Source organism: Lentzea sp. JNUCC 0626 (genome assembly GCF_043632865.1).
Taxonomy (GTDB): Bacteria; Actinomycetota; Actinomycetes; order Mycobacteriales; family Pseudonocardiaceae; genus Lentzea.
Window position 1 is genome coordinate 4059518 of sequence record NZ_CP171635.1, and the last position, 113036, is coordinate 4172553.

At 69.4% G+C, this 113036-nt stretch carries 107 protein-coding genes, 2 pseudogenes and 1 riboswitch (2 of these 110 running past the window's edge); of the genes and pseudogenes, 60 read left to right on the plus strand and 49 right to left on the minus strand.

Features of this window, described 5'->3' with window-relative positions:
* Positions 1-3071, plus strand: the 3' portion of a protein-coding gene (locus JNUCC0626_RS17225; protein WP_394620778.1) for an HD domain-containing protein. 1060 nt of this gene lie to the left of the window's left edge; only the last 3071 of its 4131 coding nucleotides appear in the window; its start codon lies beyond the left edge, outside the window; its stop codon occupies positions 3069-3071.
* 48 nt (positions 3072-3119) lie between these two features.
* Here the strand turns inward: JNUCC0626_RS17225 and pafA are convergent, their stop codons facing one another.
* A complete protein-coding gene (pafA, locus tag JNUCC0626_RS17230) occupies positions 3120-4478 on the minus strand; it encodes a Pup--protein ligase (protein ID WP_394620779.1) in 1359 nt (452 codons plus the stop codon).
* Between the two features lie 116 nt (positions 4479-4594).
* Between pafA and JNUCC0626_RS17235 the strand changes: the two genes are divergently transcribed.
* Genes JNUCC0626_RS17235 through JNUCC0626_RS17250 form a run of 4 tightly spaced genes read left to right on the plus strand, consistent with a single transcriptional unit; the run spans position 4595 to position 9793 of the window.
* Positions 4595-5959, plus strand: a complete 1365-nt coding sequence (locus tag JNUCC0626_RS17235; RefSeq protein ID WP_394622049.1) for a bifunctional phosphatase PAP2/diacylglycerol kinase family protein — start codon at positions 4595-4597, stop codon at positions 5957-5959.
* Between the two features lie 41 nt (positions 5960-6000).
* Positions 6001-6759: an IclR family transcriptional regulator gene (locus tag JNUCC0626_RS17240; protein WP_394620780.1), complete on the plus strand. Its 759-nt coding sequence runs from the start codon at positions 6001-6003 to the stop codon at positions 6757-6759.
* Between the two features lie 51 nt (positions 6760-6810).
* The gene (gene glpK / locus JNUCC0626_RS17245) at positions 6811-8280 is read left to right on the plus strand and encodes a glycerol kinase GlpK (RefSeq protein ID WP_394620781.1); all 1470 of its coding nucleotides are present in this window, start codon (positions 6811-6813) and stop codon (positions 8278-8280) included.
* A complete protein-coding gene (locus JNUCC0626_RS17250) occupies positions 8273-9793 on the plus strand; it encodes a glycerol-3-phosphate dehydrogenase/oxidase (protein WP_394620782.1) in 1521 nt (506 codons plus the stop codon). Before glpK ends, JNUCC0626_RS17250 begins: the two co-directional genes overlap by 8 nt.
* 25 nt (positions 9794-9818) lie before the next feature.
* Here JNUCC0626_RS17250 and JNUCC0626_RS17255 read toward each other — a convergent pair whose 3' ends face one another.
* Positions 9819-10238: a MarR family winged helix-turn-helix transcriptional regulator gene (locus JNUCC0626_RS17255; RefSeq protein ID WP_394620783.1), complete on the minus strand. Its 420-nt coding sequence runs from the start codon at positions 10236-10238 to the stop codon at positions 9819-9821.
* Positions 10239-10319: 81 nt separating this feature from the next.
* On the opposite strand from JNUCC0626_RS17255, the gene JNUCC0626_RS17260 reads away from it, so the two are divergent.
* Positions 10320-10928, plus strand: coding sequence for a maleylpyruvate isomerase family mycothiol-dependent enzyme (locus JNUCC0626_RS17260; protein WP_394620784.1), 609 nt, complete (start codon positions 10320-10322; stop codon positions 10926-10928).
* Here the strand turns inward: JNUCC0626_RS17260 and JNUCC0626_RS17265 are convergent.
* Positions 10918-11505, minus strand: coding sequence for a GNAT family N-acetyltransferase (locus JNUCC0626_RS17265; protein WP_394620785.1), 588 nt, complete (start codon positions 11503-11505; stop codon positions 10918-10920). The two genes, JNUCC0626_RS17260 and JNUCC0626_RS17265, sit on opposite strands and share 11 nt — an antisense overlap.
* Positions 11506-11679: 174 nt before the next feature.
* Here JNUCC0626_RS17265 and JNUCC0626_RS17270 point away from each other — a divergent pair, with 174 nt between their 5' ends.
* The 4 genes from JNUCC0626_RS17270 to JNUCC0626_RS17285 are packed head-to-tail and all read left to right on the plus strand — an operon-like array spanning position 11680 to position 16199.
* On the plus strand, positions 11680-12225 hold the full coding sequence (locus tag JNUCC0626_RS17270) for a PadR family transcriptional regulator (protein ID WP_394620786.1): 546 nt from the start codon (positions 11680-11682) through the stop codon (positions 12223-12225).
* Positions 12222-12926: an ABC transporter ATP-binding protein gene (locus JNUCC0626_RS17275; protein ID WP_394620787.1), complete on the plus strand. Its 705-nt coding sequence runs from the start codon at positions 12222-12224 to the stop codon at positions 12924-12926. Before JNUCC0626_RS17270 ends, JNUCC0626_RS17275 begins: the two co-directional genes overlap by 4 nt.
* Positions 12923-15556: an FtsX-like permease family protein gene (locus JNUCC0626_RS17280; RefSeq protein WP_394620788.1), complete on the plus strand. Its 2634-nt coding sequence runs from the start codon at positions 12923-12925 to the stop codon at positions 15554-15556. Before JNUCC0626_RS17275 ends, JNUCC0626_RS17280 begins: the two co-directional genes overlap by 4 nt.
* 10 nt (positions 15557-15566) lie before the next feature.
* Complete coding sequence (locus JNUCC0626_RS17285; protein ID WP_394620789.1) at positions 15567-16199, plus strand: alpha/beta fold hydrolase; 633 nt, start codon at positions 15567-15569, stop codon at positions 16197-16199.
* 440 nt (positions 16200-16639) lie between these two features.
* On the opposite strand, the gene prcA is transcribed toward JNUCC0626_RS17285, so the two are convergent.
* From prcA to JNUCC0626_RS17310, 5 genes are all read right to left on the minus strand, one after another.
* Positions 16640-17413, minus strand: a complete 774-nt coding sequence (prcA, locus tag JNUCC0626_RS17290) for a proteasome subunit alpha (RefSeq protein ID WP_394620790.1) — start codon at positions 17411-17413, stop codon at positions 16640-16642.
* A gap of 34 nt (positions 17414-17447) precedes the next feature.
* Positions 17448-18296, minus strand: coding sequence for a proteasome subunit beta (gene prcB / locus JNUCC0626_RS17295; RefSeq protein ID WP_394620791.1), 849 nt, complete (start codon positions 18294-18296; stop codon positions 17448-17450).
* A gap of 49 nt (positions 18297-18345) precedes the next feature.
* On the minus strand, positions 18346-18540 hold the full coding sequence (locus JNUCC0626_RS17300) for a ubiquitin-like protein Pup (protein WP_030471529.1): 195 nt from the start codon (positions 18538-18540) through the stop codon (positions 18346-18348).
* A gap of 79 nt (positions 18541-18619) precedes the next feature.
* Entirely contained in the window at positions 18620-20113 is a 1494-nt protein-coding gene (gene dop, locus JNUCC0626_RS17305; RefSeq protein WP_394620792.1) for a depupylase/deamidase Dop, read from the minus strand.
* Between the two features lie 212 nt (positions 20114-20325).
* Positions 20326-22701: an FtsX-like permease family protein gene (locus JNUCC0626_RS17310; RefSeq protein WP_394620793.1), complete on the minus strand. Its 2376-nt coding sequence runs from the start codon at positions 22699-22701 to the stop codon at positions 20326-20328.
* Between the two features lie 107 nt (positions 22702-22808).
* Between JNUCC0626_RS17310 and JNUCC0626_RS17315 the strand changes: the two genes are divergently transcribed.
* Complete coding sequence (locus JNUCC0626_RS17315) at positions 22809-23306, plus strand: NUDIX hydrolase (protein WP_394620794.1); 498 nt, start codon at positions 22809-22811, stop codon at positions 23304-23306.
* On the opposite strand, the gene JNUCC0626_RS17320 is transcribed toward JNUCC0626_RS17315, so the two are convergent.
* The 4 genes and pseudogenes from JNUCC0626_RS17320 to JNUCC0626_RS17335 all read right to left on the minus strand — a co-directional run.
* Positions 23293-24171: an aldo/keto reductase gene (locus tag JNUCC0626_RS17320; RefSeq protein WP_394620795.1), complete on the minus strand. Its 879-nt coding sequence runs from the start codon at positions 24169-24171 to the stop codon at positions 23293-23295. The two genes, JNUCC0626_RS17315 and JNUCC0626_RS17320, sit on opposite strands and share 14 nt — an antisense overlap.
* Positions 24172-24244: 73 nt before the next feature.
* On the minus strand, positions 24245-25303 hold the full coding sequence (locus tag JNUCC0626_RS17325) for a glycoside hydrolase family 5 protein (protein WP_394620796.1): 1059 nt from the start codon (positions 25301-25303) through the stop codon (positions 24245-24247).
* 98 nt (positions 25304-25401) lie between these two features.
* Complete coding sequence (locus JNUCC0626_RS17330; RefSeq protein ID WP_394620797.1) at positions 25402-26157, minus strand: ABC transporter permease; 756 nt, start codon at positions 26155-26157, stop codon at positions 25402-25404.
* A gap of 56 nt (positions 26158-26213) precedes the next feature.
* Positions 26214-26855: pseudogene (locus JNUCC0626_RS17335) on the minus strand (ABC transporter ATP-binding protein); the annotation flags it as partial.
* A gap of 111 nt (positions 26856-26966) precedes the next feature.
* On the opposite strand from JNUCC0626_RS17335, the gene JNUCC0626_RS17340 reads away from it, so the two are divergent.
* Together JNUCC0626_RS17340 and JNUCC0626_RS17345 are read left to right on the plus strand one after the other, a co-directional pair.
* Positions 26967-28037 (plus strand): sensor histidine kinase, encoded by a 1071-nt coding sequence (locus JNUCC0626_RS17340; RefSeq protein ID WP_394620798.1) that lies wholly within the window; start codon positions 26967-26969, stop codon positions 28035-28037.
* Positions 28034-28663, plus strand: coding sequence for a response regulator (locus tag JNUCC0626_RS17345; protein ID WP_394620799.1), 630 nt, complete (start codon positions 28034-28036; stop codon positions 28661-28663). The genes JNUCC0626_RS17340 and JNUCC0626_RS17345 overlap by 4 nt, the downstream gene beginning before the upstream one ends.
* A gap of 7 nt (positions 28664-28670) precedes the next feature.
* On the opposite strand, the gene JNUCC0626_RS17350 is transcribed toward JNUCC0626_RS17345, so the two are convergent.
* Together JNUCC0626_RS17350 and arc are read right to left on the minus strand one after the other, a co-directional pair.
* Positions 28671-29195 carry a hypothetical protein gene (locus JNUCC0626_RS17350; RefSeq protein ID WP_394620800.1) on the minus strand — a complete coding sequence of 175 codons (525 nt, stop codon included), beginning with the start codon at positions 29193-29195 and terminating at the stop codon, positions 28671-28673.
* A gap of 110 nt (positions 29196-29305) precedes the next feature.
* The gene (gene arc / locus JNUCC0626_RS17355; RefSeq protein WP_394620801.1) at positions 29306-31105 is read right to left on the minus strand and encodes a proteasome ATPase; all 1800 of its coding nucleotides are present in this window, start codon (positions 31103-31105) and stop codon (positions 29306-29308) included.
* Between the two features lie 714 nt (positions 31106-31819).
* Between arc and JNUCC0626_RS17360 the strand changes: the two genes are divergently transcribed.
* Together JNUCC0626_RS17360 and JNUCC0626_RS17365 are read left to right on the plus strand one after the other, a co-directional pair.
* Positions 31820-32689: a hypothetical protein gene (locus JNUCC0626_RS17360; protein ID WP_394620802.1), complete on the plus strand. Its 870-nt coding sequence runs from the start codon at positions 31820-31822 to the stop codon at positions 32687-32689.
* A gap of 34 nt (positions 32690-32723) precedes the next feature.
* Positions 32724-33584, plus strand: a complete 861-nt coding sequence (locus JNUCC0626_RS17365) for a hypothetical protein (RefSeq protein WP_394620803.1) — start codon at positions 32724-32726, stop codon at positions 33582-33584.
* A 51-nt stretch (positions 33585-33635) separates the two neighbouring features.
* On the opposite strand, the gene JNUCC0626_RS17370 is transcribed toward JNUCC0626_RS17365, so the two are convergent.
* Both JNUCC0626_RS17370 and JNUCC0626_RS17375 read right to left on the minus strand, forming a co-directional pair.
* Positions 33636-34460 (minus strand): tRNA (adenine-N1)-methyltransferase, encoded by an 825-nt coding sequence (locus tag JNUCC0626_RS17370; protein ID WP_394622050.1) that lies wholly within the window; start codon positions 34458-34460, stop codon positions 33636-33638.
* Between the two features lie 15 nt (positions 34461-34475).
* On the minus strand, positions 34476-35594 hold the full coding sequence (locus tag JNUCC0626_RS17375; RefSeq protein WP_394620804.1) for a site-2 protease family protein: 1119 nt from the start codon (positions 35592-35594) through the stop codon (positions 34476-34478).
* An 85-nt stretch (positions 35595-35679) separates the two neighbouring features.
* On the opposite strand from JNUCC0626_RS17375, the gene JNUCC0626_RS17380 reads away from it, so the two are divergent.
* Together JNUCC0626_RS17380 and JNUCC0626_RS17385 are read left to right on the plus strand one after the other, a co-directional pair.
* A complete protein-coding gene (locus JNUCC0626_RS17380) occupies positions 35680-36525 on the plus strand; it encodes a RecB family exonuclease (protein WP_394620805.1) in 846 nt (281 codons plus the stop codon).
* Positions 36522-37295 carry a thioesterase family protein gene (locus JNUCC0626_RS17385; RefSeq protein ID WP_394622051.1) on the plus strand — a complete coding sequence of 258 codons (774 nt, stop codon included), beginning with the start codon at positions 36522-36524 and terminating at the stop codon, positions 37293-37295. Before JNUCC0626_RS17380 ends, JNUCC0626_RS17385 begins: the two co-directional genes overlap by 4 nt.
* Before the next feature lies 1 nt (position 37296).
* Here the strand turns inward: JNUCC0626_RS17385 and JNUCC0626_RS17390 are convergent, their stop codons facing one another.
* Complete coding sequence (locus JNUCC0626_RS17390; RefSeq protein WP_394620806.1) at positions 37297-37431, minus strand: hypothetical protein; 135 nt, start codon at positions 37429-37431, stop codon at positions 37297-37299.
* Positions 37432-37451: 20 nt separating this feature from the next.
* Positions 37452-37625, minus strand: a complete 174-nt coding sequence (locus tag JNUCC0626_RS17395) for a hypothetical protein (RefSeq protein ID WP_394620807.1) — start codon at positions 37623-37625, stop codon at positions 37452-37454.
* 115 nt (positions 37626-37740) lie between these two features.
* Here JNUCC0626_RS17395 and JNUCC0626_RS17400 point away from each other — a divergent pair, with 115 nt between their 5' ends.
* Positions 37741-38355 carry a phosphoribosyltransferase gene (locus JNUCC0626_RS17400; protein WP_394620808.1) on the plus strand — a complete coding sequence of 205 codons (615 nt, stop codon included), beginning with the start codon at positions 37741-37743 and terminating at the stop codon, positions 38353-38355.
* Here JNUCC0626_RS17400 and JNUCC0626_RS17405 read toward each other — a convergent pair.
* From JNUCC0626_RS17405 to JNUCC0626_RS17415, 3 genes are read right to left on the minus strand one after another with little or no spacing between them, the layout of a single operon-like run.
* Complete coding sequence (locus tag JNUCC0626_RS17405) at positions 38316-38627, minus strand: antibiotic biosynthesis monooxygenase family protein (protein WP_394620809.1); 312 nt, start codon at positions 38625-38627, stop codon at positions 38316-38318. The genes JNUCC0626_RS17400 and JNUCC0626_RS17405 overlap by 40 nt on opposite strands.
* The gene (hisG, locus tag JNUCC0626_RS17410; protein WP_394620810.1) at positions 38624-39484 is read right to left on the minus strand and encodes an ATP phosphoribosyltransferase; all 861 of its coding nucleotides are present in this window, start codon (positions 39482-39484) and stop codon (positions 38624-38626) included. The genes JNUCC0626_RS17405 and hisG overlap by 4 nt, the downstream gene beginning before the upstream one ends.
* A gap of 16 nt (positions 39485-39500) precedes the next feature.
* Positions 39501-39764 (minus strand): phosphoribosyl-ATP diphosphatase, encoded by a 264-nt coding sequence (locus JNUCC0626_RS17415; protein WP_089912086.1) that lies wholly within the window; start codon positions 39762-39764, stop codon positions 39501-39503.
* A gap of 108 nt (positions 39765-39872) precedes the next feature.
* On the opposite strand from JNUCC0626_RS17415, the gene JNUCC0626_RS17420 reads away from it, so the two are divergent.
* The 7 genes from JNUCC0626_RS17420 to JNUCC0626_RS17450 all read left to right on the plus strand — a co-directional run bounded on the left by JNUCC0626_RS17420 (position 39873) and on the right by JNUCC0626_RS17450 (position 45141).
* On the plus strand, positions 39873-40523 hold the full coding sequence (locus JNUCC0626_RS17420) for a (2Fe-2S)-binding protein (protein ID WP_394620811.1): 651 nt from the start codon (positions 39873-39875) through the stop codon (positions 40521-40523).
* Positions 40524-40571: 48 nt separating this feature from the next.
* Positions 40572-40746: riboswitch (cobalamin riboswitch) on the plus strand.
* A 32-nt stretch (positions 40747-40778) separates the two neighbouring features.
* A complete protein-coding gene (locus JNUCC0626_RS17425) occupies positions 40779-40967 on the plus strand; it encodes a CbtB domain-containing protein (RefSeq protein WP_394620812.1) in 189 nt (62 codons plus the stop codon).
* Between the two features lie 27 nt (positions 40968-40994).
* Entirely contained in the window at positions 40995-41750 is a 756-nt protein-coding gene (locus JNUCC0626_RS17430) for a CbtA family protein (RefSeq protein ID WP_394620813.1), read from the plus strand.
* A 60-nt stretch (positions 41751-41810) separates the two neighbouring features.
* On the plus strand, positions 41811-42227 hold the full coding sequence (locus tag JNUCC0626_RS17435; protein ID WP_394620814.1) for a YbaB/EbfC family nucleoid-associated protein: 417 nt from the start codon (positions 41811-41813) through the stop codon (positions 42225-42227).
* A gap of 39 nt (positions 42228-42266) precedes the next feature.
* Positions 42267-43616 carry a hypothetical protein gene (locus JNUCC0626_RS17440; RefSeq protein ID WP_394620815.1) on the plus strand — a complete coding sequence of 450 codons (1350 nt, stop codon included), beginning with the start codon at positions 42267-42269 and terminating at the stop codon, positions 43614-43616.
* Positions 43616-44086 (plus strand): hypothetical protein, encoded by a 471-nt coding sequence (locus tag JNUCC0626_RS17445; protein WP_394620816.1) that lies wholly within the window; start codon positions 43616-43618, stop codon positions 44084-44086. The genes JNUCC0626_RS17440 and JNUCC0626_RS17445 overlap by 1 nt, the downstream gene beginning before the upstream one ends.
* A complete protein-coding gene (locus JNUCC0626_RS17450; protein ID WP_394620817.1) occupies positions 44083-45141 on the plus strand; it encodes a hypothetical protein in 1059 nt (352 codons plus the stop codon). Before JNUCC0626_RS17445 ends, JNUCC0626_RS17450 begins: the two co-directional genes overlap by 4 nt.
* Here JNUCC0626_RS17450 and JNUCC0626_RS17455 read toward each other — a convergent pair.
* Entirely contained in the window at positions 45138-45794 is a 657-nt protein-coding gene (locus JNUCC0626_RS17455; protein ID WP_394620818.1) for an HAD family hydrolase, read from the minus strand. The genes JNUCC0626_RS17450 and JNUCC0626_RS17455 overlap by 4 nt on opposite strands.
* Positions 45787-46021 (minus strand): annotated as a pseudogene (locus JNUCC0626_RS17460) (hypothetical protein); the annotation flags it as partial. The gene JNUCC0626_RS17455 and the pseudogene JNUCC0626_RS17460, both read right to left, overlap by 8 nt.
* Before the next feature lie 206 nt (positions 46022-46227).
* Here JNUCC0626_RS17460 and JNUCC0626_RS17465 point away from each other — a divergent pair.
* The 5 genes from JNUCC0626_RS17465 to JNUCC0626_RS17485 all read left to right on the plus strand — a co-directional run bounded on the left by JNUCC0626_RS17465 (position 46228) and on the right by JNUCC0626_RS17485 (position 50016).
* Positions 46228-47064, plus strand: a complete 837-nt coding sequence (locus JNUCC0626_RS17465) for a PAC2 family protein (protein WP_394622052.1) — start codon at positions 46228-46230, stop codon at positions 47062-47064.
* Positions 47065-47169: 105 nt separating this feature from the next.
* The gene (locus JNUCC0626_RS17470) at positions 47170-47694 is read left to right on the plus strand and encodes an RNA polymerase sigma factor (RefSeq protein ID WP_394620819.1); all 525 of its coding nucleotides are present in this window, start codon (positions 47170-47172) and stop codon (positions 47692-47694) included.
* Positions 47694-48422 carry a hypothetical protein gene (locus JNUCC0626_RS17475; RefSeq protein WP_394620820.1) on the plus strand — a complete coding sequence of 243 codons (729 nt, stop codon included), beginning with the start codon at positions 47694-47696 and terminating at the stop codon, positions 48420-48422. The genes JNUCC0626_RS17470 and JNUCC0626_RS17475 overlap by 1 nt, the downstream gene beginning before the upstream one ends.
* Positions 48423-48574: 152 nt before the next feature.
* Positions 48575-48781: a hypothetical protein gene (locus JNUCC0626_RS17480; RefSeq protein ID WP_394620821.1), complete on the plus strand. Its 207-nt coding sequence runs from the start codon at positions 48575-48577 to the stop codon at positions 48779-48781.
* A 74-nt stretch (positions 48782-48855) separates the two neighbouring features.
* Complete coding sequence (locus tag JNUCC0626_RS17485) at positions 48856-50016, plus strand: MFS transporter (RefSeq protein ID WP_394620822.1); 1161 nt, start codon at positions 48856-48858, stop codon at positions 50014-50016.
* Here the strand turns inward: JNUCC0626_RS17485 and JNUCC0626_RS17490 are convergent.
* Positions 49946-51529 (minus strand): ABC transporter permease, encoded by a 1584-nt coding sequence (locus JNUCC0626_RS17490; protein WP_394620823.1) that lies wholly within the window; start codon positions 51527-51529, stop codon positions 49946-49948. The genes JNUCC0626_RS17485 and JNUCC0626_RS17490 overlap by 71 nt on opposite strands.
* Positions 51526-52413, minus strand: a complete 888-nt coding sequence (locus JNUCC0626_RS17495) for an ABC transporter ATP-binding protein (RefSeq protein ID WP_394620824.1) — start codon at positions 52411-52413, stop codon at positions 51526-51528. The genes JNUCC0626_RS17490 and JNUCC0626_RS17495 overlap by 4 nt, the downstream gene beginning before the upstream one ends.
* 83 nt (positions 52414-52496) lie before the next feature.
* On the opposite strand from JNUCC0626_RS17495, the gene JNUCC0626_RS17500 reads away from it, so the two are divergent.
* Both JNUCC0626_RS17500 and JNUCC0626_RS17505 read left to right on the plus strand, forming a co-directional pair.
* Positions 52497-52994 carry a GbsR/MarR family transcriptional regulator gene (locus JNUCC0626_RS17500; protein WP_394620825.1) on the plus strand — a complete coding sequence of 166 codons (498 nt, stop codon included), beginning with the start codon at positions 52497-52499 and terminating at the stop codon, positions 52992-52994.
* A 122-nt stretch (positions 52995-53116) separates the two neighbouring features.
* Positions 53117-53347, plus strand: a complete 231-nt coding sequence (locus JNUCC0626_RS17505) for a hypothetical protein (protein WP_394620826.1) — start codon at positions 53117-53119, stop codon at positions 53345-53347.
* Here JNUCC0626_RS17505 and JNUCC0626_RS17510 read toward each other — a convergent pair whose 3' ends face one another.
* A complete protein-coding gene (locus tag JNUCC0626_RS17510) occupies positions 53348-54448 on the minus strand; it encodes a S1 family peptidase (protein WP_394620827.1) in 1101 nt (366 codons plus the stop codon). It lies immediately after the preceding gene.
* 501 nt (positions 54449-54949) lie between these two features.
* Here JNUCC0626_RS17510 and JNUCC0626_RS17515 point away from each other — a divergent pair.
* Positions 54950-56659 carry a S8 family peptidase gene (locus tag JNUCC0626_RS17515; RefSeq protein WP_394620828.1) on the plus strand — a complete coding sequence of 570 codons (1710 nt, stop codon included), beginning with the start codon at positions 54950-54952 and terminating at the stop codon, positions 56657-56659.
* Between the two features lie 58 nt (positions 56660-56717).
* Here the strand turns inward: JNUCC0626_RS17515 and JNUCC0626_RS17520 are convergent, their stop codons facing one another.
* Positions 56718-57158: a hypothetical protein gene (locus tag JNUCC0626_RS17520; RefSeq protein ID WP_394620829.1), complete on the minus strand. Its 441-nt coding sequence runs from the start codon at positions 57156-57158 to the stop codon at positions 56718-56720.
* A gap of 34 nt (positions 57159-57192) precedes the next feature.
* Here JNUCC0626_RS17520 and JNUCC0626_RS17525 point away from each other — a divergent pair, with 34 nt between their 5' ends.
* Positions 57193-57960 carry an ATP-dependent Clp protease adaptor ClpS gene (locus JNUCC0626_RS17525; RefSeq protein WP_394620830.1) on the plus strand — a complete coding sequence of 256 codons (768 nt, stop codon included), beginning with the start codon at positions 57193-57195 and terminating at the stop codon, positions 57958-57960.
* Here the strand turns inward: JNUCC0626_RS17525 and mshC are convergent.
* The gene (gene mshC / locus JNUCC0626_RS17530; protein WP_394620831.1) at positions 57957-59195 is read right to left on the minus strand and encodes a cysteine--1-D-myo-inosityl 2-amino-2-deoxy-alpha-D-glucopyranoside ligase; all 1239 of its coding nucleotides are present in this window, start codon (positions 59193-59195) and stop codon (positions 57957-57959) included. The two genes, JNUCC0626_RS17525 and mshC, sit on opposite strands and share 4 nt — an antisense overlap.
* A gap of 236 nt (positions 59196-59431) precedes the next feature.
* On the opposite strand from mshC, the gene JNUCC0626_RS17535 reads away from it, so the two are divergent.
* From JNUCC0626_RS17535 to ctaD, 5 genes are all read left to right on the plus strand, one after another.
* On the plus strand, positions 59432-63586 hold the full coding sequence (locus JNUCC0626_RS17535; RefSeq protein WP_394620832.1) for a glycoside hydrolase family 2 TIM barrel-domain containing protein: 4155 nt from the start codon (positions 59432-59434) through the stop codon (positions 63584-63586).
* Between the two features lie 65 nt (positions 63587-63651).
* On the plus strand, positions 63652-64455 hold the full coding sequence (locus tag JNUCC0626_RS17540; protein ID WP_394620833.1) for a slipin family protein: 804 nt from the start codon (positions 63652-63654) through the stop codon (positions 64453-64455).
* Positions 64456-64585: 130 nt separating this feature from the next.
* Complete coding sequence (locus JNUCC0626_RS17545; RefSeq protein WP_394620834.1) at positions 64586-68479, plus strand: AAA family ATPase; 3894 nt, start codon at positions 64586-64588, stop codon at positions 68477-68479.
* Positions 68480-69799 (plus strand): esterase/lipase family protein, encoded by a 1320-nt coding sequence (locus JNUCC0626_RS17550; RefSeq protein ID WP_394620835.1) that lies wholly within the window; start codon positions 68480-68482, stop codon positions 69797-69799. It abuts the gene before it with no gap.
* 44 nt (positions 69800-69843) lie between these two features.
* A complete protein-coding gene (gene ctaD, locus JNUCC0626_RS17555; protein ID WP_394620836.1) occupies positions 69844-71604 on the plus strand; it encodes an aa3-type cytochrome oxidase subunit I in 1761 nt (586 codons plus the stop codon).
* On the opposite strand, the gene JNUCC0626_RS17560 is transcribed toward ctaD, so the two are convergent.
* Positions 71601-72410, minus strand: a complete 810-nt coding sequence (locus tag JNUCC0626_RS17560; RefSeq protein ID WP_394620837.1) for an SCO6745 family protein — start codon at positions 72408-72410, stop codon at positions 71601-71603. The two genes, ctaD and JNUCC0626_RS17560, sit on opposite strands and share 4 nt — an antisense overlap.
* A gap of 74 nt (positions 72411-72484) precedes the next feature.
* On the opposite strand from JNUCC0626_RS17560, the gene JNUCC0626_RS17565 reads away from it, so the two are divergent.
* Positions 72485-73021, plus strand: coding sequence for a DUF4240 domain-containing protein (locus JNUCC0626_RS17565; RefSeq protein ID WP_394620838.1), 537 nt, complete (start codon positions 72485-72487; stop codon positions 73019-73021).
* On the opposite strand, the gene JNUCC0626_RS17570 is transcribed toward JNUCC0626_RS17565, so the two are convergent.
* The 3 genes from JNUCC0626_RS17570 to JNUCC0626_RS17580 all read right to left on the minus strand — a co-directional run bounded on the left by JNUCC0626_RS17570 (position 72989) and on the right by JNUCC0626_RS17580 (position 76807).
* Positions 72989-73372: a hypothetical protein gene (locus JNUCC0626_RS17570; RefSeq protein WP_394620839.1), complete on the minus strand. Its 384-nt coding sequence runs from the start codon at positions 73370-73372 to the stop codon at positions 72989-72991. The genes JNUCC0626_RS17565 and JNUCC0626_RS17570 overlap by 33 nt on opposite strands.
* A gap of 118 nt (positions 73373-73490) precedes the next feature.
* On the minus strand, positions 73491-75419 hold the full coding sequence (locus tag JNUCC0626_RS17575; RefSeq protein ID WP_394620840.1) for a vWA domain-containing protein: 1929 nt from the start codon (positions 75417-75419) through the stop codon (positions 73491-73493).
* Complete coding sequence (locus JNUCC0626_RS17580) at positions 75416-76807, minus strand: sigma 54-interacting transcriptional regulator (protein ID WP_394620841.1); 1392 nt, start codon at positions 76805-76807, stop codon at positions 75416-75418. The genes JNUCC0626_RS17575 and JNUCC0626_RS17580 overlap by 4 nt, the downstream gene beginning before the upstream one ends.
* Before the next feature lie 155 nt (positions 76808-76962).
* Between JNUCC0626_RS17580 and JNUCC0626_RS17585 the strand changes: the two genes are divergently transcribed.
* The 3 genes from JNUCC0626_RS17585 to JNUCC0626_RS17595 all read left to right on the plus strand — a co-directional run bounded on the left by JNUCC0626_RS17585 (position 76963) and on the right by JNUCC0626_RS17595 (position 81494).
* A complete protein-coding gene (locus JNUCC0626_RS17585) occupies positions 76963-77388 on the plus strand; it encodes a hypothetical protein (RefSeq protein ID WP_394620842.1) in 426 nt (141 codons plus the stop codon).
* Positions 77389-77448: 60 nt separating this feature from the next.
* Positions 77449-78246 carry a hypothetical protein gene (locus JNUCC0626_RS17590; protein ID WP_394620843.1) on the plus strand — a complete coding sequence of 266 codons (798 nt, stop codon included), beginning with the start codon at positions 77449-77451 and terminating at the stop codon, positions 78244-78246.
* Between the two features lie 74 nt (positions 78247-78320).
* Positions 78321-81494 (plus strand): NACHT domain-containing protein, encoded by a 3174-nt coding sequence (locus JNUCC0626_RS17595; RefSeq protein WP_394620844.1) that lies wholly within the window; start codon positions 78321-78323, stop codon positions 81492-81494.
* Here the strand turns inward: JNUCC0626_RS17595 and JNUCC0626_RS17600 are convergent, their stop codons facing one another.
* From JNUCC0626_RS17600 to fabG, 3 genes are read right to left on the minus strand one after another with little or no spacing between them, the layout of a single operon-like run.
* Positions 81495-82520, minus strand: a complete 1026-nt coding sequence (locus JNUCC0626_RS17600; protein ID WP_394620845.1) for a ferrochelatase — start codon at positions 82518-82520, stop codon at positions 81495-81497.
* A 52-nt stretch (positions 82521-82572) separates the two neighbouring features.
* The gene (fabI, locus tag JNUCC0626_RS17605; protein WP_285642205.1) at positions 82573-83340 is read right to left on the minus strand and encodes an enoyl-ACP reductase FabI; all 768 of its coding nucleotides are present in this window, start codon (positions 83338-83340) and stop codon (positions 82573-82575) included.
* Between the two features lie 34 nt (positions 83341-83374).
* A complete protein-coding gene (fabG, locus tag JNUCC0626_RS17610) occupies positions 83375-84079 on the minus strand; it encodes a 3-oxoacyl-ACP reductase FabG (RefSeq protein ID WP_394620846.1) in 705 nt (234 codons plus the stop codon).
* Positions 84080-84187: 108 nt separating this feature from the next.
* Here fabG and JNUCC0626_RS17615 point away from each other — a divergent pair, with 108 nt between their 5' ends.
* A complete protein-coding gene (locus tag JNUCC0626_RS17615) occupies positions 84188-86767 on the plus strand; it encodes an FAD-binding and (Fe-S)-binding domain-containing protein (RefSeq protein WP_394620847.1) in 2580 nt (859 codons plus the stop codon).
* Here the strand turns inward: JNUCC0626_RS17615 and JNUCC0626_RS17620 are convergent.
* A complete protein-coding gene (locus tag JNUCC0626_RS17620; protein ID WP_394620848.1) occupies positions 86747-88039 on the minus strand; it encodes an MFS transporter in 1293 nt (430 codons plus the stop codon). The genes JNUCC0626_RS17615 and JNUCC0626_RS17620 overlap by 21 nt on opposite strands.
* Before the next feature lie 116 nt (positions 88040-88155).
* Here JNUCC0626_RS17620 and JNUCC0626_RS17625 point away from each other — a divergent pair, with 116 nt between their 5' ends.
* Genes JNUCC0626_RS17625 through JNUCC0626_RS17640 form a run of 4 tightly spaced genes read left to right on the plus strand, consistent with a single transcriptional unit; the run spans position 88156 to position 91510 of the window.
* Positions 88156-88815 (plus strand): response regulator transcription factor, encoded by a 660-nt coding sequence (locus JNUCC0626_RS17625; protein ID WP_394620849.1) that lies wholly within the window; start codon positions 88156-88158, stop codon positions 88813-88815.
* Complete coding sequence (locus JNUCC0626_RS17630; protein ID WP_394620850.1) at positions 88816-90120, plus strand: HAMP domain-containing sensor histidine kinase; 1305 nt, start codon at positions 88816-88818, stop codon at positions 90118-90120.
* Positions 90117-90980: a TAXI family TRAP transporter solute-binding subunit gene (locus tag JNUCC0626_RS17635; protein WP_394620851.1), complete on the plus strand. Its 864-nt coding sequence runs from the start codon at positions 90117-90119 to the stop codon at positions 90978-90980. The genes JNUCC0626_RS17630 and JNUCC0626_RS17635 overlap by 4 nt, the downstream gene beginning before the upstream one ends.
* Positions 90977-91510 (plus strand): dihydrofolate reductase family protein, encoded by a 534-nt coding sequence (locus JNUCC0626_RS17640; RefSeq protein ID WP_394620852.1) that lies wholly within the window; start codon positions 90977-90979, stop codon positions 91508-91510. The genes JNUCC0626_RS17635 and JNUCC0626_RS17640 overlap by 4 nt, the downstream gene beginning before the upstream one ends.
* Here the strand turns inward: JNUCC0626_RS17640 and JNUCC0626_RS17645 are convergent.
* The 5 genes from JNUCC0626_RS17645 to JNUCC0626_RS17665 are packed head-to-tail and all read right to left on the minus strand — an operon-like array spanning position 91495 to position 95718.
* The gene (locus JNUCC0626_RS17645) at positions 91495-92460 is read right to left on the minus strand and encodes a VWA domain-containing protein (RefSeq protein WP_394620853.1); all 966 of its coding nucleotides are present in this window, start codon (positions 92458-92460) and stop codon (positions 91495-91497) included. The two genes, JNUCC0626_RS17640 and JNUCC0626_RS17645, sit on opposite strands and share 16 nt — an antisense overlap.
* Positions 92457-93338: a DUF58 domain-containing protein gene (locus JNUCC0626_RS17650; protein WP_394622053.1), complete on the minus strand. Its 882-nt coding sequence runs from the start codon at positions 93336-93338 to the stop codon at positions 92457-92459. Before JNUCC0626_RS17650 ends, JNUCC0626_RS17645 begins: the two co-directional genes overlap by 4 nt.
* Before the next feature lie 59 nt (positions 93339-93397).
* Positions 93398-94447: an AAA family ATPase gene (locus tag JNUCC0626_RS17655; protein WP_191304813.1), complete on the minus strand. Its 1050-nt coding sequence runs from the start codon at positions 94445-94447 to the stop codon at positions 93398-93400.
* Positions 94448-94507: 60 nt separating this feature from the next.
* On the minus strand, positions 94508-95038 hold the full coding sequence (mobA, locus tag JNUCC0626_RS17660) for a molybdenum cofactor guanylyltransferase (protein WP_394620854.1): 531 nt from the start codon (positions 95036-95038) through the stop codon (positions 94508-94510).
* Positions 95035-95718: a TetR/AcrR family transcriptional regulator gene (locus JNUCC0626_RS17665; RefSeq protein ID WP_394620855.1), complete on the minus strand. Its 684-nt coding sequence runs from the start codon at positions 95716-95718 to the stop codon at positions 95035-95037. Before JNUCC0626_RS17665 ends, mobA begins: the two co-directional genes overlap by 4 nt.
* A 77-nt stretch (positions 95719-95795) precedes the next feature.
* On the opposite strand from JNUCC0626_RS17665, the gene JNUCC0626_RS17670 reads away from it, so the two are divergent.
* Positions 95796-96704 (plus strand): ATP-binding cassette domain-containing protein, encoded by a 909-nt coding sequence (locus JNUCC0626_RS17670; protein WP_394620856.1) that lies wholly within the window; start codon positions 95796-95798, stop codon positions 96702-96704.
* The gene (locus JNUCC0626_RS17675) at positions 96701-97444 is read left to right on the plus strand and encodes an ABC transporter permease (protein ID WP_394620857.1); all 744 of its coding nucleotides are present in this window, start codon (positions 96701-96703) and stop codon (positions 97442-97444) included. Before JNUCC0626_RS17670 ends, JNUCC0626_RS17675 begins: the two co-directional genes overlap by 4 nt.
* Here JNUCC0626_RS17675 and JNUCC0626_RS17680 read toward each other — a convergent pair.
* Entirely contained in the window at positions 97431-98303 is an 873-nt protein-coding gene (locus JNUCC0626_RS17680; RefSeq protein ID WP_394620858.1) for an oxidoreductase, read from the minus strand. The two genes, JNUCC0626_RS17675 and JNUCC0626_RS17680, sit on opposite strands and share 14 nt — an antisense overlap.
* A gap of 27 nt (positions 98304-98330) precedes the next feature.
* Between JNUCC0626_RS17680 and JNUCC0626_RS17685 the strand changes: the two genes are divergently transcribed.
* A complete protein-coding gene (locus JNUCC0626_RS17685; protein WP_394620859.1) occupies positions 98331-98672 on the plus strand; it encodes a DUF2203 domain-containing protein in 342 nt (113 codons plus the stop codon).
* Here JNUCC0626_RS17685 and JNUCC0626_RS17690 read toward each other — a convergent pair.
* On the minus strand, positions 98669-99652 hold the full coding sequence (locus tag JNUCC0626_RS17690) for a hypothetical protein (protein WP_394620860.1): 984 nt from the start codon (positions 99650-99652) through the stop codon (positions 98669-98671). The genes JNUCC0626_RS17685 and JNUCC0626_RS17690 overlap by 4 nt on opposite strands.
* On the opposite strand from JNUCC0626_RS17690, the gene JNUCC0626_RS17695 reads away from it, so the two are divergent.
* From JNUCC0626_RS17695 to JNUCC0626_RS17705, 3 genes are all read left to right on the plus strand, one after another.
* Positions 99651-100199 (plus strand): cysteine hydrolase family protein, encoded by a 549-nt coding sequence (locus JNUCC0626_RS17695; protein WP_394620861.1) that lies wholly within the window; start codon positions 99651-99653, stop codon positions 100197-100199. The genes JNUCC0626_RS17690 and JNUCC0626_RS17695 overlap by 2 nt on opposite strands.
* Positions 100196-101098, plus strand: coding sequence for a GlxA family transcriptional regulator (locus JNUCC0626_RS17700; RefSeq protein WP_394620862.1), 903 nt, complete (start codon positions 100196-100198; stop codon positions 101096-101098). The genes JNUCC0626_RS17695 and JNUCC0626_RS17700 overlap by 4 nt, the downstream gene beginning before the upstream one ends.
* A gap of 74 nt (positions 101099-101172) precedes the next feature.
* Positions 101173-101727 carry an isochorismatase family protein gene (locus JNUCC0626_RS17705; protein ID WP_394620863.1) on the plus strand — a complete coding sequence of 185 codons (555 nt, stop codon included), beginning with the start codon at positions 101173-101175 and terminating at the stop codon, positions 101725-101727.
* An 8-nt stretch (positions 101728-101735) separates the two neighbouring features.
* On the opposite strand, the gene JNUCC0626_RS17710 is transcribed toward JNUCC0626_RS17705, so the two are convergent.
* On the minus strand, positions 101736-102395 hold the full coding sequence (locus JNUCC0626_RS17710) for an epimerase (RefSeq protein WP_394620864.1): 660 nt from the start codon (positions 102393-102395) through the stop codon (positions 101736-101738).
* A 17-nt stretch (positions 102396-102412) separates the two neighbouring features.
* Between JNUCC0626_RS17710 and JNUCC0626_RS17715 the strand changes: the two genes are divergently transcribed.
* Positions 102413-103204: a hypothetical protein gene (locus tag JNUCC0626_RS17715; RefSeq protein ID WP_394620865.1), complete on the plus strand. Its 792-nt coding sequence runs from the start codon at positions 102413-102415 to the stop codon at positions 103202-103204.
* Here the strand turns inward: JNUCC0626_RS17715 and JNUCC0626_RS17720 are convergent.
* Positions 103185-103706: a TetR/AcrR family transcriptional regulator gene (locus JNUCC0626_RS17720; RefSeq protein ID WP_394620866.1), complete on the minus strand. Its 522-nt coding sequence runs from the start codon at positions 103704-103706 to the stop codon at positions 103185-103187. The two genes, JNUCC0626_RS17715 and JNUCC0626_RS17720, sit on opposite strands and share 20 nt — an antisense overlap.
* 48 nt (positions 103707-103754) lie before the next feature.
* Here JNUCC0626_RS17720 and JNUCC0626_RS17725 point away from each other — a divergent pair, with 48 nt between their 5' ends.
* Both JNUCC0626_RS17725 and JNUCC0626_RS17730 read left to right on the plus strand, forming a co-directional pair.
* On the plus strand, positions 103755-104240 hold the full coding sequence (locus JNUCC0626_RS17725) for a GNAT family N-acetyltransferase (RefSeq protein ID WP_394620867.1): 486 nt from the start codon (positions 103755-103757) through the stop codon (positions 104238-104240).
* Positions 104241-104310: 70 nt separating this feature from the next.
* Positions 104311-104742 (plus strand): PLAT/LH2 domain-containing protein, encoded by a 432-nt coding sequence (locus JNUCC0626_RS17730; protein WP_394620868.1) that lies wholly within the window; start codon positions 104311-104313, stop codon positions 104740-104742.
* A gap of 40 nt (positions 104743-104782) precedes the next feature.
* Here the strand turns inward: JNUCC0626_RS17730 and JNUCC0626_RS17735 are convergent, their stop codons facing one another.
* The 3 genes from JNUCC0626_RS17735 to JNUCC0626_RS17745 form a co-directional block, all read right to left on the minus strand.
* Complete coding sequence (locus JNUCC0626_RS17735) at positions 104783-106093, minus strand: NlpC/P60 family protein (RefSeq protein WP_394620869.1); 1311 nt, start codon at positions 106091-106093, stop codon at positions 104783-104785.
* A gap of 158 nt (positions 106094-106251) precedes the next feature.
* Complete coding sequence (locus JNUCC0626_RS17740) at positions 106252-107766, minus strand: class I adenylate-forming enzyme family protein (RefSeq protein ID WP_394620870.1); 1515 nt, start codon at positions 107764-107766, stop codon at positions 106252-106254.
* 9 nt (positions 107767-107775) lie between these two features.
* A complete protein-coding gene (locus JNUCC0626_RS17745) occupies positions 107776-108585 on the minus strand; it encodes an SIR2 family NAD-dependent protein deacylase (RefSeq protein ID WP_394620871.1) in 810 nt (269 codons plus the stop codon).
* Positions 108586-108602: 17 nt separating this feature from the next.
* Between JNUCC0626_RS17745 and JNUCC0626_RS17750 the strand changes: the two genes are divergently transcribed.
* The 3 genes from JNUCC0626_RS17750 (at position 108603) to JNUCC0626_RS17760 (ending at position 111946) form a co-directional block, all read left to right on the plus strand.
* Positions 108603-109055 carry a hypothetical protein gene (locus JNUCC0626_RS17750; protein WP_382442106.1) on the plus strand — a complete coding sequence of 151 codons (453 nt, stop codon included), beginning with the start codon at positions 108603-108605 and terminating at the stop codon, positions 109053-109055.
* Positions 109052-110560 (plus strand): flagellar basal body protein FliL, encoded by a 1509-nt coding sequence (locus JNUCC0626_RS17755; protein ID WP_394620872.1) that lies wholly within the window; start codon positions 109052-109054, stop codon positions 110558-110560. The genes JNUCC0626_RS17750 and JNUCC0626_RS17755 overlap by 4 nt, the downstream gene beginning before the upstream one ends.
* 84 nt (positions 110561-110644) lie before the next feature.
* A complete protein-coding gene (locus tag JNUCC0626_RS17760; RefSeq protein WP_394620873.1) occupies positions 110645-111946 on the plus strand; it encodes an FAD-dependent monooxygenase in 1302 nt (433 codons plus the stop codon).
* On the opposite strand, the gene JNUCC0626_RS17765 is transcribed toward JNUCC0626_RS17760, so the two are convergent.
* Positions 111866-113036, minus strand: partial view of a BTAD domain-containing putative transcriptional regulator gene (locus tag JNUCC0626_RS17765; protein ID WP_394620874.1) — the 3' end only. Its footprint extends 1619 nt past the window's final position; 1171 of the gene's 2790 nt are visible here — the last part of the coding sequence; the start codon falls outside the window, past its right edge; the stop codon is at positions 111866-111868. The two genes, JNUCC0626_RS17760 and JNUCC0626_RS17765, sit on opposite strands and share 81 nt — an antisense overlap.

A 113036-nucleotide genomic window follows, 5' to 3' on the forward strand; every position in this document is an offset into this window, starting at 1 on the left:
CCGTCCATGCCTCTGCGGACGGCACTACCCCGACCACGTCGGCAGGACACCGCTTCCGCCTCGCCGACGAGCAGGTCCAGGCGCTGCTCATGGGCGAGCAGCTCTACGGTACGCCGGACCTCGCCATCCGCGAGCTCTACCAAAACGCGCTCGACGCCTGCCGCTACCGCCAGGCCCGGACAAGGTATCTGAGCAGGACGGGCTCCCTGTCAGCGCCGTGGCAGGGCCGGATCGAGTTCTACCAGGGCGTCGACGAGAAGAACCGGCCGTTCCTGGAGTGCTCGGACAACGGGATCGGGATGGGCGAACGCGAGCTGGTGGAGGTGTTCGCCCACGCCGGCGTTCGGTTTACCGACATGCCCGAGTACGTCGAGGAGCAGGCCGACTGGGCCGCCACCGGTGTCGAGTCGTTCCCCAACAGCCGGTTCGGCATCGGCGTGCTGAGCTACTTCATGCTGGCCGACGAAATCACCGTGACAACCTGCCGCCTCAGCCGTTCCGGACGTCCTGGCCCCAGACTGGAGGTCCACATAGCCGGACCAGACGCGCTGTTCCGCGTCCGCGACCTCAACCAGGGCGAGGAAGCGGGCACCGTGGTGCGCCTGCACCTGAGGCCCAACGCGACATCGGTGAGCTGCACTGACCTGCTGCGCCGCATCCTCTGGCTGAGCGACTTCACGGTGACCTCCGAAGACCCCGGCGGTCGTCAGTCGTGGGAACCGCGGCAGCTGTCGGCGTTCGCCCCGATCGGCGCGAACGACCCGATGGCGGACCGAGCCTCTCGAACTGCTCAGAACGTCCTGGCCACCGACGATGCACGAGTGTGGTGGTGCGACGGCTTGGGTGCTGTCCTGGCCGACGGGCTGTGGGCAGGCGAGCTCGCGTTCGGTGCCGTGATCGACCTCGTCGGCCGGGAACAACCGATGCTCACGGTGAACCGGGAGAAGATCCTCGGTCTCGACCGCACCTCGGTCGAAGCCCATCTGGCGAACCACGTCCACGAGCTCGTGAGCTCGGCAGGCTCCCCGTTGTCGCACCCCTGGCTGGCGAAGCTGTCGCAGACGATGCCGCGGCTAGCGGACGACATCTGCGACCGTGCGATCAGCGCCAGGTACCAGCCGTGGAGCGTCGGGACGACCGAGGCGCCGATCGAGATCGTCGGATGCTTCCCGTCCGACGCCGACATGCTCACGACGAAGAACACCGCCCCGCAGTGGAACGACCGTGTGAGCACGTGGCGCCTAGAAGCCTGGATCCAGGCAGACGAACCTGATCGCTCACACCCTGCCACCGTAGTTCCCGCCCGTCCGTCGGACGTGCCGCTACTCGCATTCAAAGGGAGCAAGGCATCGCTGGGTCACGTGCTGATGGCATCTGGCAAGACCCAGCTGTCACCCGCCGATGTCGTCGCTCGCCTCGCGTTGCTCGGTGTGGAAACCGTTGCTCCGGGCCGGATTCCCACCGAGGCGAAGCCGACGGACCAGGACCTGCTTCGTGACCACGTCGCCAACGGCGAGCCCAACGACCACAAGTGGATCGAGCACAACCAGCCGGTGTCCCAGTTCCAAGTGCTCATGGCATCAACCGTGAGCGGGCTGTCCCCCGCCGAAGTGAGCGCGAGACTCGATGAGCTCGGATACGACACCAGCCACATCAGACGCCTGCCTGCCGACGCGGACGCTCGCCTGTTGATGACGGAATCGGTACCGAGACCGCTCCAACCGGGCAAAACGGTTCCGGTCGCACACATCATGGTCGCCGCGGCCGAGACCCGGTCAACGCCGGCCGAGGTGGGGCGCCAACTCGTCGAACTCGGCTTCGCGACACCCGATCCAGCGGCGCTGCCGAAGAACACCGACCCCGTGGACTCCCTGATCTTCATCAGCCCGAACGCAAGCCCGCAGGACTACATCGCCAATCCGGTGCAACGGCAGCAGGTGGTGGGCATCGCATTGGCAATGTCGAACGGTTCACCCGCGAAGATCGCTGCGAGGCTGCGCGCAGCAGGACTCGACACGACGGCACTCGACAGCTTGCCCGAGCACCTCACCCCGCTGGACCGCGCAATCACCCGAGAGCAGGGAAAGATCGACAAGGCCGGCTTGGGGCAACTCCGGTCATCGACCGCTCGTACCGGGCACGTGGTCGCCGCGGCGCTCAGGACGAATCAGCGTCCGGTAGACGTCGCCCGGCGCCTGACCGAGCTCGGATACGAATGCCCTCCCGCCGAGCATCTGCCAGACGACGCGACTGCCGATGATCTCGACCTCCTCGGGATTGTGCGCACATCGGGACCAGGCGAGAGGTACCGGATCTGGCTGCCCACCGGTGAGGCGGTCAGTCTCCAGCACATCATCATCACTGCGGCGACGCACGCCATGAGCCCTTCGGCCGTGGCGAGGCGTATGGCCCAATTCGGGTTTTGCGCACCGGAACCCGTCCCAGGACTGACCGTGCATTTGGGAGACCTAGTGCTGTTGAGCGTCAACCTGGATGGTCAGGACCCCTGGCTGGACCATCACCACCGAGCGTTGAGGACGGCGAACGCGACCGTGCCACTTGGTCATGCGCTGGCGGCAGCGGCCAAGCTGAGCCGCCCACCCGCCGAGATCGTCGGAAGACTCTTCGATCTGGGCCTGGGTAGCCAGGCAGCAACGTTGCCCGCCAGAGTCGAACGCCAGGACGCAACGTTGCTGAGTCGCATGTTCCCCCGTGAGATGGCGTCGATCTACCGGCTCTGGGAGTTCGGCTGGATCGGGGTGGACCGCCCCGTGAGCGCACGCCACCTGCTGCTCCAGTCGAGGAGGACCGGGCTCTCACCGACCGAGATCGCGTCCAGGCTGGTCGGCCTGGGCTTCCAGGTCACCGACGTGGGGGCACTCCCCTCGTCCATCGACGAGGCCGACGAGAAGCTGCTCACCGACTCCTACACATTGAGGTTGCCGTGGTCTGACGAATCAGAGATGAGCGTCGCGCGCAGCTCGATTATGCTGATGGCGCGCAAGAACGATCTGTCCCCTCGCGGGGTTCTCGACCGGCTGACGCTCCTCGGCATCGAGGTCACCGATTGAGAAGGCGGCGGGCCCGCGATCGGCCCGCCGCCATTCTTCAGCACATCGTCAGAGCGACGAGATGAGCCGCTCCACGCGCTCGTCCACCGCCCGGAACGGGTCCTTGCACAGCACCGTCCGCTGCGCCTGGTCGTTCAACTTCAGATGCACCCAGTCCACGGTGAAGTCCCGCCCAGCCGCCTGCGCAGCCGCGATGAAGTCGCCGCGCAGCTTCGCCCGGGTGGTCTGCGGCGGCGTGTCCTTGGCGGCCTCGATCTCGCCGTCGTCGGTCACCCGCTCGACCTGCCCCTTGCGCTGCAGCAGGTCGAACACGCCACGGCCGCGACGGATGTCGTGGTAGGCCAGGTCGAGCTGGGCGATGCGCGGGTTGGACAGGTCCATGTTGTGCTTGGCCATGTACCTGTTCATCAGGCGGTTCTTGATGGCCCAGTCGATCTCGCGGTCGATCTTGGACAGGTCCTGCGACTCGACGGCGTCCAAAGTCCGGCCCCACAGTTCGAGGACGCGCTGCGCCATCGGGTCCGGGGAGCGCTTGGCGACGTGCTCGACGGCCTTCTCGAAGTACTCGCGCTGGATGTCCAAAGCCGACGCTTCCTTGCCGCCGGCCAACCGAACCGTGCGACGACCCGTCAGGTCGTGCGAGATCTCGCGGATCGCGCGGATCGGGTTGTCCAGGGAGAAGTCGCGGAACTGGACGCCCTGCTCGATCATCTCGAGCACGAGGTTGGCGCTGCCGACCTTGAGCAGCGTGGTGACCTCGGACATGTTCGAGTCGCCGACGATGACGTGCAGGCGCCGGTAGCGCTCGGCGTCGGCGTGCGGTTCGTCGCGGGTGTTGATGATCGGGCGGGACCTGGTGGTCGCCGAGGAGACGCCCTCCCAGATGTGCTCGGCGCGCTGCGAGAGGCAGTAGACGGCGCCGCGCGGGGTTTGGAGGACCTTGCCCGCGCCGCAGATCAGCTGGCGGGTCACGAGGAACGGGAGCAGCACGTCGGCGATGCGGGAGAACTCGCCTGCCCTTGCGACCAGGTAGTTCTCGTGGCAGCCGTACGAGTTGCCCGCGGAGTCGGTGTTGTTCTTGAACAGGAAGATGTCGCCGCCGATGCCCTCGTCGGCGAGCCTGCGCTCGGCGTCGACGAGCAGGTCCTCGAGGATCCGCTCACCCGCCTTGTCGTGCGTGACGAGCTGGACCAGGTCGTCACACTCGGCCGTCGCGTACTCCGGGTGGGAGCCGACGTCGAGGTAGAGCCGGGAACCGTTGCGCAGGAAGACGTTCGAGGAACGACCCCAGGAGACGACCCGGCGGAACAAGTACCGCGCGACCTCGTCCGGGGAGAGACGACGCTGCCCGTGGAAGGTGCACGTCACCCCGAACTCTGTCTCAATGCCGAAGATCCGCCGCTGCATCCCTCAACAGTAGGCGAACCGGAGGCGGAGCAGGGTGATCCGTTCGGGCGGCACGCCGGTTGCGGTTTAGTGTCAGAGGGGTGTGGAAACGGGTCAGCGCTCTCGACAAGAAGCTCATGAGCTCCTCCGCCGGACTGCCTCCGAGCAGGCTCGACCGAGGTTTGAAGAGGCTTTCGAAAGCCGCCAACCACAGTCTGCTGTGGTTCGTCATCGCGGCAATTCTGGCGGCCAGGAAAGGGCCGTTCCGGCGGGGTGCGTTGCGGGGTCTCGCGGCCATCGCCGGGGCCTCTGCCAGCGCGAACCTGGTCGGGAAGTCACTTTTCCCGCGCCGCCGGCCCGCTGCTGATCTGCTCGCGATGCCGCGCCGGCTGTCGAAGCGGCCGACGTCCTCGTCATTCCCGTCCGGTCACTCCGCGTCAGCGGCCGCTTTCGCCACGGCGGTGGCGCTGGAATCACCCAAAGCAGGCGCCGTGGTCGTCCCGATCGCAGCCGCCGTGGCTTATTCACGCGTGCACACGGGCGTTCATTGGCCGACGGATGTCGCGGCCGGTGCGGCCGTGGGTGTCGGCGCGGCGTACCTGACCCGACGGTGGTGGCCGCTCGGGTTGAACGAGCCCGCGTCGGCCTACGAACACGCCGACCTGACGTCGTTGCAGGAGGGCGACGGGCTGGTCGTCGTCGTAAACCCGAACTCCGGCATCGGCCCGGACCCGACGCCGCAGATCACCGAGGAGTGGCCGAAGGCGCAGATCGTGTCGGTCGCGGACCTCGACGACCTGCCCGACGCGAAAGCGCTCGGCGTCGCCGGTGGTGACGGCACGGTGGCCGCCGTGGCCGCGGCCGCCGCCGAACGCGACCTGCCGATGGTCCTCATCCCCTCCGGCACGCTGAACCACTTCGCCCGCGACGTCGGCATCACCGGCCTGCACGACACGGCGCAGGCGGTCGGCGACGGCGTGGGCGTGCGGGTCGACCTCGCACAGGTCAACGACCAGTGGTTCGTCAACACGGCCTCGCTCGGCGGCTACCCCGACATGGTGCGCATCCGCGAGAAGCTCGAGAAGCGCTGGGGCAAGTGGCCGGCGGCGGCGATCGCGATGTTCCGCGTCCTGCAACGCGCCAAGCCGCTGAAGATGACCATCGACGGCGACAAGCACCTGGTCTGGATGCTGTTCGTGGGCAACGGCCCGTACCGGCCGAAGGGCTTCGCGCCGACCATGCGCCCGCGCCTGGACGACGGCCTGCTCGACGTCCGGTACGTCCGGGCGGACCGCAGGTACTCGCGGACCCGGTTCTTCATCGGCGCCCTGCTCGGGGCGCTGGAGCACTCCCGCATGTACACGCACCTCGAACTGGCCTCGCTCAACGTCGAGGTGCACGGGCCGCCCATCTCGATCGCGACCGACGGCGAGGTGCGCGAGCGGGCCAACCACTTCAAGTTCCGCTCCCGTCCGGCCGCTCTGGGCATCTATCGCCCCTGAGTGTTCGACATTGTCGAACGTGCGCAGCTAGAGTGGGGTGCGTGCCCGGACCCATTCAGTCCATTCAGCGAGCCGCGGAGGTCCTGAAGCTGCTCGCGCACGGCGGCGCGCACCAGCTGAGCGTCGGCGAGATCGCCCGCGCCCTCGACCTCGCGAAACCGACGGTCCACGGCATCCTGCGCACGTTGCAGGAGGTCGGGTTCGTCGAGCAGGAGGTCGAGGGCGGCAAGTACCGCCTGGGGGCCGCGCTGTTCCAGATCGGCACGAGCTACCTGGACGGCAACGAGCTGCGCGCCAAGGCGTTGAACTGGTCGGACACGCTCGCGATGCGCGCGCGTGAGGCGGTGCGCATCGGCGTGCTGCACGGCAACCACGTGCTCGTGGTGCACCACGTGTTCCGGCCGGACAACAGCCGGCAGACCCTCGACACCGGCTCGTTGCTGCCGTGGCACGCGACAGCGCTGGGCAAGGCCCTCGTCGCGTTCAGCGAAGACTGGCCGAACAGCGACCTCCAGCCGTACACCCGGCACACCCTGAACGGCGACCATCTCACGTCCGCGCTGCACGAGGCCAAGGACCGAGACTGGGCGTACGACCTGCACGAACTGGTCGAGGGCGAGGCCTCGATCGCCGCCCCGATCCGCGACCGCAAGGGCGTCGTCGTGGGCGCGATCGGCATCTCCGGACCGGTCGAGCGGCTGTGCGACTCCCCCGACCAGCCCCCACGCCTGGAGCTCGTCTCCTACGTACGTGAGGCAGCTCGCAGCGTCTCCAGGGAGCTCGGGGGCCTCTCCTGGTAGTAACCTGACACCGTTCGACATTGTCGAACGGCACAGAGAGGTGCTGACCAGGTGAGCTACATCGCTGCGATCGACCAGGGCACGACGTCGTCCCGGTGCATCGTGTTCGACCAGTCAGGCGGGATCGTGTCGGTCGCCCAGCGCGAACACCGGCAGATCTTCCTGAAGCCGGGCTGGGTGGAGCACGACGCGACCGAGATCTGGACGAACGTCCAGGCCGTCGTGCGTGACGCCCTCTCTCACGCGTCGCTCACGTACGCCGACATCGCCGCGTTCGGCATCACCAACCAGCGCGAGACCACGGTCGTCTGGGACCGCGAGACCGGCGAGCCCGTGCACAACGCCATCGTCTGGCAGGACACCCGCACCGACGCGCTGATCAGGCGACTCGGCGACCAGGACAGGTTCCGCGACCGCTCCGGCCTCCCCCTGGCCACGTACTTCTCCGGCCCGAAGCTCCGCTGGCTGTTCGACCACGTCGACGGCCTGCGCGACCGGGCCGACCGCGGCGAGGTCCTGTTCGGCACCATGGACACCTGGCTGATCTGGAACCTCACCGGCCGGCACGTCACCGACGTGACGAACGCGTCGCGCACCATGCTGATGAACCTGGAGACCCTCGACTGGGACCAGGAACTCCTCGACGCCATGGACGTGCCACGCGCCGTGCTGCCCGAGATCCGTTCCTCCTCCGAGGTGTACGGCACCTACGAGGGCGTGCCCGTCGCGTCGGCGCTCGGCGACCAGCAGGCCGCGTTGTTCGGCCAGACCTGCTTCGCGCCCGGCGAGGGCAAGTGCACCTACGGCACGGGCGCGTTCCTGCTGATCAACACGGGTGACCAGCCGGTGCGCAGCCAGAACGGCCTGCTCACCACCATGGGGTACAAGATCGGCGACGAGCCCGCCGCGTACGCGCTGGAAGGCGCCGTCGCCGTCACGGGCGCGCTGGTGCAGTGGTTCCGCGACAAGGTCGGGCTGATCAGCTCGGCCGCGGAGATCGAGACCCTCGCGCGTACGGTCGAGGACAACGGTGGCGCGTACTTCGTGCCCGCCTTCTCCGGCCTGTTCGCGCCGCATTGGCGCAGTGACGCCCGTGGGGTCATCGCGGGCCTGACGGGTTACATCTCGCGCGGGCACCTCGCACGGGCCGTGCTGGAGGCATCGGCGTGGCAGACGCGTGAGGTCGTGGACGCGATGAACGCCGACAGCGGTGTGGACCTCACGACGTTGCGCGTCGACGGCGGCATGACGGCGAACAACCTGCTCATGCAGTTCCTGTCGGACGTGCTGGACGTGCCGGTGGTGCGCCCGATCGTGGCCGAGACGACGTGCCTGGGCGCGGCGTACGCGGCCGGCCTCGCGGTGGGCTACTGGAGCAGCACCGACGAACTGAAGGCCAACTGGCACAAGGCGGCCGAGTGGGAGCCGTCGATGGAACCGGCCGCCCGAGCGAAGGGCTACCGGAAGTGGAAGAAGGCGGTCGAGCGGACCGTCGGGTGGATGGACGAGGACGATGACTGACTCAGCTCAGAGGATCCGGGCTCGCGAAGAGCTCCAGCACGGCAAGTTCGACGTCGTCGTGATCGGCGGCGGCATCCTGGGCATCGCCACGACCTGGGCCGCGGCGCGGTCCGGCCTGCGGGTGGCCCTGGTCGAGAGCGGCGACTTCGCGGGCGCCACGTCGTCCGCGTCGTCCAAGCTCGTGCACGGCGGCCTGCGCTACCTCGCGATGGGCCCGTCGGCGGTGCCGATGGTGCACGAGAACCACAAGGAACGCCGTGCGCTGGGCGACCGCCTCGCGCCGCACCTGGTGCGCCCGCTGCCGTTCCTCGTTCCCGTCTACAAGGGCGGCCCGCACAGCCGGTTCGTGCTGGGTGCGGGCGTCACGTTGTACTCCGCGCTGTCGGGTTTCGGCGACGGCATGGGGAAGGTGCTGTCGGCGCGCAGGGCCGTGGAGTGGGTGCCTGACCTGCGCGCCGACGGTCTGCGCGGGGCCGCGATGTACTACGACCACCAGATGAACGACAGCCGCGTGGCGATCACCGCCGCGCGCGCCGCCGCCGAGGCCGGTGCCGTGCTGCTCAACCACATCTCGGTCGTGGGCCTGCGCAGGACCGGCGCGAAGGTCACCGGCGTGGACCTGCGCGACTCGCTCGGCGAGTTCGGAGTGGACGCGAAGGTCGTCGTCAACGCCACCGGCCCGTGGCTGGACGTGCTGCGGCGCATGGAGGACCCGGCGGCCGACCCGTCGATCCGCCTGTCCAAGGGCTCGCACCTGGTGCTTAAGCAGAACTCCGAGTGGAAGGCCGCGCTGACGATCCCGGTCGACGACGTGCGCGTGTCGTTCGCGATCCCGTGGGAGGGCCACCTCCTCCTCGGCACCACTGACGAGGCGTACGACGGCGACCCGGCGAAGGTGGCCTGCACCGACGCCGACATCGACCAGATCCTGAGCGAGGCGGGCACGGCCGTCACGGGCCTGGACCGCTCGCGCATCGCGTACACGTTCGCGGGCCTGCGCGTGCTGCCCGGTGGCCCCGGCGACACCTCGCACGCCAAGCGCGAGACCGTGATCACGGCGGGGTCCGGCGGCATGATCAGCGTGGCCGGCGGCAAGTGGACGACGTTCCGCAAGATCGGCGCCACCGTCCTCGCGCGGGTGAACTCCGAGCTCGGACGCACCTTCGAGGGCCCGCTGGACGGCGTCGCGCTGCCCGGCTCGGCGCTGCCGGACACCGTCGGCTCCGTGCTCGGCCACGCCTACGACGCGCTGCCCGACGACGTGGTCCGCCACCTCGCCACCCACTACGGCACGACGTCGCACGAGGTCGTGGCCCTGGGCCTGGAGAACCCGGCGCTGCTGGAGCGGGTGCACCCGGACGGCCCGGACATCTGGGCGCAGGTCGAGCACGCGCGCCGCACCGAGTGGGCCTCCGAGGTGGACGACGTGCTGCGGCGCCGCACGACCGTGATGGTGCGCGGCCTCGACTCCCCCGAGGTGCGCACCAGGGTGTCGGAGCTGCTCGCCTCCTGAGTCGTCCTGACCCGTGCCGCTGTTCTCAGCGGTACGGGTCGGTGATCTCGCCGAGCATCTCCAGCGCCTCCCGCAGCTGCGTCATCCGCCGCTTGCCGAGGTGTTTCTCCCACTCCGCCTCGATCTTCGCCAGTTCGGCGTTCGCGACGGGCACGGCGTCGAGGGCTTTGGCGGTCACCTTCACCAGGCGCGCCCGGCCGTCCGCCGGGTCGGGGACGCGTTCGACGTACCCGGCCTTCTCCAGCTGGTCCACCAGGAACCCCGCGGTCTGCTTGGTCACCTGGGCCGCCTCCGCGAGCACCGTCAGCCGGGTGCCGTCCGGGTCGACGCGCATGAGGACGCGTGCCTGGGCCTGCGTCACGTCGAACCCCGCCGCGTTGACCGCCGCCAGGACGCGGTTCTCCACGTCGCGGTTCGGGATGAAGAGCAGCAGCCCGATGTTCACGCGCGCACCCCCGTTGCATTTGGTCAGAGACTCTGATTAAAGTAGTCAGTCTCTCGAACCAAATCAAGCGGGAGGCCGACCATGGACGAGACGCGGATCTGGCAGGTCATCGCTTCCGAACGGGCGCAGACCGCCGACCTGCTGGCGGGCTTGAGCGACGCGCAGTGGGCGCACCCGTCGTTGTGCGCGGGCTGGACGGTCCGCGAGGTGGCCGCCCACCTGACACTGGGCCCGCGAATGAGGATCGGCGGCACTCTCAGCGCGTTCGTGCGGGCACGCGGGAGCTTCAACCGCATGGTCGACCAGACCGCGCGGGCCGAGGCGCGCAGACCGACCGCCGAGATCGTCGCGACCCTGCGCAGCCTCGTCGGGTCACAGCGACTCGCGCCCGGCCAGACGTTGCTGAACTGCCTGATGGACACACTCGTGCACACCCAGGACATCGCACTGCCGCTGGGCGTCGAACGGCACATGCCGGTCGAGGCCGCCGTCACCTCGGCCGACGACCTTTGGCGGATCGGGTTCCCGTTCCACGCGCGCCGCCACCTCGCGGGACACCGGCTCGTCGCGATCGACGCCGAGTGGTCCGTCGGCGAGGGCGCCGAGGTCAGCGGGCCGATCGAGGCGCTGGTGATGCTGCTCGCCGGCCGCACCGCGACGATCCCGCGGCTCACCGGCATCACGGCTTGAGGGCGCGCACCACTCTCCGACACACGTGCACGCGCTCGAATCGTTGGCGCATCTCGGTTTCCCGTTCGATCCGGGCGTGCAGCACGGCGCCGGACACCACCAGGCCGTGCCGCGCGCTCACGGCCGTGTCGACCTCGTCGGCGGACGCGTGCAGGCGCAGGTACGCCTCGGCCTTCACGAACCCGTTGCGCGCGAACCAGTCCAGCGCGGTCCCGTCCTCCAGGATCCAGGCGTCGAGCGTGCGCACCCCGCAGCGTTCCAGCCGGGGTACCGCCTCCTCCAGCAACGCCGTCGCGATCCCGGCGCCCTGGTGGTCCGGGTGCACGACGACCGTCTCGATCGTGGCCTCCTCGGCCGGCACCGTCACGTCCAGGATGCCCGTCACCGCACCGGCTTCCGTTGCGACGAGTTCGAGGTCCGTGCGGCGCTTGGACTGCCACACGTCGTCGTAATAGTTCGTCTCCAGCAGCCCTAAGACTCGGCAGCGCAGCCACGAGGGCTCGTCCGCCGGTTCGTAACTCCTGATCTCCGCGGGCCCTCCCGGCGTGACACCGGTCCGGCCCGTTGCTCCCAGCAAGTGCACTTCCCCAGTTCGTTTCCCCGTGGCGTCGACCACGACGTCCCCCAGTTCACCTGACCGCAGCCGGACGTCTCCGGCACTGTCCAGGGTTCCTGATGAAAGGCCCGCCCGCACGTGCGTTTCGCCGGTCACCGTTGCCAGGAACATACTCAGTATGCATACTCAGTAGGTATGTCGGTCAAACACGGTCTGCTGGCGCTGTTGAAGCGCGGACCCATGTACGGCTACCAGCTGCGCGCGGCCTTCGACTCGGCCACCGGCGGCACGTGGCCGTTGAACATCGGGCAGGTCTACACGACGTTGTCCCGCCTGGAACGCGACGACCTGGTGATCGCCCTGCCGGAGAGCGAGGGCCAGCGCCCCTACGAAATCACCGAGCACGGCCGCGACGAGCTGAAGAAGTGGTTCGCGACGCCCGTCCAGCGCGGTGACCGTCCGCGCGACGAGGTGGCCATCAAGCTCGCGCTGGCGATCACCACGCCGGGCGTCGACGTGGCCAAGGTCGTGATGACGCAACGCACCGCCACGATGCGCACGCTGCAGGAGTACACACGGCTCAAGACCCAGCCGTCGGACCTGCCGTGGCTGCTCGTGCTGGACGCGATGATCTTCCAGGCCGAGGCCGAACTCCGCTGGCTCGACCACTGCGAGACGAGCCTCCTGCGCCACACCCCCGTGCCCGCGCCCGTCCCGACGGACGTCGAGGTGCCGAGATGACCGCCCTAGAACTCCGCGCCGTGCACCGCGTCCACGGCACCGGCGAAACCCAGGTCAACGCCCTCAACGGCATTTCGCTGACCGTCGCCCCCGGCGAACTGGTGGCGATCATGGGCCCGTCGGGCTCTGGCAAGTCGACACTGCTGAACCTCGCGGGCGGCCTCGACAGCCCCACCAGCGGCGAGGTCCTCGTCGACGAGACCAGCCTGCAGTCGTTGTCCCGCAGGCAACTCGCGGCCTGGCGCCGCAAGCGGATCGGCTACGTCTTCCAGGACCTGAACCTGATCGCCAGCCTGACCGCCGCCGAGAACGTGGCGCTGCCACTGGACCTCGACGGCGTCCGCAAGTCCCGTCAGCAGGCCGAGAAGGCACTGTCCGAAGTGGACCTCGACGGCTACGCCGACCGGTTCCCCGACGAGATGTCCGGCGGCCAGCAGCAACGGGTGGCCATCGCCCGCGCCCTGATCGGCGAACGCCGCCTGGTGCTGGCCGACGAACCGACCGGCGCCCTCGACTCCCGCACCGGCGAGACCGTCCTGCGGCTGCTCCGCGCCAAGGTGGACGCCGGTGCGGCGGCGGTCCTGGTCACCCACGATGCCCGGCACGCGGCCTGGGCGGACCGGGTCGTCTTCCTGCGCGACGGCGTGGTGGTCGACGTGTCGTCCCGCGACCAGCCAGAAGAACTGCTGAGCACACCGTGAGCGGATGGCGCGCAGCACTGCGCATCGCCCGGCGGGAAGCCCGCCGCTCGGCAGGCCGGTCAGCCCTGGTGATCGCCCTGATCGCGGTCCCGGTGGCGGCCCTGTCGTTCGCGGCGATCGTCCAGGACTCCACCAACCCGACCCCCACCGAGGACGCGAACCTCCGGATGGGCGCCGCCGAGGCGTTGGTGAGCTGGCCCTACCGCGGCCCGGTGATCCAGGAACCCACCAGGGACTTCGCGATCCCCAAGAGCAACGGCGAGGGCGAGGAGCCGTCCGAGGCCCGTCTGCGCACGCTGCTGCCGGGGTCGGACCTGGTGCCGGTCGAACGCGGCGGCGTCAACATCCGCACCACCGCCGGCGTGGGCCGCGCGGGCGTGCGCATGCTCGACCTGAACAACCCCCTCACCACCGGCATGATCACCCTGCTGGAGGGCCGGGCGCCGACGTCGGCCGGCGAGGTCGCGTTGTCCCGCAAGGCTTTGGACCGCACCGGCACCCAGGTCGACGGCACCCTCACCACCGAGGACGACCGCACGTTCAAGGTCGTCGGCGCCATCGAGGAACCGACCCGCCTCGACAACACCACCGTCGTGGCGCTGCCCGGCACGTTCGAGGCGACCGACCGCGCCTGGCTCGCCACCACGCCGCTGACGTGGTCGAAGGTCAAGGACCTCAACAAGTCCGGCATCGCGGTCCTGTCCCGCGAGGTGCTGCACAACCTGCCGTCACGTGCCGAGCGCTACCAGGAACTCCCCGGCTCGCACGAGCTGACCGCCGACATCCTGATCCTCGTCGCGGGCCTGGCCGTGCTGGAGATGTCCCTGCTGGCGGGTTCGGCCCTGGCCGTGGGAGCCCGCCGCCGCAAACGCGAACTGGCCCTGATCGCGGCCGTGGGCGGCTCCCCGTCCCACGTCCGCCGAGTGGTCCTGGCCGACGGCGTGGTCATGGGCACGGTGGCCGCGCTGGGCGGCGTCCTGCTGGGCGTCCTCGCCTCGATCGCCGCCCGCCCGTTGGTCGAATGGCTGCTGGCCGAACGCTTCGCCGCACACCGCTTCTACCCGTCGGCCCTGGCCGCCCTCGCCCTGCTGGCGATCGTCACCGGCGTCCTCGCCGCCGTGGTCCCGGCCTGGATCTCCTCCCGCCAGGACGTGGTGACCGCGCTGGCCGGACGCCGGGGCATCACCCGCTCGCGCCGCCGCTGGCTGCTGCTGGGCCTGATCCTCATCGCGGCAGGCGTGGCCACCGGCGTCTACTGCGCGATCACGATGGTGCTGCCGGGCATCCTGGTCGCGCTGATCCTCACCGAGGTGGGCCTGGTCCTCTGCACCCCGTCCCTCCTGGGCCTGCTGGCTCGGGCGGGCCGCTGGCTCCCGGTCCCCCTCCGCATCGCCCTGCGCGACGCCTCCCGCAACCGCACCGCAGCGGCCCCGGCGATCTCCGCGGTGATGGCCGCCGTGATCGGCGCGGTGGCCGTGAGCGTCATGCTCACCTCCCAAGCCCAGCAGGAGGCCTCCCAGGTAGCGGGCGCCATGGGCGACGTGACCGTCTACCGCCTCGACGACCTCACGAAATCCACCACGACCCCCATCCCCGAGTCAGTCTTCGCCGCGCTCCGCAACACCATGCCCACAGCCGAAACCCACGAACTCAAACTCCTCTCGTGCGACGGCGGCCCGTGCTTCGCCCACCTGCGCCCACCACCGGCCCGCGAATGCCCGTACACCTTGGACGTCCTCCACCGAGACCCGACAGACGCCGAACAGCAACAGGCTCTGGCCGACGCCCGCTGCACCGGCGTGGGCAGAACCCACCGCTACTTCGGCATCTACACCACCTCGGAAGGCTTCCTGGTCGTGGCGCCACCGACGTCCGTCCAATCGCTCCTCAACCTGACGCCCGCCGAAGCCTCAGCAGCCTCCGCAGCCCTGCGCGACGGCAAAATCGTCATCAACAACCCATCGTTGGTGGACAACGACAAAACCCTCCTGGCCACCGGCACGAACGCCACCACCACCGAGGCCCCAGCCTTCGCAACACCGGCCAATGGCGCCCCTCTAGCCGTGATGACCGAAGAAACCGCACGCGCGTTGGGCTACAACGTCACAACGTTCACCATGTACGCCACCACAACCCGCATGCCCACGGAGTCCGAACAGGAGGCCCTGACCGCAGCCCTGGGCGGCGAGTACGAGGTGACGGTCACCCGCCCGACAGAGTCCGACGTCCAACAGGCCCTCACCGTCCTGGGCCTGGTGGCGGGCGTCATCACCCTCGCGGCAGCCGCACTGGCCACCGGCCTGGCAGCAGCAGACGGCCGCCGAGACCTCACCACCCTGGCCGCAGTGGGCGCCACCCCCACCCTCCGCAAACTCCTGTCCCTGAGCCAAGCCGGAGTGATCGCGGGCCTGGGCGGCCTCCTCGGCACCACAGCGGGAACAGCCTCGGCCCTGGCCCTGCTGGCCGCACTCAACCAGGGCTACCAGAACATCTGGCCCAAACCAGACCTCAACCCGTTGACCATCCCGTGGCCCACGCTGGCGATCTCGGTCCTGGTGGTCCCCGCCGTGGCCATGCTGGGCGCGGCCCTCTTCACCAGATCCCGCCTGCCAATCGAACGCCGCGAATAAGCTCGGCGGCATGACCACCTTCGCCATAGCGCACGGAGGCGGCGACGTGGGTTGGTCCTGGCACCTGGTAGCGCACGAACTCCAGGCCCAGGGCCACACCGCGGTAGCCCCGGACCTCCCGATCGAGGACGACACCACCACCCTGACCGACTGGGCAACCACCCTGATCGAGGCCCTGCCGTCCACAGAGGGCGTGGTCGTAGTAGGCCACTCCTTCGGGGGCCTGGTGGCGCCCCTGGCAGCAGCACGCCTCAACGCCCCGCTGATCTACGTGACGGGAATGGTCCCCGCCGTGGGCGAAACGCCCAACGACTGGTGGACAAACACGGGCTACGAGGACTCGGGCCTGGACGACCAGTTCTTCCACGACGTCCCACCAGACCTGGTGGCAGAGGCCCAAAAGCGAGAACGCGGCATGTCCGAAGCCGCCATGGGCATCCCGTGGCCGCTGGACGCACTACCGCAGGTACCGACGCACTTCGTGCTGTGCACCGAGGACCGCTTCTTCACGCCGACCTTCATGCGCAAGGTGGTGGCAGACCGCCTGCCGGGAGTCACGCCGGTGGAACTGGCCGCGGGCCACTGCGCCGCCCTGAGCAAGCCGAAGGAACTGGCCGCTCTCCTGGTCGCCTGCGCAGGCTGACGCAGGGGTCCCCTCGGGTTTCGGCCCCCGCGACCCAACGGCAACGCCGAAGGCGAGGCGTCCTTGAGTTTCTTGGCTCAACGCGCACCCGAGCTACGCAATGCCGAAGGCGAGCCGTCCCTCTCAGGCCACACGTGAAGCGGGTGAGGTGACGTGCCCGCACAAACCCAGCCACGTACGCGTGGGATTGGGGCTTGACTTTGGGTGCGAGGTGCTACCACTCGTGGCTCGGCCGGGCGCTTTTCAGCCCGGCCTTTCCGGCCGGCCAGCGCCTCGCAAGGGCCCCGAAGTCAAGCCCCAATCCCTATCGTCGCGAAGCGGCGATGACGAAACCAAAGCTCGTCTCAATTCTTTGTGCCCCAACGCAACCACCTACGCAAGGTGACCAAAGCAAAAGGCCCCCAGGAGCCAAACTCCCAGGGGCCAAAGCTCACAACCGGTTACTTGGACGAGTCGTCAGACGAGTCCGGCGGCAGCTCGACATCCTCAACCGCCTTGCCATCCTTCTCCACAGCAGGCATCAAAGCGTCCAAAGCCGCACCGGCGATCCGCCGGAACGCCCGCCGAGGCCGAGCCCGCTCCAACACCGCCACCTCCAACTTGGCAGCAGGCAGCAACTCGGCCGACCCGCTCCCGGTAGAAGGCGACCCGGCCGACAGAGCCCGAACGGCCAGGGGAACAGCCTCAGCCAACGAAAGCCCGTCAGCGAAGGCCTCCTTCAACGCCGTGTTGGCGGCATCGACGGTGCCACCCATCACGATGTACTGAGGCTCGTCCACAATGGACCCGTCGTACGTCAACCGGTACAACGTGTCGGTCGAGGACGAATCCCCGACCTCGGCCACGCAGATCTCCACCTCGAAGGGCTTGATCTGTTCGGTGAAGTAGGTGCCCAGCGTGGTCGCGTAGACGTTGGCCAGCGAACGCGAGGTCACGTCGCGCGGGTCGTTCTGGTACCCGCGCACGTCGGCGAAGCGGATGCCCGCCTGGCGCAGGTTCTCGAACTCGCTGTAGCGGCCCACGGCGGCGAAGCCGATGCGGTCGTAGATCTCCGACACCTTGTGCAGGGTGCTGGACGGGTTTTCCGCGACGAACAGAATCCCGTCGGCGTACTTCAGCACGATGACGCTGCGACCCCTGGCGATGCCCTTGCGGGCGTACTCGGAGCGGTCGCGCATCACCTGCTCTGCCGATGCGTACAGCGGCATCGTCATGGGTGGTGCTCCTGACGTCGAACGTGTGGGGGACTCAGCCTGCGGGACGTGCTCGGCGGCCTTCGACGACCGCGTCGGCGACCGTGGCCACCTGGGATTCCGGCACCTCTACGGCACCGTCGGCGCCGTTGATGGTGACCACGACCGGGTAGAGGCGGCGGACCGGGTCCGGGCCTCCGGTGGCCGAGTCGTCGTCGGCCGCGTCGTAGAGCGCCTCGACGACGGAGCGGATGGCCGCGTCGGCGTCGGCGTCCGGGTCGTAGAGCTTCTTCAGGGCCGACTTGGCGAAGAGCGAGCCCGAGCCCACGGCCTGGTAGCCCTGCGACTCCTCGTAACGGCCGCCGGTGACGTCGTAGGACACGATGCGGCCCGCGCGTTCCGGGTCCGTGGCCGAGGTGTCATAGCCCGCGAAGAGAGGCACCACGGCGAGGCCCGCCATGGCGGCGTCGAGGTTGCCCCTGATCATGGCCGACAGGCGGTTCGCCTTGCCGTCGAGCGACAGGGGTACGCCCTCGATCTTCTCGTAGTGGCGCAGCTCCACCGTGTACAGGCGCACGATCTCGATCGCGATGCCCGCGGTGCCCGCGATGCCGACGGCCGAGTGGTCGTCGGTGACGAAGACCTTCTTCATGTCGCGCTGGGCGATCACGTTGCCCATCGTCGCGCGCCGGTCGCCGGCGATCACGACACCACCCTTGTAGGTGGCCGCGACGATCGTCGTCCCGTGTGGGGCCTGGACGGTCCCCTCCGGGAGCTTCCGGGCGCTGGGCAGCATGTCGGGTGCCTGGGCCCGCAGGAAGTCCGTGAACGACGACGAGCCTGGCGTGAGGTACGCCGAGGGCAGCGCCGCGGCCGGGTAACGCCCGGTCGAGCTGTTGTCCATGTGTTGGTTGTTCTCCCGTCCCCGAGGTGGTCCGCAGGCCCCCGAAGGCCTACTGACCGCCCTTTTGCACGTAGGCGCGGACGAAGTCCTCCGCGTTCTCCTCCAGCACGTCGTCGATCTCGTCGAGGATCGCGTCCACGTCCTCGCCGAGCTTCTCGCGACGTTCCTGACCGGCTCCGGCGGCGTCGTCCGCGCCGTCGTCGCCGTCGCCACCGCCCTGGCGCTGCTTCTGTTCCTGGGACATCTCGGCCTCCCACTGACTCGCCTGACAAGAACACTACCCAGCGGCACCGACAAAAATCCTGAGCCACTCGGGTAGACGATCACCCGCGAGTCAGCGCGTCCACCAGTTGCTCGGCGGTGTCAGAGGCCTCAAGGAGGGCTCCGACGTGCGCTTTCGTCCCGCGAAGGGGCTCGAGCGTCGGAATTCGCACGAGGGATTCTCGACCGAGATCAAAGATCACGGAGTCCCACGACGCGGCCGCCACAGAGGTCGGGTAACGCTCCAGGCACCGGCCGCGGAAGTACGCACGCGTGTCCTCGGGCGGCGTGGTGATGGCCGCACGGACCTCTTCCTCGCTCACGAGCCGCTTCATCGAGCCACGCGCGACGAGACGGTTGTAGAGGCCCTTGTCGAGGCGCACGTCGGAGTACTGCAGGTCGACCAGGTTGAGCCGGGCCGCGCCCCACTCCAGGCCGTCGCGCTGCCGGTAGCCCTCGAGCAGCCGCAGCTTGGCGACCCAGTCGAGCCGGTCCGCGCACTCGGACGGGTCACGGGCCAGCGCGTCGAGCACCTCGCCCCAGATCCGCAGGACGTCGCGGTCGCCGACGCCCTCCTTCTCGACGAACGCGGTCGCGCGCTCGTGGTAGGCGAACTGCACGTCGAGGCCGGTGAACTTACGTCCGCCGGTCATCTCGACCTTGGTCTTCAACGTCGGGTCGTGGCTGATCTGGTGCACCGCGCGCACCGGGTCGACCATGCGCAGGTCGTCGAACCGCTGCCCGGCCTCGATCATGTCGAGCACCAGCGAGGTGGTGCCGACCTTGAGGAACGTCGAGTACTCGGCCAGGTTCGCGTCACCGATGATGACGTGCAGGCGGCGGTACTTGTCCGCGTCCGCGTGCGGCTCGTCGCGCGTGTTGATGATGCCGCGCTTCAACGTCGTCTCGAGGCCGACCTCGACCTCGATGTAGTCCGAGCGCTGCGAGAGCTGGTAGCCGGCTTCCTCACCGGACTGCCCGATGCCCACGCGGCCGGACCCGGTCACGACCTGGCGCGACGCGAAGAACGGCGTGAGGCCCGCGATGACGGCCGTGAACGGCGTCGAGCGCTGCATCAGGTAGTTCTCGTGCGTGCCGTACGACGCGCCCTTGCCGTCGACGTTGTTCTTGTAGAGCTGCAGGCGGGGCTGGCCGGGCACGGACGCCGCCTTGATCGCGGCCTCCTCCATCACCCGCTCCCCCGCCTTGTCCCAGATCACCGCGTCACGCGCGTTGGTGACCTCGGGTGCCGAGTACTCGGGGTGAGCGTGGTCGACGTAGAGCCGCGCGCCGTTGGTGAGGATGACGTTCGCCGCGCCCAGGTCCTCGACGTCGGAGTCGGCCGGGTGCCCACCGGGCGAGCCCAGGTCGAACCCGCGCGCGTCGCGCAACGGCGATTCCACCTCGTAGTCCCAGCGCGCCCGCCTGGCGCGCGGTATGTCCGCCGCCGCCGCGTACGCAAGAACCACCTGTGTAGAAGTGAGCACCGGGTTCGCGGTCGCGTCGCCCGGCACCGCGATGCCGTACTCGACCTCGGTTCCCATGATCCGCCGCATAGCCCACACCCTACGACCTAGGCCCGGCGTTGTGGTGATTGCCGCTTGAACGTGGCTCTTGCGAGGTCGCGCAGGTCGTCCGGTCACCCCTTCTTCCTGGATTCGGCGAAGCCCTGTCCAGGAAGAAGGAGTCAGGCGGACGACCGGCTACCAGGCGACCTCGCCGCCGTCTCCGAAGGAGCGGCAGACGAACACAGCTCCCCTCGCCCTATTCACCCGGACGCCAATCCGGCGGCAGGCCGGATCCTCGAAGCGCCGCGAGAAGGGCCGAAGGCGGCGATCACGGCGAGCAGGACGACCGCCAGCGCGCCGATGACCAGCGGCAACACGACCTTCAGACCTGGCAGCGACATGTCGATGCCGACCGAAAGAATCGCGATCTGGGCGTACGCGAACCCGAGCACACCGCCGCCGATCACGCCCACGAGGGCCAACATGATCGCTTCAGCGATGACTCCGCCCTGTAGTCCGCCCTGAGTGACGCCCAAGGCGCGGCGCAGCGCGAGCTCCTTGCGGCGTTCCTGGACCGAGATCGTCAGCGCCGTCCCGATACCGGTCACGGCGACCGCCACGGACAGCCCGAGCAGCACCATCATCAGCACGGTGCCGAGGTGCATGTACCGCTCGGCCTCGGCGCGCTCGTCCGCGTCCGTCTCGACGATCACGGTCGGATTGGCGGGCAGGGCGGCCTGCATGCCCGCCCGGAACTCGGCGGGGTCGACGCCGGGCTTCAACGCGACCAGCACCTTCTCGGCGGGACCGGACGTGACGCCGCCGACGATCGACGTGTACCCGGTGAGGCGCCCCGGGATCGAGCCCACGACCTTGTACTGCTTGCCGTTCGCCTCGACGAACGGCCGGTCGAACCAGTCCGGCGCGAGCGCGACGCCCTCCGCCAGCTGCCCGGCGCCGGTGGCGTCCTGCGCCTTCAGCCACGCGTTGAACTGCGCGGGATCGGCGCCCGAGACGCCGTCGTCGATCTTGTGCAGCGCCACCGAGGCCTCGACGCCGGGCTGCGCGGGGATCTCCGGCAACGGCCGCTGCCCCGCGTCCACGACGGTCGCGTCGGGCCGCTGCTCGTTGGCGTAGGAGTACGTCATCTCCTGCGCGCCGCCCAGCAGGACCAGGAAGAACGTCACCATCGAACTGGCCAGCAGCAACGGCAGCGCGACCGACGCCGACCTGGCGGGCATCCGGCGCACCTCGGCGCCGGCGAGCTTCCACTGGGTGCCGCCGATCTTGCCGAACAGCCTCGCGATGAACGGCACCGTCACGGGCCCGAGGATCCAGAAGAGCCCGGTCACCGCGGCGATCGCGGAGAACGTCACGGCCAGAGGGGCCCCTGCGGTCCCCTTGGCGGCGATGGCGGCCAACGCGAGCAGCCCGGCACCAGCGGTGAAGAGAATGCCGAACACGAGCCGAAGACGACGCACGGACCGTGGCGGCACCTCGTTGTCCGCATCCCGAAGAGCGGCAAGCGGCGACACACGGGCAGCGTTGATCGCGGGCCGGACGGCGGCCATCACGCTCAGCACCGCGGCGACGACGACACCGAGGATCACGTACCCGAGCGACGGCAACAGCTCCGGGCTGAGCTCCACGGCCCCGAACAGCGCCGAGATCCCGGTCGCGTCGAACGTCCGCGCGAGCAGCCACGCCATCGGCCCGCCGAGCAACGCCCCGCCGACGCCGGCCGCCGCACCCGTCACGAACGCCTCGAGCAGGCTCCGGCGCACCAACGGCCCGCGCTGGGCCCCGATGCACCGCAGCAACGCCGTCTGCCGCTGCCGTTGCGCGTAGACCGCCCGGAACGTGGCCGCCGCGACGAACACCGCCGTCGCCAGTGCCAGCACGCTGAAGGGCAGCAGGATGAACGTCAGGTCGTTGCCGATCTTGTCGGCGTCCGGTCGCGGGTCCGAGACCCAGTACGCCGCGCCGGCCGCGCTCGTGACGGCCTCGCGCGACCCGCCGAGCACCCACACCTCCTTGGTGAAGGGCTGCGGGTCGAGCTTGCGCGCGAGATCGGGACCGGCCACCAGGACCGGCCGCGAGTCGAGCCCGCCGCGCTTCAGCACCCCGCTGACCGTCACGTCGAACGGCTTGCCGTCGGCGGAGGCGAGCTGGATCTTGTCGCCGGGCTGGAGATCGCGCTCGAACGCGGTGATCTTGTCGACGGCGACCTCGTTGTCGGCGGTGGGCTGCTTGCCCTCTGCCAGCGGCCAGCGCGCGAGGTCCGGCTGCTGGACGTTGACCTCGGCCCGGTGCTCCCCCGCACGTCCGTTGCCGTCCAGCAGGTCCGCCTGCGCGACCTGCACCGGCACCGCGCGGCCGACCGAGGAGAGCTTGGTGATCAGGGCGTCGTCGAGTTTCGCCGTGCTTCCGCCCTGCACGTTGCGCACGTCCACCACGTGCCCGACCGAGGCGGGGGTGAGGGGCGCGCCCTCGTCGACCGACCTGGTGAGCGCGTCGCTCAGCACCAGGGCGGCCAGCAGGCAGGCCACGCCGACGACGAGCGCGACGCCGGGCAGCAACGCGCGGCCCGGCCGGGCGCGGAACTCGGCGACGCCGAGCCGCAGGGAAGTGGACACAGATCCTCCTCGGTGACGTCTGACGCTCCCGAAGGTAGGAAGAATGGCGATCAGCGGGCGTCGGACTGGGGTAGCAAGCTCGCGTACGACCACAGGAGGACACCGGGATGATCACCCTCTACGACGAGGACGCGAACGCCATCGGCGAGGTGACGCGCGAACGGATGCGCGCCGAGAACCTGTGGCACGGCTGCGCCACGATCGTCGTGAGGTCCGTCGACGGCGAGCGCGTCTACGTGCACAAGCGCACCGACACCAAGGACGCGTTCCCCGGCCTCTACGACTGCACCGCGGGCGGCGTGATCGACGCGGGCGAGAGCCCGGCGGTGGCGGCGAAACGGGAACTGCGCGAGGAACTCGGCGTCGAGTCGCCGCTCACGTTCCTCTTCCAGACCACCTACGTCGACGGCCTCACCCGCTACCACGCGTGGATCTACGAGACGCGCACCGACGGACCGTTCGTGCACCAGCCGGAGGAGGTCGCCTGGGGCGGCTGGATGGACCTGGCCGAACTGCGCGTCAAGATCGCCGACCCGGACTGGGCGCTGGTGCCCGATGGCCGGGTCATCAGCCAGGAGTGGTTGCGGCGCACTAGTTCCAGCTGAGGGCCCCGCGGGTCTGCCAGTACTGCTCGGCGGGTTCGGCGAGATCAGGCAGGTCGACGTCGATCTTCAACGCGTCCAGGTTGGACAGCAACTGCTCCGGACTCGCCGCGCCGGACAGCACGACGTCCACGAACGGCTGCCGCGCGATCGCCGCCAGCGCGACGGCGTCCGGCCCGACGCCGAGCGCTTCAGCCTGTGCCGCAACCGCTTGCGGGGGCGTGACGACGAGCCGTCCGTTGGCCACGCCCTCCTTGACGATCACCCGCAGGCCGGCGTCGTGCGCCTCCCGCAGCGCGTCGCCGGCCGAGGTCTCCAGCAAGTTCCAAGTGGACTGGACGGACGAGAAGATGCCGAGCTCCAGGGCTTTGCGGATGGCGTCGGCCTGGCGCGGCCCGGACGTCGAGAACCCCAGCGGCACCCCGATCGCGACCATCGCGTCCTGCAGCGCGCGGTCGGTGAACAACGGGCTGTCGGCCGTCAGCGAGTGCACCTGGTAGAGGTCGACGCGCGGCAGCAGCGCGCGGGTTTCCCGCCACTGCTGGGTGAAGCGGGCGAGCGAGTGCTCCTTGACCTCGTGCACCTCGGCGTCCGGCCGCCAGTCCGCGACGTAGGCGTAACCCCACTTGCTGGAGACCGTCACGTCGTCGTGGCCGGGCAGCCACGACGACAGGAAGTCCTCCGACAGCCCGTACGACCGGGCGGCGTCGACCCACCGGATGCCCGACGCGTAGGCCGTGTCGAGCACACGGTGGCACTGCGCGCGCATGGACTCCACGTCGCGCACGGCCGGTAGCGCGCCCTCACGCCCGAGGTTGATGTACGCGGGACGACCGAGGGACGCGAGACCGAGCGCGAGTTGAGCCATGCCGACAACGGTAAACGGCGGCCCCGAAGGACCGCCGTTCACGTGACCCGCCGGGGTCGGTCAATCAGAAAGCTCAGAAGTCGTCGGCCGTGCGGATGTGGTTGCGCACCCACTTGCCGGCGTCCTTCAACGGGCCCTCACCGGCGAAGCTGCTGCCGGCGCACGTACCGCTCTTGAACACCGCACCCGTGCGGTGGTCGTCGGAGAAGTTCCAGTTCGTCCAAGAGATCTTGGCGTCCTTCATGAACTGGATGAACTTGTTCGCCATGGTGAAGTCGTTGGTGCCGTCACCCGACGCCTCCTGCGAACCGAACTCCGTGACGAAGACCGGCACCTGGCTCGAGACCGTCTTCAACGCGTTGAGGTACGAGTCGCGGTGGTCCTTCGCGTAGAAGTGGAACGTGTACATCAGGTTCGAGGCGTTGACCTTGTTCTGGCTGACCTCGTTGATGTTGCGGCCGTCGGACAGGCCGAACGTCGACCAGCCGTGCGTGCCCACGAGCACGAGGCTGTCCGGGTCCTCGGCGCGGATCGTCGGGATGACGGCCTCCGCGTAGGTCTTGACCCGCGCCCACGTCACGCCGTTGGGCTCGTTGGCGATGTCGTAGATGATGTTCGTCTTGTCCTTGTGCCGCTGCGCGATCTCCTTGAAGAAGGTCTTGGCGCGCGCGGTGTTGTGGTTCGGGTCGCCCGGCGAGAGCTGGTGCCAGTCGACCAGCGCGTACATGCCGCGCTTCGTGGCCTCCTCGATGTAGCCGTGCACCATGTCGGTGAACTTACGAGGGTTCGACTCGTAGCCACCTTCCTGGATGTACATCGAGATGCGGAGGACGTCCGCCTTCCAGTCGTTGGCGAGCGCGTCCAGGGACGCGGTCTTCACGCACTGGGAGTACCACTGGATGCCGTGCGTGCTCATGCCGCGCAGCTGGATCTGCTTGCCGTTCTTGTTGCACAGCTTGACGCCGCACACCTTGAGCTGCCCGTTGACCGCCGCGGGCGAACCCGGCGGCAGCGCGGCAGCGGCGAAGTTGTCGCCCTCGGGTGCGGCAGCGACGGAACTGCCCGCCATCGCACCGGTCAACGGGAGCACCACTGCCGCGGCGAGCGCCACCACAGACTTCTGCCAGGACATTCAGCGTCTCCTCTCGGGACTGCGGCGGCGGAGTTAGTTAGGTAAGTTTCCTTACCGATTAAAGGTATAGATGACCATAGGGCCGCCTAAAGAGCGAGTCAAGCGTCTCGTCGCAGAAGAGTCACAGTTCCGGTACTCAGGGTCACCAGTGCGTAGATCACCAAACATGCGGCGGCGGCCAACGGGCTCAGCGGAGCGTCCTCGATCACGCCCGCGACCTCCCACACCAGGTAGGGCACCATCACCGCGGACACGTCGACGTTCCACGGGTCCGGCAGCATCGGCGTGATGGCGGGCAGCCCCCACAGCAGCACGCCGACGACCACGATCGTGACGGCCGTGGACCGCACCGCGAGCCCGATCCCGAGACCGGCCAGACCTGTCACCAAGATCGACAGCACGGCGGCGCCCTGCCACGGCAGCACGTCGCCCAGGCCGTCCCACGGCGCGATCGGCGGCGGCCGGTCCCCCATGATCACCCAGCCGGCGCCGACGCTCGCGGCCAGCGCGACCGTGCCGAGCACCACGGCCGCGGCGGCGACGAGCACGGTTTTCGCCGCCAGCAAGCGCAACCGGACCGGCACGGCGGTCAGCGCGGTGAGCCGCGGGTCGGAGGTGGCGACCAGGGCGCCGAGCGCGGCGACCAGGAACTGGATCACCGGCGTGATCACCACGGTGGCGTCGGCGGAGGCGAACTTCGCCTGCTCGGCGGCCGGAGACGTGTCGTAGTCCCGGACCATCAGCCACGACAGCAACGCTCCGGCGAGCACCATCAGGCCGATGGTCCCGGCGAGCGCCTTGGGCGCCCGGACGGTCCGCAGCTTCAGCCACTCGGCGGCGAGCGCGTTCTTCACAGTCCCCTCCCGGAGGTGAGATCGAGGTAGGCGTCCTCCAGGGAACCGTTGCGGGTCAACGACTCCATCGGCGTCTCGGCGACCAGCTGTCCTCTTGCGACGATCACGACGTGGTCGGCGGTCAGCGCCATCTCGCTCATCAGGTGACTGGAGACGAAGACCGTGCGGCCTTCGTCGGCGAGTCCGCGCATGAGGTCGCGGATCCACCGGACGCCCTCGGGGTCGAGGCCGTTGACCGGTTCGTCGAACATCAGCACCTCGGGGTCGCCGAGCAACGCGGCCGCGACGCCGAGCCGTTGCTTCATGCCGAGCGACAACTTGCCGATCCGCTTGTGCCGCACGCCTCCCAGGCCGACCTGCTCCACCAGCTCGACGGCGCGCCGCTGTCCGATGCCGTTGCTCGCGGCGATCCAGCGGAGGTGGTCGAGCGCCCTGCGTCCCTGGTGCACCGCCGCCGGGTCGAGCAACGCGCCGACGTGCCGCAACGGGTGGCCGAGCGTCGCGTAGCGGCGGCCGTTGATCAACGCCTCGCCGCTGGCCGGCCGGTCCAGGCCGAGGATCATCCGCATCGTCGTGGACTTCCCGGCGCCGTTCGGGCCGAGGAAGCCCGTCACCAGTCCGGGGTGGACGGTGAACGACAGGTCGTCGACCGCCTTGGTGTCCCCGTATCTCTTCGTCAGGTTCCGCACCTCGATCATGCGGAAGAGCGTGGTGGCTTCGAGGCTCGCGCGGATCGGCCCGTGCTCCGATCCCGGGAATCGGACCGTGGTCCGAGGTGACGCGCCGCCGCGGTCGATACGGTGCGTTTCGTGATCGCGAGACTGCACCTCTACCTGGTCGACGCCACGGCCGCGCTGGTGATCTGGGTCCTCGTCGCCTACGCGATGCTGGAGCCCTACGACCACGCGTCGCCGTTCGTCGCGGTGCCGCTGGCCGGGCTGGTCGCGGTGCCCGTCGCGGTCCGGCGGTGGTGGCCCGTGACCGCGCTGGCCGTGACGCTCGTCGCGACGGCGCTGGTGGTCATGACCCAGGTGCTGCCGGTCATCGCGCTCGGTGCGCCGGTGGGAGCCGTCTGCTTCGCGCTGTACACGGTGGCGGTCGACCGCGACCGCACGTGGTCGCTGGCGGCGCTGGTGGCGACGATCTTCGTGACCGCGGGGCTCTCTGGCGGCGAGGTGGAGAGCGTGCTCGTCGCCGTCGCCGCGCTGGGATCGGTGTGGGCGATCGGCTACACGACCCGGTTGCGCCGTTCGATGCTCGAACGCGAGACCGCTCAAGCCGCCGAACAGGCCCTCGCCGACGAACGCCTCCGCATCGCCCGCGAACTCCACGACGTCGTGGCGCACAACCTCTCCCTGATCGCCGTGCAGGCCGGGAACGCCGCGCACGTGCGTTCACCCGAGCACGCCTACGAGGCGTTGCAGGTCATCTCCGAAACGAGCCGTGCGGCCCTCACGGAGATGCGTGGGCTCTTGGGCGTGCTGCGTTCCGACGCCGACCTCGCCCCCTCCCCCGGCCTCGGCGGTCTGGTGGACCTGGCCGACCGCGCGTCGCTCGCCGGGGTGCGCGTGACGCTGGACGTGCGCGGGGAAGCCGTTGTGCCGGAAGGGATCGGACTGTCCGTCTACCGGATCGCGCAGGAGGCGCTGACCAACGTGGTGAAGCACGCGGCCCCCGCGGCGTGCACGGTTCTGGTAGAGGTGACGACGGAAGCCGTCCGCGTGGAGGTCGCGGACGACGGTCCTGGGGTGAAGGAGCTCGGAGTGGGACACGGCCTGATCGGCATGCGCGAACGCGTGGCGGTGTACGGCGGCACGTTCAGCGCGGGCCCTGGTGACGGCGGCGGTTTCCGGGTCGTCGCGGAGCTGCCGGTCCGATGACCACCGTGCTGATCGCGGACGACCAGGCGTTGCTGCGCGCGAGCTTCCGGATGCTGGTGGACCACGAACCGGACCTGAGCGTGGTGGGCGAAGCGGGCACGGGTGCCGAAGCGGTCGCGCTGGCCGCGGAACTGAAGCCCGACGTCGTGCTGATGGACATCCGCATGCCCGAGATGGACGGCATCGAGGCCACGCGGCAGCTGGACGGCCCGCGCGTGCTCGTGCTGACGACGTTCGACCTGGACGAGTACGTCTTCGGGGCGTTGCGGGCGGGGGCGTCCGGGTTCCTGCTGAAGGACACGCCGCCCGCCGAGCTGCTGGCGGCGATCCGGGTGGTGGCGTCGGGCGAGTCGCTGCTGTCGCCGACGGTGACCCGGCGGTTGATCGGAGAGTTCGTCCGGCAACCGGCGGCCCCCGCTGTGCGCGGGCTGGAGCGGATCACCGAGCGGGAGCGCGAGGTCCTGCTGCTGATCGCGCGCGGTCGGTCCAACGCGGAGATCATGGCCGAGCTGCACGTCAGCACCGGCACGGTGAAGACGCACATCGGGAACCTGTTGGCGAAGCTGCACGCCCGCGACCGCGCCCAGCTGGTGATCGCGGCCTACGAGTCGGGCCTGGTCCGCTAGTGCCGCACTAGATCACTTCGTCGCGCAGGAGCCGGCCACCCGCGTCGTACGCCCGGATGCGCACCGCGGTGATCTTCTCCTGCACGCGGCAGACGAAAACCTCTCCGTAGAGCTCGGCTTTGACGACGTTGCCGCTCGGCAGCACGAACTCGAGGACGGCGACCTCGGGAGCGATCCGGCCGACCTCCACGCTCTCGTCGTCCCAGACCAGGCCCATGCGTCCGGCGACGTACCTGGCACCGGGCGGGCCGGCTTCACCCTTCGTCATGGTGAACCCGTCGCCGTGGAAGGTGCAGACGATCATCTGGTCGGCGGTGACCCCCGCCTCCACGACGCTGTCCCGCAACCTCTGCAGCGTCCCGAACCGGTATCCGGGCGGCCGTTCACAGCGGTCGTCCGCGATGACCCGCATCGACTCGATCGACAGCGGTACGGGCGTTCCCGCGACGACGAGCGGGTCCGCCTCGTCGTGGGCCCACGTCAGCGCGGTGACGACTCCCAGGATTCCCAGCAAGTACCCGGTGTTCCTCATGTTTCCCCCCGAACGGGAAGTCTAGGCAGGCGGTCACCGCGCGGGTAGGTGGAAACGCGAAAACCGCCCCGGCCGCGAAGTGCGGCCGGGGCGGTTTTCGGACTGCTGTCCTACAGGTACGTGCCGGTGTTCGTGGCCGTGTCGATCGCGCGGCCGGCGTCCTGGTTCTTCCCGGTGACGAGCGTGCGGATGTAGACGATCCGCTCGCCCTTCTTGCCCGAGATGCGAGCCCAGTCGTCCGGGTTCGTCGTGTTCGGCAGGTCCTCGTTCTCGGCGAACTCGTCGAGGATGGCCGCCTGCAGGTGCCGGACGGAGAGTCCGGGCTGCTTGGTGTCCAGCAGCGACTTGATCGCCGCCTTCTTGGCCCTGTCGACGATGTTCTGGATCATGGCGCCGGAGTTGAAGTCCCGGAAGTACAGGACCTCCTTGTCACCGTTGGCGTAGGTGACCTCCAGGAACCGGTTGTCCTCGGACTCCTCGTACATGCGCTCCACGGTGTGCTGCACCATGCCCTCGATGCAGGCCTTCGGGTCCCCGCCGAACTCGGCGAGGTCGTCGGCGTGCAGCGGGAGGTTGGGCGTCAGGTACTTGTTGAAGATGTCCTTCGCGCCCTCGGCGTCCGGTCGCTCGATCTTGATCTTCACGTCGAGGCGGCCGGGCCTCAGGATCGCCGGGTCGATCATGTCCTCGCGGTTGGAGGCGCCGATGACGATGACGTTCTCCAGGCCCTCGACGCCGTCGATCTCGGCGAGGAGCTGGGGCACGATCGTCGTCTCGACGTCGGACGACACACCCGAACCACGGGTGCGGAAGATCGAGTCCATCTCGTCGAAGAACACGATCACCGGGGTGCCGTCGGACGCCTTCTCACGAGCCCGCTGGAAGATCAGGCGGATGTGCCGCTCGGTCTCACCGACGAACTTGTTGAGGAGCTCGGGGCCCTTGATGTTGAGGAAGTACGACTTGGCCTGTTTGTCGGTCTCGCCGCGGATCTCCCGCACCTTCTTGGCCAGCGAGTTCGCCACCGCCTTGGCGATGAGCGTCTTGCCGCAGCCGGGAGGGCCGTAGAGCAGCACGCCCTTGGGCGGACGCAGCTCGTACTCGCGGAAGAGGTCGGCGTGCAGGAACGGCAGCTCCACGGCGTCGCGGATCTGCTCGATCTGCCTGGAGAGGCCACCGATGTCGTTGTAGTCGATGTCCGGGACCTCCTCGAGCACGAGGTCCTCGACCTCGGCCTTGGGGACCCGTTCGTAGGCGAAACCCGCCTTCGAATCGACCAGCAACGAGTCGCCGGGCTTGAGCGGCGCGTCGAGCAGCGGCTGGGCGAGCCAGACCACCCTCTCCTCGTCCGCGTGCCCCACGACCAGCGCCCGCGCGATGGTGTCCGAACCGTCGTCGTCGGTCAGCACCTCCCGCAGTGCGCAGACCTCACCGGATCGCTCGAATCCGCCGGCCTCGACGACCGTGAGCGCCTCGTTGAGGCGCACGGACTGCCCGTAGGCGATCTTCTCCGGTTCGACCGCCGGGGACACGGCGACGCGCATCCTCCGGCCCGAGGTGAAGACGTCCACGGTTCCGTCGTCGTACCGCGCCATGAAGACGCCGTACCCGCTGGGCGGTTGCGCCAGCCGGTCGACTTCCTCACGCAGCGCGAGCAGCTGGCTTCGTGCTTCGCGGAGGGTGTCTATGAGCTTCGTGTTTCGCTCGGTCAGCTGGCTGACGCGCTCTGTCGCCTCAGCCAAGCGCTGCTCGAGCAACCGCGTGTGCCGCGGCGACTCGGTCAGCTTGCGACGCAACGACGCGATCTCGTCCTCGAGGAACCTGATCTGCGCAGTCAGCTCAGCAGAATTGTTGCCCTGGTTCAGCTCGCCACCCTCATCGGGTTGGCTGCCGGGATGACCGTGCTGCATGTCGGCACCCTCCTCCCGTGTTCGTACCGATTACGGTACCGGCGATCACCGACAAAATGGGGTACTCACAACATCATCTTCGCTCGTGTGACGCAACGGCAAGGCCTCCAAGAGAGGTCAACTAGTCCATCTCGGTGTCCGGCGCGACCGCCCACCGGCTACGGTGCGTCCCAGAAGGCACGACCGGCGTTTCGCACCGCGACACGCCAGACGACCTGCGAGAAGCCCGAGGAGAGGGTCATGGGAGCACCAGGGCGGGCGCCCGGTTCCCACTGTCCGCGACCACCCTCGGACGCCCCTGGACACCCCTGGTGCGGCTCGCAGCCCGGTGACGGGCGGCAATCCACCAGGTTCCCACCAGGTGGACGAGAGATTGATCCGATCGGTGGTCACGCACCGCAACCCACTCCGTTCGTGACCGGCGGAGGCCCCGCTCGAGCGGGCCTCCGGTGCGTCCGGAGGGCGTGCGGCCAACCGGGTGGTTCCACCGACGCGACCGGCGCACCACCCCGACAGCGCAGAGCATCGCGCTCGATTACCGGTGGAGTTGCCACAATCGTTATCAGACGCGACCTTCGCGCGGCCGGATCGCAACTCAAGGCCGTGTGCATAACCACTCGTGCGTGTCGATAGGCACCATTCGCCCGCGAGTTGTCGGGCGAAGCACCACAATGTCCAGCGAAAGATCACCTCATCCGCATCGGGGGAGTTTCGATGACCTACCCGCCGCAGCAGCCCGGGCCCTACGGGCAGCAGCCGCCGCCCGGTGGACCGTACGGGCAGCAGCCGCCGCAGCAGCCGGGTTACGGCCAGCAGCCCCAGCCCGGGTACGGCCAGCAGCCCCAGCCGGGCTACGGCCAGCAGCCGCCTCCCGGTTACGGCCAGCAGCCCGGTCCGTACGGCCAGCCGCAGCAGGACCCGTTCGGCCAGCAGGGCCCGCAGAGCGGTGGCTTCCCGCAGCAGGGTCAGCCGGGCCCTTACGGTCAGCAACCGGGGCCGTACGGCCAGCCCCAGGGCTACGGAGGGCCTGGCGGCTTCGGCGGCCCGCCGCCCAAGAAGAGCAACACCGGCCTGATCGTCGGCGTCATCGTCGGCGTGCTGGTGCTCGTCGGCGGCGGTGTCACGGCGGCGGTGATGCTCTCCGGCAACTCCTCCAGCAGCTCGTCCTCCGACTCCGGTTCGAGCAACTCGGGCGGCGGTGACGACGCGGCGGACGTGAAGAAGGTCGCCGAGGAGTACTACGCCGCGGCCGCCGCGAAGAACGAGAGCAAGGCCAAGTCGATGGCCTGCGACGCCGCCCTCAAGGAGGCCGAGGAGGCGGAGAAGAAGCTCACCCCGGAGCAGCGCAAGCTGGCCGAGGAGCTCAAGAAGATGCCGGCGCCGAAGGTCAACGTCAAGGACGTCAAGGTCAACGGCGACACCGCGGACGTCGGCGTGTCCACGACCGTGACGATCGGCACCGAGTCCAAGAGCTTCGACACCACGGTGAAGTTCAAGAAGGAGTCGGGCGACTGGAAGTTCTGCACGCTCGCCAAGGACATCAAGCTGCCTGACTTCTCAGTTCCGCCGATCCCGACCAAGTGATCGGGTTCAGCACTTCAGTTTCGGGGGATTTCCGATGACCTACCCGCCGCAGCAGCCCGGGCCCCACGGCCAGCAGCCTCAAGGCCCGGGCCCGCAGCAGCCCGGCTACGGCCAGCAGCCGCCGCCGGGGTACGGGCAGCAGCAGCCCCAGCCGGGCTACGGCCAGCAGCCCCAGGGCCCGTACGGCCAGCCCGGCCACGGGCAGCAGGGGCCGCCGAGCGGTGGCTTCCCGCAGCAGGGTCAGCCGGGTCCCTACGGCCAGCAAGGCCCGTACGGGCAGCAGCAGAACCCCTACGGCCAGCCCCAGGGCTACGGCCAGCCCGGCGGGTTCGGCGGTCCGCCCCCGAAGAAGAGCAACACCGGCCTGATCATCGGTGTCGTCGTCGGCGTGCTGGTGCTCGTCGGCGGCGGTGTCACGGCGGCCGTGCTGCTCTCCGGTGACGACTCGAAGCCGACGACCACGGCGGCCTCGGACAGCGACACGAACGCGCCGGAACCGACGAAGGACACCACCAAGCCGTCGTCGCCGAGCAAGTCCGGCAGCGGGGACGCGAAGCTCAAGGAGATGGTCGCCGACTTCGCGGCGGAGAACCAGAAGCAGGGCCGCGAGGGCAAGTTCGACCTGACCGCGATGAAGCCGTACATCTGCGACAAGATGGCGGCGGACGCCGAGAAGGCGAACAAGACGCCGAAGCCCGCGCCCCAGTTGACGATCACGGCCGGCGAGGTGACGACGTCCGGGGCGACCGGCACGTTCAAGGCGGACTACGCGGGCATCCCGGATCCGCAGGGCGGCACCGGCACGGTGAAGTCGTTCATCATCTACAAGCTCGCTCAAGAGGGTGGCGACTGGAAGGTCTGCGGCGTGCAGAGCGCCGGCGCACCGTCCAAGTGACCACGTGCTGAAGGGGCCCTCCCGGCTGCGGGAGGGCCCCTTCGGCGTCGCTCAGCCCTTGCTGGGACGGCGCTGCGGCTTCGGTGCCGTCACGCCGTCGGCGAGCTTGCGCGTGGTGAGCAGGAACGCGGTGTGCGCGATCATCCGGTGCTCCGGGCGCACGGCGAGACCCACGACGTGCCACGGCCGGACGAGCGTCTCCCACGCGTGCGGCTCCGTCCAGCACGTCATCTCCCGCAGCGCCTCCGTGACCACGGACAGCTGTGTGGTGGTGGCGACGTACACGACGAGAACGCCACCGGGGATGAGGTTCTTCGCGATCGTGGGCAGGACCTCCCACGGCGAGAGCATGTCGAGGATGACCCGGTCGACCTCGCCCTCGTGGTTCTTCACGTCGTCGACGGTGATCGACCAGTTGCCCGGCCGTTCGCCGAAGAACGTCTCCACGTTGCGGATGGCGTGGACCGCGTGGTCGTCGCGCACCTCGTAGGACTGGACGCTGCCCTTCTCCCCCACCGCGCGCAGCAGCGAGCACGACAGCGCACCGGACCCGGCACCCGCCTCCAGCACGCGCGCGCCCGGGAAGATGTCGCCGTACATGCAGATCTGCGCGGCGTCCTTGGGGTAGATGACCTGCGCGCCCCGCGGCATCGACAGCACGTAGTCCGGCAGCAGCGGGCGCAGCGCCAGGAAGTTCGTGCCGCCCACCGACGCGACGACCGAACCCTCGGGCTGGCCGATCAGCAGGTCGTGCGGGATGGCGCCGCGGTGGGTGTGGTACTCCTTGCCGGGCTCGAGAACGACCGTGTAGTGCCGCCCCTTGGGGTCGGTCAGCTGAACCCGGTCACCCGGCTGGAACGGTCCACTTGCGCTAATCACCGCGCAATGGTGTCAAACGCCCTTCTCAATGGCCGCACGCAGGTCCTCCCTGCGCAGCACACCGGCCGGACGGCCCTCCAGATCGACCACGAGGAACTGCCACGCGGCCGTGCCCTGCACGCGTTCGACGATCTCCTCGCCGGGTTCGTCGGCGAGCAGCACCGTCTCCGGCCGGATCGGTTCCGCGGCCTGTTCGGCGGGCGCGAAAGGGCTTGCGGCGGCGAGTTTGCGGGCGAGTTCGGTGTCGAGCAGCCCGGCCGCCACGCCGTCGGCCCGCACCAGCACGACGCCCCGTCCCGCCGACGTGCTGAGCGCGTCCGCGACAGGACTTTCCGCCGGCAGTTGCAGCACGGGCAGGATCAGGTCGTTGAGCGTGACGCCCTCTGGCCACGTCCTGCGGCGTTCGCTGGCGAGTTCGCTGCGCGCACCGGCAACAACAACCCACGCCGTGAGCACGCACACGCCGAACCGCAGCCAACGGTCCTCAGCGCCCTGAGCGACGCCGTACAGCGCCCACACCACCAACGCGACGGCCACGGCGAAACCACCGACCACGGCGACACGCGTGCCCGTCGCTCGTTGCCCGGTCGCGGCCCACACGCCCGCGCGCACGATCCTGCCGCCGTCGAGCGGCAGTCCCGGCAACAGGTTGAAGATGGCCACGACGAGGTTCGCGCCGGCGATCTGCACCACCAGCAGCCACAACACCCCGCCGGACGTCATCGCGAACCCACCGATGCCGAACACGACGGCGAGCGCGATGGACACCACCGGCCCGGCGCCCGCGACCACGCCTTCGTGGCTGGGTTTGCCGGGGGTGCGCATGATCTCGGACAGTCCGCCGAGGAGGTAGAGCCTGAGTCTTCTGACCGGGAGGCCGAGCCGCAGCGCCGCGACGCAGTGGCCGAGTTCGTGCGCCAGCACGGAAAGTCCGAGGAAGACGGCGAACAACGCGGCCACGAGAAGACCGATGCCCGGCGGCGTTCCCGGTGCCAGGTCGTCGACCAGAGGGGCGTAGAACGCCACCACGATCGCCGAACCGATCCACCACGACGGCGCGAGCACCACGGGGATGCCCGCCACCCGGAACAGCAGCAGGCCGCCCTCTCGTTCGTTGATCCGCGCGGCCACGGGAGCACTGTAGAGCGGGTGGTGTGATCTCGCGGTTCGGTGGCCGCTCCCGGAATTGTCAGACCTCTGTCCTATCGTGCGAAGCATGAGCACCACGTTGCGCAGGCCCGCGCTGTCGCCGTCCCGGGCAGGGGACTTCAAGCAGTGCCCGCTGCTCTACCGGTTCCGCGCGGTCGACCGGCTGCCGGAGCGGCCGACGAAGGCGCAGGTGCGGGGCACCGTGGTGCACGCGGTGCTGGAAGACCTGTTCGCGCTGCCCGCCGCCGAACGCGTCCCGGACCGGGCCCGCGCGATGATTTCCCCTGCCTGGGACCGGGTGAAGGGCGAGCGCCCGGAGTTCGCCACGCTCTTCGAGGCGGAGAACAGCGAGGAGGAGGCGGAGTGGCTCGCGTCGGCCACGAAGCTGCTCGACGGCTACTTCGGTCTGGAGGACCCGCGCCGCCTGGAGCCGGAGTCGCGCGAACTCCTCGTCGAGTCCGAACTGCCGTCCGGTGTGCTGCTGCGCGGCTACATCGACCGGGTGGACGTCGCCCCGACGGGTGAAATCCGGGTCGTGGACTACAAGACGGGCGCCGCGCCGCGCGAGATCGGCGAGGCGAAGGCGTTGTTCCAGATGAAGTTCTACGCCCTCGTCCTGTGGAAACTGCGCGGCGTGGTCCCGCGCCAGCTGCGCCTGATGTACCTGGCCGACCGCCAAGCCCTGGCCTACCAGCCGGACGAAGGCGAACTGGCCCGCTTCGAACGCACGCTGGACGCCATCTGGCAGGCCATCATGCGCGCCGCGCCGACCGGCGACTTCCGCCCCAACCCGAGCCGCCTGTGCGACTACTGCGACCACAAGGCGTTCTGCCCGGCGTTCGACGGCACCCCGCCGCCCTACCCGGGCTGGCCGGAGCCCGACGACACCGAACCCCTCCAGGACCGCGACTGATGGCCGCCTTCTACCTGCCGCTGGGCGACACCACGTTCCGCTCCACCGAGCACACCGTCGGCCCGTGGGGCCCGGACAGCCAGCACCTGGGCCCACCTTCGGCGCTGCTGGTGCGCGCGTTGCTGGGCCTGGGTAACCAGTCGTCGTCGTTGGCGCGCGTCACCTTCGAGGTGCTCGGCCCGGTCCCGGTGGCGGACCTGACGGTGTCCACTTCGGTCGAACGCCCAGGCCGTTCCGTGGAACTCCTCGCCGCTTCCCTTTCTTTCGAAGGCCGTGCGGTGCTCACGGCCCGTGCGTGGCGCATCGTCGACGCCGACACCACAGCAGTGGCGGGAGGCGAAGTGCCCGCGCTGGCACCACCTTCCACCGCCGTGCCGATGGAGATCCCCGAACACTGGGGCGGCGGCTACCTGGCGGCCGTCGAGTGGCTTTCCGTGTCAGGCGGCATCTTCACGCCGGGCGACGCCCAGGTGTGGGCCCGCCCACGCGTCGCCGTGGTCGAGGGCTCCGAGCCCACCCCGGAGGAGCGCCTGTTCGCCGTCGTGGACTCGGCCAGCGGCGTCTCGTCCCGTGTGGACATTCGCAAGTGGTACGCCATCAACACGGACCTGACGGTCCACCTGCACCGCCGCCCCACCGGCGAGTGGGTGGGCATGGACGCGCGCACCACGATCGGGCCGGACGGCGTGGGGGTGGCGACCAGCGTGGTGCACGACGTCGAAGGCCCGGTGGGCACGACGGCGCAGGCGTTGTTCGTGCGCAAGCGCTGAGTCACGGTGCCGGGATCCGCCGCACCCTCACGCGGCGATCACGGGAGTCGAACTCAGGCGAGGCTTCCGCATACCCGACGCCTTCGGCGGTGATGTTGTCACGGGCCACCCCGGCGTCGACGAACGCCTGGAGCACCAGGTCGACACGCCGCCGGCTCAGCGCGACCGCGCTGCCGGGATCTCCGATCCTGGCGGTGTGCCCACCAGGCTGACCCGGTCACGCGGTCCGACGGTCGCCGCGAACCGGAGCAGCAACAACCGGCTTTCCACCGTGATCGTCTCCGAGTCCGGTTCGAACGAGACGGAGAACTCGTCCTCCTCCTGCGCCACCCTGGTCTGCGGCGCCGAAGGCTGCGTGGTGGGTGGTGGCTCGGCATTCAGAGGAGACCGACGTCATCGGCCTGTTGTTCGACTGAGCCGCACAGGGCGTAGCGTCAGGGCGACGATGAAGAGGTTCGCGAACCGGCAGGAAGCGGGCCGCGCCCTCGCCGCGCGCCTCGCCGCACAACCCTGGCACGACCCGCTGATCCTCGGCCTGCCCCGAGGCGGCGTCCCGGTCGCCAAGGAGATCGCGACCCACCTGAACGCCGAGCTGGATGTCGTAGTCGCGAGAAAGATCGGCGCCCCGGGCCACCCCGAGTACGGCGTGGGCGCCGTCACCGCCGACAGCGAACCGATCTACGACCCGAGAGTCCTCAGAGCGCTGAACCTCACCGAGGAACAACTGGGCCACCAGGCCGACGCCGAACGGGCCGAAGCGCAGCGCCGCACCACCCTCTACCGAGGCGACCGGCCGCTGACCATCAAGAACCGCGACGTCATCCTGGTCGACGACGGCCTGGCCACCGGCGTCACCGCCAGAGCGGCGCTCCACCACATCGCACGAAACACCCCGAAGAGCGTCACCCTCGCCGTGCCGGTGGCCGCGAGAGACGCGCTGCGGACGTTCCGGACGCCGGTCGTCGCGATCCTCACGCCGAAGCACTTCCAGGCCGTGAGCCGCTGGTACGACAGCTTCGATCAGACCACGGACGACGAGGTGCTCAGCGCGCTCTCGTAGTGCGACACGACCGGGAACGGCGAGTAGAAGCGGTGCAGCAACGAAGACCACCGCTCATAGGTCGGCCCCTGCCGGAACCCCACCGTGTGATCCTCAAGAGAGTCCCACCGCACGAGCAGCAGGTACCGCGACGGCGTCTCCAGGCAGCGCAGCAGTTCGAGGCCGCGGAAGCCCGGCGAGGCGGAGATCAGCTCCCGCGCCTCGCCGAACGCCCACTCGAAGTCCTGCTCGGAACCCGGCAGGACGTCGAGCAGGGCGTGCTCCGTGATCACAGGCGGCAGAACCTGATGTCCGAGGCCAGCACGGCCTTGGCACCGATGGCCGCGAGCGCGTCCATCACGTTGTTCGCTTCCTTGCGCGACACCATCGCCCGCACGGCCGCCCAGTCCGGGTTGGCCAGCGGCGCGACCGTCGGCGACTCGAGGCCCGGCGTCAGCGCGATGGCGTCGTCCAGGATCGAGCGCGGGCAGTCGTAGTCGAGCATCAGGTACTGCTGCGCGAACACGACGCCCTGCAGACGGGCGGTGAGCTGCTTCTTGGCGGCCGTGAGCTCCGAGCCGTTGCGGTGCACGAGGACCGCCTCCGACTCGCAGATCGGGTCGCCGAACGGCACCAGGTCGTGCTGCTTGAGCGTCCGGCCCGAGCCGACCACGTCGGCGATCAGGTCGGCGACGCCGAGCTGGATCGAGATCTCCACCGCGCCGTCGAGGCGGATCACCTTGGCGGTGATGCCGCGGGCCTTGAGATCGCGGCCCACGAGCTTCGGGTACGCCGTGGCGAGGCGCTTGCCCTCGAGGTCCTCGACCTTCCAGTCGGTGCCGCGAGGCCCCGCGTACCGGAAGGTCGACGAGCCGAAGCCCAGCGCCAGCAACTCCTCGACGGAGGAGCCGTTGTCGTCGGCGCCCGAGTCGGCGGCCAGGTCGCGGCCGGTGATGCCGAGATCGAGGTCACCGGACGCCACGTAGATCGCGATGTCCTTGGGACGCAGGAAGAAGAACTCGACGTCGTTGTTGTTGTCGAGGACGGTCAGGTCACGCGGCTCGTGCCGCTGCCGGTAGCCGGCCTCGGTGAGCATGGCGGAGGCGCGTTCGGCGAGCGCGCCCTTGTTCGGGACTGCTACGCGCAGCATGTGGAAGTCTTTTCAGTCAGAGGTACTTGTACACGTCTTCGAGGGTGAGCCCACGGCCCAGCATGAGCACCTGGAGGCGGTAGAGCAGCTGCGAGATCTCTTCGGAGAGCTTCTCGTCGGACTCGTACTCGGCGGCGATCCAGACCTCGCCCGCCTCCTCCAGGACCTTCTTGCCCTGCGCATGGACCCCGGCCTCGAGCGCGGCGACGGTGCCGGATCCCTCCGGCTTGGTGGCGGCTCGTTCGGTCAGTTCAGCGAACAGGGAATCGAAGGTCTTCACGGCATGACATCCTCCCATCCCCCGACCCCCCGTCCACACCGCGGTCGCATCTGTCCCAGGCGTTGGACGTGATCTGTCCTGCATGGACACCCGGTAGCGTGAACTTCCGTGTCTGAGTTCGCCGAGGTTCTCGAAGCGCTGCGCCGGGTGCGCGGGATCAACCCGTTCTTCGCCCTCGACGTGGGCCGTCCGGACGAGTCGTGGCTGCCCGGAACGGCGTTGCTCGAAGGCCCGGCCCTCAAGACCACCATCGACGCCATCGCGGTCCGCTACAAAGCCGACGAACCGCGCGTCGCCGCCAGCCTGTTCTTCCTCAGTTACACGGCCCGGTTGCTCAGCCCGCTCACGGCCGCGCACCTCCCGATCGATGTCCGGCCGGAGAACCTGTGGTGGCAGCACCACCCCACCAACGGCCTGAGCGTGCGCATCGACCAGCCCCGGCTCGGACCGCCCGCCGCCGAGGCGCTCGCACCCGTGGTCGCGGCGATCCAGGCCGTCACGCCGGTGGCGAGCGGGTTGCTGTGGGGCAACGCGATGTCGAACGTCGCGGGCGCGCTCAAAATGGTCGTTCGCGCACACATGCTCACGGCGGAGGAAGCGGAAGAACGCGGCGAACAGCTCATGAGCGCGGCCCCGTTCGAACAGGCGGGAGAATTCCTGACTTTTCCCGGCGAGGTCACGTTCCGGCGTCGGTCGTGTTGTCTGTACTACCGCGTTGCCGCAGGTGGGAAGTGTGGTGACTGTCCACTCGTGAAGTGAGGAACGCAACAACTCTTATGGCCGGTTGTGCTTGAACGCCGGCTCAACTTACGGTGCACGCGCCGCAGTGACGGGAAGCCGGTGTGAATCCGGCGCGGTCCTCGCCACTGTGACCGGGAAGCGATCCCCGCCGAGCACGTCACTGGTCCCCGCCGGGGCTGGGAAGACGCGGGGGCAGCGTTGATCCGGGAGTCAGGAGACCGGCTGCGGCGCCGCTAGGAGAGTTGACTTCCACGAGGTATGGAGGAGCCCGTCATGACGAGCCCCGCAGCAAATCTGTCCGCCGTCCAGGTGCCGAAGTGGGCGTTCGCCGTCGCACTGCTCGGCCTGATCGTCACGTACCTCGTCCTGCAGGAGAACGGTCTCGCGCTCGGCGCGGGCTCGGAGCTGCTGCACGAGTTCTTCCACGACGGCCGCCACGCCCTCGGCGTCCCCTGCCACTAGCTCCCCGAATCCCCAGGCAGGGAAGTCATGACGACGTACAAGTCCCTTGCGCTGCGCGGAATCGCGGCCGGCGGCATCGCCGGTCTCGCGTCCGCGCTCGTGCAGTTGCTGGTGACCGAGATCCCGATCCGGGCCGCGCTCGCGGTCGAGGAGGCTCGCGCACCCGCCGGTGAAGAGGCCGGCCACTCCCACGGCGGCGAGGAGGAGCTCGTCAGCCGCGGCGCCCAGGTCGTGGGCGGCATGCTCGGCGTGGTGATCGTCGGCATCGCGGTGGGCCTGGTGTTCGCCACGGCCTACGCGCTGTCGAAGCGCTGGTTCACCGATCGCACGCCGTTCAGCCGCAGCTTCGCGTTCGGTGCCGCGGTCTTCGGTGCAGTGGCGCTGCTGCCGTGGATCAAGTACCCGGCCAACCCGCCCGCCGTGGGCGACCCGGAGACGGTGAACTACCGCACCGCGCTCTACCTCGGCGTGGTGGTGGCCGGTCTGCTGATCGTGTGGGGTGCCAGCTGGCTCGCCGCGCAGTTGCACGCGCAGTCGCAGCCGGTGCGGACGACGGCCGTGCTGCTCGCGGTCGCCGCGGCCACCGCCGTGGTGCTGCTCGCGTTCCCGGCCCCGCCGGACACGATTCCCGCGGACATGCCGGTGAACGTCCTGTGGCAGTTCCGCCTCAGCTCGCTCGCCCAGCTGGCCACGCTCTACGTCGGCATCGGCGTGGTGTTCGGCCTGCTGATCGACCCGGCCGCGCGCAGGGCCAAGGCCTCCGAGAAGGCCGCTGTCGCCTGATGGTGTGGGGTGGCCGCACGTGCGGCCACCTCGCCCAGGCGTCATTGGTACGTTCGGCGCATGCCTGACAGCGCCGAGTTGCTGGAACAGATGCGTCAGAAGCTCGACTTCTTCGAGCAGGCGAACCGCGCCGCTGACGCCCGCGCCGCCGGTTACGACGCGATGGGCACAGAACTCAGAGACGTCGAGGCGAGCGCCCAGTCACCCGACCACGCCGTCACGGTCGTCGCCGGTTTGTCCGGTTCCATCAAGGACATCCGGTTCACCGACGAGGCGAAGCGGCTGAGCCCGGGCCAGCTCTCCCAGACCGTAATGGCGACCGTGCGGCAGGCCATCGCGGCCGCCGCGCGGCAGCAGGCCCAGATCGTGCAGGGCCACACCGGCCTGCCGATCGCGGACCGGGTCCTGAAGACGCAGCAGGAGGTCTTCGGGCACCCGGCCTCTCCCCCCGTCGTCGCCGCCGCCCCGGACCGATGACGAGGACACCGGCAGCATCTTCCGCAAGGACGAGCGCTGGTGACCGGCATCGAGGTGCACCCGGCCGCGCTGGCCCAGTGCGGCCGGTCGGTCGGCACGCTGGGCGACACGTCCGCGAAGCTCGACGCCGCCGCCAGGTCCGCGTCCGTGCCCGCGATCAGCTGGGGCGCGCTGGGCCACCTGCTCGGCATGTACGAGCAGTACGACGCGTTGCTGGGCGACCTGCACGGCCACTTCGGCAAGATGACCGAGGGCTTCGGCAGGATCGACTCCACGCTCGCCGCGACCGCGCAGACCTACGCGGGCCACGAGCAGTCCACTGTGGACGCCCTTGTCAAGAGCTACTCGGGCCAGTTCTCCGGCAGCACCGTCGGCAAGCAGGCCGCGAAGTCCGTTCCGTTCGGCGGCAGCAGCTACTCGCTCATGAAGGACAGCGCGAAGCTCGGCGAGTCCATCAAGTCCGGCGACGGCATGGCGATCGCCAAGGACGTCGTCAGCGTCATCTCCGACATGAACGGGTTCGTGCAGGAGGGCATGAAGTTCGCGGGCGCGATCTCCGACCCGTTGAACTTCCTGATCTCCAAAGGACTCGGCTGGCTGCTCGACGTCGTGGCGCCGCTCAAGCAGGCCGTCGACCTGGTCTCCGGCGACCCGGCGGCGACCAGCAAGGCCGCGGGCGCGTTCAACGACATCGCGAAGCAGACCGAGGAACTCGCGCGCACGTTCGACGAACAGCTCCAGGAAGGCTTGCGGAGCTGGAAGTCCGCCGCAGGCGACCGGGCGGCGGAGAAGCTCGGCAGCTTCCACCACGGCATCGAGTCGACGGCCGGCACCGCCGGGCACATCGCGTCGCTGTTGCAGGGCAGCTCGATGTTCATGCAGATCGCCGAAGACGTCCTGAAGGGGATCTTGAGCGACCTGATCGAGTGGCTCGTCGTCACCTGGATCGCCGCTCAGCTCGCGGCGATCCCGACGTGCGGTGCGTCCGAGGTGGCCGCCGGTGCCGCGACGGGCGTCGAGTCGGCGATCTCGGTGGGCAAGGCGACCGGCGAGGTCGGCAAGGTCCGCTCGATCATCCAGAAGATCATGGACGTGCTGCGCCGGATCCGGGCCGTGCTGGCCGAGTCGAAGGTCGGCAAGGCGTTCCTCGAAGGCGCCGCCAAGAAGCCGGGCACGCTCGGCGAGGCGCTCTCCAAGTCCGCCTTCAGCAACGCCGAGAAGGCGATCGGCCTCGACCAGAGCGGTCCCGACGGCATGAAGTACACCGACCCGGTCAAGATCGCGAACAAGGCGGCGGGCTTCCTCGACGGCGCGGTCAAGACGATCACGTACGACCAGCGCGGCGCGGACCAGGACGCGGCGAGGACCGACCAGGAGCTCGACTTCTGATGTGGTGGCGGCCCAAGCGCTTCACCCCCACCGAGACCGTGGCGTCCGTCGGCGGGCGCACGTTCACGACGCGCACCGAGGTCCGCGTCGTCGGCCTGGAATCGGCCGGCGGCGACCAGAAGGCGCGCGAGGAGGCGTTCGTCTCGGTCAGCACCGCGCTCGGCCCGTGCCCGTCGTTGCGGGTCAGGGCGCGGGCCACCGAGGACTGGCGGCGCATCACGCACGACGAGAACAAGGGCGCGATCGCGGTGGGCGTCCCCGCCTTCGACGACGCGTTCCTGGTGTTCTGCGACGAGTTCGCGTTCGTCCGCCTGCTCACACCCGCCCTGACCGCCGCGCCGTGCGAGTCGACCGGCGGCCTCGAACTCGGCGGCGGCCGCATCACCGTGCACCGCGAAGGCGTGGGCCACAACGCTTTCGACTACCTGAACGCCCTGATCCCGTTGCTGCCACCGGAGTTGCGCCGATGAACGACGCGCCGATCGTCGTCCCGCTGTCCGGCGAGGCCGCCGTGGTCGTGGAACAGGACCGCGTGCTCTTCACCCGGCTGGTGGGTGGCGCCCGCATCGCCACCGACATCATCGGCGTCCCCCTGGCGGGCGTCATGAAGGTCGAACCGGGCGTGCTCCTCAAGAGCGTGAAGTACCGGACACCCGAACACTCCTCCAGCCACCCGCTGCGCTTCGACCTGCCCGCCGGCCCGGCCGTGTGGCTGCGTGCGGCCTACGACGTCATCATCCCCACCGCCGACCCGCGCGGCCTGGCCGCCGAGATCGAACGCCGCCGGCACCGCGTCGCGCGCTACGGCGGTGTCGCCTCTTCGGTGGTGTGGAACATCAACCCGCGCCTGCGCGTGGCCGGCCCGCAGGGTTACGTGCCGGGCGTGCTGGCCGGGGCACCTTCCGAACCTGACATCGGCAAGTGGGAGTCCACCGCGTCGGCCCCGGCCGGTCCGCTGTCGCCGGGCTGGCCCGCGAGCGACCCCGTGGTGCCCTCGTCCGTCCCGTACCCCGAGTCGTTGCCGGTCGTGTCCGAGACGCTGGCGAACGGCGTGCGGTTCTCGGCGTCGGTGCGGCGGACGTTCCTCGGCTTCGAACCGGTGTCGCCAGGTGTCGTGAACGACGTCGCGCCCACGTCGTCGTTGAGCGAACCCTTGGCCGTGTGGCACATCGTGCGCGCGGGCACGGTGCGCGGCACGCATCGGCCCGTGCGGTGGTGTGCGGCCGATGGGCGCACCGAGATCCGCACGGAACTGGTCGACGGGCCCGCGTTGTGGCTGTGGGGGCCGGTGCAGGAGTGGGTCGTGTGCACCCCACGAGCCGTGGAGCTGGCCGAAGAAGTACGGCTGCGGCAGGGCGTGGGGATGATGTACCCGTTGTCCAGCGACCTGGGGGCCGAACGCCGGACGTGGCGCAACCTGTCGTCGACGCGCCCGGTGGACACGCCTTCGGGACGGGCGTTGCCGCCGGTGCCGGAGTGGGCGCCGACGACGCCCACCCTGCTGCCCCGCGACTGCTGGCTCTAGAGGGTCTTCAGAACCTCGACGTCCACGCCGACGAGCGAGTCGCGGAACACCCGCCGCTCTCCCGCCTCCACCTCGACGTCACACGGCACCACCAGCACCGTGCACCCGGCCGCGACGGCCGCCGCCACCCCGGTCGGCGAGTCCTCGATCGCCACGCACCGCGCAGCGTCCACGCCCAGCAGCCGCGCCGCCTTCAGGTACGGCTCGGGCAGCGGCTTGTTCAGCCCGTCCACCTCGTCCCCGCACACCGTCACGTCGAACAGGTCACGCCCGATCGTGTCCAGCGCGACCTCGGTCAACGCGCGCTCGGTCGACGTCACCAACGCCATCGGCACGCCCGAGTCGCGCACGGCCCGCAACGCCTCCTGCGCGCCCGGACGCCACGGCAGCCCCGCGCGGAAGACCTCCTCGGTGCGGCGGGAGATCCACGCGGCGCCGTCCACGAGGTCCGCTTCGGTCGGTTCGACGCCGACGTCGGCGAACAGCAGGCGCATCGTCGTGGGCACGTTGGTGCCGACCATGCGCTCGCGGGTCTCCAGGGACAGCACGCCGCCGAGCTTCTCCGCGTACTCGTAGAGCGGGATGTCCCACAGCTTCTCGGAGTCCAGCAGCGTCCCGTCCATGTCCCACAGGACTGCGTGCAGGTCAGACATCGAAGTACTTCGCCTCCGGATGGTGCGCCACGAAGGCGTCGGTGGACTGTTCCGGGTGGAGCTGGAGTTTCTCGGACGGCGTGCCCCGGCGCGGTGGCCGAAGTGGCAGAACTCCTCGGCGGCGACGCTGCCACCGGTCGGCCACCCGAGCTCCTCGCGGACCCGCTCGTGCCGGTACCCCCGGCCAGCGCTTCGGTGAGCTGGAACCCCAGGTGCTCACGATACGCGACCGCACCGGGCGTGCGCGGACGCCAGCGTCGGCGACGACAACCCTGCTGACCAGGGCTTCCGGCAACCGCGACGCTCCGCGATCACCCATGGGCCAAGCCTACGATGAGTTGACTCGCCGAACCCGTAGTCTGGCGCCGTGAACGATCCGTCCCAGGAATCCCCGACCTCCTCGAACCCGCGCATCCCGCTCACGGCTCCGATCATGGTCTGTGCGTTCGAAGGCTGGAACGACGCAGGTGACGCCGCCAGCACCGCGATCGAGCACCTCCAACTCACCTGGGACGCCACCCCGCTCGCCGAGATCGACCCGGACGACTACTACGACTTCCAGGTGACGCGCCCGTCCGTGCGCCTGGTCGACGGTGTCACGCGCAGGGTCGACTGGCCGACGACGCGGCTGTCGGTGTGCCGCCCGCCCGGTTCCGACGTGGACGTGATCCTCGTGCACGGCATCGAACCGAACATGCGGTGGCGCAAGTTCGCCGCCGAACTGCTGGGCCACATCGACGCCCTCGGGGTGACGACCGTCGTGACGCTGGGCGCGTTGCTCATGGACACGCCCCACACCCGCCCGGTCCCGGTCACCGGTACGGCCTACGACGCGGACGCGGCCGAGAAGTTCGGCCTGGAGCACTCGAAGTACGAGGGCCCCACCGGCATCGTCGGCGTGTTCCAGGACGCGTGCGTGCAGGCGGGCATCCCGGCGATCTCGTTCTGGGCCGCCGTACCGCACTACGTCTCGCAGCCGCCCTCCCCCAAGGCCACGCTGGCCCTGCTGCACCGGGTCGAGGAGGTCCTCGACATCGAGGTGCCGCTCGGCGCGCTGCCGGAGCAGGCCGAGGAGTGGGAGCGCACGGTCTCGGAGATGGCCGACGAGGACGAGGACGTCCGCAACTACGTGCGGGCGCTGGAAGAGCGCGGCGACGCGGCCATGCAGATCACCGAGGCGTCCGGCGACGACATCGCCGCGGAGTTCGAGCGCTACCTGCGCCGCCGCGGCCGCGGCCCGGGCTGGCCGTCGACCGGTCCCCGTCAGTAACAGCCGAGAAGGCCCCCGCTCCGGGGGCCTTCTTCGTTTTCGGGTGTGACAACCACGCGTCTGCCGGACAGGTAGGAGGTGAAGGGTCACCACCGAAAGGACGCCATGAGGGAATCCCCACCTGACACCAGGGAGGACCGCTTCCGGGATCTGCACCGCCGCACCTACCCGGACCTGTTGCGGTTCGTGGAACGGCGCGTGCCTCCCGCCGAGGCCGAGGACGTCGTCTCCTCCGTCTACCTGACCGCGTGGCGGCGCCTGGCCGACGTGCCGCAGGACGCCCGGCCGTGGCTGTTCGCGGTGGCGCGCAAGACGATGGCGAACCAGACCCGCGGCCTGCTGCGCCGGCGAGCGCTGGACGTGCGGATCGCGTCGTCGTTCGACGAGTTGGTGCCGGACGGGTCGGCCGAGGTCGCGGCACGCCTCGACCTGGTCCGCGCCTGGCGGACGCTGAGCGCCGCCGACCGCGAGGTGCTGGCGCTGGTCGCGTTCGACGGCCTCACCGCCGACCAGGCCGCCGCCGTGCTCCGGTGCCGCCGCACGACCTTCGCGATGCGGCTCAAACGCGCGCGGCAACGCCTGGAACAGGCCCTGAACCCCATGCCCGAACGAGCAGGAGCGCGCACGTGATGACCGAACTGAAGGACCTGGACCCCGCCCGCGACCGCGAGCCGAACCAGGTGGAGTGGATCCGTTCCACCGCCCACGTCGAGCGCGTCATGGCCGGCACGTACGCCTCCGAGCGCTCGGCCCGGTCGCGCCGGACGATCATCGGACTCGCCGCGACGGCGGCCGCCGCGGGCGTGCTGGCGGGGATCGCCCTGTTTCCCGGAGCCACCGACGAGGCGTTCGCGCAGTGGACCCCCACCCCCGGACAGCCCGGTTCCGACCTGGTGCTCCCCCAGGCCCGCGCGTGCGCCGAGGCGTGGGGCGCGAGTGCGCCGGCGGCGTCGGACGTCGTGCTCGCCGAACAACGCGGCATCGCGACGATCCTGATCCTGAAGAAGGACGCCGGTCTCGCCGAGTGCATGGCGATCGGCGAGGAGGTCTTCAACTACCAGGGGCTCACGGGCGGACCGGTCGCCCCGCTCAACGGCGCCGCAGTGACCTACGAGACGTCGAGCTCGAGCGGCAACGGCGACGACCAGTACTCACGGGTCGTCGGCCGGATGGGACCGGACGTCACCAAGGTCGAGATCGCGCTGGCCGACGGTCAGGTGATCACGGCGGGGACCGGCTCCGGCTGGTGGACCGCGTGGTGGCCGGGGCCCGAGGGCGGCGAGGTCGGAACGTGGAAGGTCGTGGTGCACACCGCGCAGGGCAGCAGCAGTCACGATCCGAGTGAACTCCCCCGCTGAGCACTGAGGTTCCTTCACGCAGGTCAGACGCCGTCCTGGTCATTTGGACCGGGACGGCTTTTTCATGCCTTCGAGTGATCGAGTTCAGGTTTCCATCTGCCGAGGAATGGTTACCAAGATCCACCTCTCAGACAGGAACCTCCGTGTCTCTCGTGCGCAAGATCGCTGTCGGTCTCGCTGCGGGCGGCGGCGTGCTGTTGGCCGTGTCTCCCGCCAGTGCTGCTCCCATCTCCTCCGTCGACTCCCTCGGGGAGAACGGTCCGCACACGACCGTGAGCGACGTCAGGGAGTCGTTCCAGGGCAACCTCACCGGCGTGCGGGAACAGACTCAGGGCGTCACTGCCAAGCTCGGCGGCTGAGAAACTTAGCGACAACAACCACTTTTCGGCACTGTCCGCCGCTCACCGCAATAGGGTGAGCGGCGGAGGTGTCTGTGGGACGGTTGGCACGCGCCGGGTTGTACGCGGGCGCATTGATCGGGCCGTTCGGCGGCGCCGTCACCACGTCGATCCTGCCGGAGATCGGGGCCAGTTTCGGCCGGTCACCGGGCTCGGCCGCGGCGACGCTGACGTACTACATGGTGCCGTTCGCGGTGCTGATGCTGGCTTCCGGCACGTTGGCGCAACGCTGGGGTCCACAACGGACTGTCCGGATCGCGTACATCGCCTACGCCGCCGCGTCCCTGCTGGCCGCCACCTCCTGGACGTTCGAGGTGCTGCTGGCCTCGCGGGCGTTGCAGGGCGCGGCGAACTCGTTCACGACGCCGGTGCTGCTCGCGGTGATCGCCGCCTCGACGCCGAAGGAGAAGCTCGGGCGCGCGCTCGGGCTGTTCGGGTCGATGCAGGCGGCCGGGCAGACGTCCGCGCCGCTGGTAGGCGGTCTGACCGCCGAGATCGACTGGCGGTTCGCGTTCGTGGTGATCGCCGTCGTGGGCGTCGGACTCGCGATCCTGGGCGTGCCGCAGACCGACGCCGAACCCGAACGCGACGCCAGTCTGCGCAGCGCGTTCGTGCCTAGCACGTTGTGGCCGGCGCTGGTCGGGTTCATCGGCTGGGGCTGTCTCGGCGGGCTGTCGTTCCTCGTGGCGTTCCGGCTGGACGACGCGTTCGGGCTGAGCGCGGGCCAGCGCGGTGTGCTGCTGACCGGGTTCGGCGTCGTCGGGTTCCTGACCGCGCGGTTCGTCGGCAAGGCGGTCGACCGGTTCGGCGCTCGCACCACCGCGATCCTCGGCGCCACGCTCGGCGCGGCCATGGTCACGGCGGTCGGCACGGCGCCGTTGGCCGCCGTGGTGGTGTTGTGCTGGGCATTGACCGGCGCTGCTGCTCAGGGTCTGTTGGTGAGCATCAACGCGTTGGTGTTGCAGAGCGAGAACGCCAACAGGGGCGGCAGCGTCAGTGTCGTGCAGTCACTGCGCTTCATGGGCGCCGCCACGGCCCCGCTGGCGTTCGTCCCGCTCTACCAGTCCCACCCGTTGCTGAGCTTCCTGGTGCCGGCGGGCCTGCTGATCACGATCCCGGCGATCGTCACGTGGTCACGTCGCGCCGGCGGAACCCGGCGAACCCCGCCGCCAGAAGCACCACCGCGACCAGCGTGAGCCAGGCGAGCGGTCCGAAGGTGATGTCCGGGTACTTCGGGACGTGCGTGAACGGCGAGACGTCGATCATCCACTGGTCGAGCTGCAACGCCGGGCCGAGCAACGTCAGCACCAGCGCCACCGACACCGCCGCCCAGCTCACGGCCGTGAGCTGCGGGAACAGTCCGAACAGGACCAACGAGACGCCCGCGATCACCCACGCCGCGGGCAGCTGCACCAGTGCCGCGCCGAGCATCTTCGGCAGGACCGTGCCCACGTCGTCGATCTGGATGCCGTAGACCAGGCCGAGGCCCAGGCCGGACGCCGCCAGCACGACCGCGCCGCCGACCAGGGCGAACACCGCGTGCGACGCGACCCAGCCCCAGCGCGACACCGGCGTGGCGAGGATCGGCTCCGCGCGGAACGACGTCTCCTCCGACCGCAGCCGCAGGATCGCCTGTACCAGGTAGATCGAAGTGATCAGGCCGAGCAACTGCGTCACCGTCGCGAAGAACGCGTCCACCATCGCGTCGGCGCCGCCGATCTTGCTGACGATCTGGCCGAGCGTCGGGTTGTCCTGCACCATCTGCCCGACCGCCTGCGCGACGCTGCCGTAGATCACGCCGACCGCGAACAACGCGATGGACCAGCCGATCAGCGAGCCCTTCTGCAACCGCCAGGCGAGCCCGAACGGCGTGCCGATGGTCCCTTCCGGTGGTCCTAGGCGCGCGGCCAGCAGACCGAGGCCCACGTCCCGTCGCGTCACGATGTACGCGGACACGCCCACGAGCGCACCGAACGCCACGAGCGGAAGCAGCAGCACCCAGAACCTGTTGTCCGCGAACGACCTGACGTGCTCGGTCCAGCCGATCGGCGACAGCCAGGTGAGCCACTGCGGCCCGGACTCCCCCGCAGCGTCGCCCGCCGCGCGGAACATGTAGATCACGCCGAGGAACCCGCCCGCGATCGCGTTGGACACGCGGGAGTTCTCCGAGAGCTGGGCGGTGAACGCGCTGACGCCGGTGAAGACCAGCCCCACCGAAGCCGTCGACAGGCCGAACGCGAACGCGCCCGCCGGGTCCAGGTCCTTGCCGATCAGCGCCAGCGCCTGGAGCAGGCCGATGAGCAGGCTCGTGCCGCCCGCGACGATCACGGCGGCGGCGAGCGGCGCGTGCCGTCCCACGACCGTGGCGGCGATGAGTTCGGTACGGCCCGCTTCTTCTTCTGCGCGCGTGTGCCGCGTGACGACCAACATGGCCATGATCGCGATGAACAGGCCTGAGAAGACGCCCCAACGCCACACGACCAGACCGCCCAGCGACGACCAGTCGTGCAACGGGCCGAGCATGGCGAGGAACGCCGAATTGGCGTTCGCGGTGACGCCAAGCAGGTCACGCGACTGCTGCGTGCCGTACAGCTCCTCGAGCGCCGTCGTCGTCGAGTAGGTGACGCCGACCAGGAACAACACCCAGATCGGCAGCAGGATCCGGTCGCGGCGCAGGGCCAGCCGGATCAGGTGCAGGGTCCCGATCATTTCGCGTCCTCGTAGTGCCGCAGGAACAGCTCTTCGAGGGTCGGCGGCTGCGACGTCAGCGTGCGCACGCCCGTGGTCACCAGCTGCTTGAGCACGGGGTCGAGCTCGTCCGAGTCGACCTCGAACTTGACCCGGTTGCCCTCGGCGACGAGGTCGTGCACGCCCTTGAGGTTCGCGAGGCCGTTGGGCGGGCCCGCGAGCTCGGCGGAGATCGACGTGCGGGTCAGGTGCCGCAGGTCGGCCAGGGTGCCGGTCTCGACGATGTGGCCGTTGCGGATGATGCTCACCCGATCGCACAGGGCCTCGACCTCGGCGAGGATGTGGCTGGAGAGCAGCACGGTGCGGCCGCGCTCGCGTTCGTCGTTGATGCAGTCCTGGAAGACGGCCTCCATCAACGGGTCGAGGCCCGAGGTCGGCTCGTCGAGGATGAGCAGCTCGACATCTGAAGACAGGGCCGCGACCAGCGCGACCTTCTGCCGGTTGCCCTTGGAGTAGGTGCGGCCCTTCTTGCGCGGGTCCAGTTCGAACCGCTCCAGGAGGTCGGCGCGGCGGGCCTTGTTCAGGCCGCCACGGAGCCGTCCGAGCAGGTCGATGACCTCGCCACCGGTCAGGTTGGGCCAGAGGTTGACGTCGCCGGGGACGTAGGCGAGGCGGCGGTGGAGGGCTGCGGTGTCCTTCCACGGGTCGCCGCCGAGCAGCCGCGCGGTGCCGGAGTCGGCACGCAGCAGGCCGAGCAGGATTCGGATCGTCGTCGACTTGCCGGCGCCGTTCGGGCCGAGGAAGCCGTGCACCTCACCGGTCTGGACGTCCAGGTTCAGGTCGTCCAGTGCACGCGTCGGGCCGAAGGTCTTCACCAGGCCCGACACGGATATCGCGGATGTCATGGCGAGTAAGCTACGCTTCTTTCACAACTTCGTGAAGCGTGTAAATTTTGCCCGATCGGCTGACGAAAGGGGATGATGCCGCCGTGACGAGTACTACGGAGCGTGACACGCAGGCGGTGAGCCAGTTCGTCGAACGGTTCGGCGGGATTCTGGCGGACACCGGCGTGCCCCGCATGCCGGCTCGCATCCTCGCGGCGCTGCTGACGACGGATTCGGGACGGCTCACCGCGGCCGAGATCGCCGACCTGCTGCAGATCTCCCCGGCGGCGGTGTCGGGCGCGGTGCGCTACCTGACCACCGTCCAGATCGTCAGCCGCGAACGCGAGCCGGGGTCCCGCCGCGACGTCTACCGGATGCGCGACAACGTCTGGTTCGAGGCGACGTTCCGCAAGGACCAGATGCTCGGGATGATCGACGAGATCCTCACCGAGGGCGTCCGGGCGCTCGGCCCTGCCACCGACGCGGGGCTGCGGCTGGACGAGACCCGCGAGTTCTTCCGGTTCGCGCACGCCGAGCTCGGCACGATGCTCGACCGCTGGCGGGTGCACCGCGAAAAGTGGATGGAAGAGCGTCAGGGCTAGGCCCTAGGGTCCCTGTTCAGTGGGCTGCCATATCGCGTGACTTGAGGGCATGAGGGCGACGCCGGACCGGCGTTCGCCCTCCTTCGCACGTCCCGTCACGACTCAGCCCTCAGGACTGCCCCATGTCGTTTTCCTGTGCGTCCATTCGCGAGATCGCCGCGCAACTGCACCGCGCACTGCACCCGGACGGGGTGTTGATCGTGGTGCGCGAACCCACGGACGAGGAGCTGCTGCGCCTCGCTCTGGAGCGGTACTTCGTGGCTCTGCGCACCGAACTCGTGACGAGTGCCCGGCACGCGAACGTGCCGGGCACTCAGGTGTCACTGCTGGTCACGGCCTATCAGACCAGGTGATCAGCCGGTGGTGAGAGTCAGGCCGTAGGCCTCCAGGATCTCGTTGACCGGCTGGTAGTAGGTCGTGCCGCCGCTGGTGCAGTTGCCGGAGCCACCCGAGGTGACGCCCTGCGCCTGCGTGCCGCTGACCCACGAGCCACCCGAGTCACCGGGCTCCGCACACACGTTCGTGCGCGTGAGGCCGCTGACCGAGCCCTCCTGGTAGTTCACGGTCTGGCTCTTCGCCTCGACCTCGCCGCAGTGCCAGCCCGTGGTCGAGCCGGAACGGCAGATCGACGCGCCCACGGCGGACTCGGTGTGACCCGAGACCACGACGTCCTCGCCGCCGTAGTGGTTGACCTTCGGCGTGGAGGTCCACGACGAGTTCGTCTTCACGAACGAGTAGTCGTTGCCCGGGAAGGACGACTTGTCGAACTCACCCATCGCCGTCTTGTCGACGCCGGTCACCGTGTCGCCGGGCGACCCGCAGTGGCCGGCCGAGACGAAGCCGCCCTCGACCGCGAAGCCGACGGAGCACCGTCCGGCGTTGTTGATGTAGTACGCGTCGCCGCCGCGGGTGTCCTTGAACAACCGCGGGGCCTCGTCGGTCTCGACGACCTTCGCGACCGTGCCCGCCTTCTCCACCAGCGGCTTCGCGGCGTCGGACTGCCCGCGCTTCACGGTGATGGTGACGGCGTTCGCCTTCGTGTCGACGTACCACCCGGTGACCTCGGCCGGAGCCGGCGTCGCGTCCAGCTTCTGCTTGGCCGCGTCGAGGTCGCTGGCCTTGTGCGCGACCGTGCGGGGTTCCGCGCCGAGCCTGCGCAGACGGTCCGTCTTGGCCGCGTCGGTCACGCCCACGACGAGCTTGCCGGTGGCCGCGTCGAACCACGCGCCCCCGAAGCTCTCACCGGCGAACCCCTCGGCCACCCGCTGCAGGGCAACGGCCGCGCTCTCCTGGCGCAGCCTCTCCGCCGCCTGCGTGGCGTCCAGTCCCAGGTCGCGCTGCATCGCGGCGAGCAGGTCGGCAGAGGGTCCCTCGGCGGCGACGGCGGCAGGGGATGCCGTGGTCGCGAGAGCGCCTGCCAACACGGCCACAGCTGCGACAGCCATGCGCTTCATAGGCATTTCTCCTTGATCTTCGGTTTTGTGCAGGGCCGGTGTAACGCCGGACCGGGCAACCGCGATGAGGAGATCAGCTGTGCTGCAACACAGCCTGTACGACACCGGATGCATGGCGTCCCCAGGCGGCGAACTGCCCGATCAGTTCGTTCCTCCGTCTGGGGGACGCTACTTCGGCATGTCTACCGGACGGTAGGGTCGATCGAGGGGTGGACCTCGCGGCGTCCGAGTTGATATAGGGAATGCAAATGCCTTCTCTCAGCCTATTTCCGTGACGCAGAGCGACCATTCGCCCTGCCACGAAATGTCAAATCTGTCAACAGTTCGCACTCGACGGCGTATCCCTCTGACCTGCGGTTTAGGGCTAGCGTGCTGGTCACCCTGTTCCCTGCACGAGGGAGAAACCCTGCCATGCGAAGAGTCTTGGGTGCGGGACTGACAGCCGCTGCCGCCCTGTGTCTGGCCGCCGCTGTGGTTCCAGCCGCTTCCGCTCAAGAAAACGTGGGGACGATTCTCGGCGCCGACCGCGTCGACGTCGTGAAGGACAGCTACATCGTCTCGTTGAAGTCCGGCACGGCGTCGAGGGCCGCCGCTCCGGGCCTCGCGTCGAAGTACGGCGGCCAGGTCGGTCAGGTCTGGCAGCACGCGCTGAACGGCTTCTCGGTGAAGATGACGGCCAAGCAGGCCGCTCGTCTCGCCGCGGACCCGAACGTCGCGTTCGTCCAGCAGGACGCCGAGGTGCACGCGCTCGACGTCCAGCAGAACCCGCCGTCCTGGGGCCAGGACCGCGTCGACCAGCGCGACCTGCCGCTGAGCAACAGCTACCAGTACGACACCACGGCGTCCAACGTCACGGCGTACGTCATCGACACCGGTGTGCGCACCACGCACACCACGTTCGGCGGCCGCGCGACGTGGGGCACCAACACCTCCGGTGACGGCAACAACAGCGACTGCAACGGTCACGGCACGCACGTCGCCGGCACCATCGCGGGCTCGCAGTACGGCCTCGCCAAGGCAGCCAAGATCGTCGCCGTCAAGGTGCTGAACTGCTCCGGCTCCGGCACGACCGCCGGTGTCGTCGGCGGCATCGACTGGGTGACGGCGAACGCGGTCAAGCCCGCCGTCGCCAACATGTCGCTCGGTGGTGGCGCGGACGCGACCCTGGACGCGGCCGTGCGCCGCTCCATCGCGTCGGGCGTGACCTACGCGATCGCATCGGGCAACTCGAACACCGACGCCTGCAGCACCTCGCCTGCACGCGTCACCGAGGCGATCACGGTCAACTCCTCGACGAACACCGACGCGCGTTCGTCGTTCTCGAACTACGGCTCCTGCACGGACATCTACGCTCCGGGTTCGAACATCGTGTCGGCGTGGAACACCAACGACACCGCCACGAACAACATCTCCGGCACGTCGATGGCCACCCCGCACGTCGCGGGCGCGGCTGCCCTGTGGCTCGCCACGCACCCGAACGACAACCCGGCCGCGGTCTGGGCGGGCATCAACGCCGCCTCGACGCCGAACAAGATCACCAACGTCGGCGCCAACACCCCGAACAAGCTGCTCTACACCCTGTTCGGCGGCGACCCGCAGCCGGGCAACCCCTCGGTGACGAACCCCGGCACGCAGACCTCCACGGTCGGCACCCCGGCGTCGTTGCAGCTCGCGGCCTCGGGCGGCACCGCGCCGTACACGTGGTCCGTGAGCGGCCTCCCGGCCGGTCTGTCGGCGAACGCCTCCGGCGCCATCTCCGGCACCCCGACCACGGCGGGCACCTCCACGGTGACCGCGACCGTGACCGACTCGGCGAACAAGACCGGCTCGGCCACGTTCTCCTGGGTCGTCAACGCGGTCGGCGGCAGCTGCGACGCCCGCACCAACTCGACCCCGGTCGCCATCGGTGACCTGTCCACCGTGACCAGCACGATCGTCGTCTCCGGCTGCGCGGGCAACGCGTCCGCCACCGCGTCGATCAAGGTCGCGATCACCCACACCTACAAGGGCGACCTCGTGGTAGACCTCGTCGCCCCGGACGGCTCGGTCTACAACCTGCACAACCGGACCGGCGGCTCGGCCGACAACATCAACGAGACCTACACCCGCAACCTCTCCTCGGAGGCGGCGAACGGCACCTGGACGCTCCGCGTGCGTGACGCGGCGTTCCTCGACACCGGCACGCTGAACAACTGGACGCTCGACGTCTGAGCGCTCCACTGCTGAACGAACCGCCCCCGACGCTTCCGCCTCGGGGGCGGTTCCTCTTTCAGTCCTCGAAGTACGCGCGCCGGTGCTCGAACCACTCCTCGACGTCGTCCTCGTCCTCGAAGCCGCCGATCAACGCCAGCACGTCGGCACGGTGCGGGTGATCGCTCGCCTCCACGTACCTCTTCGTGGCCTCGATCCCTCCCGCCACCAGGTGCTCGACGTCGTAGGCGCAGCCCGCGTCGAAGTTCGAGCGCTTGAGGGCGTGGTGGCGCCACACGTCTTCCGGTCGCCGGTGCTCGGCCAGCAGGAACCCGGCGAGCGCGGCCTGCTCCCCCAGGCCGCCGCCGGAGTTCGCGCGGCACAAGGCTTCCTGCTCGACCAGGAACCTCAGCAACGACAGGTCTCCCGACGTGGTCGCGCGGTCCAGCACCTCGCCGCGCGCCGCCTCGTTGACGTCCTCGCCGTCCGGACCGCGCTCGAACCGCAATGCGTCTGTCACCGGTCCATTGTGGCCGTGATCCATACTCTGGCCCGTGAATCCTGGGGAGAGATGGTGCGTCGTCGTGCACAACGACGACCACACGCCGTTCGCCGTCGCCTGGCACCTGCTCTGCACGGTCTGTGAACTGGACACGGACACCGCGCTCGACTTGGCGACGCAGGTCCACCACTTCGGACGCGCGGAAATCGGCGACTACGACCGCGACACGGCCGAGTCCGTCGCGGTGCGGCTCGTACGGGCGGGCATGCGGGCGACGACACAGCGGGCCACGCACAGCGACGAGCCGTTCTTCACCGCCGAGCGAGTCGACGGGGGCGTGCGGGTGATGGTCACCGCGCAGTTCGCCCGGAACTGGGAACCGGCGTTCCGGCTGCTGGAGAACCTCTACCGCCGCAACGCGATCGTGTACGGGCTCCGCTTCCCGCGACTGTTCATGACGCGCCGGCCGTTCCTGCGCAGGATGTTCCCGAACGTCGCCGAGACGCGGTGGCGGTCGGCGCTCTTGCGGCGCAGGCACCGCAAGGTGCTCGTGGACCGCGCGCTCGTCGACCGGGTGTGGGATCAGTGGATCAACGCCGAGTCGCTCGTGCTGACCGTGAAGGAGGCCGAGGACTGGATCGTGGTGTTCGGCCAGATCCGGGCGGTGCACCTGCAGCTGCGCAAGGCGACGGCCATGCACTTCCACGTGCTCGCCTACATCCAGCACCAGCTCGTGATGGCGGTCGACCCCGAAGTGCGCGTCCCGGAGCACGCGCCGGGGGCCGTCGCACGGACGGCCCCCGAACAACAGCCTGTTTAGAGCTCCACGCCCAGAAGAGCGTCCACGGCGGTACGGATCTGCGACGGCCCGTGCTTGTCCGACCCGCCGTGCGTCAGCGCCTCATCCGCCCACGCGTCGATGGCGGCCAACGCCTTCGGGGTGTCGAGGTCGTTGCCGAGGTGGTCGCGCAGCCTCGTGACGGTGTCCACTGCGGACGGTCCGGTGTCGAGCGCGGCGGCGCGGCGCCACTTGTCCACGCGGGCCAGTGCCTCGTCGAGCAGAGACTGGGTCCACGGGCGGTCGGCGCGGTAGTGGCCCGCGAGCAGTGCCAGGCGGACGGCGTTCGGGTCGACCTTCTCGGCGCGCAGCTTCGAGACGAAGACCAGGTTGCCGCGCGACTTCGACATCTTCTCGCCGTCGAGGCCGATCATGCCCGCGTGCACGTAGTGGCGGGCGAACGGGTGCTCGCCGGTCTGCGCCTCGGCGTGGGCGGCCGAGTACTCGTGGTGCGGGAAGATCAGGTCGGAGCCGCCGCCCTGCACGTCGAAGCCCATGCCGAGGCGGTTGTGGGCGATGGCGCTGCACTCGATGTGCCAGCCGGGGCGGCCCTCGCCCAGTTCGGACGGCCACGCGGGCTCGCCCTCGCGCTTCATCCGCCACAACAGGGCGTCGAGCGGGTGGCGCTTGCCGGGGCGGTCGGGGTCGCCGCCGCGTTCGGCGAAGAGCTTGAGCATCTTCTCGGAGGAGTAGTTCGACTCGTAGCCGAAACGGCCCGTGGCGTCGTGCGAGTAGTAGATGTCCGGGTACTCGGAATCGTCCGCACGGTAGGCGTGGCCGTCGGCGACGAGCTTCGCGACGACCTCGACGATCTCCGGGATGGCCTCGACGATGCCCACGTAGTCCTGCGGCGGCAGGACGCGCAGCGCCTCCATGTCCTCGCGGAACAGGGCGGTCTCGCGCATGGCGAGCACGACCCAGTCGTCCTTGTCGCGTTCGGCCCGCTCGAGCAGCGGGTCGTCGACGTCGGTGACGTTCTGGACGTAATGCACGTTGTGCCCGTTGTCGAGCCACACGCGGTGCACTAGGTCGAACGCGAGGTAGGTGGCGGCGTGGCCGAGGTGCGTCGCGTCGTACGGCGTGATGCCGCAGACGTACAACCTGGCGGTGTCTCCTGGAGCCGTGGGGCGCACTTCGCCCGTAGCCGTGTCGAACAGCCGCAGCGGGCGGGGGTCCCCCGGAACCCGCGGCACAGGAATGGATGACCAGGTCTGCATGTATCCGACACTAACGCGTGCCGCCGTACGGAGTGCGATTTCCGGCTGTTGGGACGACCACGATCGATTCGTTCGGACAGAAAGACAGGACATTCGTTGACGGTCCCCTCGCGCCGCCCCTAGCTTCCGAAGGCATGCTTCGTGTTGTCGTAGCCACGGTGGTAGCGCTCTCACTGTCCCCGGCAACCGCACCCGCCGAACCTCTGGATGCTTTGGCGTACCTGGAGAATCCCCGGATGACCGGGGAGCACCAGGAGCCTCCGCACCCTGATCTGAAGCCGGAGCGGCGGCTGAGCCTCAACGGCGACTGGCGGCTGCGGATGTTCGACCGGCCGCAGGACGTGCGCGACACACCGGACGGCTGGCGCACGGTGCAGGTCCCCCACACGTGGCAGACCGACTTCCTCGACCACCCGATGTTCCGCAACATCCCCACCGAGATGTACCCGGACAACCCTCCGTCAGTGCCCCACGACGTCAACCCGACCGGGGTCTATGAGAAGACGTTCGTGCTGCCGTCGGACTGGGACCGCACGCTGCTCCGCTTCGAGGGCGTGACCAGCGGGTACTTCGTCTGGGTCAACGGCGAGTACGTCGGCTACGACCAGGGTGGCTACACGCCCGCCGAGTTCGACATCACCTCCAGGCTCAAGGCCGGCCGCAACACGCTGAAGCTCCAGGTCCACCGCTGGGGCTCCGGCTCCCACCTGGAGGACTACGACCAGTGGCGGTTCTCCGGCATCTTCCGCGAGGTGTGGCTCTACTCGACGCCGCAGACCTACCTCGCCGACGTCACCATCAGGACCGACCTCGACGCCGAGTACCGCGACGCCACGCTCAGCGCGGACGTCAAGATCGGCGGTCCTGCGGCCGGTCACACCGTCCGGACCAGGCTGTTCGATCCACGCGGCCGCGAGGTGCCGGTCGTCGGCGGCACGGTCGCGAACCCGCTGAAGTGGACCGACGAGACCCCGAACGTCTACGAGCTCAAGATCGAACTGCTGAAGGACGGCCGCGTCGTGCAGACCGGCAGGCAGCCCGTCGGGTTCCGCGAGATCGAGATCAGCGACCGGCAGTTCAAGATCAACGGCCAGCGCGTGCTGTTCCGCGGCACGAACCGGGCCGAGACCAGCGCGCACGGCAGCCGCTACGTCACCCGCGCCGACCAGCGCGAGGACGTCGAGCTCATGAAGCGCTTCAACATCAACGCCGTGCGCACCTCGCACTACCCGAGCGACCCGTACTTCTACGAGCTCGCCGACCGCAACGGCCTGATGATCGCCGACGAGGTCGACATCGAGACCCACCACCACGACGGCTGCCCGAACAACTGCCTCGCCGAACGTCCCGAGTGGCAGGACGCGTTCCAGGACCGGTTCGTCGCGATGATGCAGCGCGACAAGAACCACCCGAGCGTGGTCATGTGGGACACCGGCAACGAGGCAGGCCTCGGCAAGGCCCACTACACGATGGCCGAGTACGCCCGGAAGAACGACACCCGGCCGCTCTACCACCAGCCGAACGTGCCCGACGGCGACGCGCCGTTCGCGGACGTGTCAGGACCGCGCTACCCGTCGCCCGCGAGCCTCGAAGCCAAGGCCAAGACCACCACCAAGCCGATCATCATGGGCGAGTACGCCCACGCGATGGGCAACAGTCTCGGCAACTTCAAGGAGTTCTGGGACGTCGTGCGCGCCTACCCGCAGGTGCAGGGCGGCTTCATCTGGGACTGGGCCGAGCAGAACATCGCGCTCCCGCTCTACACCACCCCCGACGACGCCAACGGCATTCTCACCTACCTCTCCGGGAAACCGTCCCAGGTGGACGGACCGCACGGCAAAGCGTTGCGGCTCAGCGGACTCGACGACTTCGTCGAGGTCTACCGCGACCGCAAACTCGACGAGGTCAGCACCGGACTGACCCTCGACGCCTGGGTGAAGCCCGACACCTGGACCGGCGACTTCACCGTCATCTCCAAGGGCGACCACCAGTACGCGCTGAAGATGTCCAACGCCACGACGCTGGAGTTCTTCGTGCACAGCGGCACCTGGCGCACGGTCCGGGCGACCGTCCCGGCGGACTTCCAGGGCAACTGGCACCGCGTCACCGGCACGTTCGACGGCACGAGGCTGCGGCTGCTGATCGACGGCCGCGAAGCCGCCACCACCGAGTTCACCGGCACGATCGACTGGTCGCACTGGCCGGTCAACATCGGCCGCAACGCCGAGACCATGCAGGAGAACGTGGGCACGCGGATGGCGCACGGCAGCGTGGACCAGGTCCGCGTCTACCACCGCGCCCTCAGCGACGCCGAACTCGCGGCCGACCCGAAGCGCGAGGCCGTGCTGGCGCTCGACTTCGAGACGCTCGAGGACAAGGGCCGCCACCAGTCGTACGGCGCCGGCACCGGTGGTGTCGACGGCGTCGTCTGGGCCGACCGCAGGCCTCAGCCCGAGACCACCGAACTGATGGCCGTTCATTCACCCACACGCTTCTCCTTCTCCGGCAACGACCTCACGATCGTCAGCGAACGGCGGTTCACCGGCACCGACGACCTCGAACTGCGCTGGCAGGTGCAGGACAACGGCCGCACGGTCGCCCAGCACCGCGGCCCGCTGCGGCCGGGCACCGTGACGCTGCCCGACTTCCACGCGGACACCGACCGCTGGCTGACCGTGCGCGCGACGGACCGGCGCGGCACCGACGTCGGCATCGCGCAGTTCCCTCTGGGTGGCTCGCAGATCGCGGGCCTGCACGCCCCTGGCACACCCGGAAAGCTCACCACCACCCAGACCGAGTCCGAGATCGTGGTGTCCGGCAAGGACTTCCGGTACGTCGTCAGCAAGACGTCCGGCACTCTCACGTCGATGCGCGTGCGCGGCACCGAACTCCTGCGCACAGGTCCGGAGCTCGACGCGTGGCGCGCGCCGCTCTCGAACGAGTTCATGAGCGAGGACTCGTCCTGGTACCGCAACGGCCTCGACCGCCTCAAGACATCACCAGCCGACATCACTGTCTCACAGGGGTCCGACACTCTGATTTCGGTGAGGTCGACGGCCCAGGACGTGGGGGACGCGTCGTTCGGCCAGACCTTCACCTACCGCGTCACCGGCTCCGGTGAGATCCGCGTCGGGCACCGGGTGGCGGCCCGCGACCGCATGCGCGACCTCAGTTACCTGCCGGGCATCGGGTTCACGCTGAAGGTGCCCGACAACTTCGGCAGGTTCACCTGGTACGGCCGCGGCCCCGGCGAGAACTACGACGACCGCAAGTCCGGCAACCCGATCGGCGTCTACCAGTCCACAGTGGACAGGGAGTTCAACGACTACTACAAGCCACAGGACTTCGGCAACCACGCCGACACGCGCTGGGCGACGCTGTCCGACGGCCGCGCGGGCCTGCTCGTCGCGGGCGACCTGGACGTCCGCGTCTCCCGCTACGACGACCTCGACCGCGCCGCGTACCCGTTCGCGCTCAGGAAGAACGACGGCTGGACGAGCCTGCACGTGGCGCACCGGGTGACCGGCGTCAGCGAGACGTTCCACGAGCCGTTGCCGCAGTACCAGGTGGAGGCGGGCAACGAGTACGCGTACTCCGTGCTGCTGCGCCCGCTCACGCCCGCAGAGGCGGCAACGGGACGGTTGGGCCACAACGTCGACTGCGCGCCCACGGCACAGCTCAACGCCGCCGACACCGTTCTGGAGCCGGGCGAGCAGGTCGAGGCCGACCTGGTCGTGACGAAGCCCTGCCCCGGCCCGGCCACCGCGCGGCTGACCGCGCCGGACGGCTGGTCCGTCACCCCGGCCGCGGTCGACCTGTCGGGCGGCTCGGCGAAGGTGACGATCACCCGGGAGGGCGGCCAGACCGGCACCCGCCCGGTGTTCGCGGAGATCAGCAGCGGCAAGGGGACCACGAGTCTCACCAAGGACTTCACCGCCACCCCGCGCCCGCCCGCCGGCAACACCGCCGTGTCCGCACTGGAGTTCCTGGACGAGCGCAACGGCTGGGGCCCGATCGAACGCGACCGCAGCAACGGCGAACAGGCGGGCGGCGACGGCAGGCCGCTGAGCATCCGCGGCACGGCGTTCGACCGCGGCGTCGGCGCCCACGCCGACTCGGAGTTCCAGATCTACACCGGCGGCAAGTGCTCCGGTCTCACCGCCACGATCGGCGTCGACGACGAAACCGGCGGCTCCGGCAGCGTTCGCTTCGAAGTGTTCAAAGACAACCGATCGGCCTACCAGAGCCCACTTCTGACCGGACAGAGCGCAGCTGTTCCGATCACCGTGGACACGACCGGAGCAACCGTGCTGACGTTCCGGGTGACGGACGGAGGCGACGGCAACGCCCACGACCACGCAGACTGGGCGGTGCCCGTCCTGCACTGCTGAAAATTGTCGGACCCCAGGCGTACCGTCGGAGATCAAGGGCATTCGCCGGTCGAAGGGCGGGTCTCATGATCGTGGAAATCCTCGGTGGACTGGTGGCGTTCGGCGCCCTCGGCCTCGCCATGAGCGCACGCGTGATCAAGCAGTTCGAACAGGGCCTGGTGTTCCGGTTCGGCAAGCTTCAGGAAGCCGTCCGGGGCCCCGGCCTCACCATGCTGGTGCCCGGTGTGGACCAGCTCCGCAAGGTCAACATGCAGATCGTGACCCTGCCCGTCCCCGCGCAGGACGGCATCACCCGGGACAACGTGACGGTGCGCGTGGACGCCGTCGTGTACTTCAAGGTGCAGGACCCGACCAAGGCCGTCATCAACGTGGAGGACTACCGCTTCGCCATGCTCCAGGTGGCGCAGACGTCGCTGCGGTCGATCATCGGCAAGAGCGAGCTGGACGACCTGCTGGCCAACCGCGAGAACCTCAACCACGGCCTGGAGCTGATGATCGACACCCCGGCGCTGGCGTGGGGCATCGACATCGACCGGGTGGAGATCAAGGACGTCGCCTTGCCGGAGAGCATGAAGCGCTCGATGTCGCGCCAGGCCGAAGCCGAACGCGAACGCCGCGCGCGCATCATCACCGCCGACGGCGAGCTCCAGGCGTCCAAGAAGCTCTCCGAGGCCGCGGGCACGATGGAGGAAACGCCGGGCGCCCTGCAGTTGCGTCTCCTGCAGACGATCGTGGAGGTGGCGGCGGAGAAGAACTCGACGCTGGTGCTCCCGTTCCCGGTGGAACTGCTGAGGTTCCTGGAGAAGAACACCAACCTCGAGCTCCCGGCCGAGCCAGCCAAGCCGGCCAAGGAGCCGAACGAGGCGTGACCGACGCGTCGTTCGCCCGCGCTCGTGCCGGCGCGGGTGGACGGCGGCTCTCCCCCGCGTTCCTCCATGTGAGTTACCCGCCGTAACGCCGCACTCCGGCGGGCGACGTGTGGACAGGGGGTAGTGAGGCATGCAGGAGAGGGTCAGAGGCAGGTTCGTCGGCATCGGCGTCGGCTCCTACGAGCTGGTGCAGCCGCTGCAGCACGCCGTGAGCGACGTGCTGGAGCTGCGCGCCCTGCTCAAGGGCTACGACGGCGAGCCGCTGACCGACCCCACCGAGTTCGAGGTCCGCGCCCACCTGAAGGGGCTCAAGCGCTCGCTGGACGGCGGAGCCCTCGTCGCCCTCTGGAGCGGTCACGCGATCCCGGTGGCCAGCAACCTGAGGCTCCTGGCCAAGGACAACGACGGCCAGGCCGACGGCATCATGCTGCACGAGTTCGCCCTGTGGTGCGCGGCGTCGGGCGCGCACCAGGTGCTGATCATCATCGACGCCTGCTACTCCGGGGCGCAGCTGGACGAGGCCGTCCGCACCGTCGCGGCGGTGCAGGAGGAGTTGCTGGCCGGGCAGGTGCACTGGGCCGGTGTGCTGGTGTCGTGTTCGAGCATCGAGACGGCGCGCGACGGGCTGTTCGGCGACAAACTCCGCAAGTTGCTGCATGCGGGGCCGACGGCCGTGGAGGACGCACGGCGGTGGAGTGACCGCATCGCCCTCGTCGACGGCGGTGCGGTCGGCACGGCGTTGCTGAACGCGTGGGACAGCGACGTCCAACGGCCTCGCTTCATGCAGTACGGGTCCGCACAGCCGATGTTGCCCAATCCGCTCTATGCCGCGAACACGGTCGTGAAGCACCTTCTGCTCGCGGCGCGCGGCGGTGACTCGCAGGACAACAGGTCGTGGTTCGCCGGCCGGACCGCGCAGGTCGACCGGGTCGTGGGCTGGGTGCGGTCCGGGGTGCCCGGGCTGCGGGTGGTCACGGGCTCGCCGGGCACGGGCAAGTCCGCCCTCGTCGGACGGGTGGTCAGCCTGTCCAACCCGGCCGAGCGCGACCTGCTGCTGAGCGCGGGGCCGTCGTTCCGGCACGCCGATCCCGGGGCCGACTCGGTCGACGCGGCCGTGCACGCCCGTGCCATGGACGCCGACCGCGTGGCTGACCTGCTCAGCCGCCAGCTCGTCGCGGCCGGGCTGATCGCGGAACCCGACGGGCCGCGCCGGGGTGCCGCCGAACTGGTGGGTGTCGTCAGCGCGTTGACCACGCCGCCGGTGCTGGTGGTGGACGGCCTGGACGAGGCGCGCGGCGAGTCGTTCTCGATCGCCACCTCGTTGCTCACCAAGCTCGCGGGCTACGCCGTCGTCATCGTCTCGACGCGGCAGGCGCACCGGGTCGCGGGCGGCGCTCCCCTGCTCACCGAGCTCGCGCCGGCCGAGGTGCTCGATCTCGACAAGGCGGACAACGAGACCGACGTGCGCGAGTACGTCGTGGCCCGCCTGGGGCCCGGTGCGCCGCAGTCCACCGTGGACGCGCTGGCGAAGCTGCCGTTCCTGACCGCGTGGATGATCACCGACCAGCTGCTGGCCGACGGCGGCGCTGACCTGAAGCTCTCGCTGGACGCGGCGTTCGACCGTGAGCTGGCGAAGGTGCCATCGGCTCGTGCGTTGCTCACGGCGTTGACGTGGAGCTACGGCGCGGGATTCCCCGAGGCCGAGTGGATTGCCGTGGCGCAGGCGTTGTCCGGCAAGGAATTCAGCCGTGGCGACATCACGGCCGTGCTCACGGAACTGGGCCGTCACGTCGTGCAGGACGGTGAGGAAGGCACGGCGGTTTTCAAGCTCACGCACCAGACGTTCGCGGACCACCTGAGGCCGCAGTTCGCACCGAGCCGGGACGTGGTGTTCGCACCTGGCGCGGACCAGGTCGCATGCGCGTTGATCAAGCTGTACCGGCAGCGCCTGGAGGCGGGCGTGCCACCGAACGTGCCGGGCTACCTGTGGAAGTACGCGTGGCGGCACTGCGGTCACGCCGGCACGCAGGCGCTGGACGGGCTGCGCGCGCTGGCGCGGATGAACCGGATGTTGTTGCCGGACATCGCACTCGCGGCCACGACGGCGGCGAACGAGCTGATGCACTGGGGCCGTGGCGAGGAGGCCGTCGCACCCTTGGAGGAGGCCGCCGAACACTTCCGCGCGCTCGTCCCGACGGTGCGGATGTACCTGGCGGACCTGGCTTTCGTGCTGAACAAGCTCGGCCGGAGGTTCCGTGACGCGGGCAGGCTGCAACAAGCCGTGGCACCCGCCGAAGAAGCAGCGGTGCGCTACCGCGAGTTGGTGGCGTCGACGCCCACGACCGCGGAAAGCCTTACGCACAAACGGTTGGCACAACGCATCGCGAAGACGTCAGCGCACAGCGGTGAGAACCCGACGTACGCGGCACACCTCAGCGGCGCGTTGGTGGACCTGAGCGAGATCTACGCGATGCTGGGCCGTCGGCAAGAAGCGTTGTCCACGGCACGTGACGCCGTTGCGGCCGTGGACGCCGATGCACCGCATGCGCGCGCGATGACGTGTCTGGCAGCCAGATGCAGTGACTCAGGTCTGCGCTATGAAGCCATGCAACGGTCGAAGCAGGCCGTGGAGCTGTACTACGAGCTCGCCCAGACGAACCCCGTGTTCCTCGCGGACCTGGTCAGCGCCCTCGTCGAACTGAGCCGCGATCACCTGGCGCTCGGCAGGCTGTCCGAGGCCGACGCCACGACCCGGCAGGCCGCGGAGATCAGCGGCACGCTCGGCCGGCACGCCGCGTTCCGGCCCCAACTCGCGGACGCCGCGCTGAGCCTGAGCGTCGCGTACAGCATGGTCGACCGCACCGACGCGGCGCTGAACACCGCGCGTCAAGCAGCCGATCTCGCCGACGGACTCCCGGTGCACGGCCAGGCGTTGCACAACCTGATGCGCCGCCAGCGGGACGCGGACAAGCCCAGGCAAGCCCTCGCGACCGGTCTGCGGACCATCGAGGTCTGCCTGCTGCCCGAGAACACCGACCGGCTGTCGACGCTCGCGGCCGCGTTGTTCACGCTCGACACCGTGTGCGCGGGCCTCAAGCAACCGGAGATCGTCGACGAGGCCTGGGAGAAGGTCACCGGCCGGTTCACCGGACCGCACCTCGCCACGTTGCTGATGCTGCGGGCGGCCGCCATCCGAGCCGGTGATCCGGCCGCGGCGAAGTGGCTGTGCCAGGCCCTCACCCACGTCGGTCAGTCACGGCAGGCGACCCACGACGTCCACGACATCGCGCGCCGCCACTATGACTCCGGGCCGTGGCCCTGGGACACCACCCCGGACTGGCTGTCGGTCGATCGCACGCTGCTCAAGACCGCACGCTCGTGGGTGTTCGCACGGTCCTATGCAGACGAACGGGCGATTCTGCTCGCACACCCAGAGTTGTTGTCCACCGACGCGGACGTCGCCGTCACGGAGGCGTTGTACGGCACCAGTCTGCTCGAAGCGCAGGTCATCCAGTCGCGCCGGACGAACGCACAGCAGCACGGCGTCGCGCTCGCCTACCGGCCGTGGCTGCTGGCCAGCCTCGCGGACGAGTTCGTGGACGCGACGTCGGCCCGCCGCCGCGAGCTGCTCGCGACGCGCCGGGAGGAGTTGCTGGACAAGGAAGTGCTGAAGAGCGTCCGCGACAACAGGCCGGTACACGCGATGCTGCTGCTGGCCGACGAAGACATGGACGTGCTCGATCTCGTGCTGGACGCCGTGGAGGACCGCGCACGCGTCACGGACGTCCTGCGCTCGCTTGCGGCACACGCCTCCCCTCAGGCGCTGACGCAGGCCGCCACCGCGTTGGAACCGCATCCGTTGGCGGCGCTGTACAAGGTGATCGCGCGCGCTCAGGCCGGTGACACACGCCTGGCGTTGCCCCCGCCGAGCCAGCGCCTGACGTGGATCCGCGAGCTGACCCACCTCGTGCCCACGAACCTCGCGATGCTCACCCTCATCCGCAAGCTCGCCGAGGAGTCCTAGATGAGCGATCTCGTCGTCGTCCTGCCCGGCATTCTCGGCAGCACCCTGCGCAACTCCGACGGCATGGTCTGGGAGGTGTCCGGCAAGGCCGCGTTGCGTGCGGTGCTCACGCTCGGACGCAGCCTGAAGCAGTTGAAGCTGCCCGACGGCATCGGCGACGACCACCCCGGCGACGGCGTCGAACCGGTGGGGCTGATGGCGGACCTGCACGTCATCCCGGGCATCTGGACGCCGTTGAAGGGCTATGACCGCGTCACGCGCCGGATGAACGCGCTCGGCTACACGGTCGAGAAGGGCAACCTGCTGCTGTTCGCCTACGACTGGCGCCTGTCGAACCGCTACAACGGCGCGTTGCTCGCTCGGCGCGTCGACGAGGCGTTGGACCGCATCGGGCCGAACGCCAAAGTCAGCTTCGTGTGCCACTCCATGGGCGGGCTGGTCGCACGGTGGTGCATCGAGCAGTGCGGGATGGCCGAGCGGACGGCGAAGCTGATCACGATGGGCACGCCGTACCGCGGTGCGGCCTCCGCGCTGGACCAGCTGGTCAACGGCGTGCGCAAGAGGCTCGGGCCGTTGGCGGTCGACCTGACGGAGTTCGCCCGCTCCATGCCGTCGCTGCACCAGCTGCTGCCCGAGTACGCGTGCATCGAGTCGCCGAACGGTCTGCTCAAGACGACCGAGACGACGTTGCCCGAGCTCGACACGAAGATGGTCACGGACGCGATGGCGTTCCACGGCGCGTTGACCGACTCGTTCGCCGATCAGACGTACGCGATCATCGGCGGTAAACAGCCCACGGCGACCACGGCTCGAATTGCCGACGGCAAAGTCACCTGTTATCGGACATATGAAGGTGAAGATCTTTACGGCGATGCGACTGTGCCTGCCGTGGGTGCCACGCGGCGGGGTTTGGCGTTGTCGTCGAACACGCTGCACCGCGTGACGGAGCAACACACGTCGTTGCAGGACAACGCCACCGTGCTGGACGCCGTGGAGTCGTTCCTGACCGCGAAACCCATCGTCCCGCGCAACGTCACCAGCACAGAACCGCAGGTCAGCGTGCCCGACCTGGTGCTGGCCGGGGAGAGCCTGGAGGTCACGGTCGAGCTGAAGGACACGACCCCGCGGGCGGTGAAGGTGGCGTTGCTCGACGAGAACGGCAAACAGGTCGAATCGCGCGTTCCGGCGATCTCCGAGAAGATGTCGATCAAATTTGGAGAATTGGCCCCCGGTGCTTACTACGTGCAGGTCAGCGGTATCGCGGTGGGTGCTGCGGTGGTCCCCGTGACCGGTGCGGCGCTCGTCGTGGATTGCCCCTGAGTCTGACCCGGAGGACGATTCACGTCTGGCACGGAGGAGGCGCGATGACCACGATCAAGCCCACGCCCGTAGTGCCCCATCCGGGGGCGGCGCGCGCACGGCCGAAGGGTTCGTACTTCCTCCAGCTGTTCAAGACCACAGATCCCAAGCAGATCGGGATCATGTACCTGACCACGTCGTTCGCGTTCTTCCTGATCGGCGGCGTGATGGCGCTGCTGATGCGCGGCGAACTGGCGCGGCCGGGCCTGCAGTACCTGTCGAACGAGCAGTTCAACCAGCTGTTCACCATGCACGGCACGATCATGCTGCTGCTCTACGCGACGCCGATCCTGTTCGGGTTCGCGAACTACATCCTGCCGTTGCAGATCGGCTCGCCGGACGTCGCGTTCCCACGCCTGAACGCCTTCTCGTACTGGCTGTACCTGTTCGGCGGCATCATCGTGGTCGCCGGGTTCATCACGCCGGGCGGCGCGGCGGACTTCGGCTGGTTCGCCTACACGCCGCTGTCGTCCGCCGTGCACTCGCCGGGTGTGGGCGCCGACATGTGGATCATGGGTCTGGCGGTGTCCGGTCTCGGCACGATCCTCGGTGCCGTCAACATGACCACGACGGTGATCTGCCTGCGCGCGCCGGGCATGACGATGTTCCGGATGCCGGTCTTCACCTGGAACATCCTGGTGACGTCGATCCTGATCCTGCTGGCGTTCCCGATCCTCACCGCCGCGCTGATGGGCCTCGCCGCCGACCGGCACCTCGGGGCGCACGTGTTCGACCCGGCCAACGGCGGCGTGATCCTGTGGCAGCACCTGTTCTGGTTCTTCGGCCATCCCGAGGTGTACATCGTCGCGTTGCCGTTCTTCGGGATCGTGACGGAGATCTTCCCCGTGTTCAGCCGTAAGCCGTTGTTCGGCTACAAGGGCCTGGTGTTCGCCACTTTGGCCATCGCGATGCTGTCCGTGGCCGTGTGGGCGCACCACATGTACGCGACGGGTGCGGTGCTGCTGCCGTTCTTCTCGCTGATGACGTTCCTCATCGCCGTGCCGACCGGCATCAAGTTCTTCAACTGGATCGGCACGATGTGGAAGGGGCAGGTGACGTTCGAGTCGCCGATGCTGTTCAGCGTCGGGTTCCTCGTGACGTTCCTCTTCGGTGGCCTGACGGGCATCCTGCTCGCGGCGCCGGCCGTCGACTTCCACGTGTCCGACACGTACTTCGTGGTGGCGCACTTCCACTACGTGCTGTTCGGCACGATCGTGTTCGCCACGTACGCGGGCATCTACTTCTGGTTCCCGAAGATGACCGGGCGGATGCTCAACGAACCGCTGGGCAAGCTGCACTTCTGGACCACGTTCCTGGGCTTCCACGCCACGTTCCTGGTGCAGCACTGGCTGGGCAACGAGGGCATGCCGCGGCGGTACGCCGACTACCTGCCGTCGGACGGCTTCACGACGTTGAACACGATCTCGACCATCGGCTCGTTCCTGCTGGGCGCGTCCGTGCTTCCGTTCGTGTGGAACGTCTTCCGCTCGTACCGCTACGGCGACCCGGCCCCGCAGGACGACCCGTGGGGTTACGGCAACTCGCTGGAGTGGGCGACGACGTCACCGCCGCCGCGCCACAACTTCAAGGAGTTGCCGCGCATCCGGTCCGAGCGCCCGGCGTTCGAACTGCACTACCCGCACATGGTGGAGCGGATGCGCGACGAGGCGCACTTCTCGTTGACCCATCCCGGCAAGCACAGGGCGGGCAAGGACGAGGTCACCGAGAAGGCGCTCGCGTCGACGGATCGGGACGGGGACTCCTAGCGTCCGGGGATCATGCCCGCTGCCAGGACGGCTTTGCTGAGCGGAGCCGCCAGCTCGACGAACCGCTTCTTCTCGTCGTCGGACAGGACGTCGTAGGCCGGCGCGGCCATCCGGTCCGTGTCGTCCTCGATGCCCTGCCGCAGCTCGCGTCCCTGCTCGGTGAGGAGCTGGTCCTCGCCGACGAGGCCGCGGTTCTGCAGGTCCTGGACGGTGGCGTCCCACTGCTCCTGCGACCACGCGCGGGTCTTGCGCAGCACGTCGGCCGGGTAGTCGCCGGTCGCCACGTGCAGCACGAGCGCCTCGATGCCGGTGATGTTGTGCCTCAGCAACGCCGCGAGGTGCCCGTCACCCCGGAACTCGCGCAGCAACGTCTGGGCGTGGAACAGCTGAAGCCGCGGCTCGTCCGGCCACTCCAGGGCGGCGTGCGCGGCGAACAACGGACGCCCGTGCAGCATCTCTGTGGACCGCTCGGCCGCACGCCGAGCCAGGCCGTTGAGCTCCTTGAGGTCGTCCGGCAGCACCTTGGCGAGCGCCTCGTCCGCGGCCTCCCAGCGCAGCTCGAGCATGCGCTGCGGCGTCACCTTCTCCCAGGCCTGCGGGATGCGCGCCCGCACGATCGCGGGGTTGAAGTTGTAGAACGTGGCGATCACGACCTCGGCCCCGACCGCTCCGAGCGCCGCCGCCCGCGACGCGAAGTACCCGCCGGGCCGATCCAGCCCGACGCTCGCGTACCGCGCCTCCGCCTCGGGCGAGAAGTAGATCATTCCGTGCACGGCCTCGAGCGAGCGAAACAAAGTCCTGATCATGCTTCCAACCTAGAACGTCAGCGCTGGTTCGTCAGTCCTCAAAAATTGTCAGACCCCTCTGCCAAGCTCGACCTGTGAACGAAACCGCCCTCTGGAGCCTCATCGCCGACGCCCGCTCCACCGTCCCCGACCCGTCCGACGGCGAGGCCGTGGCCGCCGAGGCAGCAGCTCTCCTCTCCACGCGCTCGCCGGCGGAGATCGTTGCCACCGAACAGGTCCTGTGGGACGTCCTAGTCAGCTCCTACACCAACCCGCTGTGGGCGGCGGCCTACCTGATCAACGGCGGCTGCTCCGACGACGGCTTCGACTACTTCCGCGGCTGGCTCCTGACCCAGGGCAAGGAAACGTACGAAACGGTCTTGGCGTCCCCGGACGCGCTGGCCGACCTGCCCGAGGTCATCGCCGCCGCCGAGTCGGGCATGGAGTTCGAGTGCGAGGCGGCCCTCTCCATCGCCTGGGACGCGCACATCAAGGCGACGGGCATGCAGTTGCCCCAGGACGCCTTCCGCATCACCTACCCGGAGCTGGACCCGGCGTGGGACTTCGACTTCGACGACAGCACCGAACTGGCCGCCCGCTTACCGCGCCTGGCGGCCCTGTTCCTGACCTGAGCGCGGCGCCCCAGCCGCCATCAGGACACCAAACGCCACGTGGTCAAGCCACTGTGGACCCCGTGGCAACGCCCGGATCTGAGCGTTGTGCCGCCCGACACACTCCAGATCCAGCAACGCAATGACCAGCCCGGCCGCCACCCCACCCCCGACGCCCCGAACGCGAAGCCGCGTCAACACGACCGCCCAGAACGCCGACACAACGAGGTGCACCACGATGCCCGTCCGAGCCCCACCGCCGACCAACGACCCAGCAGCCCGAGTGGCGCGCGTCAGGTCGTCACCGGTCATCAGGGCGTGCACGGTCGACGGCACACCACTCAGCACGACGGCAAGCAGGAAGCGCTTCACGGCCGCCGCGACCTCAGACCGTGACTGACCACAACGGCCACGAAGCCTCCTACTCCGCCAACCCGACCCGCGCGCACCATCGGCGCGTGCACGCCCGTTCAGCACAACAGCAAACGCTTCACCGCCGCCGACGCCGCGACTTCAAGTAGTCGCTGACCACAGCGGCCCCGAGGCCTTCCTCGTCCGCCGCCACGACCCGGCCACCACCCCGCCGGGCCACGATGTCGACGAACGCGGCCAGCCTCGGGTCATCACCGAGCTTGAACACCGAGATCGTCGCCCCAAGACGCGCAAGCGAGTCGACCTCGTTCAGCGTCTTGCTCAACGTCCTCGGCAGCGGCGGGTAGTTGAACTCGGCGTCACCGTCGGGTTCCAGGTGCGCGGTCGGTTCGCCGTCCGTCACCACAAGGACGACGGGCTGCGCATCCGGATGCCGCCGGACGTGCCGACCGGCGAGCAACAGCGCGTGGTGCAGGTTCGTGCCCTGCTCCCACACACCTTCCAGCGCCGTCAACTGCCCGATGTCCACGGACTCGGCATACCGCCCGAATGTCACGAGCTGCAGGGCGTCGGTGCGGAACCGAGTGCGCACGAGGTGATGGAGCGCCAAGGCCGTGCGCTTCATCGGTACCCAACGGCCGTCCTGCACCATCGACCAGGAGGTGTCCACACACAACGCGACTGCCGCACGGGACCGGTGTTCGGTCTCGGCCACTTCCAGATCCACGACGTCCAGGGACATGGACCCCGAGCGCAGCACGGAGTTGCGCAGTGAGCGAGGCACGTCCCAGGGTTCGGTGTCGCCGAACTGCCACGGCCGGGTCGAGCCGATCAGCTCGCCCGCCGCGCCGGCCGAGGTGGTCTCGCGCGAGCCCTGCGACGAGCGGAGCTGGTCCACGACGCCGCGCAGTGCGGTCTCGCCCAGGCGCCGCAACGCTTTGGGGGTCAACCGCAACGTGCCGTCGGGGGCGCGCTCCACGATGTTCTGGGAGCGGAGTGCCTTCTCCAGTTCGGAGAGGCGGCGGGCGTCGACCGACGCCGACTCGCCGAGCTGGCGTTCGAGCGCCTCCAGGTCGATGTCCTCCAGGCGGGCGCCCGGGTAGGACTGCGAGAGCTGTTCGGCCAGGGCGTCCAGTTCGGCGAGGTCCGCCATGGCCTGGGCGCCCTCGCCCAGACCGAGCGGGTCCTGGCCGCGGAAGCGGGCGGAGGACGTCCAGTCCTCGCCCGGACGGAGCTGCTGCAGAAGGGAGTCCAGGGTGGACAGTTGAGAGCCGATGCCGCCGAAGGCCTGCTGCGACAACGCGGACAGCTCGGCGCGCTGGGCGTCGGTCATCGAGTTCATCATGCGCTGCGCCGCAGCCGAGCGGGCCGCCAGCGCGTTGATGAGTTCGTCCACGTTGCGGGGCTGCTCCGGGAAGAACTCGCCGTGCTTGCGCATGAAGTCGTCGAACATGCGCGGTGTGTCCGGGGAACCCGAGGCGTGCGCCTCCAGCAACGCGTTGAGGTCGCGGAGCATGCGCTGGATGCGCTCCACGTCCTTGGCGTCCACGTTGGACAGCGCGTCCTTCATGCCCTGGAAGCGCTGGTCCAGGAGTTCGCGGCCGAGCAGTTCGCGGATCTTCTCGTACGCCTCGCGCGCCTCCGAGGAGCGCCAGTCGTAGGAGGAGAGCTCCTGCACGGCCGCGGCCGTGCCCGGTGGCAGCACGTCCAGCTGCGCCTCGCGGAAGCGGGCGTCGTCGGACGGGTCCGGGAAGAGCGTGCGGCGTTCGGCTTCGACGGCCTGGTCCAGCAGTTGGCGGACCTCGGTGAGCGTGCCGTCGAGGCGGTGCCGGCGTTGGATGGACGCGCGGCGCTGCCACAGGCGTGAGGTCAGGTCGTCGAGACCTCGGGTGCCGTCGACGCCGCGCCGCAGGAGTTCGCGCAGGGCGGACTGCGGCGAGGCGCCTTCCATGATCTCGCGGCCGAGTTCGTCCACGGCCGCGCGGAGGTCCACCGGAGGCGCCAGCGGATCGGCGCCGCCGCCCCAGCGTCCGTAGCGGTATCTCATCCGTACACCGATCGGTCGTCGTCGGAGGAGTTGTCCTTCGACAGGTGGCGGGTCAGGTAGAGCGACTCCAGGGCGAGTTCGACGGCGGAGGCGATGCGGCCGACCGGGTCCTTGGGTCCCGCGCCCATGCGGGCCGCGACCTCGTGCAGGATCGGCAGTTCCGGCAACGCCGCGAGCAGGTCGCCTGCGTGCACGCGGTCGCCGGTCGCGACCGGGTGGCCGTCGGAGACGACCTCGGCCAGCGCGCGCAGGTTGAGGCCTGCCAGGCGGGCGCGGGCGGTGTCGGCGATCGAGCGGCGCAGCAGGTGGACCAGGACCTCGTCCTCGCGGCCCTCCTCACCCGCCTCGAACTCGAGCTTGCCGCGCAGCACGTCCGGCACCGACTCGAGGTCGACCGGGCGGGCGATCGGCGGCGTCTCGCCGATCAGCGCGGACCGGCGCAGTGCCGACGCCGCAACGGTTTCCGCCGCCGCGACGGCGAACCGGGCGGACACGCCGGAGCGCTGGTCGATCGACGACGACTCGCGCAGGTGCCGCACGAACCGGGCGATGATCTCCAGCAGGTGGTCGCCCACCTCGGCGACCAGGTCGGCTTCCTGGCGGACCAGGTCGACCTCGGCGTCGATCTCCAACGGGTAGTGCGTGCGCACCTCGGCGCCGAAGCGGTCCTTGAGCGGCGTGATGATGCGGCCGCGGTTCGTGTAGTCCTCGGGGTTCGCGGTGGCCACGAGCAGCACGTCCAGCGGCAGCCGCAGCGTGTAGCCGCGGACCTGGATGTCGCGCTCCTCCATGACGTTGAGCAGCGACACCTGGATGCGTTCGGCCAGGTCGGGGAGCTCGTTGATGGCGATGATGCCGCGGTGGGCACGCGGGAGCATGCCGTAGTGGATGGTCTCCGGGTCGCCGAGCGACCGGCCTTCGGCGACCTTGACGGGGTCGACGTCGCCGACGAGGTCACCGACGGAGGTATCGGGCGTCGCGAGCTTCTCGGCGTAGCGCTCGTCGCGGTGCCGCCACACCACCGGCAGGGCGTCACCGAGTTCGAGAGCACGGCGCTTCGACTCGGGCGTGATCGGGTCGAGCGGGTGTTCGCCCAGCTCGGAGCCTTCGATGACGGGCGTCCACTCGTCGAGCAACGCCACCAAACTGCGCAAGAGCCGCGTCTTGCCCTGTCCTCGTTCGCCGAGCAGGACGACGTCGTGGCCGGCGAGGAGCGCGCGTTCGAGCTGTGGCAGCACCGTGCGGTCGAAACCGACGATGCCGGGCCACGGGTTGCGTCCTTCGCGCAGGGCCGCGAGGAGGTTCTCCCTGATCTCGGTCTTGACGCCGCGCGGCAGGTGCCCGGCGGCGCGCAGTTCGCCCGCCGTGCGGGCCAGGTTCTGGGTCACCCAGACGACGCTACGCACCGAATCCGGACCCGTCGACGTGGAGCAACTCCAGGCACGGGCCCGGCGCGTGCGCCAGAATGCGGGGCGACATGAGTGACAACGTTGATTTCAGATGGGCCCCTTCACCGGCGGACTGGCGGGCCAGCCTGCGCGCGATGGTGCCGTTGTTCAGATGGGCGCCGTGGTTCGCCCTCGTGCTCGGCGTGTTCTCCCTGGTGCTGCTCTTCGGGTTCGAGGACGCGCTGGTCGTGGGGCTCTTCGGCCTCGGCTGTGCCCTGGTCATCGGCTTGATGGAGCCGGTCGCGGTGTGGTGGCGGTTCACGTCCGACGAGATGATCAGCCGGACGGTCGTCGGCAGCGCCGACGCCCAGTCGTTCCGGATGGCGGTGGGCACCACCATCCGCGAGGAGATCGTCTGGCAGGAACTCCCCGGCTGGACCGAGACCCGGCAGGGCTTCGTGCTGGAGACGCTGGACGAGGGCGCGGGGTCGCTTTCCGTGCCGCACCGGGCCTTCGCGTCCGATGAGGACGTCACGTCGTTCCGGACGCTCCTGGAGAACCACATCGGTCCAGCCAAGTAGGTGTCTCGGATCGGGCACACCGGGTGGGGCGGACGGGCCGGGGCCACGTAATCTCGTCGCGTGTCCTGTGCGAGCGCCACGCTGGTCGTGTGGGCGTCGGGATGGCTGCACGGTCTGGCCGCCTCCGACGACGTCCTCGACGCCCTGCACCTGTGGGCCGAGCAGCACGAGGTGGTGGCCGACGACGACGGCACCGCCACGGCGCTCGACCTCCCCGGTCCCGACGAGGCCCCTGTGGGCCCCGCCCTGCTGCTGGCCGCCCTGCGGCGCGCGGGCGCCACTTCGGCCAGGCTGGTCCTACCGGTCCCGGGCGACGTACGAGGCCTGGGAGGCAAGGGCCCCCTCGCCACGTGCGCGCTGCGCTCGGGCGAGGCCCTGGTCGTCCCGTCGGTGCACATCGGCCTGGTCCCGAAGATCGTGGCCGACGGCGTGATGCGCTGGACCGTCTTCGACCTCCCGTCGTCCAACGGCCTGGAACACATCCCGATCGGCGAGGCGGAACACGGCCTGGGCGCCGCCCTGCGCGAGGCGACGGCCGCCCTGGCCAGCCTCGACGTGGCCAAGCACCGCCCGAACGTCCGCCAGGAGATAGCCGACCTGGCGGCCGAGAACTCGACCCTCCCCTGGCCCGCCGCCATGCCCCCGCGCTCCCTCCGAGTCCTCCAGCGGGCAGCGGAGGTGGACGCGATCGTCAAGGTGGCGAGCTCCGACGCCCCAGGCGGCGCCCTCTCGGCCTCAGCCATGACGGCCCGCACCGAGGCCCTCCGCCCGGTCTCCCTGGCCGTGCGCCGCGCCCGCTGCGCAGCGGTGGACGAGGCCGTCCGCGTCCTGGCCGACAGCGGCGCCGGCAGGCACTGAGCAGATTCACACGGTCGGGTCATCCGCAGCCAAACATCCACGGCTGACCCGACACCGCTGCCAAGCTGCCCGCCGTGGCACCACGCACCAAGGTGATCACGGCGGGACTGGTCGTCACCGCCGCGGTCCTGCTAGTTCTCGCCTTCAACTCGCTGGAGGAGAACGACGCCTACAGCAGCATCGCCGCCGCCCTGGTAGCGATCGGCACGGCGTTCGCCGGCGTAGTCCTGCACCTCTCCCGCGACGGCCGCCCGCAGCCCGCCGACCAGGAAGCCGACGCGCTGGCCCTCGAACTCCTGGCCCAGTGGGAACCGGAGATCCGCCACCGCCGCGAACGCTTCGGCTCCCAATCCCTGATCCCACTCGGCTGGACCGGCACCGACATCGGCCCGGTCCGCCTGCACACCGCAGGCCGCCTCGAAGGCAACCCGGACTCCGCCGCCACCGCCCTCGCCGACGCCTTCGACCAACTCCCGTCCCGCCGCCTGGTGATGATCGGCGAACCGGGCTCCGGCAAGACCTTCCTGGGCATCCTGCTCACCGCAGGCCTCCTGCGCCGCCGCACCCAGGGCTCCCCAGTCCCGGTGTTCCTCTCACTGTCCTCATGGGACCCGGTGGCCGACCCGCTGGACGACTGGCTCATCCGCACCCTCGCCACCACCTACTACAACGGCCGCCAACAAGCCGTACGCGCCCTGCTGCTGAGCCGCCTCATAGTCCCCATCCTCGACGGCCTCGACGAACTCCCCGACCACGCCCGCCGCCGAGCCGTGAACCGCCTCAACGACGTCCTGGACGGCGACCGCCCACTGGTCCTCACCTGCCGCATAACCGAGTACGAGGACCTCATCACCGGCGGCGCCCCCACCCTCCTACGAGCACCGGTGGTCCGCATCAACCCGGTCACCACGCAGGACGTAATAGCCCGCCTACGCCCGTGGCCGACCGTCGCCAAACACGTCAAAGCCGCACCCGATGGCCCCATCGCCACCGCGCTGAGCACCCCGCTGATGCTGTCGCTGTTCGCCGCGGCCTACAAAGACCGCACGCCAGACGACCTGACGCGCTTCACCAACCGGCACGCCGTCGAGGACCACCTGGTCGACCTGATGGTCACCACCCTCTACCCCGACGAGAAACACCGCCGCTGGCTCACCTACCTCGCGGAAGTGCTGCACCGCAACGACGACCACGAGTTCCGCTGGTGGCAACTGGCCCGCCGCACCCTCTCCCCGTGGATCGCCCCGGTCCTGGGCCTGCTGGTCGGTGTGCCGGTGTTCGCGGTCATGTTCTGGACGGCGTCGAAGGACCTCGAGGACATCTACAGCAGGGACCTGTCGGTTTACCTCCTCGCAAACCCACAGCTGATAGCGACGATCTTCGGCGTGGCCGTGACGTCGCTCTGGCTCGCGAGCAGCGGCCGCGAACCCGGCCCGGTGTCGAGCACTCCCGGACTGCGCGGCCTCGGCCGCGGCGTGGCGGCGGGCGCGGCACTCGTGCTGGTCCCGGGCGTGCCCTTCCTGCTCATGGGCACGAAGGTGTTCGAGCAGGATCTCGACTCGCGCAGCCCTTTCATGACGTACGCGGGCGCGCTGGTCGCCTTGGCGCTCGTGTCCGGAATCGGCGTCGGCCTGCACGAACTTCTCGCCGCGCGTACCAGCCGCGCCGGCAAGGCGAGCCCTGAGGAGTTCCTGCGTCAGGACCGCCGATCCACCTTCACCTCGGCCGCCGTCACCGGCGTCGTCGTCGGCGCGTTGACGGTCATCACGTGCTCGGTCGGAGCCGCTCTGGGCGCGCACTTCGGTCGGCGGATCGCGTCGACCGACACCATCCCCGCTCTGGTCACCTTCGAACTCCCACCCATGCACGAACTGGTGCCGTGGTCGCTGAGCGGTGCCAACACGGCAAGGCTCATCGCGAACAGTGCCTTGTTCGTCGTGCTGTTCGCGGTGGCGGTGCTCGCGACACGAGCGTGGACGCGTTTCCTGGTGGCACGGACGGTGCTGGCGCTGGGAGGGCGGTTGCCGTGGCGGTTGATGCACTATCTGGCCGACGCCCGCGAACGCGGTCTGTTGCGCGTCTCCGGTGGCAGCTACCAGTTCTGGCACATCCGGCTGCAGGAACGTCTGGTGATGAACGCCGACCGCACCACGTCACGCCGTTCGGTGCCGCGGGTCGTGACCGCCGGGCTCACCGCGACGGCGCTGGTCGCCGCCGTCACGGTCGTGTGGGTGACCCGGCCGGAGCCGTGCCAGAGCACCGGATGGTCCACGGTGGACGAACGAATGGTGCGGGTGTCGCTGCGCGGCGCCACAGGGTGTTTCGCGGCATTGACCGACGACGAGTGGCAGTTGCTGCACAAGAGTCCCGGCGACGACGAGGTGCTCGACCGGATCGGCCGCCATCCTCGGCTACCGGGCCGCCTGTCGTCCGAGGTGTGGCTGATGGTGCTGGGAGATCTGGCGCACCACGACGGGGCGCGGTGGCAGGAGACCCTCAAGGGAATCGCTGCCGCGCAGGACATCCACGTCGTCCAGGACGAGTTCGACCGTCCGCTGGTCGTGGGGTTCACCCAGAGCGACTCGATGCGCGACTCGTCCCCTGACTTGGACGTCGTCACTCGCCACTACGTCTCGCTGAAGAACAAGGAAGACGACGCGACGACGGTCAACGGGCCCTACGAGATAGGGGCGGTCGTTACTCTCGACAGCGCGGGGCTTACCTTCTTCAACAACGGCGAAAGTGCGTCCATGTGGTCGATCGTCGGGCTGGCCAACGCTGATCTTCGAACGCACATGACCGCCGTAGCCGAATCGGCTCGGCAGGCGAGTTTGTTCTTCCACAACAGTTTGCCACCGGCGCGGCTCGCCGAGGAGGATCTGGCGGACGGCGTTTCCGACCAGGAATGCGCGACTCTGCAGCAACTCCACGCCGACACTGCGGTCATGTTCGACCTCGGTGAACTCGAGCCGACGACGGACCTGATGACCCGTCTGTCCGCCTGCACGAAGCCCTACATGACCGTGGTCATCGACCAACGCCATGTCGAGCTGGCGACGACCCGCTTCGACCGTTTTCCGTTCAAGAACCTGCTCAACATGATGTACGTCGAGGACAGGTCGGCGACGATCGTGCCGGACTGCGCCACGAAGGTCGCCTCGCCCGGCGCGATCGCCGCCTGCACAGCGGCGTTGGTGGCGGCAGGAAACGCCAGGGTCTACCTGAAACCGATCCACCTGCGGGAGTGATCAGGCGCGGACCGGCCTCTTCGCCGGCTCGCAGCACAACGGCGCGCAAGGCGCTCCGTTCACCGTGCACCCCGCCGCCACGAACGACGACAACTTCCGCACCGGCGCACCGGAAGTGTGTTCCGCGACCAGCTCCGTCACGAGCTCGGCGAACCGCGGGTCGGCGTTGGGCGTGGCGGCGCGGGCGAACTCCATGCCGAGCTCCAACGCCCGGTCACGCGCCTCCGTGTCGAGGTCCCACACCACTTCGAGGTGGTCGGACACGAAGCCGATCGGGCACACCACGACCCCGGCAACGCCCTTGGCGTGCAAGGCGTCGATGTGGTCGACGATGTCCGGCTCGAGCCACGGGATCTGCGGCGGGCCGGAACGGGACTGCCACACCACGTCGTACTCGGTGATGCCCAGTTCGGAAGCAACCAACCGGGAAGCCTCGACGATCTGGCGCGAGTAGCGGTAACCACCCTCGGCAGGCGGACCGGCGGCCTTGTCGGCCGACACCGGCACCGAGTGCGCGGTGAAAACCACACGGTACGGACCGGTCAAAGAAGAAGCCGCCGAACGAATTGCATCGGCGAACGAAGAAATGAAGAGCGGGTGGTCGAAGAACTGGCGCAGCTTCACCAGTTCCGGGCCGTCCGGGACGGCCTGCAGCGCGCGCACGATGTCCTCGTCGTACTGGCGGCAAGCGGAGTAGCCGCCGTAGGCGCTGGTCGGGAAGACGAGAGCGCGGCGAATGCCGTCGGCCTTCATCTGGCCGACGACGTCCTCGACCATGGGGTGCCAGTTGCGGTTGCCGAAGTAGATCGGCAGCTCGAAGCCGCGGGCGCGCACTGCTGCGATGGCTTCGAGGTTCAGGCGGTTGATCGGCGACACGCCGCCGAAGTGCTGGTAGTGGGCCTCGACCTCGTCCAGCCGCTCCGGCGGCACGCCACGTCCGCGAACTACGTTCTCCAGGAAGGGACGGACGTCTTCTGGACCTTCTGGGCCGCCGAACGACAGCCAGAGCAGCGCATCGAAACTCACCGCTCCATCCAATCAGACGCCCGTACTCCTTACATGACGAACGCGTGTGACGTCAGAGACCGAGGAAGTGCACGCCGCCGTCGACGAACACCATCGAGCCCGTGGTGGCCGGGAAGAAGTCGGACAGCAGGCCGCACACCGACTTCGCGACGGGCTCGGCGTCGTCGACGTCCCAGCCCAGCGGCGCCTTCTCGCCCCACATCTTCTCCAGCTCGACGAAGCCCGGGATGGACTTCGCGGCCATGGTGCGGACCGGGCCGGCGGAGATCAGGTTGACGCGGATGCCGTCCGGGCCGAGGTCGCGCGCCATGTAGCGGTTGATCGACTCGAACGCGGCCTTGGCCGCGCCCATCCAGTTGTAGGCGGGCCACGCCTGGCGGGCGTCGAAGTCGAGGCCCACGACGGACGAGCCGCGCGTCAGCAACGGGCGGGTGGCCTGCACGAGCGCCTTGTACGAGTACGCGGAGACGTGCATCGCGACCGAGACGTCCTCCCACGGCGCGTCCATGAACGGTGCGCCGAGGCAGCTCTGCGGGGCGAAGCCGATGGCGTGCACGACACCGTCGAGGCCGTCGACGTGCTCGCGCACGCGGTCGGCGAGGGTGTCGAGGTGCTCCTGGTTCTGCACGTCGAGCTCGACGACGGGCGCGGGCTTGGGCAGGCGCTGGGCGATGCGCTGCACGAGGCTCATCCGGCCGAACCCGGTCAGCACGACCTCGGCGCCCTGCTCCTGGGCGACGCGTGCGACGTGGAAGGCGATCGACGCGTCGGTGATGACACCGGTGATCAGCAGTCGCTTGCCTTCGAGCAGTCCGGTCACTTGATCCAACCCTTTCGCAGAATGAGAAAAACCGTCAGTGGCCCATGCCGAGGCCGCCGTCGACCGGCAGCACGGCACCGTTGATGTAGCCGGCCTCGTTGGCCGCGAGGAACGTGACGGCACGCGCGATCTCCTCGGCGGCACCGTAACGAGCGGCCGGGATCTGCTTGAGAGCGGCGTCGCGGACGGCCTCGGGCAGCTCGGCGGTCATGTCCGTGCTGATGAAGCCGGGCGTGATCACGTTCGCGGTGATGTTGCGCGAACCCAGTTCCAGGGCGATCGAGCGCGCCATGCCGATCATGCCGGACTTGGACGCCGCGTAGTTCACCTGGCCGGGGCCGCCGGTGAGGCCGACGACGGACGAGATGAAGACGATGCGGCCGAACTTCTTGCGCAGCATGCCGCGCGAGGCGCGCTGGGCGAAGCGGAACGCGCCGGTGAGGTTCGCGTCCACGACGGACGTGAACTGCGCCTCGCTCATGCGCAGCAGCAGCGTGTCCTGCGTCATGCCCGCGTTGCACACGAGCACCTCGACGGGACCGTGCGCGGCTTCGACCTCGGTGAACGCGGCGTCGATCTCCTCGGAGTTCGTCACGTCGCACTTCACGCCGAGCAGGCCTTCGGGAGCGCCGGACCCGCGGTGCGTCACCGCGACCTTGTCGCCCTGCGCCGCGAACGCCTGCGCGATGGCGAGGCCGATGCCGCGGTTGCCTCCGGTGACCAGAACGGACCGACTCACTAGCTCTCCTGAGAATCGCTGCTGGTTGACCGGGTGAGGCTATCGGCTACCGGCAGGTAGACCGGCATCGGCGGGGACATGTCACACTGGGCGGGGCATGATCGGGTGATGCGGGCCTTTCTCGATCAACTCCGGCGCCAGGTGGACGGCGACGTCCTCGACGATCCGGCGAGCCGGGCCCTGTACTCGGCGGACGCCTCCAACTACCGGCACGTACCCCGCGTCGTCGTCCGTCCACGCACGACAGACGCGGTGATCACGGCCGTGGGGCTCGCCGCGGAGCACGGTGTCCCGATCACCAGCAGGGGCGCGGGAACGTCCATCGCGGGCAACGCCTGCGGCACCGGGCTGGTGATCGACTTCAGCCGGTACCTCACCTCGTTCGAGATCTCCGGCGACCGCGCGCTCGTCCAGCCGGGAGCGGTGCTCGACAAGATCAACGCCAGCGCGGGCGACCACCTGTTCGGGCCCGATCCGTCCACGCACTCGCGCTGCACGATCGGCGGGATGATCGGCAACAACGCGTGCGGCGCGCACTCGGTGAAGTGGGGCAAGACCAGCGAGAACGTCGAGAACCTGCACGTCCTGACCGCCGACGGCCGCACGTTCGACACGACGAACCCGCCGCCCCTCCAGCTCCCGAGCTACGACCCGGCGTGGTTTCCGCAGCTCAGCCGCCGCGTCAGCGGGTACGCGCTCGACGCCCCGACGCTCACCCGGCAACTCGTCGGCACCGAGGGCACCTGTGTGGTGCTGCTGGGCGCCGAACTCAAGCTCGTGCGCCGACCCGAACGCCGGATCCTCGTCGTGCTCGGCTTCGCGGACACCTACGAAGCCGCCGACCAGGTCACCCAGATCGAGGACGCGCTCGCGATCGAGGGCCTGAACGAGGCACTCGTCCACAGCGTCAAGACACGCCCTGACCTGCCCGAAGGCCGCAGCTGGCTGTTCGTCGAGGTGGAGGACCACCCCGAACGGATCGCCAGGCACGCCAAGAACTCGATGATCATCCACGACCCGGCGCACCAGCGGGCGCTGTGGAGGATCCGCGAGGACGGCGCGGGCCTCGCGACCCGGATGGCCGACGGCAGCGAGGCCTGGTCGGGCTGGGAGGACTCGGCCGTGCCGCCGGAACGCCTCGGCACGTACCTGCGCGAGTTCGACCAACTGTTGACCCGTTACGGACGGCGTGGCATCACCTACGGCCACTACGGCGAGGGCTGCATCCACGTCCGCATCGACTTCGACTTCGCGCACGGTTACCGCGAGTTCCTCCAGGACGCCGCCGACCTCGTCGTGAGCCACGGCGGCAGCCTGTCCGGCGAGCACGGCGACGGCCAGGCGCGCTCCGAGTTGCTCAGCCGCATGTACCCGGCTGAGGCGATCAGGGCGTTCGGCGAGTTCAAACGCGCCTTCGACCCGCGCAACCTGCTCAACCCGGGCCGGATCGTCGCACCGCTGAAGCTGGACGACGACCTGCGCGTCCTCGTCGCGCCACCGAAGATCCCGACCCGTGCGGAGTTCGCGAGCGACACGCGCCGGTGCGTCGGCGTCGGCAAGTGCCTGAACACCAAGGGCGGCGTGATGTGCCCGAGTTATCGCGTCACCAAAGAAGAAAAGCACTCCACGCGAGGGCGCGCGCACCTGCTGTTCGAGATGCTCAACGGCGACGTGATCAAGGGCGGCTGGCGTTCGAAGGAGGTCGCCGAGGCGCTCGACCTGTGCCTGGGGTGCAAGGGCTGCAAGCGCGACTGCCCGGTCGACGTCGACATGGCGAGCTACAAGGCCGAATTCCTGCACGAACACCACAAGAAACGACTGAGGCCGCTCTCGCACTACACGATGGGCTGGCTGCCCACGTGGCTGAAGTACGGGCTGGTCAACAGAATCACGACGCGGTTCGGCCGGTTCGCCGGCATCACGCCGGAACGCGAACTGCCGCGCCAGACCACCCGGCTCGTCCGCCAGCTGCACCCGATCGGCAGCGGCGATCCGGTGCTGCTGTTCCCCGACACGTTCACGAACCACTTCGAACCCGGCGTCGGCCTCGACGCCGCGACCGTCCTGGCACATCTGGGCAACCGCGTCGAGGTGCCGTCCGCGACCGTCTGTTGTGGACTGACCTGGCACTCGACGGGCCAGCTGTCCAAAGCCCGCAGGGTGCTGGAACGCACCGCGCGGGCGTTGCTGCCGTGGACGAGCCAGGGCGTTCCGGTGATCGGCCTGGAACCGAGCTGCACGGCGTTCCTGCGCGCGGAAGCCCCGAAGCTCTCGGACGACCCGGCGGTGCAAGCGCTTGCCAAGGCCACCAGGACGTTCGCCGAGCACGTCGCGCCGAAGCTGCCGTCACTGGAAGGCGCGCGCGAGGCCGTCGTGCAGACCCACTGCCACCAGTACGCCGAACTCGGCTTCGACCGCGACCGCGAGGCGATGGCCAAGGCAGGCATCCAACCGAAGATCGTCGAGGGGTGCTGCGGCCTCGCCGGGAACTTCGGCTTCGAGCGAGGCCACTACGACGTCTCCATCGCGTGCGCCGAACAGGACCTGCTGCCGGCGTTGCGGGACAACGAGGACGCGCTGGTGATCGCGGACGGCTTCAGCTGCCGCACGCAGATCCGGCACACCACCGACCGCAAACCCGTGCACCTGGCCAGCGCGCTCGCGGCACTAATCTCGGTCGAGGACTGAGTCCTTCGACGTCTCCCGCATGAACCCGTAGACCAGCAAGGAGATCAGCACACAGCCCGCGACGTAGTAGTAGAAGACCGATTCCATACCGGCCTGCTTGAACCACAACGCCACGTATTCAGCCGTGCCACCGAAGATCGCCACCGTCAGGGCGTACGGGAGCCCCACACCCAGCGCGCGGATGTTCGTGGGGAACAGCTCGGCCTTCACGATCGCGTTGATCGAGGTGTACCCCGTCACGATCACGAGGCCGCCCAGCATGAGCAGGAACGCGGGGATCACCGCGGACGTCGTCGCCAGCGTCGACAACAACGGCACAGTCGCGAGCGTGCCCAACACTCCGAAGCCTAGCAGCAGCGGACGACGCCCGATCCGGTCCGACAACGCGCCCGCAAGCGGTTGCAGCACCACGAACACCAGCAACGCGGCGAAGTTGATCCAGCTGACCGTCGCGGCGTCGATCCCGCTCGTGTTCACCATGAACTTCTGCAGGTACGTCGTGAACGTGTAGAACGCGACCGTGCCGCCCAAAGTCAGGCCCACGACCGTCAGGCACTCCTTGGGGTGCTTGAGCAACGCCCGGATCGTGCCGTTCTGCTCGCCGCTCCCCTTCTGCTTCTCGAAGTTCGCCGACTCGTCCATCCCGCGCCGCAGCCACATCACGACGATCGCCCCGGTCGCGCCGATGACGAACGCGATGCGCCAGCCCCACTCCATCATCTCGGTCTTGGACAGGAACTGCTGCAACACGATCTGCACGCCCAAAGCCACCAGCTGCCCGGCCGTCAACGTCACGTACTGGAAGCTGGAGTAGAACCCGCGCCGGGCAGGAGAGGCCACTTCGGACAGATAGGTCGCAGACGTCGCGTACTCGCCGCCAACGGACAAACCCTGCAACAGCCGCGCGAGCACCAGCAACACCGGCGCCGCCACGCCGATCGACGCGTACGACGGCGTCAACGCGATGATCAACGACCCGGCGGCCATCAGCGTGACCGACAACGTCAACGCGGCGCGGCGCCCGTGCCGGTCGGCGTACCGGCCGAGCAGCCAGCCGCCCAGCGGGCGCATGAGGAAGCCGACGGCGAACACGGCGGCGGTGTTGAGCAGCTGCGCGGTCTGGTCGCCCTTGGGGAAGAACGCGGCCGCGAAGTAGATGCTGAACGCTGTGTAGGCGTACCAGTCGTACCACTCGATCAAGTTTCCGACCGACCCACGCAACACGTTCGCCACCACTCGGCGTTCGCTGTTCTTCTCCTGAACGACTGTCATGACCGACACCATCGCGACGGTCCGTGACCACTCACAACCTGAGCTAAGGCTTCTTTACAGTCACTTAAGCGCGTCGGTACGCGCGGGCAACAGGCGTTATGACCGATACTGCTGGAATGCGGGTGCTGTTGGTCGAAGACGACGACGGTGTCGCCGACGCCCTGGTGGAAGCGCTGCGGGCGAACGGCCACCGGCCTGCCCGCGTGCGCCGCGGAGCCGACGCGCTGATCGCCCACCGCGACGCGGACGTGGTGCTGCTCGACCTCGGCCTGCCCGACCAGGACGGCCTGGAGGTGCTGCGCAAGCTCCGCAAGATCGACCCGGTGCCGGTGCTCGTGCTGACCGCGCGGGGTGACGAACGCACGGTCGTCCGGGGCCTGCGGCTCGGCGCGGACGACTACCTGGTGAAGCCGGTGCGGCTCGCGGAACTGCTGGCGCGCATCGACGCCGTGGCACGACGCAGCGCCGCACGGTCGCAGGAACCCGACGACGTGGTGCGGGTGTCCGATGTGGAGATCGACCTGCAGGGCCGTCAGGTCGTGGTCGGCGGGCGGGAAATCTCGTTGACCACCAAGGAGTTCGACGTGCTGGCGGTGCTGGCGCGACGGCCCGGCACTGCGGTGAGCCGGCAGCAGTTGATGGACGAGGTGTGGGGCAACGCGTTCGTCGCGGTCTCGCGGACGCTCGACGTGCACCTCACGCAGTTGCGGGCCAAGCTCGACCGGCCCGGGTTGCTGCACACGATCCGCGGTTTCGGCTACCGGCTCGGTGAATAGATGCGGCAACGGCTTCTGTTGGTGCTGCTGCTGTTCTCGCTCTCGGCGGTGACGGCGTTCGCGTTCCCGTTGCTGATGAGCACCGCGAACGAACGCACCCAGCAGTTCGTGATCAGCCGCACCGCCGACCTCGACCGCTTCGCCACGCTGCCGGTCGACGTCGTGGTGTCCGAGGCCGAGCGGTACGCCGAGGTGTACGGCGAGGAGATCGTGGTCGTCGACGCGTCCGGCACGCCGGTGGTCGAATCGGGCATGACGGCGGAGGACGTGTCTGCGCAGATCGACGCGGCACTGCGGAACCAGCCCGCGAAGACCGTGCCGACCGTGATGCCGTGGAGTGGCGGCGACGTGTTGTTCGCCCGGCCCGTCGGCATCGGCACGAAGGTCGCGGGCGCCGTGGTGCTCAGGGCCTCGACGGAGGTGGCGGCGCTGGACGTGGCACGGCGCTGGGCGCTCGTGCTGGCAGGCGCGTTGCTGGCGGCCTGCGCGTGCGTGCTGCTCGCGCTCGTGGTGTCGCGCTGGTTGCTGAGGCCGTTGAAGGAACTCGACAGGGGTGTGCGAGCGGTCGCGGCCGGGCAGCGGCGCACGCACGTCGCCGACACCGCCGGACCGGCCGAGCTCAGGGCGTTGTCGGAGTCGTTCAACCGCATGTCCGATGCCGTGGCCGAGGCCGCCGATCAGCAACGACGTCTGATCGCGGACGCCTCGCACCAGCTGCGCAACCCCATGGCGGCGCTGCGGATCCGGGTCGACATGCTGCCGTCCAACGGGTCGCTGCTCACCGAGGTCGAACGGCTGGAACTGTTGCTGGACGGGCTTCTCGCGCTCGCCTCGGCCGAGAGCACCGCCACCGAACGGGCCGCGGGCGGCGTCGAACCCGAACTCGCCGACCTCCAGGTCGTGGCGCACGACCGGGTCGACGCGTGGCGGGCGGCGGCGCAGGCCGAAGGCGTGACGATCACCATCGACGACCGGAGTCACGGGCTCGTGCGGTGCGCGGTGTCGGACCTCGCCCAGGTGCTGGACGTGGTGCTGGACAACGCCATCAAGTACGGCGCCACCGAGGTCACCGTCATCTGCGACCGCGCGACGCTGACCGTGCGGGACAACGGACCCGGGCTGTCCAAAAAGGACATCAAGCACGCCACCGAACGGTTTTGGCGCGGCGACGACTCGCGGCGCGGCACGGGCCTCGGCCTGGCGATCGCGGAACGGATCGTGACGGCGCACGACGGAAAGCTGAAGCTGCACAGCGACAACGGCCTGGTCGTCACGGTCGAACTGCCGAAGGAGCCGCTGCTGTGAAACGCAGAACCTTCCTCCTCGGCACCCTCGCCCTCACGGCGTGCGGCACGAGCGAACCGGACGGCACCATCCGCATCGCGGGCGGCGAACCGGGCGGTTTCTACAACGACTTCGCCGCACTCCTCTCCCGTCTCGCCCCGAGCCCGTTGACCATCACGCCGATCCAGACCGGCGGCAGCGCGGACAACCTCAAGCACCTCCGCGAAGGTACCGCCGACCTCGGGCTGTCCCTGAGCGACAGCGCCCACATGGAACCGGGCCTCGTCGCCTTGGGCCGCGTCTACGAGAACTACCTCCAGCTCGTCGTCCTGAAGGATTCCCCTTACACGTCAGCGAGTGACCTCATCGGCAAACCGGTGTCCCTGGGCGCGGACGGCTCGGGCGCCGCTTTGCAGGGCAGCAGGCTCGCGATGGGCGTGCGGGAAGAGCACTACCCGCTGCGCAACGCCATCGACGCCCTGAAGTCCGGCGAGATCGCCGCCCTGCTGTGGTCCGGCGGCGTCCCCACCCCGGAACTCGACAAGGCCAGCGGGATCAGGCTCCTCCCCCTCGACGGCTTCCTGCCGAAGCTGCGGCAGGAGCACGGCAAGGTCTACGAACGCGTCGACGTCCGCATGGGCGTCTACGGCTCCCCCGTCGACGTGCCCACGATCGGCACGCCGAACCTGCTGGTGTGCCGGCCCGACCTGAGCGCCGAGTACGCGGGCGCCGTCGTCCGGTTGCTGGTCGGCAGGGCGGCGGAACTCGTGCCGGAGCAGGCGCTCGGCACGCAGTACCTCGACGTGCGCAGCCTGATAGACACCGGCAAAGTACCTCTTCACCCTGGCGCGGCAACGGAATACCGGAGGCTCCACGGATGATCAGCACGATGGCGTCGGTCTCGCTGGACGGGTTCTTCGAGGGCCCGGACCACGACATCGACTGGCACCACATGAGCGACGAGCTGCACGGCCACATCAACGCCGAGCTGGCGAAGTTCGGCACGTTCGTCGACGGCCGCCGCAACCACGAGCTGATGCTCGGCGCCTGGCCGCACGCCGAGGACCACCCCGAGTGGCCGCAGGCGATGCGCGACTTCGGGCCGATCTGGCGCAACGCCCGCAAGATCGTCTACTCGCGCACGCGGACGTTCTCCGACTGGAACACCGAGACCCGCACCGAGGTCGACCCGGACGAGATCCGCGCGATCACCACCGACGTCATGGTCGGCGGCAACGAGCTGCTCCAGACGTTCTTCGAGCACGACCTGATCGACGAGGTCCGGCTCTACCTCAACCCGGTCGCCATCGGCACCGGCACGCCGTTCTTCCGCAAGCCGAACGCCCTGGCGCTCAAGAGCACCAGGGCGTTCGACAACGGCGTCGTGGAGCTGTTCTACGGCAGGCGTTGACCGAAGAGCAGGGCAGCGGCGGCGGCGAACATCGCCGTCAGCGTGCCCAGCAGCAGCCACGGTTTCGAGGCGTCCGCCTGCTTCTTCTCGTACCCGATCTGCTCGCCCAGGGTGTCGTAGACCCGGCGCAGTTCCTCGGCGGAGGCGGCCTTGAAGAACTCGCCGCCGGAGATCTTCGCGATCTCCTTCATCGAGTCGTCGTCGACGGGCACGGACTGCTGCCTGCCCTCGATGTCGACCACGCCGTCCTCGGTGCCGAACGAGATCGTGGAGATCGGGGTCCCGGCCTTCTTCGCGTCCTCGGCCGCGTCGAACGCCTTGCGGGTGCCGACGGTCTCCTTGCCGTCCGTCATCAGCACGATGCGGGCGGGTGGAGGTCCTTCAGCGCCACCGACGACCTTGCCGAACGAGTCGATGGACGCCATCGCGGCCACCAGCGCGTCACCGGTCGCGGTCGACTGGGCGAGCTTGAGCCCGTCGATCGACTGCGTGACGGCCGCCCGGTCCGTCGTCGGCGCGACCAGCACCGTGGCGGAGCCGGCGAACGAGATCAGGCCCAGATTGATGCCCGGTGTGAGGCCCTCGGCGAACGACTTGGCGGCCACCTGCGCGGCCTCCAGGCGTGACGGCTTGACGTCGGTGGCCTTCATCGACAGCGACACGTCGACGACCAGCATGACGGTCGCCCGGTTGCGCGGGACCCGTTGCTCGGACGTCGGACCGGCCAGCGCGACCGTCAGCAACGCGAGCGCCGCCAGCAGGAACGCCGCCGGAACGTGCCGCGACCAGCGTTCCCGCTTGGGCGCGACCTTCTCGAGCAGCTCCAGGTTCGTGAACCGCAGCACCCTCTTGCGCCGCAACCGCTGCACGAACACGTACGCGGCGGCCAGCAGCACCACGGCCACGAGCAGCAGGAACCACCACGGGGCGACGAAGTTCGAGAAGCTCATGCGACACCCCCAGACCAGCGACGCTTGCGCGCCACCACGAAACGAACCGTGTCGGCGATCCAGTCCGAGTCGGTCCGCAGCACCAGGTGCCCTGCGCCCGCACGGCGCAGGCCCGCCGCCACCTCGGCCCGATGTTCGGCGGCCGCGGCGTTGAACTCCTTGCGCAGCAACGCGGACGCGGTCACCTCGCGCTGCCGCCCGCTCTCCGGGTCGGACAGCACGACGGTGCCGACCTCGGGCAGGTCGACGTCACGCGGGTCGACGACCTCGATCGCCACGATGTCGTGGCGGGCGGACAGGGCGCGCAACGGCCGTTGCCACTCCATGCCGCCGAGGAAGTCGGAGATCACCACGATCAGGCCGCGCCGGCGCGGTGGCCGGCGCAGCTGTTCCAGCAACTCCGCCAGGTCGCCGCGGGTGCCCTCGGGCGCCCGGTCGATCTCGGCGATCTTGCGGATCATGCCCCTGGCGTGCGCGAGCCCGCCCCGCGCCGGAACGCGGAGGTTCTCGGCACCCGTCGAGACCGCGGCACCGATCCGGTTGCCGCCGCCGCGGGTCAGGTGCGCGACCGCGGCCGTCGCGGCGATGGCCAGGTCGCGCTTCTCGCACGCGGCGGTGCCGAAGTCGAGCGACGGCGACAGGTCGATCGCGACCCACGTCTCCAGTTCGCGGTCGGCGACGGTCTCGCGGATGTGCGGGATCGTCGTGCGCGCCGTGACCGCCCAGTCCATCCGGCGCACGTCGTCACCGGGCTGGTAGGTGCGCGCCTCGCCCGGTTCGGTGCCCGGCCCCGGCACGAGGCCGAGGTGGTTGCCCTGCAACAGGCCGTCGAGCCTGCGCCGGACGTCGAGCTCCAGCATGCGCAGCGCGGCTTCCATCCGGACCCCGCGCAACACGGGCGGCGCCCAGGACGGGCGCTCCTCTTCCTTGTCCCGGCTCACGGCCTACCAGCCGGCACCGGCTGCTGCGGACGGGCCGACACCTGCGGCAGCGGCACGATCTGGAGCACTCGCGTGATGATGTGGTCGATCGGCACGCCGTCCGCCAACGCGTCGTAGGACAGCACGAGACGGTGGCGCAGCACGTCCGGAACGACGTCCACGACGTCCTGCGGCAGCACGTAGTCACGACCGCGCACGAGCGCAAGACCACGCGCGGCGGCGATGATGCCGAGCGACGCACGCGGCGAGGCACCGTAGGCGACCCAGCCCGCGACGTCGGTGAGGCCGTGCTCGCCGGGCGCGCGAGTCGCGATCACCAGGCGCACCACGTAGTCGACGAGCGCGTGGTGGACGAAGACGCGCGACGCGACACCCTGCAGGCGCACCAGTTCCTCGGGCGAGAGGACCTGGTTCGGCGTGGGCGCCTCGACGCCCATGCGGTAGACGATCTCGCGCTCTTCCTCGGCCGTCGGGTACTCGACCTGGATCTTGAACAGGAACCTGTCGCGCTGCGCCTCGGGCAGCGGGTACACGCCCTCGTTCTCGATCGGGTTCTGGGTCGCGAGCACCAGGAACGGGTTCGGCATCGGGAACGTCCTGCCACCGATGGACACGTGCCGCTCGGCCATGACCTCGAGCATCGCCGACTGCACCTTGGCGGGCGCGCGGTTGATCTCGTCGGCGAGCACGAAGTTCGCGACGACGGGGCCGAGTTCGACGTCGAACGTCTCGGTGGACTGGCGGTAGATGCGGGTGCCGAGGATGTCGGCGGGCACCAGGTCGGGCGTGAACTGCACGCGGGAGAACGATCCGCCGACCACGCGGGCGAACGTCTCGACGGCGAGCGTCTTCGCGACACCCGGCACACCTTCGAGCAGCAGATGGCCCTTGGCCAGCAGCCCCACGAGCATCCGCTCGACGAGCCGGTCCTGGCCGACGATCACCCGCTTCACCTCGAACACGGTGCGTTCGAGCAGCTGGGCGTCACGAGCCGGGGTGACGGGCGCCGATGCGTTCGGCGTTGCCTCGGCGGCGGGCTCGGTCACGTGCGGGCCTCCATGCGGAACAGGGTTTACCGATCGTTGACAGTCTTACTCTTCGCCTGTTCAACCGCTGTGAAGGGTGTCCAGGTCGTCTGGTGTGTCGACGTCCTGAGCCTCACCGGGCAAAGCGGACACTTCGACGGGGTCGAGCTTCAGCAGGGTCCTGCGCAACGGCAGGTTCGCCGGGTCTTCGGGGAGGGCTTCGCGCAGCTCAGCGGCGTTCCAGAAGCCGATCAGCCACTGCACGCGGTCGTCCTTGAGCACGGCGTTGCGACCCGTGGCCCGCAGGCGCGCGATGGTGTCCTTGGTGAGCCCCGGTTGATCTACCGCAAGAACGGCGACCCAGTCCTCGGTGACGCGCGCGAGTCCGGCGGCCAGTCCGGCGAGCGGGCCACCGCCAGGCGGCTCCTCCCGTGCCCAGAGCACGCCGGGAAGATCCTTCTCCGGCCCCACAACGACCTTCTGCGCGGCGTCGTCCACAACGGACAGCACGTGGTCGAGCAGGGTGGCGTCCCGAAAGGACAGTGCGGCCTTGTCGACGCCGCCGAGGCGTTCACCCTTGCCGCCGGTGAGGACGATCACCGCGTAGGTCATGCCCTGCCTCCGATGTGCGCGGCGACGCCCTCCAGGAACAGGTGCAGGCCGAAGTCGAAGTCCGCGCCGAGGTCCTCCGCGGTGTTCACGTCGTCGTAGTCGAACACACCGGCCGCGATGATCTTCGCGAGCGCGGGCATCTTCCGAGGATCGACGATCTCGCGCAGCACCTGCCCGTACTGGTGGTTGAAGCGGTCGGGGTCCTCCTCGAACCCCTGCGACAGCGTGCCGACGAGTCGCGCCTCCCCCTGCACGAACGTCGACAGCCCCATCACGACGCCGATCTTCTCGCCCGACTCGAGCGGCGTGCCGTCGAGGGCCGTGAGCGCGCTTTCCAGCCAGGCGAGGTTGCGCGGGCCGGACGGCGGGCCGCTGATCGGGATCTGCAGGAACCACGGGCGCCGGCGGATCGCCCGCAGCACCGCCTTCGCCCAGAACCCGAGCTTGTCGCGCCACTCGCCGTCCGGCAGCGGCGGCGGGTCCTCCATGGCCTCGTCCCACATCAACGCGAGCAGCTCGTCCTTGTTCTTGACGTGCCGGTAGAGCGCCATCGTCGCGTTGCCCATCTCCTGGGCGACGCGCGCCATGGACACGGCGGCAAGCCCTTCGGCGTCCGCGATCGCGATCGCGGCGCGCGTGATGTCGGCGGCGTCGATCGTCGGCTTGCGCCCCCTCTTCATGCCCCCTAGTCAAACAGATGCGTATGCCATACGCTAATTTGGGTTTTGCGTATGAGGTACGCATAAAAGGGGGTCCGATGATCGTCGAGACAGAGGGTCTGACGAAGAGATACGGGTCGACGGTCGTGCTGAGCGGCCTGGACCTGAAGGTCGCCGAGGGGTCCGTGCTCGCACTGCTCGGCCCGAACGGCGCCGGCAAGACCACCACGATTCGCATCCTGAGCACGCTGACCAGGCCTGATGGCGGCACGGCGCGCGTGTGCGGGTTCGACGTGGTGCGGGCCGGGGCCGACGTGCGCGGCGTGATCAGCCTGACCGGGCAGTACGCGGCGGTGGACGAGGAGCAGACCGGGCGGGAGAACCTGGTGATGATCGCCCGGCTGCGCGGGGTCGCCAGGCCGGCGTCGCGGGCGCGGGCGGCCGAACTGCTGGAGCGGTTCGACCTCGTCGACGCGGCGGACCGGCGGGTGCGCACCTACTCGGGAGGCATGCGGCGGCGGCTGGACCTCGCGATGAGCCTGGTCGCGCGGCCCCGACTGCTGTTCCTGGACGAGCCGACCACCGGCCTCGACCCGGTCAGCCGCACGACGATGTGGGACGCGATCGGCGACCTGGTGCGCGACGGGGTGACGATCTTCCTCACCACCCAGTACCTGGAGGAGGCCGACCGCCTCGCCGACCGGATCGTGGTGCTGCACAACGGCGGCGTCGTCGCGGACGGCACCGCGGACGCGTTGAAGAACTCGGTCGGCGGCACGCGCCTCGACCTCACGTTCGGCTCCAGCGAGGACGCGTCCAGGGCCCGGAACGTCGTCGGAGGGGTGGCGGACGGATCGACGTTGAGCGTGCCGTCGGACGGCAGCGCCGTTCACCTGCACCGGGTGCTGGACGACCTGCTGGCGGCACGGGTCGAAGTGCTGCGGGTGGCCACGCACCGCCCGACCCTGGACGACGTGTTCACCTCGTTGACGGCGGTGGCCGCATGACCGCCTCCCTCACCATGATCGGCCGCAGCATCCGGCTGAGCCGCCGCAACCTCGACCTCGTGATCATGGCGATCGTGCTGCCGGTGCTCATGATGGCGTTGTTCGTCTACGTCTTCGGCGGCGCGATCAGCTCGACGCAGTCCTATGTGGACTACGTGGTGCCCGGCATCCTGGTGCTGTGCACGGGGTACGGCGCCACGTCCACCGCCATGTCCGTCACCGACGACATGAAGAAGGGCGTCGTCGACCGGTTCCGCTCGATGCCGATCAGCGGGTTCTCCGTGCTGACCGGGCACGTCGTGGCGTCGGTCGCGCGCAACGGCCTCGCGACGTTCGCGGTGGTGCTCGTGGCGTTGCTGATGGGGTTCCGCCCGGCCGCGTCGTTCGGGTCGTGGATCCTCGCGATGGGACTGCTGGCGCTCTACGTGCTGGCGTTGTCGTGGCTCGCGGCCGGATTCGGCGTGGTCGCGCGGACCGTCGAGTCGGCCAGCCTGCTCGGGTTCTTCATGCTGTTCATCCCGTACCTGAGCAGCGCGTTCGTCCCGGTGGCGACGATGCCGCCGTGGCTGCGGGTGGTGAGCGAGCACCAGCCGATCACGCCGGTCATCGAGACCGTGCGCGCGTTGCTGAACGGGCAGGAGGCGACGTCGGGCTGGCTCGCGCTCGCGTGGTCCGGCGGCCTGCTGGTGGTGGCGTTCGGCTGGGCGACCTGGCTGTTCAGCCGGATCAGCCGCCGCTGAGGTGCGCGGCGTCGAGGCGGGTGAGTTCGTCCGGGGTGAGCCGGAGGTCGCCCGCCTCGACGTTCTGCCGCAGGTGGGCGGGGTCGCCGGTGCCGGGGATGACGAGCACGTGCGGTCCGCGCGCGAGCGTCCACGCCAGCCGGATCTGCGCGGGCGAGGCGTCCCGGGCGCGGGCGATCTCGGTGACCTCGTCGTCCTCGGCGGACGTCCCGGCCTCCTGGTTGGCCCCGGCCAGCGCGAAGAACGGCACGAACGCGACCCCGCGCTCGCCGCAGACGCCGAGGAAGTCGTCCTGCTCGGGGTGGTGGCCGAGGCCGTAGGAGTTCTGCACGCACACGACCTCGGCGATCCGCTGCGCCTGGTCGAGGTGGTGCGGTTTGACGTTGGACAGACCGAGGTGGCGGACCAGGCCGTCGCGCTGGAGTTGCGCCAACGCCTCGAAGTGCGCGCTGACGTCGTCGAGGCCGCTGATCCGCAGGTTCACCACGTCGAGGTGGTCCCGGCCGAGTTGCCGCAGGTTCTCCTCGACCTGGCCGCGCAGCTGCTCCGGTGTGGCGAGCGGCAGCCACTCCCCCTGCGGCGTGCGGCCGGGCCCGATCTTGGTGACGATCACCAGGTCGTCCGGGTACGGCGCGAGCGCGCTGTTGATCAGCTCGTTGGCGGATCTGGTGGCGGAGAAGTAGAAGGCGGCCGTGTCGACGTGGTTGACGCCGAGGTCGACGGCCGTGCGGAGGACCTCGATCGCCTGGTCCCGGTCCCGCGGCGGGGCGGTGGGGTCGAACGCCGTGCCGTGCTGCGGCAGGCGCATCGCTCCGAAGCCGATCCGCCGCACGGTCAGGTCACCCAGTCGCCACGTCATTCCGTCCACTGTGCCAGCCTTGGTGTCGTGTCACTGTTCACGCTCTCCGAGGCCAAGACCGAACTCGCGCGGCTGCTGCCCGTGCTGGACGAGATCGTGCGGCTGCGCGCCGACGCGGCCGAACTCGCCGCCGGTGGCTCGTCGCTCGGCGGCATACCGGAGTTCAAGGCCGCGCAGGCTCGTCTCGACGAGCTGATGGAGACCGTGCAGCACACCGGGGCCGAGTTGAAGGGCCTCGCGCCGTTGCTGGTGGACTTCCCCTCCGAACGCGACGGCGTGCCGGTGCTGTTGTGCTGGCTCGAAGGCGACCGCGAACTGTCCTGGTACCACCGGACCGATCTGGGGTTCGCGGGGCGCAGGCGTCTTTAACGGGGCGCGAGGAGCCCGGCGACCAGCAGGATGCTCAGGAGTCCGATGATCAGTCCCGCGGCGATCAGGTAGTGCTTAGCGGTGGTGCGGCCGGGCACGCGGGTGAGGATGATCGCGGCGGCGATCGTGAGCGCGCCCGCGATCGGAGTCAGCGCACGCCACGCCTTGTCGGCCGTGAACGGCAGGTAGTCGTCGGCGCCGTAGAGCGACAGGATCAGGGCAGGCAGGCCGAGTCCGGCGGCAGCGGCGGCGGCGAGCGTGTTGAACCGTTGCTGTGCCTCGCCTTCCTGCGCGACGGCGAACGTCGACACGCTGCTCAGCAACGCCTGGAGCCGGGTGACCTCGTCGCCCAGTTCGGCGTTCATGGCCTCGCAGTGCCGCATCGTCACGGTGGTGAAGCGGCCCTCGCGGATCGCCTCCTGGGCGAGGTCGCGGGCGCGGCTCACGGCCATCGACAGTTCCACCAGTTGCGCCATGACCAGGCGTAGCGCGGTGTTCTTGCGTTGTGCCAGCAGGTCGGCGACCTGGCGTTCCATCTCGTAGCGCAGGCCGCGCAGGTCCGCGACGGTGTTGCGGGACCCCTCGGCGAGCGCCTTGGCGATGGTGAGCCCGCGTTCGCGTTCCTCGACGCGGTGGGCCGGTTCGGCGAGCGTGCCGTCCAGGTCCTGCGCGGTCCAGGTGCTCTGCCGCCAGCCGTTCTCGTCGCTCCACGCCGCCCGGATCACGACCTCGACGTTCGTGCCGTCGGTCCGCGCCTCCCCCACGAGGATCTTGCGGCCCTTCGTGAGTCGCAGGAACGGCACGGCGGGTCCGCGCAGCAGGCCCTCGCTCAGGGTGACGTCGACGCCCAGGTCCTGCTCCGCCGGATCGCCCGCGAGGATGCGCATGTCCGCGATCTTGCCACGGTGACCGGATCCGTCCGCCCTTCGGCCGGGCCGTGCCTGTTCCGCCGGGTTCTCGTTGGCGAGGCTTGGTGGCATGAAGCGAGCATTGATCGTCATCGACGTGCAGGAGTCGTTCCGGCAGCGGGCCAACTGGGCCGAGGTGTCGAACCCGGACGTCGCCGGCAAGGTGAACCAGCTGGTGGATCTGGCGCGCGACGCCGGTGACCTGGTGGTGTGGGTGCTGCACTCCGAACCCGGCACCGGCGACGTGTTCGACCCCGCACTCGGGCACGTGCGGCTGATCGACGGCCTCAAGCCGCTCGACGACGAGCCCGTGCTGACCAAGACCGCGCACAACGCGTTCACCACGACCAACCTCCAGCAGACGCTGACCCAGCGCGGTGTGCGCGAGCTGCTGATCAGCGGCATCCGGACCGAGCAGTGCTGCGAGACGACCACGCGGGTCGGCTCCGACCTCGGGTTCGACATGACGTTCGTGACGGACGCGACCGCGACCACGCCGTTGCCGCACTGGCGGACCGGGAAGGTGCTCGGCGTCGAGGAGATCATCGAGCGGACCGAGTACGTGCTGGCCGGTCGGTTCGCGCGCATCTCGGATGTCGCTACGCTGACCGGATCGTGACCAAAGTCGTTTTCGTGCTCGTACCGGGAGTGCACCTGCTCGACCTCGCGGGGCCGGCGCAGGTGTTCTCCAGCGCTGCCGACCTCGACTGCGGGTACGCGCTGTCCTATGTGGGCGATTCGGACACCGTGCCGAGTCATCAGGGCGTGCCGCTCGGTGCGTCCGTCGAGCTGCCCTCTCTCGAGGTGAACGACCTCGTGTTCGTTCCGGGGTGGCGTTCGCCGCGAATCGCCGGAACCGGACATCTGAGCGAACGCGCGTTGTCGTGGTTGCGCGCGCACCACGACAACGGCGGCACGGTCGCGAGTGTCTGCGCAGGCGCGGATGTATTGGGACGCACGGGTTTGCTCGATGGACGCCGTTGCACCACACACCACGAGTTGCAAGATGAACTCGCATGGCGCTACCCGTCCGCACACGTCGTGCGTGACGTCTTGTACGTGGAGGACACCAGGGTCGTGACGTCCGCGGGCATCGCGAGCGGCATCGACCTCGCGTTGCACCTCGTCGCCGTGCGCCACGGACCGTCCGTGGCCGCCGCGATCGCACGCACGATGGTCATCTACGCGCGCAGGAACGGCGACGACCAACAGGCCAGTGTGCTGCTGCGCCACCGTTCGCACATCAACGAGACGGTGCACCGCATTCAGGACTTGATCGAGACACGGCTCAACGATCGTCTGTCACTCGCGGAACTCGCCGTCCACGTGGGATGCAGCGAACGCACCGTGACGCGCTTGTTCGGCCGTGCGACCGGCATGACGCCGTTGAAGTACCAACAAGCGTTGCGCCTCGAACGCGCCGAACACCTGATCGGTCAAGGCGCCACGGTCGAGACCGCCGCTCGCAACGTCGGCTTCGAGGACGCCCGCATGTTGCGGCGTTTGCGTTCCCGCTGAGCCGCACGCGTGCGACCGTTCACGCCCGAAGGAACACCCTTGCACGCCACCACATTCGGCCTAAGCTGGGCCGCGTGACGACTCTGGCGAACCGCCCCAACACCGCGTTGCTCGTGATCGACGTGCAGAACGGCGTCGTGAACCACGCCCACAACCGCGACGAGGTCGTGGCCAACGTCGCGGCGCTCGTCGACAAGGCGCGCGCGGCCGGCGTCGACGTCGTGTGGGTGCAGCACAGCAACCCCGAGCACATGCCGAAGGAGTCCGACGGCTGGCAGTTCGTGCCCGAGCTCAAGCTCGCCGACGGCGAACCGGTGGTGCACAAGACGTACGCCGACTCGTTCGAGGCGACCGACCTCGAGGAAGTGCTGGCGGGCAAGGGAATCGGCAGCCTCGTGGTGTCCGGCGCGCAGACCGACGAGTGCATCCGCTCGACCCTGCACGGCGCGATCGTGCGCGGCTACGACGCTCTGCTGGTGAGCGACGCGCACACGACCGAGGACCTGTCGGAGTGGGGAGCACCCACCCCGGACAAGGTCGTCGCGCACACCAACCTCTACTGGGAGAACCACTCCGCGCCGGGCCGCACGGCGGGCGTGGTGAAGACGGAGGACGCCTTCAAGTCCTGAGAACGACGTCAGCCGGTCGTGGCGGTTCCTCCCGCCACCCGGTTGATCTCGTCACTGCGCAGCACCCGGTCCGCGTGCGCGCCCTTGGCCAGCGCCAGCATCGCGCGCCCGAGCAGCTCCGTCGTCGTCACGTACTTCGGTGCGACCTTGCGCAGCACGGGGAACAACCACGACGACCACGTGTAGACGTACCGGTAGATCCGCGTGCGCGAGGTGATCCCGTGCAACGGCTGGATGAACCCGGGCCGCACCACGAACACGGGCCGGTCGAGCGCCAGCAACTCGTTCTCCGTGCGCCCCTTCACCCGTGCCCACATCGTCTTGCTGTCAGCACCAGCCCCTTCACCGGACACGTACACATAGGTGCCGCCAACGACCCGTGCGGCCTCCACCGCGTAGTCGTGCGTCACGGGCGTGTACTGGGCTTCAGTGAGACCGGCCGAAGTCACGCCCATGCAGTAGAAGCACGCGTCGGCGTCGGCCAGGTCGGCGGCGACCGCCGACAGGTCACCGAAGTCGGCGTGCACGACGTGCCGAAGCTTGGGGTGGCTCGTGGTGGACGGCGACCGTCCCACGGTCACCACGGACTCGACGGCGGGGTCGAGCAGACTCTCGCGCAACGCGCCCTGACCGACCATTCCGGACGCACCGAAAATCACTACCTTCACCCCGTCAAACTAGTCGAGTGAACGCAACGATCTACCGCCGCGCGCCCGGACCCGTACCCGAACTGCCGACGGACGGCGTGCGCCTGGTCCGCGACGAGGACCACGAGACGCTCGGCCGTCTGCTGGGCGACGACGGCGAGGCGCAGGTCGGCTGGTGGCGGCACTTCGGCTGGGCCCACGCCAGCTTCGTCGCGGAGACCGACCGCGTGGTGGCCGCGTGCCTCGTCACGAGTTCCATGGGCAAGGTGTGGGTCACGTACGTCTCAGAAGTTCCCGGACCCGCCGTGGCGGCCACGATCGCCGCCTCGTTGCGCGCGCACGACTCCTCGGTCCTCGCCGTGGCCGAGGAGGGCGACACCGTCAGCGCGGAGATGCTCACCGGCCTGGGTTTCGCGGCCGAGGTGGGCGACCTGCCCGTGCTGGTCGTGGACGGTGCCCTCTTCTCCGACTTCGACGGGTTCGCCCGCGCGTTCACCACGCTGCTCGACGACTACACGTGGACCGGCAACCTGGACGCGTTCAACGACATCCTGCGCGGCGGCTTCGGCACGCCCGAACTCGGCTGGATCTTCCACTGGGCCAACGCTCGGAAGTCCCGCACCGACCTCGGGCACCCCGCGATGGTCAAGTGGCTCGAAGGGATCCTGAAGACCTGCCACCCCGACAACCGCGACAGCGTGCGCGCGAGGCTCGAAGCCGCCCGCCGCGGCGAGGGCCCGACCCTGTTCGACAAGATCGTCGAGATCATCGAGCGCCACGGACCTGGCGGCGACGAGGCCGTGGACAACGTCATCCTCGAACTGCGCTGAGCACCCGCTCGGCCTCGCCCGTCGCCAGCAGGTCGAGCAACGCCCCTCGCAGCAACGCGAGCTCCCGCGTGCGCGCCGCGAGTCCTTCGGCGGTGTCGCGCACGTCCTCGGGCTGCGCCGCGCGGAGCACCTCCAGCCAGTCCTGCACGGTCGCGCGCGCGAAGCCCGCCCACGGTCCGTCAGGCTCCACGAGAGAGCGTGCGTAAGCCTCCAGCCACAACGTCAGCAACGGCCGGTGCGCGGGCGCCGACAGCCACTCCCACAGCCGTTCGACCACGCCCGGTCCGGTGCCGATCCCGTCGAGCAGTGCCAGTTCGTCCGCCCGTGCCCGCGCCAGCAACGCCCTGACCAGGCCGTCCTTGCTGTCGAACAGGTAGAGCAGCACGCGCGTGCTCGACCCGATGGCCGCCGCGAGCGGCCGCAGCGACACGTCCGCCAGGCCGTGGGTGAGCACGTAGCGGTAGGCGGCTTCGAGGAGTTCGGTCTCGCGGGCGGACGGCATCGGGTTATTCTCGCATTACTGAAACACTCGTGTCAGTGGAGGCGACCCGTGTTGATCCGACCGCTCGACCAGCCAGGCGACCTGGGCTGGGTCGTCCAGGCCCATGGCGAGCTCTACGCGTCCGAACTCGGCTGGGACACCTCGTTCGAGGCGGTGGTCGCCAAGATCGTCGGTGACTACGCGACCGACCACGACCCCACGAGAGAGGGCGCGTGGATCGCCGACCTGGACGGCCAACGGGTCGGATGCGTGTTCTGCGTTCGTGAGGACGACACGACCGCAAAGCTGCGCGTGCTGCTGGTGCACCCCGACGCGCGTGGGCACGGAGCGGGCAACAAGCTCGTCAGCACGTGTGTCGAGTTCGCGCGCGACGCCGGTTACGAACGCATGGTGTTGTGGACGGTCAGCGGACTCGACTCGGCGCGCAAGATCTACGAGGCGCACGGGTTCGCACTCGTGGAAGAGGCGCCGCAGCACAGCTTCGGCCACGACGTGACCGGGCAGGTCTGGCGGCGCGAGCTGCGGATTTCATGATCGCCGAACAGTCCCGCAACCGCGCGCTGCCACGTTCTCCCCCAGCACGACCCACGAGAGGGGAACGAACATGAAGGTGACGACCACCGCGGTCATCGGCGTTCTCGCCGCCGCGTTCGCCGGCACGCTGACCATGGGCACCGCCCAGGCCGCCCCGGCGCAGTACCGCATCGAGGTCAGGACCTGCAACGTCGACAACGCGGGCACCGACTCGCGCGTCGAGGTGCGCCTGAACGGCACCACGCAGTCCGGCTGGATCAACCTCGACAACCCCGGCGACGACCGCGAGCGCGGCCGGACCGACGCCTACAACTTCACGCTGTCCGAGCTCGGCCCGCTGACGTCGTTCGACATCGCGTTCGACAACAAGGGCGACAGCTCGCACTGGTGCCTCGAGGAGGTCGTCGTCCGCGGTCCGCAGGGCGTGACCATCCACCCGCACCACAACTGGCTGCGCAGCGCGACCACGAAGGCCAACCCGCTGCGTCTCGGCGCCGCCTGAGTGCCCACGGCCCGCTCCCCGGAGCGGGCCGTCCCCGCGGTCACAGCATGCGGGTCACGTACGGCATGATGCCGCCGTACCGCACGGGCGAAATCCGCACCACGGCACCGGAATGCGGCGCTTCGACCATCATGCCGCCGCCCAGGTACAGCGCCACGTGCGTGCCGCCGCCGGGGCCCCAGAAGATCATGTCGCCGGGGGCCATCTGCGACAGCGGCACCTTGCGGCCCGAGTTGTACTGGTAACCGCTGTAGTGCGGCAGGTACACGCCGGCGCCCGCGAAGGCGTACATCATCAGGCCCGAGCAGTCGAAGCCGATCTTGCGGTAGTCGCCGTACGAGTCGGCGACACCGCCGTCGCGCACGCCGTACGTCGGGCCGTAGTAGTTGCCACCGCCCCACGCGTAGATGACACCGCGCTGAGCCAACGCCCGGTTGATCACCGTCTGCACGCGGTTGCCCGACGGCGCCGGTGCCGCCGCGATCGGCCGGGACACGGGAGCCTGCGGCTTCGGCGCGGCGGCGGCAGCAGCGGCTGCGGCTCGACGGGCGTTCTCCTCGTCCTCCAGCCGTTTCGCCTCCGACCACTGGTCGTACTGGCGGCGCTGGGCTTCGAGTCCGCTCACCTCACCGCGCGCGGCGGCGAGTTCGCGTTCGACGGCGTCCTTGTTGGACTGGAGTTCCTGGGTCGCGGCGGACTGCGCGGAGTGCGCGTCGACGGCCACCTGCTGGGCCTGCTCGGCGACCTTCTTGGCCTCGTCGGCGGCGGCCTGCTTGACCTCGGCGTTCTTGAGCGCGGCGCGGGCGGAGGAGTCGAGGTTCGCGGCCGTGCCCTGGTCGCGGGTGACCTGGTCGAGGCGGTTCAGGCTCGACGCCGACACCGCCTCCAGCATCTGGGCGCGGGCGAGCAGGTCCTCCGGCGACTTCGCGCCGATGTAGGCGGAGAACGACCCGACGGTCGTGCCCTGCGCGTAGGAGGCGGCCGCGAACTCGTCGAGCTGCTTGCGGCTCTCCTCGACGGCGGCGGACGCGGCGTCGGCCTGCACGCGGGCGGCGGAGGCTTCCTTGCGGGCGGCCTCGGCCTCGGAGATCGCGGTCTCCAGGTCGACGCGGGCCTTGTTCGCGAGTTCGCGCTTGTACGACAGGTCGTCGAACAACTCCTGCAGGCGTGACTCGGCCTGCGTGAGCCGCCCGGTCAGCTCCCCGACGCGCGACGCCTTCGCGTCCGCCTCGGCCCGAGACGCCGAGATCTCCGCGTCACTGGGGTTCGGCGGAGGCGGGGGCACAGCGGCGGCCGTCCCCGTGAGGACGGCCGTCATCAGCACCACCACGGCGGAGAGTCGTGTCAACACAGGGCATCACCTCCGACCGCATTAGACCAATCAGACGCATCCGGCGCATCAGGAACTAACGCACCGTCAACCACACGTGTCACAGTGGAACACGGTCGGTGGTCCTTTTGGGACGATCGAAGTCCGGCGTGTCGCCGGTATGGACTAGTTCACCGTTATCAGTTCACGCCGCGATCGCGCCCCGTCCAGTAGGGCTCGCGGAGCTTGAACTTCTGGATCTTCCCCGTGGCCGTGCGCGGGATGGAGTCGCGGAACTCGATCGACGTCGGCGCCTTGTAGCCCGCGAGCCGCTCCTTGCAGTGCTTGATCAGCTCGGCCTCGGTGGCCTCGCCGGAGAGCACGACGAGCGCCTTGATCGTTTCACCCCACTTCTCGTGGGGCACGCCGATGACCGCGACCTCGGCGACCGCCGGGTGCGAGAACAGGCAGTCCTCGACCTCGATGGACGAGACGTTCTCGCCGCCGGTGATGATCACGTCCTTCTTGCGGTCGGAGATCGTGAGGTAGCCCTGGTCGTCGAAGAAGCCGCCGTCGCCGGTGTGGAACCAGCCGTCCTCGATGGCGTCCGCGGTGGACTCCGGGTTGTCCCAGTAGCCCTCCATGACGACGTTCGACCGCGCCATCACCTCGCCGTTCTCCGAGATCCGCAGCTGCGCGCCCAACGCCGGCGCGCCCGCCCGTGACTGGAGCTTCGCCTTCTCCTCGCCCTGCGGGCCGGGCTGGGCGCGGTTGAACGTGAGCAGCGGCGCCGTCTCGGTGAGGCCGTAGATCTGGAGGAACTCCCAGCCGAGCTCCTCGGTGACGCGTTGGATCGTGCGCGAGGGCGGCGGCGCACCGGCGCACACGATCCGTACGGTGTCGCGGCCAGGGATCTCGCCATCCCACGTTTGCGCGGCGTCGAGCACGGCGTTCCACACGGCCGGTGCGCCGCACATGAGCGTGACGCCGTGGTCGCGCACACGGCGCAGGATCTCGGCGCCGTCGACCTTGCGCAGCACCACTTGTGGCACACCGAGGCCCGCGAGACCGAACGGCATTCCCCAGCCGTTGCAGTGGAACATCGGCAGCACGTGCATGTACACGTCGCCTTCCCACGCCCGTGTGTGCATGGCGAACGTGACGGCGTTGAGCCAGATGTTGCGATGCGTCAACTGCACGCCCTTAGGCCGCGCGGTCGTTCCCGACGTGTAGTTGATGGTCGCCGTCGCGTCCTCCGAGGGGTCGCTCCACGGCCGTGGCTCCACATCGAACCGAAGCAGCGACTCCGACTCCTCGCCGAGCGTGAACCGATGGCGCGCCACGACGTCATCGAGTTGAAGTTCGGGGTCGACGAACAACGCCGACGCGCCGCTGTGCTCGACGATGTACTTCACCTCGTCGGGGCGCAGGCGGAAGTTCACCGGCACGCAGATGCGCCCGCTGCCGGGCAGGGCGTGCAGCAGTTCGAGCATCCGCGCGGAGTTGTGGCTGACGACGGCGACCCGTTCGCCCTCGCCGATGCCCAGCGCGTCGAAGCCCGCCTGCCACGCGCGCACGCGGTTCGCCATCTCCGCGTACGTCGTCGTCTCGACCGGTTTCGCGGGCTGGTCGGGTTCGTCGATCGTCGCCGTGGTCGCCGCGAACGCGAACGACGCCCGGTCCAGGAAGTCCGTGGTGATCAGCGGTACGCGCATGGCCCGACCCTACGACCAGGTGCTCGGATCTCCCCAGGACGAGAACTGGCCTCCCCCGGATGGAGGAACGGAACTGAGCTCGGGCAGCACGTCGCCGACGGGTTCGTGCAGCACAACGGCCGCCACGTCGTCGTACGGCGTCGGCTCGGCGTTGCAGATGACGACCTGCGCGCCCGCCTTCGCCGCCAGCGGCACGAGTCCGGCGGCGGGTTGCACCGACAGCGATGTTCCCGCCACCAGCAGCACGTCGCAATCCAGGGCGGCGAGCCGGGCGCGGCGCAGCACCTCACCGTCGAGGTGCTGCCCGAAGGACACCGTGGCGGACTTGAGGATTCCTCGGCAGCGCAGGCAGTCCGGTTCTTCCTCGCCCTCCGCGACACGCTTCATCGCGTCGCGCATCGGGCCCGTGGCACCGCAACTCAGGCACACGGTGGCGTGCAACGTGCCGTGCAACTCCAGCACGCGATGCGGGTCGGAGCCTGCTTTCTGGTGCAGGCCGTCGATGTTCTGGGTGATGACGGTGCGCAACCGCCCGGACCGTTCGAGTTCCACCAACGCCTTGTGCGCGGCGTTCGGCTTCGCGGTCCACACGGGACTGTCGAGCTTCGCCCGCCAGGAGAGCCGGCGCACCGCGGGGTCGGAGACGTAGGTGTCGATGGACGCGCCGAGCCCGGCGTCGGCGTCCTGCGTCCAGAGCCCGTCCGGGCCGCGGAAGTCCGGAATGCCCGAATCGGTGGAGACTCCGGCGCCGGTCAGCACCGTGATCCGGTGGGCGGACGCGACCAGCGCCCGTGCCGCTGCGCACGCCTGGGACCCCATCGGTTCACACTAGTCGGGTGCGCAGCGCTGTGGGAGCCGCCATCGCGGCAGTGGGCTTGGTCACGACCATCGCGGGGACTTTCCTTCCCTGGCTGAAATCCGGATCGACCACGAGGGACAGTTACGAGGTGCTCTCGCTGCGTGATCTCGCCGGGTTGGACGGGGTGGCGGGGACGGTCGTCACGTCGATCTGGGTGGGGCTAACGCCGCTGGCCATGGTTGCGATTGGTCTCTACGTGGTCCGTTTTCCACGATTCGCCGCGTGCGTCGCACTTCTCTTTGGCACGATCGGGGGAACCGTGGCCCTACTAGCCACAGTCCAAGGGGATAGCAAGGGTTCGTTGGTCGGAATCAGCATCGCCGGACCAGTCACGACCCTTGCCGGTGCCGTACTGACGATCGTGGGGGCGATCACGGTGCTCACCTCGACCAGGCGCAGCGCAGTGAGAACCTCAGGAGGGAACCCGTGAGCTACCCAGGTGGTGGCGGTGGCCAGTGGCAGCCGCAGAACAACCCGTACGGCCAGCAGCCGCAGCAGCCCCAGCAGGGTGGCTACCCGCAGCAGCAGCCCGGCGGATACCCGCAGCAGGGCGGCTACCCGCAGACCGGGCCTCAGGGGTTCCCGCAGCAGGGCCACCCGCAGCAGGGATTCCCGCAGACCGGACCCCAGGGGTTCCCGCAGCAGGGCTTCCCCCAGCAGGGCTTCGAGCAGCAGCCCTACGGCTACGCGCCGATGGGTGGCGAGCCGCCGAAGAAGAAGCGCACCGGCCTGGTCGTCACGGCCGTCGTCGCCGTGTTGCTGCTGATCGGCGGCGGTGTCACGTTCTTCGCGCTGCAGAAGGCCGACCCCGGTTCGAACGCCGGTCAGGACACCCCGGCCGTCGCCGCGAAGAACCTCATCGAGCAGCTCGGCAGCGGTGACGTCGTCGGCATCATGGCGTCCCTGGCACCGGCCGAGGCCGCGTTGTCCAAGGACTACATGGAGTCGATGACGAAGGAGATGAAGCGGCTCGAGATCCTCAAGCAGGAGGCCGACCCGAACAAGCTCACCGGCGTCGAGTTCAAGAGCGAGGGCATCAAGTTCGACGAGGCCAAGGCCGAGAAGATCAACGATCACCTCACCATCAACAAGCTGGTCGAGGGCAAGATCACGATCACCTCGGACGCCTCGAAGATCCCGCTCACGGACAAGCTCGTGGACGCGCTGGGCGACGACCTGAACCTCACGTCGACCAAGTCCGAGACCCTCGACATCACCGCCGAGGTCGCGAAGCGCGGCGCCCCGATCGGCATCGCGTCGATCAAGGTCGACGACAAGTGGTACCCGAGCGCCTTCTACACGATCGCCAACGCGGTCCTGGAGGAGGAGAAGCTGAAGTGGCCGTCGCAGGGCATCGCCGCCGCGGGCGCGAACTCCGCCGACGAGGCCGCGAAGCAGATGGTCAACGCCGCGCTCGACGCCGACCTGACCAAGGTCATCGCGCTGCTGCCGCCGGACGAGGCCGGAGTGCTCCAGGACCTCGGCCCGCTGCTGATCGAGCAGGCGGGCCGGCAGAAGCCGACCGGCGCCAAGCTGAACGCGCTGGAGACCGACGTCAAGGACGTCACCGGCGGCAAGCAGGTGACGATCAAGAAGCTGTCGGTCACCGCCGAGGGCGAGACCGTGACGATCACCCGCGAAGGTGACTGCTACGCCGCCGAGGTGCCCGGTCAGGGTTCGCAGAAGCTGTGCGCGGACGAGATCACCCAGCTGCTCCAGCAGCAGGGCGGCGCGAAGATCCCCGCCGAGGCCGTCGAGATCATCGGCCGGGTGGCCGGGTCGATCATGAAGACCGGTGTCGGCGTCGTCGCCACCGAGGTCGACGGCAAGTGGTACGTCAGCCCGGTGCGCTCCTACTACGAGTTGGCGCTCACGCTGTTCCGCGGCTTCGAGCCGAAGGACGTCGACGCGCTGATCGAGCTCATGAAGAAGTAGGTTCCACCGCTCCGACCAGGGCCCTGTCACCCGCAACAGCGCGGTGACAGGGCCCTGGCAGTCGGTGGGCGGAGCGTTGCCGTCATGGACACACAGGTTCTGATCATCGGTGCCGGCGCGACCGGCCTGACCCTCGCCCTCGACCTCTCCCGCCGCGGTGTCCCGTTCCGCATCGTCGACGCCGCGCCCGCGCCGTTCGCCGGATCCCGCGGCAAAGGTCTCCAGCCCCGCAGCATGGAGGTCTTCCACGACCTGGGCGTGATCGAGCCGGTGCTGGCGTCGGGGCGGTTCCACATGAAGATGCGCGCCTACCGCGGCACCGAGGTCGTGCGCGAGTGGGACGTGCACGAGGGCCGCGAACCCACCGTCGACCGCCCGTACGCCGCCACGATGCTGATCCCGCAGTTCCGGGTCGAGCAGATCCTCCGCGAGGCGCTGCCCCAGGCCGTCGAGTACGGCACGCCGCTGACGTCGTTCACCCAGGACGAGCACGGCGTGACGGCGGTGGTCGGCGGCGAGACCGTGCGCGCCCGTTACCTCGTGGGCTGCGACGGCGGGAAGTCGTTCGTGCGCAAGGAGCTCGGCGTCTCGTTCGTCGGCGAGACCCACGAGGACATGCGGATGCTCGTCGGCGACGTCCGCCTCTCCGGCCTGGACCGCGAGCACTGGCACCAGTGGGGCGGCCGCGCCGACCAGTGGCTCGCGCTGTGCCCGTTGCCCGGCACCGACCTCTTCCAGTTCCAGGCGACCGGCGACGGCGACCCGTCGGTCGAGCTCTACCGCGAGATCATCCGCGACCGCACCGGCCGCGACGACGTGGTGCTGCGCGACGTGACGTGGATGTCGTTGTTCCGCACCAACATCCGCATGGTCGACCGGTTCCGCGTCGGCCGCGTCTTCCTCGCGGGCGACTCCGCGCACGTGCACTCCCCCGCCGGCGCGCAGGGCATGAACACGGGCATCCAGGACGCCTACAACCTCGGCTGGAAGCTCGGCATGGAAACCCTGCTCGACACCTACGAGGCCGAACGCAAGCCCGTCGCCGAGTGGCTGCTGGGCATGACCACCGCGATCGCCATGTCCGGCAATCCGTTCCAGCGGCGCGGCGACGAGACCCTGCAGCTGTCCCTGTCGTACCGCACCACCGACGGCCCCGGCCTCCAGCCGGGCGACCGCATGCCCGACGGCGTCACCGCCGAGGGTCGCGTCTTCGACCTGCTGCGCGGCCCGGACTTCGTGACGCTCGACCTGCCCGACGGCCCGGTCCTCGTCCGCCCCGACGGCTACGTCGCCGCCGTCGGCAGGTCAGCGATCGACGCCTACTTCGGCGCGAACCCGGTCACGCAACTGCACCACCGCCGGGTCGCTGCTGGGAGCGCCGCGTAGCCGTTCCGCGTCGTCCAGGGCGTTGCCCGCGCTGACGGGATCGCCCTGGGCGAGCAGCCAGTCCGCGTAGGACTCGAGCACCCCGGCCCGCGCCGGACCGTCCGAACTCAACCCGGCGGTGTCGAGCGCCTGCCGGTGGTGCGCGCCCGCCTCGTGCAGGTCCCCAAGTCGGGTGAGCGCCAGCCCGAGCCCGGCGTGCACGGCCGCCCGGAACTGGTTGGCCTGCGAGTCCGTCGTCACGTCCAAAGCCTTGCGGTACAACGCGACGGCCTCCGCGTAGTCACCCCGGAAGAACGCCACCTCGCCGTACGCCTGGTCGATCCGCCCGCGATCCAACGCCGTCACCGACGCCGCGGCCGACGCGAGGTCCAGCCCAGCCCCGGCGACATCTCCGACCCGCAGCTTCAACCGGGCCATCTGCACCAGCACCGGCATCGGTACCAGCACGCTCTCGGGTTCCCCGAGCTCCGCGACGACGTCCTTGGCCTCCGACGCCGCCTTCAGCCCCTCGGCGAACGCGCCCCGGTTGATCAGCACCATCACCAGACACGACAACCCGAACACCACGGCCCACCGGTCCCCCACACCCCGGAACCGCGCCAACGCCTCCCGGTACGCGGCCTCGGCCTGGGGCGCCGCCCCTTCGCTGAACTCCCCGGCCACCACCCCGCGCACCAACGCCGCAAAGGCCCGCATCCACTCGTCCGCCGACCGCTCCAACCGCTCGGCGAGCGCCGTGAGCCGCTCCCCCAGCTCCGGCGCACCCCACACCTGACCGCTGGTCAACATCAACGCGCACAACGCCGTCGGCTCGGCCTCCACCCACAACCGCTCCGCCGCGGCCACCACCCCAGGCGTCCCGAGCGCGGCCAACGCCTCCGACAGCGGATCCCCCGGCAACGCCGGCGCCCACCGCCGGATCTCCTCGAACCGCTTGGTCATCACCAGCCAATGCCACACCCGCGCGGCCATCATCCGCCGCGCGAGCCCGGTGTCGTGCCCGATCGCCCACGCGAGCGCGGCGTCGAGATTGGCCCGCTCGACGTCGAAGACCTTCAACGCCTCCAGCTGTCCCGGCCCGCGCAACAAC

Excerpts from the sequence above, each read along its gene's own strand:
- pafA (WP_394620779.1), bottom strand. The coding sequence starts at position 4,478 with ATGCAGCGGCGGATCTTCGGCATTGAGACAGAGTTCGGGGTGACGTGC.
- JNUCC0626_RS17235 (WP_394622049.1), top strand. The coding sequence starts at position 4,595 with ATGAGCTCCTCCGCCGGACTGCCTCCGAGCAGGCTCGACCGAGGTTTG.
- JNUCC0626_RS17250 (WP_394620782.1), top strand. The coding sequence starts at position 8,273 with ATGACTGACTCAGCTCAGAGGATCCGGGCTCGCGAAGAGCTCCAGCAC.
- JNUCC0626_RS17260 (WP_394620784.1), top strand. The coding sequence starts at position 10,320 with ATGGACGAGACGCGGATCTGGCAGGTCATCGCTTCCGAACGGGCGCAG.
- JNUCC0626_RS17270 (WP_394620786.1), top strand. The coding sequence starts at position 11,680 with ATGTCGGTCAAACACGGTCTGCTGGCGCTGTTGAAGCGCGGACCCATG.
- JNUCC0626_RS17275 (WP_394620787.1), top strand. The coding sequence starts at position 12,222 with ATGACCGCCCTAGAACTCCGCGCCGTGCACCGCGTCCACGGCACCGGC.
- JNUCC0626_RS17285 (WP_394620789.1), top strand. The coding sequence starts at position 15,567 with ATGACCACCTTCGCCATAGCGCACGGAGGCGGCGACGTGGGTTGGTCC.
- prcA (WP_394620790.1), bottom strand. The coding sequence starts at position 17,413 with ATGACGATGCCGCTGTACGCATCGGCAGAGCAGGTGATGCGCGACCGC.
- prcB (WP_394620791.1), bottom strand. The coding sequence starts at position 18,296 with ATGGACAACAGCTCGACCGGGCGTTACCCGGCCGCGGCGCTGCCCTCG.
- JNUCC0626_RS17300 (WP_030471529.1), bottom strand. The coding sequence starts at position 18,540 with ATGTCCCAGGAACAGAAGCAGCGCCAGGGCGGTGGCGACGGCGACGAC.
- dop (WP_394620792.1), bottom strand. The coding sequence starts at position 20,113 with ATGCGGCGGATCATGGGAACCGAGGTCGAGTACGGCATCGCGGTGCCG.
- JNUCC0626_RS17315 (WP_394620794.1), top strand. The coding sequence starts at position 22,809 with ATGATCACCCTCTACGACGAGGACGCGAACGCCATCGGCGAGGTGACG.
- JNUCC0626_RS17320 (WP_394620795.1), bottom strand. The coding sequence starts at position 24,171 with ATGGCTCAACTCGCGCTCGGTCTCGCGTCCCTCGGTCGTCCCGCGTAC.
- JNUCC0626_RS17325 (WP_394620796.1), bottom strand. The coding sequence starts at position 25,303 with ATGTCCTGGCAGAAGTCTGTGGTGGCGCTCGCCGCGGCAGTGGTGCTC.
- JNUCC0626_RS17345 (WP_394620799.1), top strand. The coding sequence starts at position 28,034 with ATGACCACCGTGCTGATCGCGGACGACCAGGCGTTGCTGCGCGCGAGC.
- JNUCC0626_RS17350 (WP_394620800.1), bottom strand. The coding sequence starts at position 29,195 with ATGAGGAACACCGGGTACTTGCTGGGAATCCTGGGAGTCGTCACCGCG.
- arc (WP_394620801.1), bottom strand. The coding sequence starts at position 31,105 with ATGCAGCACGGTCATCCCGGCAGCCAACCCGATGAGGGTGGCGAGCTG.
- JNUCC0626_RS17360 (WP_394620802.1), top strand. The coding sequence starts at position 31,820 with ATGACCTACCCGCCGCAGCAGCCCGGGCCCTACGGGCAGCAGCCGCCG.
- JNUCC0626_RS17365 (WP_394620803.1), top strand. The coding sequence starts at position 32,724 with ATGACCTACCCGCCGCAGCAGCCCGGGCCCCACGGCCAGCAGCCTCAA.
- JNUCC0626_RS17380 (WP_394620805.1), top strand. The coding sequence starts at position 35,680 with ATGAGCACCACGTTGCGCAGGCCCGCGCTGTCGCCGTCCCGGGCAGGG.
- JNUCC0626_RS17400 (WP_394620808.1), top strand. The coding sequence starts at position 37,741 with ATGAAGAGGTTCGCGAACCGGCAGGAAGCGGGCCGCGCCCTCGCCGCG.
- hisG (WP_394620810.1), bottom strand. The coding sequence starts at position 39,484 with ATGCTGCGCGTAGCAGTCCCGAACAAGGGCGCGCTCGCCGAACGCGCC.
- JNUCC0626_RS17425 (WP_394620812.1), top strand. The coding sequence starts at position 40,779 with ATGACGAGCCCCGCAGCAAATCTGTCCGCCGTCCAGGTGCCGAAGTGG.
- JNUCC0626_RS17430 (WP_394620813.1), top strand. The coding sequence starts at position 40,995 with ATGACGACGTACAAGTCCCTTGCGCTGCGCGGAATCGCGGCCGGCGGC.
- JNUCC0626_RS17435 (WP_394620814.1), top strand. The coding sequence starts at position 41,811 with ATGCCTGACAGCGCCGAGTTGCTGGAACAGATGCGTCAGAAGCTCGAC.
- JNUCC0626_RS17445 (WP_394620816.1), top strand. The coding sequence starts at position 43,616 with ATGTGGTGGCGGCCCAAGCGCTTCACCCCCACCGAGACCGTGGCGTCC.
- JNUCC0626_RS17450 (WP_394620817.1), top strand. The coding sequence starts at position 44,083 with ATGAACGACGCGCCGATCGTCGTCCCGCTGTCCGGCGAGGCCGCCGTG.
- JNUCC0626_RS17455 (WP_394620818.1), bottom strand. The coding sequence starts at position 45,794 with ATGTCTGACCTGCACGCAGTCCTGTGGGACATGGACGGGACGCTGCTG.
- JNUCC0626_RS17465 (WP_394622052.1), top strand. The coding sequence starts at position 46,228 with ATGGTCTGTGCGTTCGAAGGCTGGAACGACGCAGGTGACGCCGCCAGC.
- JNUCC0626_RS17470 (WP_394620819.1), top strand. The coding sequence starts at position 47,170 with ATGAGGGAATCCCCACCTGACACCAGGGAGGACCGCTTCCGGGATCTG.
- JNUCC0626_RS17475 (WP_394620820.1), top strand. The coding sequence starts at position 47,694 with ATGACCGAACTGAAGGACCTGGACCCCGCCCGCGACCGCGAGCCGAAC.
- JNUCC0626_RS17490 (WP_394620823.1), bottom strand. The coding sequence starts at position 51,529 with ATGATCGGGACCCTGCACCTGATCCGGCTGGCCCTGCGCCGCGACCGG.
- JNUCC0626_RS17495 (WP_394620824.1), bottom strand. The coding sequence starts at position 52,413 with ATGACATCCGCGATATCCGTGTCGGGCCTGGTGAAGACCTTCGGCCCG.
- JNUCC0626_RS17505 (WP_394620826.1), top strand. The coding sequence starts at position 53,117 with ATGTCGTTTTCCTGTGCGTCCATTCGCGAGATCGCCGCGCAACTGCAC.
- JNUCC0626_RS17510 (WP_394620827.1), bottom strand. The coding sequence starts at position 54,448 with ATGAAGCGCATGGCTGTCGCAGCTGTGGCCGTGTTGGCAGGCGCTCTC.
- mshC (WP_394620831.1), bottom strand. The coding sequence starts at position 59,195 with ATGCAGACCTGGTCATCCATTCCTGTGCCGCGGGTTCCGGGGGACCCC.
- JNUCC0626_RS17535 (WP_394620832.1), top strand. The coding sequence starts at position 59,432 with ATGACCGGGGAGCACCAGGAGCCTCCGCACCCTGATCTGAAGCCGGAG.
- JNUCC0626_RS17540 (WP_394620833.1), top strand. The coding sequence starts at position 63,652 with ATGATCGTGGAAATCCTCGGTGGACTGGTGGCGTTCGGCGCCCTCGGC.
- JNUCC0626_RS17545 (WP_394620834.1), top strand. The coding sequence starts at position 64,586 with ATGCAGGAGAGGGTCAGAGGCAGGTTCGTCGGCATCGGCGTCGGCTCC.
- JNUCC0626_RS17550 (WP_394620835.1), top strand. The coding sequence starts at position 68,480 with ATGAGCGATCTCGTCGTCGTCCTGCCCGGCATTCTCGGCAGCACCCTG.
- ctaD (WP_394620836.1), top strand. The coding sequence starts at position 69,844 with ATGACCACGATCAAGCCCACGCCCGTAGTGCCCCATCCGGGGGCGGCG.
- JNUCC0626_RS17560 (WP_394620837.1), bottom strand. The coding sequence starts at position 72,410 with ATGATCAGGACTTTGTTTCGCTCGCTCGAGGCCGTGCACGGAATGATC.
- JNUCC0626_RS17575 (WP_394620840.1), bottom strand. The coding sequence starts at position 75,419 with ATGAGATACCGCTACGGACGCTGGGGCGGCGGCGCCGATCCGCTGGCG.
- JNUCC0626_RS17585 (WP_394620842.1), top strand. The coding sequence starts at position 76,963 with ATGGTGCCGTTGTTCAGATGGGCGCCGTGGTTCGCCCTCGTGCTCGGC.
- JNUCC0626_RS17615 (WP_394620847.1), top strand. The coding sequence starts at position 84,188 with ATGCGGGCCTTTCTCGATCAACTCCGGCGCCAGGTGGACGGCGACGTC.
- JNUCC0626_RS17620 (WP_394620848.1), bottom strand. The coding sequence starts at position 88,039 with ATGACAGTCGTTCAGGAGAAGAACAGCGAACGCCGAGTGGTGGCGAAC.
- JNUCC0626_RS17625 (WP_394620849.1), top strand. The coding sequence starts at position 88,156 with ATGCGGGTGCTGTTGGTCGAAGACGACGACGGTGTCGCCGACGCCCTG.
- JNUCC0626_RS17630 (WP_394620850.1), top strand. The coding sequence starts at position 88,816 with ATGCGGCAACGGCTTCTGTTGGTGCTGCTGCTGTTCTCGCTCTCGGCG.
- JNUCC0626_RS17640 (WP_394620852.1), top strand. The coding sequence starts at position 90,977 with ATGATCAGCACGATGGCGTCGGTCTCGCTGGACGGGTTCTTCGAGGGC.
- JNUCC0626_RS17645 (WP_394620853.1), bottom strand. The coding sequence starts at position 92,460 with ATGAGCTTCTCGAACTTCGTCGCCCCGTGGTGGTTCCTGCTGCTCGTG.
- JNUCC0626_RS17650 (WP_394622053.1), bottom strand. The coding sequence starts at position 93,338 with ATGGAAGCCGCGCTGCGCATGCTGGAGCTCGACGTCCGGCGCAGGCTC.
- mobA (WP_394620854.1), bottom strand. The coding sequence starts at position 95,038 with ATGACCTACGCGGTGATCGTCCTCACCGGCGGCAAGGGTGAACGCCTC.
- JNUCC0626_RS17665 (WP_394620855.1), bottom strand. The coding sequence starts at position 95,718 with ATGAAGAGGGGGCGCAAGCCGACGATCGACGCCGCCGACATCACGCGC.
- JNUCC0626_RS17670 (WP_394620856.1), top strand. The coding sequence starts at position 95,796 with ATGATCGTCGAGACAGAGGGTCTGACGAAGAGATACGGGTCGACGGTC.
- JNUCC0626_RS17675 (WP_394620857.1), top strand. The coding sequence starts at position 96,701 with ATGACCGCCTCCCTCACCATGATCGGCCGCAGCATCCGGCTGAGCCGC.
- JNUCC0626_RS17680 (WP_394620858.1), bottom strand. The coding sequence starts at position 98,303 with ATGACGTGGCGACTGGGTGACCTGACCGTGCGGCGGATCGGCTTCGGA.
- JNUCC0626_RS17695 (WP_394620861.1), top strand. The coding sequence starts at position 99,651 with ATGAAGCGAGCATTGATCGTCATCGACGTGCAGGAGTCGTTCCGGCAG.
- JNUCC0626_RS17690 (WP_394620860.1), bottom strand. The coding sequence starts at position 99,652 with ATGCCACCAAGCCTCGCCAACGAGAACCCGGCGGAACAGGCACGGCCC.
- JNUCC0626_RS17720 (WP_394620866.1), bottom strand. The coding sequence starts at position 103,706 with ATGCCGTCCGCCCGCGAGACCGAACTCCTCGAAGCCGCCTACCGCTAC.
- JNUCC0626_RS17730 (WP_394620868.1), top strand. The coding sequence starts at position 104,311 with ATGAAGGTGACGACCACCGCGGTCATCGGCGTTCTCGCCGCCGCGTTC.
- JNUCC0626_RS17740 (WP_394620870.1), bottom strand. The coding sequence starts at position 107,766 with ATGCGCGTACCGCTGATCACCACGGACTTCCTGGACCGGGCGTCGTTC.
- JNUCC0626_RS17745 (WP_394620871.1), bottom strand. The coding sequence starts at position 108,585 with ATGGGGTCCCAGGCGTGCGCAGCGGCACGGGCGCTGGTCGCGTCCGCC.
- JNUCC0626_RS17760 (WP_394620873.1), top strand. The coding sequence starts at position 110,645 with ATGGACACACAGGTTCTGATCATCGGTGCCGGCGCGACCGGCCTGACC.